Origin of the sequence: Paenibacillus massiliensis 2301065 = DSM 16942, from assembly GCF_000377505.1 — a bacterium.
Lineage (GTDB): Bacteria > Bacillota > Bacilli > Paenibacillales > Paenibacillaceae > Paenibacillus > Paenibacillus massiliensis.
Window position 1 is genome coordinate 230,686 of the sequence record NZ_KB898191.1, and the last position, 115,343, is coordinate 346,028.

At 47.5% G+C, this 115,343-nt stretch carries 98 protein-coding genes and 3 tRNA genes (2 of these 101 only partly in view); 29 read left to right on the forward strand and 72 right to left on the reverse strand.

Annotated features, from left to right (window positions below; all coding sequences use genetic code 11):
- The 3 genes from D328_RS0115690 to D328_RS0115700 form a co-directional block, all read right to left on the reverse strand.
- Positions 1 to 605: the beginning of a PTS fructose transporter subunit IIC gene (locus D328_RS0115690; RefSeq protein ID WP_018885974.1), read on the reverse strand. It extends 769 nt beyond the left edge of the window; the window shows 605 of its 1,374 coding nt (coding positions 1-605); its start codon is at positions 603 to 605; the stop codon falls past the left edge of the window.
- A gap of 7 nt (positions 606 to 612) precedes the next feature.
- On the reverse strand, positions 613 to 1,569 hold the full coding sequence (gene pfkB / locus D328_RS0115695; RefSeq protein ID WP_018885975.1) for a 1-phosphofructokinase: 957 nt from the start codon (positions 1,567 to 1,569) through the stop codon (positions 613 to 615).
- A 78-nt stretch (positions 1,570 to 1,647) separates the two neighbouring features.
- Entirely contained in the window at positions 1,648 to 2,412 is a 765-nt protein-coding gene (locus D328_RS0115700) for a DeoR/GlpR family DNA-binding transcription regulator (protein WP_018885976.1), read from the reverse strand.
- 739 nt (positions 2,413 to 3,151) lie between these two features.
- On the opposite strand from D328_RS0115700, the gene pelA reads away from it, so the two are divergent.
- Positions 3,152 to 4,327, forward strand: coding sequence for a pectate lyase (gene pelA, locus D328_RS0115705; RefSeq protein WP_018885977.1), 1,176 nt, complete (start codon positions 3,152 to 3,154; stop codon positions 4,325 to 4,327).
- 338 nt (positions 4,328 to 4,665) lie between these two features.
- Positions 4,666 to 5,628, forward strand: a complete 963-nt coding sequence (locus D328_RS0115710; protein ID WP_018885978.1) for an arsenic resistance protein — start codon at positions 4,666 to 4,668, stop codon at positions 5,626 to 5,628.
- Between the two features lie 161 nt (positions 5,629 to 5,789).
- Here the strand turns inward: D328_RS0115710 and gndA are convergent, their stop codons facing one another.
- From gndA to zwf, 3 genes are read right to left on the reverse strand one after another with little or no spacing between them, the layout of a single operon-like run.
- Positions 5,790 to 7,196, reverse strand: coding sequence for an NADP-dependent phosphogluconate dehydrogenase (gndA, locus tag D328_RS0115715; RefSeq protein ID WP_018885979.1), 1,407 nt, complete (start codon positions 7,194 to 7,196; stop codon positions 5,790 to 5,792).
- 30 nt (positions 7,197 to 7,226) lie between these two features.
- Positions 7,227 to 7,892 carry a fructose-6-phosphate aldolase gene (fsa, locus tag D328_RS0115720; protein WP_018885980.1) on the reverse strand — a complete coding sequence of 222 codons (666 nt, stop codon included), beginning with the start codon at positions 7,890 to 7,892 and terminating at the stop codon, positions 7,227 to 7,229.
- A 30-nt stretch (positions 7,893 to 7,922) separates the two neighbouring features.
- Positions 7,923 to 9,440 carry a glucose-6-phosphate dehydrogenase gene (gene zwf, locus D328_RS0115725; RefSeq protein WP_018885981.1) on the reverse strand — a complete coding sequence of 506 codons (1,518 nt, stop codon included), beginning with the start codon at positions 9,438 to 9,440 and terminating at the stop codon, positions 7,923 to 7,925.
- Positions 9,441 to 9,564: 124 nt separating this feature from the next.
- Between zwf and D328_RS0115730 the strand changes: the two genes are divergently transcribed.
- The gene (locus D328_RS0115730; RefSeq protein WP_018885982.1) at positions 9,565 to 10,449 is read left to right on the forward strand and encodes a LysR family transcriptional regulator; all 885 of its coding nucleotides are present in this window, start codon (positions 9,565 to 9,567) and stop codon (positions 10,447 to 10,449) included.
- 223 nt (positions 10,450 to 10,672) lie between these two features.
- Here D328_RS0115730 and D328_RS31565 read toward each other — a convergent pair whose 3' ends face one another.
- From D328_RS31565 to D328_RS0115745, 3 genes are all read right to left on the reverse strand, one after another.
- Positions 10,673 to 12,181 carry a collagen-like triple helix repeat-containing protein gene (locus D328_RS31565; RefSeq protein WP_018885983.1) on the reverse strand — a complete coding sequence of 503 codons (1,509 nt, stop codon included), beginning with the start codon at positions 12,179 to 12,181 and terminating at the stop codon, positions 10,673 to 10,675.
- A gap of 97 nt (positions 12,182 to 12,278) precedes the next feature.
- Positions 12,279 to 12,467: a hypothetical protein gene (locus D328_RS0115740; protein WP_018885984.1), complete on the reverse strand. Its 189-nt coding sequence runs from the start codon at positions 12,465 to 12,467 to the stop codon at positions 12,279 to 12,281.
- Between the two features lie 138 nt (positions 12,468 to 12,605).
- The gene (locus D328_RS0115745; RefSeq protein ID WP_026281218.1) at positions 12,606 to 20,870 is read right to left on the reverse strand and encodes a leucine-rich repeat protein; all 8,265 of its coding nucleotides are present in this window, start codon (positions 20,868 to 20,870) and stop codon (positions 12,606 to 12,608) included.
- A gap of 573 nt (positions 20,871 to 21,443) precedes the next feature.
- On the opposite strand from D328_RS0115745, the gene D328_RS29280 reads away from it, so the two are divergent.
- Together D328_RS29280 and D328_RS0115755 are read left to right on the forward strand one after the other, a co-directional pair.
- On the forward strand, positions 21,444 to 22,937 hold the full coding sequence (locus D328_RS29280) for an ATP-binding protein (protein WP_018885985.1): 1,494 nt from the start codon (positions 21,444 to 21,446) through the stop codon (positions 22,935 to 22,937).
- Complete coding sequence (locus D328_RS0115755; RefSeq protein ID WP_018885986.1) at positions 22,934 to 23,635, forward strand: response regulator; 702 nt, start codon at positions 22,934 to 22,936, stop codon at positions 23,633 to 23,635. Before D328_RS29280 ends, D328_RS0115755 begins: the two co-directional genes overlap by 4 nt.
- Before the next feature lie 227 nt (positions 23,636 to 23,862).
- On the opposite strand, the gene D328_RS0115760 is transcribed toward D328_RS0115755, so the two are convergent.
- Positions 23,863 to 24,213, reverse strand: coding sequence for a winged helix-turn-helix transcriptional regulator (locus D328_RS0115760; RefSeq protein ID WP_018885987.1), 351 nt, complete (start codon positions 24,211 to 24,213; stop codon positions 23,863 to 23,865).
- A 167-nt stretch (positions 24,214 to 24,380) separates the two neighbouring features.
- On the opposite strand from D328_RS0115760, the gene D328_RS0115765 reads away from it, so the two are divergent.
- Positions 24,381 to 25,295, forward strand: coding sequence for a DsbA family protein (locus D328_RS0115765; RefSeq protein WP_018885988.1), 915 nt, complete (start codon positions 24,381 to 24,383; stop codon positions 25,293 to 25,295).
- A 252-nt stretch (positions 25,296 to 25,547) separates the two neighbouring features.
- Here the strand turns inward: D328_RS0115765 and D328_RS0115770 are convergent.
- Positions 25,548 to 25,632, reverse strand: a tRNA-Leu gene (locus D328_RS0115770).
- A 212-nt stretch (positions 25,633 to 25,844) separates the two neighbouring features.
- On the opposite strand from D328_RS0115770, the gene ilvB reads away from it, so the two are divergent.
- From ilvB to D328_RS31895, 4 genes are all read left to right on the forward strand, one after another.
- Positions 25,845 to 27,524 carry a biosynthetic-type acetolactate synthase large subunit gene (gene ilvB / locus D328_RS0115775; RefSeq protein ID WP_018885989.1) on the forward strand — a complete coding sequence of 560 codons (1,680 nt, stop codon included), beginning with the start codon at positions 25,845 to 25,847 and terminating at the stop codon, positions 27,522 to 27,524.
- Between the two features lie 22 nt (positions 27,525 to 27,546).
- The gene (locus D328_RS0115780; protein ID WP_018885990.1) at positions 27,547 to 28,083 is read left to right on the forward strand and encodes a flavin reductase family protein; all 537 of its coding nucleotides are present in this window, start codon (positions 27,547 to 27,549) and stop codon (positions 28,081 to 28,083) included.
- A gap of 32 nt (positions 28,084 to 28,115) precedes the next feature.
- Positions 28,116 to 28,673, forward strand: coding sequence for a hemerythrin domain-containing protein (locus D328_RS0115785; RefSeq protein WP_018885991.1), 558 nt, complete (start codon positions 28,116 to 28,118; stop codon positions 28,671 to 28,673).
- Positions 28,674 to 28,850: 177 nt separating this feature from the next.
- A complete protein-coding gene (locus tag D328_RS31895; protein WP_018885992.1) occupies positions 28,851 to 29,018 on the forward strand; it encodes a DUF6254 family protein in 168 nt (55 codons plus the stop codon).
- Positions 29,019 to 29,176: 158 nt separating this feature from the next.
- Here D328_RS31895 and D328_RS0115795 read toward each other — a convergent pair whose 3' ends face one another.
- From D328_RS0115795 to D328_RS0115840, 10 genes are all read right to left on the reverse strand, one after another.
- Positions 29,177 to 30,742, reverse strand: a complete 1,566-nt coding sequence (locus D328_RS0115795) for a glycoside hydrolase family 43 protein (RefSeq protein WP_018885993.1) — start codon at positions 30,740 to 30,742, stop codon at positions 29,177 to 29,179.
- A 19-nt stretch (positions 30,743 to 30,761) separates the two neighbouring features.
- Complete coding sequence (locus tag D328_RS0115800; protein WP_018885994.1) at positions 30,762 to 31,181, reverse strand: hypothetical protein; 420 nt, start codon at positions 31,179 to 31,181, stop codon at positions 30,762 to 30,764.
- 4 nt (positions 31,182 to 31,185) lie between these two features.
- Positions 31,186 to 32,157, reverse strand: a complete 972-nt coding sequence (locus D328_RS0115805) for a pectinesterase family protein (RefSeq protein ID WP_018885995.1) — start codon at positions 32,155 to 32,157, stop codon at positions 31,186 to 31,188.
- Between the two features lie 271 nt (positions 32,158 to 32,428).
- Positions 32,429 to 33,319 (reverse strand): dienelactone hydrolase family protein, encoded by an 891-nt coding sequence (locus tag D328_RS0115810; RefSeq protein ID WP_018885996.1) that lies wholly within the window; start codon positions 33,317 to 33,319, stop codon positions 32,429 to 32,431.
- 15 nt (positions 33,320 to 33,334) lie between these two features.
- Positions 33,335 to 34,675, reverse strand: coding sequence for a glycoside hydrolase family 28 protein (locus tag D328_RS0115815; protein ID WP_018885997.1), 1,341 nt, complete (start codon positions 34,673 to 34,675; stop codon positions 33,335 to 33,337).
- On the reverse strand, positions 34,662 to 35,819 hold the full coding sequence (locus tag D328_RS0115820; RefSeq protein WP_018885998.1) for a glycoside hydrolase family 88/105 protein: 1,158 nt from the start codon (positions 35,817 to 35,819) through the stop codon (positions 34,662 to 34,664). Before D328_RS0115820 ends, D328_RS0115815 begins: the two co-directional genes overlap by 14 nt.
- Positions 35,820 to 35,864: 45 nt before the next feature.
- Positions 35,865 to 37,376 (reverse strand): extracellular solute-binding protein, encoded by a 1,512-nt coding sequence (locus D328_RS0115825; RefSeq protein ID WP_018885999.1) that lies wholly within the window; start codon positions 37,374 to 37,376, stop codon positions 35,865 to 35,867.
- Between the two features lie 168 nt (positions 37,377 to 37,544).
- Positions 37,545 to 39,056, reverse strand: coding sequence for an extracellular solute-binding protein (locus D328_RS0115830; protein WP_018886000.1), 1,512 nt, complete (start codon positions 39,054 to 39,056; stop codon positions 37,545 to 37,547).
- A gap of 20 nt (positions 39,057 to 39,076) precedes the next feature.
- A complete protein-coding gene (locus D328_RS0115835) occupies positions 39,077 to 39,709 on the reverse strand; it encodes a YesL family protein (RefSeq protein ID WP_018886001.1) in 633 nt (210 codons plus the stop codon).
- A gap of 30 nt (positions 39,710 to 39,739) precedes the next feature.
- Entirely contained in the window at positions 39,740 to 40,630 is an 891-nt protein-coding gene (locus D328_RS0115840) for an ABC transporter permease (protein ID WP_081625292.1), read from the reverse strand.
- 350 nt (positions 40,631 to 40,980) lie between these two features.
- Here D328_RS0115840 and D328_RS0115845 point away from each other — a divergent pair, with 350 nt between their 5' ends.
- Positions 40,981 to 41,865: a carbohydrate ABC transporter permease gene (locus D328_RS0115845; RefSeq protein WP_018886003.1), complete on the forward strand. Its 885-nt coding sequence runs from the start codon at positions 40,981 to 40,983 to the stop codon at positions 41,863 to 41,865.
- A gap of 347 nt (positions 41,866 to 42,212) precedes the next feature.
- Here D328_RS0115845 and D328_RS0115850 read toward each other — a convergent pair whose 3' ends face one another.
- Positions 42,213 to 44,459, reverse strand: a complete 2,247-nt coding sequence (locus D328_RS0115850; RefSeq protein ID WP_018886004.1) for an AraC family transcriptional regulator — start codon at positions 44,457 to 44,459, stop codon at positions 42,213 to 42,215.
- A gap of 706 nt (positions 44,460 to 45,165) precedes the next feature.
- Between D328_RS0115850 and D328_RS0115855 the strand changes: the two genes are divergently transcribed.
- From D328_RS0115855 to D328_RS0115870, 4 genes are all read left to right on the forward strand, one after another.
- The gene (locus tag D328_RS0115855) at positions 45,166 to 45,585 is read left to right on the forward strand and encodes a MarR family winged helix-turn-helix transcriptional regulator (protein WP_018886005.1); all 420 of its coding nucleotides are present in this window, start codon (positions 45,166 to 45,168) and stop codon (positions 45,583 to 45,585) included.
- A 122-nt stretch (positions 45,586 to 45,707) separates the two neighbouring features.
- Complete coding sequence (locus D328_RS0115860; protein WP_018886006.1) at positions 45,708 to 46,346, forward strand: nitroreductase family protein; 639 nt, start codon at positions 45,708 to 45,710, stop codon at positions 46,344 to 46,346.
- A 110-nt stretch (positions 46,347 to 46,456) separates the two neighbouring features.
- Complete coding sequence (locus tag D328_RS0115865; RefSeq protein ID WP_025680620.1) at positions 46,457 to 46,753, forward strand: putative quinol monooxygenase; 297 nt, start codon at positions 46,457 to 46,459, stop codon at positions 46,751 to 46,753.
- A 207-nt stretch (positions 46,754 to 46,960) separates the two neighbouring features.
- Entirely contained in the window at positions 46,961 to 48,163 is a 1,203-nt protein-coding gene (locus D328_RS0115870) for an oxalate decarboxylase family bicupin (protein WP_018886008.1), read from the forward strand.
- 106 nt (positions 48,164 to 48,269) lie between these two features.
- On the opposite strand, the gene D328_RS0115875 is transcribed toward D328_RS0115870, so the two are convergent.
- From D328_RS0115875 to D328_RS0115885, 3 genes are all read right to left on the reverse strand, one after another.
- Positions 48,270 to 48,342, reverse strand: a tRNA-Lys gene (locus tag D328_RS0115875).
- Positions 48,343 to 48,640: 298 nt separating this feature from the next.
- Entirely contained in the window at positions 48,641 to 53,425 is a 4,785-nt protein-coding gene (locus tag D328_RS30705) for an S-layer homology domain-containing protein (RefSeq protein ID WP_154659113.1), read from the reverse strand.
- A gap of 341 nt (positions 53,426 to 53,766) precedes the next feature.
- Positions 53,767 to 55,830, reverse strand: a complete 2,064-nt coding sequence (locus tag D328_RS0115885; protein ID WP_018886010.1) for a methyl-accepting chemotaxis protein — start codon at positions 55,828 to 55,830, stop codon at positions 53,767 to 53,769.
- 342 nt (positions 55,831 to 56,172) lie between these two features.
- On the opposite strand from D328_RS0115885, the gene D328_RS0115890 reads away from it, so the two are divergent.
- Positions 56,173 to 56,619, forward strand: coding sequence for a MarR family winged helix-turn-helix transcriptional regulator (locus tag D328_RS0115890; protein ID WP_018886011.1), 447 nt, complete (start codon positions 56,173 to 56,175; stop codon positions 56,617 to 56,619).
- A 136-nt stretch (positions 56,620 to 56,755) separates the two neighbouring features.
- Positions 56,756 to 57,589 carry an NAD(P)H-binding protein gene (locus D328_RS0115895; protein WP_018886012.1) on the forward strand — a complete coding sequence of 278 codons (834 nt, stop codon included), beginning with the start codon at positions 56,756 to 56,758 and terminating at the stop codon, positions 57,587 to 57,589.
- A 110-nt stretch (positions 57,590 to 57,699) separates the two neighbouring features.
- On the opposite strand, the gene D328_RS0115900 is transcribed toward D328_RS0115895, so the two are convergent.
- The 4 genes from D328_RS0115900 to D328_RS0115915 all read right to left on the reverse strand — a co-directional run bounded on the left by D328_RS0115900 (position 57,700) and on the right by D328_RS0115915 (position 61,592).
- The gene (locus D328_RS0115900; RefSeq protein WP_018886013.1) at positions 57,700 to 58,548 is read right to left on the reverse strand and encodes a DUF368 domain-containing protein; all 849 of its coding nucleotides are present in this window, start codon (positions 58,546 to 58,548) and stop codon (positions 57,700 to 57,702) included.
- A gap of 145 nt (positions 58,549 to 58,693) precedes the next feature.
- Entirely contained in the window at positions 58,694 to 59,215 is a 522-nt protein-coding gene (locus D328_RS0115905; protein WP_033413089.1) for a MarR family winged helix-turn-helix transcriptional regulator, read from the reverse strand.
- A gap of 49 nt (positions 59,216 to 59,264) precedes the next feature.
- Complete coding sequence (locus D328_RS0115910; protein ID WP_018886015.1) at positions 59,265 to 60,074, reverse strand: alpha/beta hydrolase; 810 nt, start codon at positions 60,072 to 60,074, stop codon at positions 59,265 to 59,267.
- A gap of 351 nt (positions 60,075 to 60,425) precedes the next feature.
- Positions 60,426 to 61,592: an MFS transporter gene (locus tag D328_RS0115915; RefSeq protein WP_018886016.1), complete on the reverse strand. Its 1,167-nt coding sequence runs from the start codon at positions 61,590 to 61,592 to the stop codon at positions 60,426 to 60,428.
- 123 nt (positions 61,593 to 61,715) lie between these two features.
- Here D328_RS0115915 and D328_RS0115920 point away from each other — a divergent pair, with 123 nt between their 5' ends.
- On the forward strand, positions 61,716 to 62,606 hold the full coding sequence (locus tag D328_RS0115920) for a LysR family transcriptional regulator (protein WP_018886017.1): 891 nt from the start codon (positions 61,716 to 61,718) through the stop codon (positions 62,604 to 62,606).
- 176 nt (positions 62,607 to 62,782) lie between these two features.
- Here D328_RS0115920 and D328_RS0115925 read toward each other — a convergent pair whose 3' ends face one another.
- Positions 62,783 to 63,097: a hypothetical protein gene (locus D328_RS0115925; protein ID WP_018886018.1), complete on the reverse strand. Its 315-nt coding sequence runs from the start codon at positions 63,095 to 63,097 to the stop codon at positions 62,783 to 62,785.
- A 279-nt stretch (positions 63,098 to 63,376) separates the two neighbouring features.
- Complete coding sequence (locus D328_RS0115930; RefSeq protein ID WP_018886019.1) at positions 63,377 to 64,354, reverse strand: tRNA dihydrouridine synthase; 978 nt, start codon at positions 64,352 to 64,354, stop codon at positions 63,377 to 63,379.
- Positions 64,355 to 64,711: 357 nt separating this feature from the next.
- Between D328_RS0115930 and D328_RS0115935 the strand changes: the two genes are divergently transcribed.
- The 4 genes from D328_RS0115935 to D328_RS0115950 are packed head-to-tail and all read left to right on the forward strand — an operon-like array spanning position 64,712 to position 68,604.
- Positions 64,712 to 65,752, forward strand: a complete 1,041-nt coding sequence (locus D328_RS0115935; RefSeq protein ID WP_018886020.1) for a siderophore ABC transporter substrate-binding protein — start codon at positions 64,712 to 64,714, stop codon at positions 65,750 to 65,752.
- Positions 65,753 to 65,780: 28 nt separating this feature from the next.
- A complete protein-coding gene (locus D328_RS0115940) occupies positions 65,781 to 66,794 on the forward strand; it encodes an ABC transporter permease (protein ID WP_407667800.1) in 1,014 nt (337 codons plus the stop codon).
- Positions 66,791 to 67,855, forward strand: coding sequence for an iron chelate uptake ABC transporter family permease subunit (locus D328_RS0115945; protein WP_018886022.1), 1,065 nt, complete (start codon positions 66,791 to 66,793; stop codon positions 67,853 to 67,855). The genes D328_RS0115940 and D328_RS0115945 overlap by 4 nt, the downstream gene beginning before the upstream one ends.
- The gene (locus D328_RS0115950; RefSeq protein WP_018886023.1) at positions 67,852 to 68,604 is read left to right on the forward strand and encodes an iron ABC transporter ATP-binding protein; all 753 of its coding nucleotides are present in this window, start codon (positions 67,852 to 67,854) and stop codon (positions 68,602 to 68,604) included. Before D328_RS0115945 ends, D328_RS0115950 begins: the two co-directional genes overlap by 4 nt.
- Before the next feature lie 218 nt (positions 68,605 to 68,822).
- Here D328_RS0115950 and D328_RS0115955 read toward each other — a convergent pair.
- Positions 68,823 to 68,895, reverse strand: a tRNA-Ala gene (locus D328_RS0115955).
- 104 nt (positions 68,896 to 68,999) lie between these two features.
- Positions 69,000 to 69,467, reverse strand: coding sequence for a transcriptional regulator NrdR (nrdR, locus tag D328_RS0115960; RefSeq protein WP_018886024.1), 468 nt, complete (start codon positions 69,465 to 69,467; stop codon positions 69,000 to 69,002).
- A 106-nt stretch (positions 69,468 to 69,573) separates the two neighbouring features.
- On the opposite strand from nrdR, the gene D328_RS0115965 reads away from it, so the two are divergent.
- On the forward strand, positions 69,574 to 69,789 hold the full coding sequence (locus tag D328_RS0115965; protein ID WP_018886025.1) for an alpha/beta-type small acid-soluble spore protein: 216 nt from the start codon (positions 69,574 to 69,576) through the stop codon (positions 69,787 to 69,789).
- 131 nt (positions 69,790 to 69,920) lie between these two features.
- Here the strand turns inward: D328_RS0115965 and D328_RS0115970 are convergent, their stop codons facing one another.
- From D328_RS0115970 to citZ, 16 genes are all read right to left on the reverse strand, one after another.
- A complete protein-coding gene (locus D328_RS0115970) occupies positions 69,921 to 70,484 on the reverse strand; it encodes a lytic transglycosylase domain-containing protein (protein WP_018886026.1) in 564 nt (187 codons plus the stop codon).
- On the reverse strand, positions 70,481 to 71,077 hold the full coding sequence (coaE, locus tag D328_RS0115975; protein WP_018886027.1) for a dephospho-CoA kinase: 597 nt from the start codon (positions 71,075 to 71,077) through the stop codon (positions 70,481 to 70,483). The genes D328_RS0115970 and coaE overlap by 4 nt, the downstream gene beginning before the upstream one ends.
- Before the next feature lie 121 nt (positions 71,078 to 71,198).
- Positions 71,199 to 71,924, reverse strand: coding sequence for an MntP/YtaF family protein (locus D328_RS0115980; protein ID WP_018886028.1), 726 nt, complete (start codon positions 71,922 to 71,924; stop codon positions 71,199 to 71,201).
- A gap of 136 nt (positions 71,925 to 72,060) precedes the next feature.
- Positions 72,061 to 72,891 (reverse strand): DNA-formamidopyrimidine glycosylase, encoded by an 831-nt coding sequence (gene mutM / locus D328_RS0115985; protein WP_018886029.1) that lies wholly within the window; start codon positions 72,889 to 72,891, stop codon positions 72,061 to 72,063.
- A gap of 62 nt (positions 72,892 to 72,953) precedes the next feature.
- Entirely contained in the window at positions 72,954 to 75,620 is a 2,667-nt protein-coding gene (polA, locus tag D328_RS0115990; protein ID WP_018886030.1) for a DNA polymerase I, read from the reverse strand.
- A gap of 121 nt (positions 75,621 to 75,741) precedes the next feature.
- Positions 75,742 to 76,170, reverse strand: a complete 429-nt coding sequence (locus D328_RS0115995; RefSeq protein WP_018886031.1) for a hypothetical protein — start codon at positions 76,168 to 76,170, stop codon at positions 75,742 to 75,744.
- A 99-nt stretch (positions 76,171 to 76,269) separates the two neighbouring features.
- A complete protein-coding gene (phoU, locus tag D328_RS0116000; RefSeq protein WP_018886032.1) occupies positions 76,270 to 76,929 on the reverse strand; it encodes a phosphate signaling complex protein PhoU in 660 nt (219 codons plus the stop codon).
- A 29-nt stretch (positions 76,930 to 76,958) separates the two neighbouring features.
- A complete protein-coding gene (gene pstB / locus D328_RS0116005; protein WP_018886033.1) occupies positions 76,959 to 77,717 on the reverse strand; it encodes a phosphate ABC transporter ATP-binding protein PstB in 759 nt (252 codons plus the stop codon).
- Positions 77,718 to 77,824: 107 nt separating this feature from the next.
- On the reverse strand, positions 77,825 to 79,309 hold the full coding sequence (locus D328_RS29290; protein ID WP_018886034.1) for a methyl-accepting chemotaxis protein: 1,485 nt from the start codon (positions 79,307 to 79,309) through the stop codon (positions 77,825 to 77,827).
- Between the two features lie 146 nt (positions 79,310 to 79,455).
- Positions 79,456 to 80,184: a response regulator transcription factor gene (locus D328_RS0116015; protein WP_018886035.1), complete on the reverse strand. Its 729-nt coding sequence runs from the start codon at positions 80,182 to 80,184 to the stop codon at positions 79,456 to 79,458.
- 154 nt (positions 80,185 to 80,338) lie between these two features.
- Entirely contained in the window at positions 80,339 to 82,141 is a 1,803-nt protein-coding gene (gene pnpS / locus D328_RS0116020) for a two-component system histidine kinase PnpS (RefSeq protein WP_026281221.1), read from the reverse strand.
- A 263-nt stretch (positions 82,142 to 82,404) separates the two neighbouring features.
- Positions 82,405 to 83,277 carry an SDR family oxidoreductase gene (locus D328_RS0116025; protein WP_018886037.1) on the reverse strand — a complete coding sequence of 291 codons (873 nt, stop codon included), beginning with the start codon at positions 83,275 to 83,277 and terminating at the stop codon, positions 82,405 to 82,407.
- 196 nt (positions 83,278 to 83,473) lie between these two features.
- A complete protein-coding gene (locus tag D328_RS0116030) occupies positions 83,474 to 83,899 on the reverse strand; it encodes a hypothetical protein (RefSeq protein ID WP_018886038.1) in 426 nt (141 codons plus the stop codon).
- Between the two features lie 155 nt (positions 83,900 to 84,054).
- The gene (mdh, locus tag D328_RS0116035; protein ID WP_018886039.1) at positions 84,055 to 84,996 is read right to left on the reverse strand and encodes a malate dehydrogenase; all 942 of its coding nucleotides are present in this window, start codon (positions 84,994 to 84,996) and stop codon (positions 84,055 to 84,057) included.
- 13 nt (positions 84,997 to 85,009) lie between these two features.
- Entirely contained in the window at positions 85,010 to 86,305 is a 1,296-nt protein-coding gene (icd, locus tag D328_RS0116040; protein ID WP_018886040.1) for an NADP-dependent isocitrate dehydrogenase, read from the reverse strand.
- Between the two features lie 179 nt (positions 86,306 to 86,484).
- On the reverse strand, positions 86,485 to 87,597 hold the full coding sequence (citZ, locus tag D328_RS0116045; protein WP_018886041.1) for a citrate synthase: 1,113 nt from the start codon (positions 87,595 to 87,597) through the stop codon (positions 86,485 to 86,487).
- A gap of 840 nt (positions 87,598 to 88,437) precedes the next feature.
- On the opposite strand from citZ, the gene D328_RS0116050 reads away from it, so the two are divergent.
- Positions 88,438 to 89,568, forward strand: a complete 1,131-nt coding sequence (locus D328_RS0116050; RefSeq protein WP_018886042.1) for a type II asparaginase — start codon at positions 88,438 to 88,440, stop codon at positions 89,566 to 89,568.
- 92 nt (positions 89,569 to 89,660) lie between these two features.
- On the opposite strand, the gene D328_RS0116055 is transcribed toward D328_RS0116050, so the two are convergent.
- The 4 genes from D328_RS0116055 to D328_RS0116070 all read right to left on the reverse strand — a co-directional run bounded on the left by D328_RS0116055 (position 89,661) and on the right by D328_RS0116070 (position 92,619).
- Positions 89,661 to 90,704 carry a stalk domain-containing protein gene (locus tag D328_RS0116055; protein ID WP_033413149.1) on the reverse strand — a complete coding sequence of 348 codons (1,044 nt, stop codon included), beginning with the start codon at positions 90,702 to 90,704 and terminating at the stop codon, positions 89,661 to 89,663.
- Between the two features lie 225 nt (positions 90,705 to 90,929).
- Entirely contained in the window at positions 90,930 to 91,565 is a 636-nt protein-coding gene (locus D328_RS0116060; RefSeq protein ID WP_018886044.1) for a nitroreductase family protein, read from the reverse strand.
- Positions 91,566 to 91,736: 171 nt separating this feature from the next.
- Positions 91,737 to 92,132 (reverse strand): FxsA family protein, encoded by a 396-nt coding sequence (locus D328_RS0116065; RefSeq protein WP_018886045.1) that lies wholly within the window; start codon positions 92,130 to 92,132, stop codon positions 91,737 to 91,739.
- A gap of 4 nt (positions 92,133 to 92,136) precedes the next feature.
- Positions 92,137 to 92,619 carry an acyl-CoA thioesterase gene (locus D328_RS0116070; protein WP_018886046.1) on the reverse strand — a complete coding sequence of 161 codons (483 nt, stop codon included), beginning with the start codon at positions 92,617 to 92,619 and terminating at the stop codon, positions 92,137 to 92,139.
- Between the two features lie 213 nt (positions 92,620 to 92,832).
- Between D328_RS0116070 and D328_RS0116075 the strand changes: the two genes are divergently transcribed.
- The 4 genes from D328_RS0116075 to D328_RS0116090 all read left to right on the forward strand — a co-directional run bounded on the left by D328_RS0116075 (position 92,833) and on the right by D328_RS0116090 (position 96,698).
- Positions 92,833 to 93,678 carry a transporter substrate-binding domain-containing protein gene (locus D328_RS0116075; protein WP_154659117.1) on the forward strand — a complete coding sequence of 282 codons (846 nt, stop codon included), beginning with the start codon at positions 92,833 to 92,835 and terminating at the stop codon, positions 93,676 to 93,678.
- Positions 93,679 to 93,794: 116 nt separating this feature from the next.
- Positions 93,795 to 95,129 (forward strand): CapA family protein, encoded by a 1,335-nt coding sequence (locus D328_RS0116080; RefSeq protein ID WP_018886048.1) that lies wholly within the window; start codon positions 93,795 to 93,797, stop codon positions 95,127 to 95,129.
- Between the two features lie 49 nt (positions 95,130 to 95,178).
- Positions 95,179 to 95,937, forward strand: a complete 759-nt coding sequence (locus D328_RS0116085; protein WP_018886049.1) for an amino acid ABC transporter permease — start codon at positions 95,179 to 95,181, stop codon at positions 95,935 to 95,937.
- Positions 95,937 to 96,698, forward strand: coding sequence for an amino acid ABC transporter ATP-binding protein (locus D328_RS0116090; protein WP_018886050.1), 762 nt, complete (start codon positions 95,937 to 95,939; stop codon positions 96,696 to 96,698). The genes D328_RS0116085 and D328_RS0116090 overlap by 1 nt, the downstream gene beginning before the upstream one ends.
- 67 nt (positions 96,699 to 96,765) lie before the next feature.
- Here D328_RS0116090 and pstB (D328_RS0116095) read toward each other — a convergent pair whose 3' ends face one another.
- The 4 genes from pstB (D328_RS0116095) to D328_RS0116110 form a co-directional block, all read right to left on the reverse strand.
- A complete protein-coding gene (gene pstB, locus D328_RS0116095) occupies positions 96,766 to 97,521 on the reverse strand; it encodes a phosphate ABC transporter ATP-binding protein PstB (RefSeq protein WP_018886051.1) in 756 nt (251 codons plus the stop codon).
- An 18-nt stretch (positions 97,522 to 97,539) separates the two neighbouring features.
- The gene (pstA, locus tag D328_RS0116100) at positions 97,540 to 98,436 is read right to left on the reverse strand and encodes a phosphate ABC transporter permease PstA (RefSeq protein ID WP_025681348.1); all 897 of its coding nucleotides are present in this window, start codon (positions 98,434 to 98,436) and stop codon (positions 97,540 to 97,542) included.
- On the reverse strand, positions 98,436 to 99,350 hold the full coding sequence (pstC, locus tag D328_RS0116105; RefSeq protein WP_025681349.1) for a phosphate ABC transporter permease subunit PstC: 915 nt from the start codon (positions 99,348 to 99,350) through the stop codon (positions 98,436 to 98,438). The genes pstA and pstC overlap by 1 nt, the downstream gene beginning before the upstream one ends.
- Positions 99,351 to 99,454: 104 nt before the next feature.
- Complete coding sequence (locus D328_RS0116110) at positions 99,455 to 100,393, reverse strand: phosphate ABC transporter substrate-binding protein PstS family protein (RefSeq protein ID WP_018886054.1); 939 nt, start codon at positions 100,391 to 100,393, stop codon at positions 99,455 to 99,457.
- 240 nt (positions 100,394 to 100,633) lie between these two features.
- Between D328_RS0116110 and D328_RS30335 the strand changes: the two genes are divergently transcribed.
- Complete coding sequence (locus tag D328_RS30335; RefSeq protein WP_018886055.1) at positions 100,634 to 101,680, forward strand: LysR family transcriptional regulator; 1,047 nt, start codon at positions 100,634 to 100,636, stop codon at positions 101,678 to 101,680.
- A 194-nt stretch (positions 101,681 to 101,874) separates the two neighbouring features.
- Here D328_RS30335 and pyk read toward each other — a convergent pair whose 3' ends face one another.
- From pyk to D328_RS0116190, 15 genes are all read right to left on the reverse strand, one after another.
- Positions 101,875 to 103,302, reverse strand: coding sequence for a pyruvate kinase (gene pyk / locus D328_RS0116120; RefSeq protein WP_018886056.1), 1,428 nt, complete (start codon positions 103,300 to 103,302; stop codon positions 101,875 to 101,877).
- A 118-nt stretch (positions 103,303 to 103,420) separates the two neighbouring features.
- Positions 103,421 to 104,449 carry a hypothetical protein gene (locus tag D328_RS0116125; protein ID WP_026281222.1) on the reverse strand — a complete coding sequence of 343 codons (1,029 nt, stop codon included), beginning with the start codon at positions 104,447 to 104,449 and terminating at the stop codon, positions 103,421 to 103,423.
- Entirely contained in the window at positions 104,446 to 105,504 is a 1,059-nt protein-coding gene (locus D328_RS0116130) for a Gfo/Idh/MocA family protein (protein WP_018886058.1), read from the reverse strand. The genes D328_RS0116125 and D328_RS0116130 overlap by 4 nt, the downstream gene beginning before the upstream one ends.
- Entirely contained in the window at positions 105,501 to 105,908 is a 408-nt protein-coding gene (panD, locus tag D328_RS0116135; RefSeq protein WP_018886059.1) for an aspartate 1-decarboxylase, read from the reverse strand. The genes D328_RS0116130 and panD overlap by 4 nt, the downstream gene beginning before the upstream one ends.
- A complete protein-coding gene (locus D328_RS29300; RefSeq protein WP_018886060.1) occupies positions 105,874 to 107,475 on the reverse strand; it encodes an amino acid adenylation domain-containing protein in 1,602 nt (533 codons plus the stop codon). The genes panD and D328_RS29300 overlap by 35 nt, the downstream gene beginning before the upstream one ends.
- A 2-nt stretch (positions 107,476 to 107,477) precedes the next feature.
- Complete coding sequence (locus tag D328_RS0116145) at positions 107,478 to 108,476, reverse strand: radical SAM/SPASM domain-containing protein (RefSeq protein ID WP_018886061.1); 999 nt, start codon at positions 108,474 to 108,476, stop codon at positions 107,478 to 107,480.
- A complete protein-coding gene (locus D328_RS0116150) occupies positions 108,466 to 109,203 on the reverse strand; it encodes an SDR family NAD(P)-dependent oxidoreductase (protein WP_018886062.1) in 738 nt (245 codons plus the stop codon). Before D328_RS0116150 ends, D328_RS0116145 begins: the two co-directional genes overlap by 11 nt.
- A 1-nt stretch (position 109,204) precedes the next feature.
- Positions 109,205 to 110,626, reverse strand: coding sequence for a glycosyltransferase (locus D328_RS0116155; protein ID WP_018886063.1), 1,422 nt, complete (start codon positions 110,624 to 110,626; stop codon positions 109,205 to 109,207).
- 18 nt (positions 110,627 to 110,644) lie between these two features.
- Positions 110,645 to 111,448: a PHP domain-containing protein gene (locus D328_RS29305; protein ID WP_018886064.1), complete on the reverse strand. Its 804-nt coding sequence runs from the start codon at positions 111,446 to 111,448 to the stop codon at positions 110,645 to 110,647.
- Positions 111,449 to 111,471: 23 nt separating this feature from the next.
- Positions 111,472 to 112,116 carry a nucleoside/nucleotide kinase family protein gene (locus tag D328_RS0116165; RefSeq protein WP_018886065.1) on the reverse strand — a complete coding sequence of 215 codons (645 nt, stop codon included), beginning with the start codon at positions 112,114 to 112,116 and terminating at the stop codon, positions 111,472 to 111,474.
- Positions 112,117 to 112,153: 37 nt separating this feature from the next.
- Positions 112,154 to 113,266 (reverse strand): nucleotidyltransferase domain-containing protein, encoded by a 1,113-nt coding sequence (locus D328_RS0116170; protein WP_018886066.1) that lies wholly within the window; start codon positions 113,264 to 113,266, stop codon positions 112,154 to 112,156.
- 121 nt (positions 113,267 to 113,387) lie between these two features.
- Positions 113,388 to 113,663 carry an acyl carrier protein gene (locus tag D328_RS29310; RefSeq protein WP_018886067.1) on the reverse strand — a complete coding sequence of 92 codons (276 nt, stop codon included), beginning with the start codon at positions 113,661 to 113,663 and terminating at the stop codon, positions 113,388 to 113,390.
- 26 nt (positions 113,664 to 113,689) lie between these two features.
- Positions 113,690 to 114,466, reverse strand: a complete 777-nt coding sequence (locus D328_RS0116180; RefSeq protein ID WP_018886068.1) for an ABC transporter permease — start codon at positions 114,464 to 114,466, stop codon at positions 113,690 to 113,692.
- A gap of 3 nt (positions 114,467 to 114,469) precedes the next feature.
- Positions 114,470 to 115,273, reverse strand: a complete 804-nt coding sequence (locus D328_RS0116185) for an ABC transporter permease (RefSeq protein ID WP_018886069.1) — start codon at positions 115,271 to 115,273, stop codon at positions 114,470 to 114,472.
- Positions 115,270 to 115,343, reverse strand: partial view of an ABC transporter ATP-binding protein gene (locus D328_RS0116190; RefSeq protein ID WP_018886070.1) — the end only. It continues 901 nt past the right edge of the window; the window shows 74 of its 975 coding nt (coding positions 902-975); its start codon lies off the right edge, out of view; it ends in the stop codon at positions 115,270 to 115,272. Before D328_RS0116190 ends, D328_RS0116185 begins: the two co-directional genes overlap by 4 nt.

The window sequence follows — 115,343 nt, forward strand, 5'->3', positions numbered from 1 at the left end:
AATCCCGGTGCAAGACCTGATTTACCTGCGATCGAGAAGGCAATAAAACCAGCGAGGATTGGGATCATCAGACCCATGGCCGCGCCACCAATCGCCCCAAGGGATGCGCCCAGGCTTCCTTCTGGAGGATTAATTCCCCACAGGAAGGACAGGGCAATGATAAGTCCACCTGCCACTACGAGCGGAAGCATGTTGGATACACCATTCATAAGGTTCTTATAAATGCTGTTGCCAGATGAAGCTTTGGTCTCTGCAGAGCTTTTCTCCTTACCAGCAGACGAGGACGCTACAGGTGCAGTGGCTTCCTTGGCAAGAGCTTGCTCAATCAATTCTCCCGGAATCTTAATCCCTTGTGCTACAGGTACTTTAACGACAGGCTTGCCTTCAAAGCGACTTTCATCAACATCGGTATCTGCGGCAATAATGATGGCATGTGCTTCAGCGATCTCTTCAGGAGTAAGTCCGTTCTCTACGCCGACCGCACCACGTGTCTCTACTTTAATTTGGACATTTTTCTCATTGGCAGCCTTCTGAATGGATTCAGCAGCCATATACGTATGGGCAATACCCGTTGGACAAGCCGTAACAGCTAACAGCTTTTTCATTATTCATTCACCCTTTTTTCGCATTATGAATTACTTGAATATCAACCGCTTCCAGATGGGACTCCACTTCTGCCAAGGTACACACCTCTGTGCCTGGCTTGGAAGCAGTAATACTTCCTGCTGCTGTCGCCCATCTGGCTGTCGTAAGCAACGAGCGATTATGCAGCAGACAAGCCGAGATGGCAGCTACCATTGAATCTCCTGCTCCGACCGTACTCTGAGGCACAATCGGGAAGGGGCGGGCTCGGATCACTTCATCAGCACTTACCAGAATAGATCCATCACCACCCATCGACACCACGACCCACTCAATCCCCTGCTCCAGTAGACTTTGGCAGGCTTGAATAACAGCATCATCGGAATCAAGCGGCTTGCCTACCAGCTGCTCCAGCTCGTGAATATTCGGCTTGACAGCGAACGGTATGGCTTGTAGCCCCTGCCTGAAGGCTTCGCCGTCAGCATCCAGAATCGTCTTGACTCCCTTGGACTTGGCCAGCTCACCAATCTGTCTATAGGTATCCTCTGGCATTCCTGGCTGTAGACTTCCTCCAAGGACAAGCACCCCAACCTCTCCTAGTAGACGCTCAAGTTGAGTATGGAATGTACTTGCTTCCTCCGCCGTAATACCGTTTCCACGTTCATTCACTTCCGTGGTCACCTTGCTCTCGGAATCCACGATCTTCAGATTGGTGCGAGTCTCTCCCTCTACCTTCACAAAAGCCTGCTCTATCCTCATGACCTGAAGTCGATCCAGAAGCTGAGTACCTGCATATCCTCCTGCAAAGCCTGTAGCCACAACAGGTTCATTGAAGCTCTTCAGCACTTTGGCTACATTTATGCCTTTGCCCCCTGCGTCTACTCGCATCTCCTCAATACGATTCAATCCGCCAACCTGAAACCCCGGCAGCGTAACCGTCTTGTCAAGTGCAGGATTCAAGGTCACGGTTAGGACTTTGTTCTTCACCTGTGCTGACTCCTTTCCATAAAGCTCTATAATCTCCTACCTTCAAAGCTCTGTAATCTCCTACCTTCGCACAAAGCATCATACGATGGTTACCACAATGCCTAGCTTTCGCATGGCCAGAATACTGTTCTCCGGCACCTCTTTGTCGAAAATACCATGATGTACCTGACTTAGCTCAGCTACCTTGGCGAAGGCCACTTTGCCAAACTTACTATGATCTGCTAATAACACGACCTCATTCGCAATATCCATCATCTTGCGCTTGGCCGCCGCCTCGACCATATTCGGTGTCGTCAGCCCCGCCCGTGCATCAATACCATTCATGGCAATGAAGGCTTTGTCTACTCGGATCATGTCCAGCGCAGCCTCGGTGATGGGGCCAACAAAAGCCTGTGTCTCCGGGCGAAGCATCCCGCCGGTCAGTGATACCTCAATGTCTCGGCAATCCTTGAGCTCATTCAGCACAAGCAAAGAATTGGTGACCACACGAATATCTGTCATTCGGCGAATTTCGCGGGCCAAATGAAGCGTAGTCGTACCTGCATCGAGCAGCAAAGTATCACCGGGTCGAATGAGTTCCGCGGCTTCACGAGCAATAGCAGCCTTTTCCTCACGGAATAAATCTTCCTTATCAATGATGGCGGGCTCGATGTTCGCACTCTCCAAGGATACTGCTCCACCATGAGTTCGCTTAAGAAGCTGAGCTTCTTCAAGCTCCTTCAGATCCCGGCGGATCGTAGACTCGGATACTTGAAACACCTCGCTTAGCACCTGTACGGATGCCCGCTGGTTTTGTTGAATATATTGAAGCAGTCTCGGCTTCCTTTCTTCCTCATACAACATCTAGGACCACCCCGATTCGGTCGAAAAGCACTCCTATGCAGGCTGCTAAATCCCTTTAGAGTCTTAGAATGTGTCTTCCGCCCTGTTCTTCATACATTTACAACCAGAATAGCTTCTTCATTTTACGACCATTTCATAGCAATTCGTTCTATAAAGGAACCCATCAACATTGCAATAAGAGCTTCTCAACAAAATGATCATTTATGATTCTTTGTGCTCATTTGTGATTATAATAGCGGTTACATCAAAAGTAAATAGCTATTTTCAGGTTTAATTGAGCATATTATTCCACTAAACAGTCATAAACGAGCATTAAACATCATATCCACACCATATGTTCCCAGAAGCATAGGTGATCTGTAAAAAAGAAGCCTCAATTCTTAAATTTTGCGCATATATTATGGTAATAAGTTCTTAATTTGTTGTCATTCATCCAAATAGTTACTTGACAAGAATGCTCATAAGAAGGTACATTATAAGCGTTGTGGCGTGGTTGTTTTTTCCATTCATTGAAAACTTTAATTCATTTAATGTTTTCTCATGGAGAGGAGGGACTGAGCGTTTTATTTTTTAGTTACATTTGTAATCGCTTACATTTTAACTGATTAAACTCTTTGATTTAATTGAGTCATAAAAGTTAGATGAACTACTGAACCAGGAACCATTGTTCCATGGATGTCTGTTCGTTAGTATCATCCACGCTTGAGACTTCCAAAATACTTGTAGCAGGAGGTACTTTATGTCGAATCATTCGTTCAAAAAGTTCATGCTGCCATGCCTTACGGCTGGATTAATCTTGGGAACACTCCCTGTTGGTGTCATCTCGGCTGATGCTTCCTTGGCTGGGCAGACATCCCCTAGCGAGACCACCATTGCGGCTACAGATCTCTCACTTGCTGCTGTAAACACCGACAGTTTGTTGAATAAGCACAGAGATATTAGTAATTTTATAAGTGGCAATCTGAGCACCGATACCACATTAGCCAACAATATCCTGACCTGGCAAATGCCTCATGGTGGGTTCTACAAGGATATGCTGGAACAATACAAAAAGCCGTGGAATGGCTCTGAAGCCAAGTCAGGTTGGGTGGCCTCTGGGGTCGAGCTTGGAACAATTGACAACAAGGCCACTGTAGCAGAAATCCGTTTCTTGGCCTACATGTACAATCAGACAGGCAATGAAGCGTATAGAACAAGCATGCGCAAAGCCGTGGATTTCATTATCGGTATGCAATATTCCTCTGGTGGATTCCCACAGGTCTTTCCGAAGCGTGGCAACTATTCTGATGCTGTGACCTTCAATGATGATGCCATGGTTCGCGTAATGGTGCTCATTGATGACATAGTTAACCGCAGGGGAGAATTTAGCAACAACAACCTGCTCACCAGCACCCAGCGCAACAATCTGAATACGGCCTTGAATAAAGGCGTGGATTACATTCTAAAATCGCAGATTGTCAACAATGGAGTACGGACGGTATGGTGTGCACAGCATGATCCGGTTACTTTTGCTCCAGTTGCAGGGCGTGCCTATGAATTGCCGTCCAAATCAGGGGGTGAATCTGTAGGCATCGTGGCTTTCCTCATGTCCAGACCGCAGACTCCAGAAGTTCGGCAGGCCGCTCAAGCAGCGCTTAAGTGGTACGACAGTGTCCGTGTTGACGGTACCCAATATGTACGCCGGGGCCCGGATTATTTCGTGAATGATCCATCCAGCGTCATATGGTATCGCTTTTATAATGTAGATGACAACAAACAGTTCTTCGCAGATCGGGACGGTCAGAAATATTACGATATTCTGCAAATCAGTGAAGAGCGCCGTCATGGATATGCTTGGGCAGGCGCATATGCACGCAACCTACTGCAGCTCGCATCCGACAGCGGCTACTATACTCTCTCCAAGCCTCTGCCTTAACTCCAAAGTACAGACCAGCAATTCAAGGCACAGCATATAGATTTACAAATCAATATTGCGCAGTTACAACAAACAGTTAGAATTTGAGTTAGAGCTTTGAGTTAGAGCTTTGAGTTAGAGCTTTGAGTTAGAGCCTTGAGTTAGTGCTTTAAGTTAGGACTATGAAGTTATACAGTCACAGCTATCCGGCAGAGCCAGAATGATTGAAAGCCTATGACCCCCAAAATGAAAACGTGTTCATTTTATCCTAACACGTGAATCTAGGTGATTAACTCGGTTCCTCCCTCCTTCTTGGTCAACATGCTATAATGATTCCAGAAGAAGGGAGGACTACTACTGTGTTAGCTAGAGAACAGCTCGAAAAGCATCAGATTTCCATATATGCGGGAGCCTTGGTGCTGGGTGTTGGCCTGGGCCTTGCCAACCCCGCTGTAAATAGCGTATTGGAATCTCTGATCTCACCGATCATTGCCCTCCTGCTCTACTCCATGTTTACCCAGATCCCATTCCTGCAACGTAAAGAAGCATTCGCAAGTCCCCGTTTCCTGATTGCGCTACTGTTATCCAATTTTGTACTGGTACCGATCGTGGTCTGGGCCATATTGCAATGCTTTCCCACTCTACCAGTTCCCGTGTTAACTGGAATATGCCTGGTGTTACTCGCTCCGTGCATCGACTATGTTATTATGTTTACGCAAATGGCGCGAGGCAATGTAGTATACATCTTGACCGCAACTCCTGTACTTTTCATCATTCAAATTGTACTACTTCCAGTGTATCTGTACCTCTTCCTGGGAGAACAGATGTCAGGTCTGATGCAACTGGGGCCTTTTATTGAGGCCTTTGTGTACCTGATTGTCATTCCTTGCCTGTTGGCTGTGCTCCTTCAAGCTTGGGCTAGAAGGTCGCAGAATGGAGTGCGAGGCATCGCTATCAGTGCCTGGCTCCCCGTTCCTTTTATGGCCTTGACACTGTTTGTGGTAGCTGCTTCACAGCTTCCCAAGCTGAAGGGTGATCTGCATCTCATTCTTCAGATTCTGCCAATCTATATGCTATTTCATGTCCTGATGCCTATCTGTTCAAGTCTCATCGCTCGTTGCTTCCGACTCGAATCGGGTGCAGGAAGAGCGCTGCTCTTCAGCTCCAGCACGCGTAATTCGTTGGTCGTACTCCCCTTGGCTCTGGCATTGCCAGGAGAATGGGGTACGATCGCTGCAGCTGTAATTGTGACCCAGACCATGGTAGAACTTGTGGCCGAGCTTATCTACATAAGAGCTATTCCCTGGATGATTAAGGATTAGCAAAAAGCACTCCGGTAGTCGTAAGATCAAGGAAAACCTTGAATTTACGTACTACACAGAGTGCTTTTTGCTGTTTCTATCATTTATTAATTATCAAGCTTTGCTTGCCCCATTCACAATCCATCATCGCAGTTGCTCTGTGACGTGGTCGTGTTGAACAATTACATCCATTGATGGTGGAACGTACCTTCCTTATCCACACGCTGGAACGTATGCGCTCCAAAGTAGTCACGTTGCGCCTGCAGCAGGTTGGCCGGCAGACGTTCTGTGCGATAGCTATCATAGTATGCCAGTGCCGAAGCAAAGGCAGGAACCGGAATACCACGGGTAACCGCAATCGCAATTACTTTTCTCCAAGCATCCTGATAATCATCTACGATTTTGCCAAAGTATTGATCAAGGAACAGGTTCTTCAGCCCAGGCTCACGGTCATACGCATCCTTGATGTTCTGCAGGAAGCCAGCACGAATGATGCATCCACCACGGAAGATCATAGCGATAGATCCGTAGTCCAGATTCCAATCATACGTGTCGGAAGCTGCTCTCATTTGAGCAAAACCTTGTGCATAGGAAGCAATCTTGCTGGCATACAGTGCCTTGCGAACGGCTTCGATGAATTCTTCACGATCACCATCAAAGCTGCTCGCTGCCGGGCCACTCAGCTTCTTGCTGGCTGCCACACGCTCTTCCTTCAACGCCGAAATAAAGCGGGAGAAGACTGACTCTGTAATGATGGACAGTGGGACGCCCAGATCCAGAGAGCTTTGGCTAGTCCATTTACCCGTACCTTTCTGACCAGCAGAATCGAGGATCACATCAACCATTGGCTTGCCCGTGTCTGGGTCTGTCTTGGAGAAGATATCCGCTGTAATCTCGATCAGATAGCTGTCCAGCTCTCCCTTGTTCCATTCGCTGAAGATTTCATGCAGCTCGGAGGAGCTAACACCTAGTACATCCTTGAGCAAATGATAGGCTTCTCCGATCAATTGCATATCTCCATACTCAATACCGTTATGCACCATCTTCACATAATGGCCTGCGCCATCTGGTCCAATGTAAGTGGAGCACGCATCTTCACCCACTTTGGCGGAGATGGCTGTCAGTATAGGCTCTACCAGTTCATAGGCACTCTTCTGTCCGCCTGGCATAATTGCTGGTCCTTTAAGCGCTCCTTCTTCCCCACCCGACACACCTGCGCCGATGAAGCGGAAGCCCTTCGCTTCCAGATCCTTACTACGACGTTGTGTATCTGGGAAGTGAGCGTTACCTCCGTCAATGATGATATCGCCTGGCTCCAGATGAGGAACCAGGGAATCAATCGTAGCATCTGTTCCTTGTCCCGCTTGCACCATGATCAGAATCTTGCGTGGAACCTCCAAGGAGGCCACGAATTCTTCAATACTATATGTCGGAAGCAGCTGTTTGCCTGCGGCTTCCTGCACGAGGGCATCCGTCTTCTCACGGGAACGGTTATACACGGAGACTGTGAAGCCTCTGCTCTCAATATTCAGGGCAAGGTTTTTACCCATGACTGCGAGTCCAATTACACCAATTTGTTGTTTACTCATGTCTTGTTTGCCTCCAATGAATTGCTGCGATTATTGAGTTGTCTTAGCCCAATCTGCTGCGAATTTTTCCAAGCCTTGATCGGTCAGCGGATGCTTGGCGATCTGCTCGATGACTGTGAAAGGTACGGTTGCAATATGTGCTCCTGCCAGGGCTACGCGGGTAACGTGGTCCGGATGGCGAACGGAAGCTGCAATGATCTGCGTATCCAACTGATGCACGCGGAACAACTCGGCAACCTTCGCTACCAGCTGTACCCCATCCTCAGAGATATCATCCAGACGCCCCAGGAACGGAGATACGTAAGTCGCACCTGCACGCGCCGCCAGCAATGCCTGGTTCACAGTGAAGATCAAGGTTACGTTGGTCTTCACACCCTTTTGAGTGAGGTAACGGCAGGCTTCCAATCCAGCCAATGTCATCGGCAGCTTGATAGTAATATTTTTATCATTATTATTGATCTTGATCAGTTCGTTCGCCTCGGCAATCATCTCTTCTGCCGTAATCGCGTTCGGCGTTACTTCGGCAGAGACAGATTCCACATCGGGAACGGCCTGCAGAATTTCAGCAATGCGATCCTCGAATTTCACACCCTCCTTCGCCACGAGCGAAGGATTTGTTGTTACACCAGACAAAACACCGATTTTATGAGCAGTCTTGATAGCTTCCACATTAGCTGTGTCAATGAAAAACTTCATACGTAAACGACCTCCATTTGGTGTATTTTATTAGTGTTCAAGAACAACTTCCTTACGTGATTCAGCCGAAGCCGGAGTATCCGTCTCCTTCTCGTCGAACCACCAGTGGTACCCATCCTGTGCCAATAGCGCATCGGATTCAGCTGGTCCGTAAGAACCAGCAGGATACATGTAAAGTGGAACCTGGTTGTCAGCAAAGGCTTCAAGCACAGGCTGTACCCAAGCCCAGGACATCTCAACCTCATCCCAATGTGCGAAGAAGGTTGGATTCCCTTGCATTGCATCACAGATCAGACTTTCATATGCCTCTGGCAGCACGCCATCCTTCGGATGCAGATCAATGTGTATCGGCTTCAGCTTGCCATTTCCTTGTGGATCTGGTGTGTTCAGCTGTAGCGTAATTCGCTCATCTGGACTCATCTCGACAATCAGCAGATTAGGAGCGATATCACCCTGCTCTGTACCCGTCTGCTTAAGTGGCTCCTTGAATTCGATAACAATGCGCGTAGATTTCTCCTTCAGGCGCTTGCCTGTACGAATATAGAAGGGAACACCACGCCAGAAATAATCATCAATCTGTAGACGAGCTGCGATAAAGGTATCATTCATGGACTCTGGTGCAATACCAGGTTCAGAGCGATAGTCTGGAACTGGCTTGCCCTGAATGGCACCCTCCGTGTACTGACCACGGATAATACTTAACCCTACCTCATGCTTTTGCACCGGAACGAGAGCCTCGATCACCTTCTTCTTCTTGGCACGCACACGATCAGCACCACTATTATGTGGAAGCTGAATAGCCGTCATCATGAGCAGTTGCAGCATATGGTTCTGGAACATGTCCCGGATCGCACCCACATGATCGTAGTAACCCGCTCGGGTCTCCACACCTACCGTTTCATTGGCCGTTATTTGCACATTTGCTATGTGATGGTTGTTCCATAGCGCCTGCAGCACCGGATTCGTCTGATGCAGAGACTCCAGTCTTTGCACCATAGGCTTGCCGAGATAATGGTCAATGCGATAAATCTCATCCTCGCGGAAAGCACTGCTCAACTTCTCATTTAATTGGCGAGCAGATGGCAGATCATGTCCGAACGGCTTCTCAATCACGAGACGCTTCCATCCGTTAGCTGAGCCAAGACCACTTGCTTGAATGTTCTCCGCAATCGGCTCAAAGAACTCAGGCCCCACGGACAGATAGAACAGGCGGTTCGGTGTTAGCCCCAGCTCTTCCTCTCTCTTCTCCACACGCTTAAGCAACTGCACGTAGTCTTCTACGTTTCCTATATTCAATACATTGTAGCGAAAGACCTGCAAGAATCGCTTCAATGCAGCATCGTCTGCTTGGCTTCTTGCAAAATTATGAATCGACTGCTCTACGTTATGTTGAAAAACTTCATCTGTGAGCTCGGTTCTTCCTAATCCAATTAAGGAAAATGAATGGGGAAGCTTCTCTTGTAGGAATAACTCGTACAAGGCTGGGTATATTTTACGCTTGGCAAGATCCCCTGTCGCGCCAAACAGTATAAATGTCGTTGGATCCATTTTCCTTACTCCTTTCAACAGAGTTGCCATGCAAGCTCTGGCTTCTTTTGGATAACTACACTATAATACGATCAGAAGCCATACATGTAATTGATAAATTTAAGAGGAGCTATAGATCAGGTCTATGAACAATAATTATGAGCTATACAAAGTATTCTACTGGGCAGCCAAGACCGGAAGCTTGACTCAAGCCGCCAAAGCGTTGTATCTGACGCAACCTAGCGTAAGTCATGCGATCAAGCAGCTGGAGAATAGCTTCGGAATGACCCTCTTCAACCGAAATGCCAAGGGTGTAGAGCTGACTCAGGAAGGTAACGTCTTGTATTCCTATATCGAGCAATCCCAGATCTTCATCTCCCTGGCAGAGGAGAAGATGGCTGCACTCAAAAAGCTCGAAAGCGGTGAGCTGCGCATCGGTGGCAGTGACTCGTTGTTCAAGCATTACATTCTTCCCTATCTTGAGAACTTTCATCACAAGTATCCGGGCATTAAGCTCCATCTGAACCACGGCACGACACCTGAAGTGATATCCTTCCTGAAGGAAGGAAAGATCGATCTTGGTGTTGTGCGCATGCCGATCGTTGACCCTCAGCTGGAGGTCAAGGAAACGTTACAGCTAAAGGATTGCTTTGTCGCTGGAGAGAAATATGCAGCTCTGAAAGGTGAGGTCCTAACTCTGGACAAGCTGTTGGAGTATCCCATCATTCTGTTCTCACGCAACAGTCGTGTCCGGGTAGCCATTACGGAATTGTTCGAAAGCTTCGGCCAGCGAATTCGGCCCGAGATTGAGGTCGGCAGCGTGGATCTGTTAATTGAAATTGCCAAGCGGGGCTTGGGCATCTCCTATGTTACCCGGGAATTCGTCACCAAGGAGCTGGAGGAAGGCTCACTGTTCGAGGTGCAATTGGATGTACAGCTTCCACCTTCTCACGTCGGTCTCATGATTATGAAGAACATGCCTTTATCCAGCGCAGCTACACGATTTATAGAGCTATTCAATTGTGAATGATACTGAGTAATGTAATGATTAGTGACATATTCTAACACTCTAAGATTAGGATAGATTTCGCCGTTGTGCTCCCAAAGCTTACATGTCCTAGTACCTTAATCAGATCAAATATGTATCGGTCAAGGGTACCAGCACTAGGTTAGTAAAAAAGAAGCCTCGAACAGTACCGCAATGTAGCGGACATTCGAGGCTTGCTTTTTATTATCAGGTTGGCCGTTTGTCTCTATGCCAGCCTTTGAATAACGATAGATGCACTTACTGTTGGTGTACCTCCGCCAATCTGGTTACGCAGTAAGACTGTTCCTGTATCGTCAATACGGTTCAGCGTCAATACCCCTCCTGCAGTCAGTGCGGTCACCACTTGCCCTTGGTATGGATTATCACCAGCTTGTGAGCCATAGTTACTGCATAATACCAGAGCTGCAGGTGGTGCACCTGCCGGATCGAAGAACAATCCGAAGGCTGTGTTGCCCTCTTGCGGGAACACTTCCCAGCTAATGCTATAAATGCCCGTCGTATTGATATTGATGCTGGATGGTGCTGTAAATGTAATGGCAGCCGAGCCTAACAACGAGTCTGTAAAGGTCACCGCGCCACCTTGCCCACCTGCCACTGGGGCGGCTGCTACGTTTTGCTCTGCTGTACTGCACAAGAAAGCAAAATCAGAAATACCTCCTGTAGCACCTGTTGCTCCCGTAGCACCTGTTGCCCCTGTTGCACCTGTCGCTCCCGTTGCTCCCGTTGCACCTGTCGCTCCTGTTGCACCTGTCGCTCCCGTAGCTCCTGTTGCTCCCGTTGCACCTGTCGCTCCCGTTGCTCCTGTTGCTCCTGTCGCTCCTGTTGCTCCCGTTGCACCTGTCGCTCCCGTTGCTCCTGTTGCTCCTGTCGCTCCCGTTGCTCCCGTTGCACCTGTCGCTCCCGTGGCTCCTGTCGCTCCCGTAGCTCCTGTTGCTCCCGTAGCTCCTGTCGCTCCCGTTGCTCCTGTTGCTCCCGTTGCACCTGTTGCTCCCGTTGCACCTGTCGCTCCCGTGGCTCCTGTCGCTCCCGTAGCTCCTGTTGCTCCCGTAGCTCCTGTCGCTCCCGTTGCTCCTGTTGCTCCCGTTGCACCTGTTGCTCCCGTTGCACCTGTCGCTCCCGTGGCTCCTGTCGCTCCTGTCGCTCCCGTTGCTCCTGTTGCTCCCGTAGCTCCTGTCGCTCCCGTTGCTCCTGTTGCTCCCGTTGCACCTGTTGCTCCCGTTGCACCTGTTGCTCCCGTGGCTCCTGTCGCTCCCGTTGCTCCTGTCGCTCCCGTTGCTCCTGTCGCTCCCGTTGCTCCTGTTGCTCCCGTTGCTCCTGTTGCTCCTGTCGCCCCTGTTACCCCCTGTGGGCCTTGCGGACCTATTGGGCCCTGCGGCCCTTGCGGACCTGTTGGGCCTGTCGGGCCTGTGGCCCCACGAGCTCCTGTAGCACCTGTTGGACCGGGTACTCCCGGTACCCCTGGTACGCCTGGTACGCCTGGTACCCCTGGTACTCCAGGTACACCTTGTGCTCCGGTAGCCCCTTTTGGCCCAATCGGGCCCTGTGGCCCTGGTGGGCCTGGAACCGGAGTGACCTCAACAATCGGCGGAGGGCATATTGGCTTGATTACTTTTTTCTTCAGTACTACTACCTTTCCGCGGTGTTTCTTAACTCTGCATACTTTCTTGATTTTTTTTCTGCATTTCAATTTGGAATTGTGGTTATGACATTTCATGTGGACTAAGCACCTCCCTAATGGATAATCCATCCTACGTCAACCGTCTAAGGCTGGTATAGATTCATGCCCATTACTTTAGAAAAGGGGCTTGTTCTTAGGAGAGAATATCCATATACACACAAGCAAGTCCGCTTCGTCCGGGAGCTGTACCAACAGGATTTGTCAGTTCATTGCCAATCATCATTAGCACTAGCCGTAAGCTATGAATCTGTTTTCCCAGTGACAACTGAGTCTGTCTCCATTCCCTCCATTCCCGCATACCAGGCATCTTCAGCTCTCGCAAAAAAACTCCTTGCATATAGTGGCGGATATACCGACCAGTCATATACAAGGAGCAGCTCAATTTCTAATTAAGTTACTTTAGTGTACTTTCCTAATGACTTGAATTTTCAGGAAATCTAAGCCACCAAGTTCTTCTCTCTTAATTCAAATTATAAATTCTGTACAGGAATACAGCAGCCTCTGCGCGGGTGGTTGGCGATTTAGGCTGAATCTTGCCATCAGCCCCCGTGATCAACCCCTCATGTACAAGTGTTGCTACACCCTCGGCGGCATAGCCAGCAACCTCTGCACGATCATTAAAGGCCTGAATGGCTTCTACCGAGGCTGCATTGGCAGTTAGAGTATCTGCCTTGCGCAGTGCCTTATACGTCATGACCATCATATCCTGTCTGGATATCGGCGTATTCGGGCCGAATTCATTGTTGCCCATACCATCTACAATACCCAATTGCTTGGAAATTCCAGCAGCCTCGTAGTAGTAGCTACCTTGTTGCACATCAGTAAAGTTACTATCGATGTTTGCTGTCAAGCCCAGCGTCTTAACTAGCAAAGTCAGATATTCTGCACGAGTAATCTGCTTCGCTGGCGAGAATTGATTTGCTGCTGTGCCTTGGATAATTCCTTTGGATGCAAGCACCTCGATCGGTTGTTTGGCCCAAACGTGACGGTTCAAATCCTGGAAGGATTTCACGACATAAGCAACAGCATACTTGCTGAAATGATTCGTAGTAAAGCGTACTTCTCCAGTTGCTGCATCATAACGACCAGAGCTAACAGGAGTAGCCTGCCCTGACTCGTCAATATACTGGATGGTAATGAATTCTGGATTGTCGAGCTCAGCTGCTGTAGGTGTGTATGAAATAGCTACCTTCACAGCAGCTTGGTTGTTCTGCCATGCGAGTTCTCTATCTCCTACCCTGAGAAGAATATCGACTACCGGACGATCGCCAACCCATGCCTGTGCAGCTGCATCCAGTTGGTTATGATCTGCCGGACTCAGCAATAACGCAATCTGCTCGGCATCACCTGTTTGTGTTCCTTGAAGCATATTGCTTGGCAATGTAACTGTAGCCAGATTGGTCTTGATGTGTAACGCTCGTGATGCATTCGATGCTGTCAGGAAGCTAGCCGGCAAAATTACCTCATACGACTTCGCTCCCTCAGCTTCAATGGTGATATTCACCGTTGTAATTCCTTTGCCATCCGCTTGTGTAGCAGCGAAGGCGCTGGTAAGGAAATCTGCATCCATCGTAACTGTAGCTTGACCTGTGCTCGCATTCAATCGGGTCTGGAACGATGTGATCGCATTTCCACTTGCATCAAGCACACGCACTGTTGCTGGGACTGTGGTCGTAGCTCCACCTCCACTTGTGCTTGTACCGCTATTGTTCCCACCGGCTTCGCTACCGATATCTTCTCCTGAGCTACCTCCGCCATTATTGCCTCCACCGTTATTACCACCACCGTTGTTACCTCCTCCGTTGTTGCTAGAGTCGGTAATCGAGATTACGATAGCAGCTGCTTGGCCTTGGTCAAACTGTACCTGCAAGACTAGCTCTCCTACAGGCTGCGTAGCAAGATATGCTTGGCTGATAACCAGGCTTTGTCCATCCACCCGATAGGAGCCTTCTCCGATAGACTCACCATTTACGGTGACATCTGTAATCGAGGAAGCGTCGTTCCAGGTCACGTTCATCGTAACATCCTGCTGCTTGTCCTCCTTCTTGTCGAAGGTGGCCGTTCTAGGGCTGATGTCTGCCGAGATGATAGGCACCTCTGTATCACGGATCGCCTCAATGGTCAGCACAGCCTTGTCACCGAAGTCAAAGAACAATTCGACAGTCACCTGGTCCCCTTCATTAAGATGCAAGGCGGACAATAAGCCTTCTTTGATGTTAAGGGTATTTCCGTCAATCGTGTAGTCAAGACCTTGTTTCATTTCATTTCTGCTGTACACAGCGTCCGTGACACTCATGCTAGGTCCTTCATTCATGCCATAGACAGCTAAGGTTACACTCTGTGCGTCATTCCAGTTGATCGCAGTGCTCACATCAGCAGGCTTGCTGATATTAAAGCTGCGTACCGCTGGTGTAAGTGTCGCTGACACAGTCGAAATGATCACGTGGCCGGATGACAGGACCTCCAGTTCACGTGCACCTGATCGAACGACACCTGTCTCATCCTTAGCATCGGCATAGACCGTATACTTGCCTGGCTCAGGAAGGGTCCACTCATAGGTAGTGGCTCCTGCATAGGTATCCAATGTCACTGTCTGCTCTGTCTGTGCATCCCATGCACGGAAGGAGAAGGATTTGGCTCCAATACCTCCCTCAGCCTGAGCGCTTAGACTGATCGTTCCAGCTCCATCTTCATGTTTGGCCTTCACCTGCACCGTGATCGGATCATAGACCTTGAATGGAATTCCTTCATTAATCGCATGCTCCTCAGCCATCGAACCCTTCCATCCGTAAATGGTAGCCGCATTCGCATCAAATACTGCAAACCCCGGAATCGATACGCCCTCACCCAATACAACCGTCGTCAATTGTGGTGAGTCTGTGAAAGCAAAGGAACCAATAGTCGTATTGCTATCCAGGATAGCAACAGATTTCAATTGGCTGGAGAAGGCAAACGCCCAATCCTGCACTTGCTCGATCTGATTGCCCAGTACGACAGATTCGATACCGGTATCCGAGAAAGCAAACACGCCGATATCCTTCAGGCTATTCGGGAACGTAACCTCTTTGAGTTGATTAACTCCGTTAAAGGCTGAGGTTCCGACGGATTCCAAACCTTCCGGGAACTGCACCTCTGACAGGAATTTCGCATTCTGGAACGCATAATTGCTTATCCGGGTAACCGTTGACGGAATACTGTATACAGCATCCGGCTTGGCAATCGGATATTGAATCAGCAGCGTCCGTGCTTGATCCAGCAGTACACCATCCTCACTGGCATAAGCCTTATTCTCCGGGTCCACATTTACGCTGGTAATCATGCGTGAGCTGGCAAAAGGATTCGAACCGATCTTTGTCACGCCTTTACCAATGTTAATTACCGACAATCGCTCATTATTGGATAATACGAAATCACCCAATGACTCTACTTGCTCTGGGAACGTAATTTCCACCAGACTACTATTGTATTGGAATACATAGTCTCCGATGCTTCTGACACCAGTACCCAGATCTATATTACGTGTGTTTGCATTGTAAGCAAAAGTATACGGGTTCAAGTGCGTGACACCGCTGCCTACGGTAACGGATTCAAGTCCATCATTATGATAGAATGCTGATCGTCCAATATCAGTCACACTATCAGGAATCGTAAGCGTACGGATACTGGTGCTATTAGCAAATCCAAACTCACCGATTGTTGCAAGCGTCGTCCCAAGATCAATGGAATTCAGCTTCGTGCTATAGTTGAACGCATAATCATCCACTTTGCTTACCGATTCAGGGATGGCATAGCTGTCTCGGCCATGTCCTACGGTGTAACGCACCAGCGTGTCCTGTTGCTTGTCAAACAGTACTCCATCCATACTTGAGTATGCTGGATTCTCGGCATCGACTTCAATACTACTCAGACTGGAGCTTCCATTGCTGTCAAATACCTGCTTGCCTAGTGAGGTAACACCTTTACTAATCTCAACATGACGTAGGCGAGGAATATAAGCAAACGCCATATCTCCAACCGTTGTTACGTTATCCGGGATATTCAGGCTCTCAAGCTGTGTCTCGATAAAGGCTGATTTCCCAATCGTCTGCAGGCCGCTTCCCAAGTCCAGTGTAGCGATTTTGGTACCTGCAAAAGAAGCATCTCCTATAGACACCATCGTATCCGGCAGCTCCAGCGAGTCCATGTTTACAGAAAGGAAGGCTTCATTGCCAATCGTCTGCAGCACTGGTGGAAGCTGTATCTCTTTCAGACTTTGGGCTGCATAGAAGGCTCTGTCACCAATAGCTGTTACCCCATCAGGAATATTGACCGTGATCATATTTACGTTTTCTGCGAATAGACCGTTACTGATCCGGGTAATGCCATTTCCTAAATGAGCAGAGACCAGGTAACCGAGTTTTGCAAACGCGTAATCGCCAATCTCCGTGACTGAATCAGGAACCTCGATGCTCTTGATTTTTAGTGAATTATAGAAGCTTCGTTCACCAATGCTCTCGATACCATCCTCGAGCGTAACCAGAGCTAGGTGTGAGTTCTCTGCGAACGCATAAGCACCTATCTTCTTGACCGTTCCAGGTACACGGACGGACAGAATGTCATCGCGGTAATAAAATACATAATCGCCGATCTCCCTTACCTGCGAAGGGATAGCAATGTGACCGCCGTCGCCCTGATAGCTTACCAGCACGCCATCTACAATTGTGTAGTCAGCCAGTGACGGGTCCTCTACAGTAATGACGATGCTCGCCGATTTGCCAGAAGCTGTAGCTGTAATGGTAGCCGTACCTGCTGTCAGCGCTTTGACTACACCACTAGCATCTACGCTGACTACCGTGCTATCCGAGCTTGTCCAGGTAATCGGCTCGGTTACAATCTCCGGATTCGTCGATGCGACCACAGTCTGACTGGCTCCAATGGTCAAGGTCATGGTCTTCCTGTTCAATACAATACCTTCGTTGCCAATTGGTGTGACGGTCACCTGACTCACCGCCGTCTTCCCTCCAGCTTCAGCTGTGATCTGCGCTGTACCAGGTCCAATAGCAGTCACGGCTCCATGTGTGTCCACCGTAGCCACTGCAGGATCAGAGGTTGTCCAAATGACAGGCTGCTCTGCTTCAGCTGGTGTGAAGAACGCTCGTAGATCCTCTGTTGTACCTACAACAAGCGCAAGCTCTGTCTTGTCCAATGTGAGCTCCGTGAGCTCAATAGGGTCCAGTATGATATTTGCACTAGTGTAATTCAATGCATAGTCGAACAAGTCCACTTTAATTCTATGCGTAGAAAGACCGTTCTGCGTCAGTGTATCACGAACGTTGCTAATATCCATGGTGACCTTATTTACAGCGGTACCATCCGCCAGCTTCTCATCCGCATCACGAATTGGATACAGATCGCTCAGGGCACCGCCGTCTAGGGTAGCCAATTGCAGACCACTAATATAGTGATTGTCTGTAATATTCATTTGCAGGAAGGTCTTTCCATCCTTTTCATAAATGTTGTAATCCGTCAGCACAGGTCCGGTCTTGTCATAGGCAAAATCAAAGCTCCATGTGTCCTTACCTTGCCCATTCGTTCCTGCCGCAGTAGCTTCTATCTTGTAGGTATACATACCCTCTGGCACTTCACTGTTATTCGTATCCAATCCATCAAAGGTCGGGGAAGTACCGAGCAGCGCTTCCGCCCAGCTTACCAGATCAAGGGATGGGAAATACAAGGACTTGCGTACATGTGAATAATTGGTTTCCTTATACACATGCCCGTCTTTACCCATGACTGTGAAGCTCATATCCTCCGCATTGCGAAGCAGTCCCGTGTTCGTACCCAGGATTTTAGAGCTGTTGCCCAGACTCTGTGGAGAGATTGCAAATTTCTCTGGCATCACTCCCCAGTTTAATCCTTTGGCGATGGCAATATGATTTTGTCCCAGCACATTGCCCTGCTCTGGGAATGCATTGTATACCGTGCTCCCAAACATGGAGTAGCCTTCATCACCATATTCAGTTCCATCCAGCATCGGCAGCTGTCCCCAGTCTCCGTAGAAGGCCAGGAAAGGCAACGAAAGATCCACACCGGAATCAGCGTCCAGCATGACAAATCCGTCTACAAAAGTTCCGTTAGGTGTCTGACGATTGAATTGTGCTTTCATCGTATCTGACAGTGTAATCGTAACTGTAACCGCTGCGCTTCCTCGAGCAGGTACGGTTACCTTGCCATTAGTTGCTCCACTGTATTGAATGTTGATGCCATTACCAGCATAATCCGTAGATTTCTGTTCCAGCAGAGACTTGCCGTTGCTAGTTATTACATTCTCAGATAAGGCTGCTGTATTCAGCTCATAGCTCAACTCCTCATCAGAGATGCTATGGATGCGGAAGGTGAACGAGTAGCTTCCACTCTTGCCGTCTCCCAGCTCGGCCTTCGGTCTATCATTGCCCTCTACGCTCAAGTACGCTCCAGTCGTAATGGCTCCGGTCACATCTGCCAGACCAGCACCCTGTTTGCGTGGGGAATAGAATTGACCACTGCTTGCATCCTTCGCCGGATGAGCTGTACTCATCAGTAAGGAATGCACCAATTTCTCCTGGGTCACCGGATCAGTGATGCTCAGTGTGTTCGTGACATATTGCTTCACCAGAGCTTCTGCACCTGCAATATGAGGCGAAGCCATGGAAGTCCCGCTCATGCTCTTGTAGGCATTGCCGAGAACCGTGGAATAGATCCCCTCGCCTGGAGCTGTAATCTCAGGCTTCAGCTTCAAGTCTGGCGCTACGCCCCACGAGGAGAACGCAGACATATTACCGCCTTCTGGATTCGTTATGCTTGTCTTCAAGGAATCACTCAGTGTTAATTTTTTCGTCTGCAATCCAGCCAGATATTCTCCGTCGTTCTGTGAGATGGCTACAGCCGGGATATAATAGGAGCCAATGTCCATTTTTAGCTGACCCGCTACATTGTTATAGACGACCACTGCTACCGCACCAGCTGCGTAGGCATTGTTCAGCTTTTGCTGGAAGCTGATTTCACCACCACGTGAGATCAGGGCAATTTTCCCCTTCAGATTTCCAGCGTTTTGAATGTCCGTAGTACTCCCCAACCCTACGTGAACATAGTCATATGTATCATTCAGTCCCTGGATTTTGGGATCACTATCATAAGACTGATCATTGAATACAATTTTGCGGTCTCCGCCAGCAATGTATGGAACATCCGACAATGTCATATTCGCCATGCTGGCTACAGACAGTGCAGAAGCGTACGTGGACGGTGATGCCACGATGGAATTGTCCGGGTCCGTCGCGAACGGCAGGTTCTGACCTGACTGATTACCATAGGCAGAGCTGTAGCTGTTACCTGCTGCCACAACCAGATTGACGCCAGCCTTTCCGATTCGATCGTACATCTCATCCTTGCTGGCCTCACCTTCCGTGCTGAAACCTGCATTGGCACCAAGACTCATATTAATGACGTCAGCACCCAGTTTTACCGAATCCTCTAGTGCAGCAATGATGCTCGCATCATTCGTGGAACCGTTCATGTCATCAAATACTTTCATAATCATGAGCTGTGCATCTGGCGCTACTCCCTTCAAGCGGTCACCGTTAGCTGCCACGATCCCTGCAACATGTGTACCATGCTCATTATCCGGGTCCCCGGATGGGATGACATTCGTGTCCTTGTCCGCATAATCATACGCATAGGGCACCTTGTCATTCACGTACACAGCATCCACATCGGAAATGCCAGAGGACATGCTTGTACTACCTAGCACGTTACTTACCTTCTGGCGTGTGTGCTTGAGCGTAAGTGCTGGTGGCATGTTCTTGGAGAAGGCCTCATGTTTCCAATCCAGCCCTGTGTCCACGACGGCTACTGTCGTACCTTTCCCTGTATATCCTGAACTGTTCGCCGTATTGGCACCAATCATTGCAGAGCTGCTCTCCATCAGTGTGCCGATGGACTGTACAGGCTCAATGGGGCCATAGGTAGTAGCAACCCAGGCATTCTTTACACCCGGAAGCTGCTGGATTCCTTCCAGGTTACTGTAGTCTGCTTTGATGGAGAATGCATTCATAACCATGTAATAGTCATACAGGACTTCTATTTCAGGCGCTTCTGCAAGCTCAGTGCTCGATGTAGAAGGAACAGTCAGCTTGGACTCACGAAGCGCTTGCCCCATCAACCCCTGCTGATTCAAGGTCGGCTCCGTCTGTGCCTCTTCAGCCGCCGCCTGCTCTGCGAACTCCTCCTCAGCAAGCTTTTGGATGCGGTTTTTTACGGTTCTATGCTGAACTTCAAGATTATTCTCGCTGGTGCTGAATGAACTGATTCGGCTGCGAAGCGCCTGTGCAGATGTACGCGATAGCAGTGGAGCACCATCCAATTCCACCATGATGATGACTTCCCCACCAGGCTCATAAGTCGTATTGATCACACTTGCTGGGCCATCCGTGCCATAAGTGACCTCTCCCACAGCTTTAAGAGCTGCCCCATTATTCGGCAGAGTACCTGTCTCCAGTTGTGTTCTAAAGGACGGCCCCCCCGAGCCATACCTTCCTGCCTGATTCGTAGATGACGTCCCGAACTCGGATAAAGCTGACGCCGATATTCCGGTCCATTCTTGCCCTGCCTCTTGTGCAAAGCCAATTCCTGTAGCACCCAAGCTGTTACCTACGAGCAAGGCGGTAACGATACTTGCTGCCCACTGTTTCTTCCAACGGTTGACCAATCTTGTCCCCTCCCGAACTTGATATACACTTTGATATACACTCATGAATAAGACCCGGCCGGATCCATATCAGCATCATTTCTGTATCTGTCTCTAGCGCGATGCCCATAAATGATAATGATAATTATTATCAATATAAAGAATAGTAGTAGATATCGTCAATAAAAAAATGTCTACCGCTAGTTGTCGGCAGACATTCTTCCTGTAAATATACGATTCAAATTCTTCAAAGGGATACGATAATAACCCATAAATATAACTCACAAGACTCCATCATACTTTATTGGGACAGCATACCCTACAGTACAATAATCAGCTTTAATACGTTAACGATCGCTTCTCCCCGAAAGCCTCGTACCCCGCCCTCCTGAGCTCGTTTATGCTCATGTTTTTTAGGCCTTCATCATATTTTTATGAAATTTTTACACCCTGGAATGATATCTTTTACTCCTTTTTTACAGTAACCTAAAGTGTGAATGCATCGAACAAGGAACAGGGTGTGATAACTTGTCTGCACAGGATCGATTTCGATTTTGGATAAAATCAGGACCGTACCTAGGGACCACATTAGGCATGACAATAATGACGGTTATCTTACAGCAGCTTGGAGTCGATCTGGTGAGTATTGCATTACTCTACTTGCTGCCGGTACTTGTCAATGCTGCAATATGGGGCCTGTATGCAGCTATATATGCTGCCTGTCTAGGCGTGCTGGGCTTTAACTTCTTTTTCGTGCCCCCACTTGCGAGCTTCTCCGTATCGGATGCGCACTATCTGGTTACCTTCGGAGTGTATTTTGCAGTAGCTGCTCTTACAGCTGGGCTAGCGGCCAAGTTGAATAAGCAAATTCGTATATCCGCTCAGAGAGAGGCACACACTGCAGCGCTGTATACCCTTAGCAAGCAACTGGGCACGACCAATGATACGTCCAGCTTACTGGCCCAATTTGCTGAGCACGTGCATAGTAGCCTTGGGATAGACACATTTGTTTACCTAGCAGAGTCGAGCAGTTCGCTCGTTCTTGTCTACCCGTTGACTCCCTCAGCAGACAACGGGTCGATTTCTACTGAGGCAGCTCTCGCCAAAAACGTATATGTGACGGGAGAAGCCTCGGCACTGTCCCCCAGCGACTCAGATAAATCGTTAGGCTATATGCTACCTCTACGAACAGAAGATGGTCCCTTTGGTGTACTGGCATTGTATATGTCGCAAGAAGCAGCTGTCGGGAGCAGCAATGAATATTTTCGTCTCTTTGAGGGACTTGGCGGATTGATCTCCAGTGCCATTGCGCGAATCAAGCTGGCGGAAGAGGCCAGGCTTGCTCACGTCACAGCCGAGTCAGAGCGTCTGCGCACAGCCATTCTGAATTCAGTATCGCATGAGCTACGAACCCCACTTGCAGCCATTATCGGCTCGGCTACAGGACTAATTGAGAATGAACGACTCTTCTCTCAGGAGGATCGTGCAGAACTGTTAATGACAATTCGAGACGGAGCCCTGCGCATGAATCGTCTAGTGCTGAATTTGCTAGGGATGGCACGACTTGAAGGTGGTATGCTGCGTCTACGAGAGAACTGGTGCGACATTGAGGATATAATTGGTGTGACGCTGTCCCAGGTCAAGGACGACCAGGAGCATCGTGAGCTCGTAGTCAAGCTACCCGAGGGCGACCCCATCCTGGTATTCGGTGATGAGGTGCTGCTGGAGCAAATGCTGGTCAATGTCATCAGCAATGCTATAAAGTACAGCCCGGATTACAGCAAAATTATCGTTACAGTGCGATTGGAGGCTGAACAAGTTATTATTATGGTCTCGGATCACGGTATCGGAATCCAACAGGAGGAATATGAACGAATCTTCGATAAATTCTACCGTTCGGAGCGAGCCATGCCAATTACAGGCACAGGCTTGGGGCTGGCAATCAGCAAAGGTATCGCTGAATTGCATGAGGGAACGATTGTAGCTGGACCCCATGAGCCACAAGGAACAACCATTACGATTACGCTGCCTGAGCGGCCAACAATGCAGCTACGTACGGACTCGCGAAAGGAGCCGGAGGAAGAATGACCACGCAAGAGCAAGGAGCACGAATTCTAATCATTGACGATGAACCACAGATCCGTAAGCTGCTGAAGGTCACACTGCAGGCCCATCAATATGCAGTCAGTGAAGCGGCTACAGGAGAGGAAGGCTTGCGACAGGCGACATTGACCTCGCCAGATATTATCCTGCTGGATCTCGGTCTGCCTGACAGATCCGGTATGGATGTCCTGGCAGGGATTCGGGAATGGTCGAATGTGCCTATCCTTGTCCTCACGGCCAAGGACAGAGAAGAGGACAAGATTGCTGCGCTGGATAGCGGAGCTGATGATTATGTAACCAAGCCATTCGGGATGGGGGAGCTGGTCGCACGTATCCGTGTGGCACTCAGGCATATGGCCAAGTCTACACACGAACCAATTTTGACAGCAGGAGAACTTTCCATTGATCTCGCACAGCGCATTGTCAAGCTGCGTGATGAACGAATTAAGCTGACACCGACAGAATATGAGCTGCTCAAGGTTCTGACCACCCATGCAGGGAAGGTCGTCACACAGCGGCAGTTGCTACAGCAGGTGTGGGGTAGTCAGCATAATGAATCAGACAGCCACTATCTGCGTATCTATATCGGCCATCTGCGCAAGAAGCTGGAGGAGGACTCCACCAGGCCCCGATGGATTATAACCGAGCCGGGAATTGGCTATCGTTTCATATCGGGAGAATAGCAACGTAAGAATACCCAAAAAGCCCAGTGACGACTAGCGAGTGTATCGCCAGGCCAATCTGGGCATCAGGATTTCGGTATCATCAATCCTACCTCATACCTATCCACTTGTTCATCTTTCCTGCCTCATACCTGCCTCCTACTATCCTCTTGTGCAACAATCTATCCCATGCCATCCGGCTTATTCTATACGGACCCTAGTACAAACTCATAGCTCCTTCCGTTCAACTACGAGCTAGCTGTCAGGTCCTGATAAGCTTCAATATTCTTCTCACCCCACGCCACAATCAATTCGATAATCGGTGCCAGCTCTTGTCCAGCTTTTGTAAGTGAGTACTCTACACGCGGGGGAATCTCGTGATACTGTTCCCTGTGCACGATGCCATAGTCCGTTAGCTCCTTCAGACAATTTGTCAGCGTCGTGCCCGTAATTCCATCGAGATTTCGCTTTAATTCGTTATACCTGATAGTCTTATACTCACACAAGAGGGCCAAAATCGGCAAATTCCACTTCCTACCGATGATGTTGAAGGCAAATGTCGCCGGACAGAGGCTATCTAATTGGGGCGCATAATTCATCGTTATACCTCCTATAGTATATTTTTTATACTAGGTTGTTTTAACAATAGTACTTGTTAGTATATATAGTTCTAATATAATTGTCTATACATAGAATAACTAGATTGATTGGTATCTTAGACAGACTTATTTGCTCCTAAAATCAAGCATCATGAAAGGACAATCCTATGAATAATCCAATGAATTGCAATCTTGAGACAGGTGTATGCGGGATCGGTGAGGACGACTCCCTGCAGATCGTGGATTTGAATACACCAAGTCAAAAAATCACCCTCTATTATGTAACAGACCCTATCTGTTCACACTGTTGGGCATTAGAGCCTGTGTTGAATCGCTTTCTCAAGCAATACGGGCATTATTTCAAGCTGCAGGTGGTGATGGGTGGACTGCTGCCGGGTTGGTCAGGGTTCGCTGACAGTGCCAATGGAATTCGCCAGCCTGCTGATGTTGCTCCTCACTGGCGAGAGGTTGGTGAACATTCACGCATGCCTATTGATGGTGCAGTCTGGTATAACGATCCCATCCAGTCCTCGTATCCCCCCTCTAGAGTGTTCAAGGTTATTCAGAAGAAGGATACACACAAGGCTCTGGATTTTCTGAGAAAAGCGAGAGAGGCTGTCTTCGTTCACAATCAAAATATCGCAAAAGACGATGTATTAAAGCAATTGGTAGGGGATATCGGTCTGAATGGAGAAGCTGTAGTGACCGAAGCAGCACTTGATTCATCTCAGGCGTTGTTGGACAAGGATTTTGAACTGTCCGCCAGACTTGGTGTGAGAGGATTCCCAACCCTAATGTTGGTCAATGAGGAGAATCAGGGTGTTAAAGTCGTAGGTGCCCGTTCTCTGGACATGTATGTCGAAGGATTGAAGCAGGTGCTCCAGCAAAATCCCGTTCCCGCAGCCCCGCCAGTTCTCAAGGATTGGCTTAGCGAAGGGCATTCGATCTATGCCAAGGAGCTGGAGATCATGTATGATCTTCAGCAAGAGGACGTGGCTGAATTCGTGGAGCGTACTGTGCCTTCCGTAGCTTATCAGACGCGTGACGTACTGGGCGAACTATGTATTATACCGATCAAGTAAATACACAAGAGGCTTGTCCTATACCGAAAGCTATAGGCAAGCCTCTTCTTTTGTTAGCGGCAGCAACTTCAATCTTGTGTCTGAACAGCTTCGTGTTATATCCATCCCGGGCTTTATCCATCCTAAGGTTAGCCATTAACCATGTTCTCAACAGAAAAACCCCGTGCCTGCCTTCCTCTAGTAACCCGTATAAAAATAGCTCCTATATGGTCAAAAACCATACAGGAGCTATTGAAAAATTCTTCATTAGGATGCGGTCGAGAGGACTCGAACCTCCACGGGGGGTTAGCCCACACGGACCTGAACCGTGCGCGTCTGCCAATTCCGCCACGACCGCATATGATCAAGTTTTCTCAAACCCGATAAATTAGATTATACGCTGTGTTCAGCAAGAAAGCAAGCATTATTTCCCTAGTTATTTTACAGTACGGTGCCTCTCCTCCCCATTCGCATCATTACTCAAGGCAGGCTGTTTTTAGCAAGAAGTGACTGGAATCACTTTGTTTATTTTTGGTTGCGCTACTCTATTACATAATAGGGGGTGCTACTGTGACTGGAGCAGAGTTGCTCATTGAGCTACTAATCGAACAAGGAATAACAACTATCTTCGGATATCCTGGGGGCGCGGTACTCCCGGTATACGATGCTTTGTATGAGAGTTCATCCATTCAGCATGTGCTGGTCAGACACGAGCAAGCTGCAGTACATGCCGCAGATGGTTATGCACGAGTGACGGGGCAGCCAGGCGTCGCACTTGTCACCAGTGGGCCGGGAGCGACCAATGCAATCACGGGTATAGCAACAGCTTATATGGACTCCGTACCTATGGTGATTCTGACGGGCCAGGTATCTTCTCATCTAATTGGTCTCGACAGCTTTCAAGAGGTCGACATCTACGGTATGACCATGTCCATCACCAAGCATAATTTCATGGTCATGGATATTCAAGACCTGCCAAGAATTATACAGAGCGCTTTTCATATCGCCACTACAGGACGCCCAGGTCCGGTATTAATTGATTTGCCCAAGAATATCATGCAGTCCCAAGCCTCTGGTGATTATGAATTCGAAGATATTTCATCCATTTCCTTATTAAGAGGCTACAAGTCTGATCCTATCATGACGACAAAGGATGTCCGCACCATCGTAAGCAAGCTGACTCATGCCTCCCGTCCAGCACTGCTCATTGGAGGAGGATGTATGTCTGAGTCAGCCTCCGAACTACTGATCTCCTTTATTGAACAAGCACACATCCCTGTGACCTCCACCATGATGGGCCTGGGAGCATTCCCGACGAACCATCCTCTACATTTGGGTATGGTCGGCATGCACGGCACTGTCGCTGCTAACAAGACCATTCAGCAGGCGGATGTTTTGTTATGTTTCGGTGTACGATTTAGCGACAGGGTATCCGGCAATCCCAAGGCCTTCTCACCTCATTCCTACAAAATTCAGGTCGATATTGACATGACCGAGCTGAATAAGAACGTTCAGGTGGATCTGGCTGTTCATAGCTCTGTTGATGCAGTACTTAGAGAGCTACTGAAGAGCAAGCTTGCGGGCTCCTGGAAGGAATGGAACGAGCATACTCACACCTTTTCCAAGAGAATTCCCTCTCTCCCCAAGCCAAGCGAAGGAGTGCTACAGCCGCAAGAGGTCATTCAGCTCATTCATGCCAAGACCGAAGGACGAGCCATTGTAGCCACGGATGTAGGCCAGCACCAGATCTGGACGGCACACCATTATCCATTTTCCCGTCCGCGCTCCTTCTTAACCTCTGGTGGTCTTGGTACTATGGGCTATGGACTACCTGCAGCTATTGGGGCAGCTATGGCATGTCCGGAACAGCAGGTTGTCTGTATCAGCGGTGACGGAAGTATCCAGATGAATGTACAGGAGCTTATAACGGCAGTAGATTACGACCTCAATCTGACCATCGTCATTTTGAAGAATGGATATCTCGGGATGGTTAGACAATGGCAGCAGCTATTTCACGACAAGCGTTATTCGTCCGTTAAGATCTCGTCACCGAATTTTATTGAATTGGCTCAATCATACGGTGCATCCGGCTATCGAGCCAGCTCTTATGCAGATGCAGAGCGAATTATTGATCAGGCCCTGTCGAGGCGTGGAGTTGCAGTATTAGAGTTCGATATTACTGAAGAAATGAATGTCTATCCTATGATCCCACCTGGTGGGGACGCCAGTCAGACCATTGAATCTGAATAAATAATGTAATGGAGGAATAACGATGAGCAAGGTTCGTGTTAATTTTGAAAAGATGTATTACGGATTTCCTGCAGTACTCATAAGCTTCTATGACCAAAATGGTGTACCTAACGTAACCCCCATCTCCTCCTCCTATACACTGAAGGATATGATGGTGCTTGGCTTCAATAGTAAGGGATATGCCGTGCAGCAGATAAAAGAAGTTCGTGATTTTGTTGTAAATGTGCCTGACCAATCCTTACAGAATGAGGTGGATTACTGCGGTGCCCATTCCGGACATGACTGCCACAAGTTCGACTTTGTACAATTGACACCTGCTGCATCGACCGTAGTTCATGCACCCCTTATTCAGGAATGTCCCATCTCGATTGAGTGCAGTCTGACAGAGGTTATTGAAAGAGACGAATTCGGAGGAATTACGAATCTGATCGCCAGAATTAAGGGACGTTGCCTGGAAGAGGACTATGTGACAGCAGATGGCGGATTACTCATCTCAAGAGTCCATAACATTAATTACTTCGGTGACGGAAGAAGTCGTGGCTTCAAATATACAAAATAAGCTTGCAAAACTAATCCTAGGAGTGAATGACTATGCAACCGAATGGCCAATTTTGTCCAAGCAGTCTATTGAACGGAGAGCCTGTGGAGCTCTGCCCTCCGTTGGCCCAGCTGAAGCTGGAGCATCAGCCGCTAAGTGCACAAATGGATGAATTCTCAGCAGCAGCGGCACTTGTCGGCGAAGATGATCAAATACAGAATTGGCATGAGCCCATGAAGCGCCTTCGTGTGCAAATTAAAGATTTCTCAGAGCGTTTGCACCGTCATTCGGAAGTGGAGGAAGGGTTCCTCTTTCCTATGATGGCTACATATATCGGCCGCGACAATGGTCCCATTGCCGTCATGGAGTATGAGCATGACCAAGCTAAGGAACAGCTTGCCCTGTTCTTGACGGCCACGGATACACTCGATGAGCTGAGTGCTCCTCTCGCTGCTGAGGCTGCAATGAAAATTGCTTCCCATGCCATAGCCGCACGACAGATTTTGGTGTCGCATTTCATGAAGGAAGAGACGATATTATTCCCTATGGCGGAGAAGTTACTGTCGGACGCGGAGAAAAATCAGCTAGCGGAGATCATTCTTCAAAGCTAACCTCCTGTGATCGCCAGAGTTAGCCTGCATTAACGAATAATCGTCTGATATACCTCATTGATATGCCATGAAAGTCCGCATTCCTTGCGGACTTTTCTTTTGTTATATCTGTTCACGTATCAAGTGTATAATCGTCTTCGCGGTGCTCCATACTATCAGCAGAAAAGGAGGCTGATTATGAGCAGTTCCAAGAGTCGACGGGAGAACCGTTGGAAGCAGCAAAAAGAGGCTATTCATCCCCATGGTAAAATCAAGTCCCTGCACGAGCTATCGGAGGAATTCGGCCATACCAAACCTGATCATACTCCATCATCCTTAAATCCTCGTGATCGGGATGAATATTAGCGACTGAATGCATCAACAAACCAGTAATTGAAGATACAAAGAAACCTCTCCTTTGGAGTGGTAGCCAACACTACCATTTGCCCCAAAGAGAGGTCTCTTTTCGCGCTTTTAAAAAGATAAGAGTTTCATTCTATATCAACTACTCAACGACTACTCAACTATGATCCAACATAGCTAAAATGCGAGAAGTCTGCGTAGCTACCGTTGAATTGCTGCATATCATGCACTGCAATCCCGACGAAATTTCCTGTGAAGCCTCCTGACAAGAAACTGATATTCTCCTCTCCGAATAGTGGCTTCCAGCCTTCCTCTTCACTCAGCTTATAATAGAATTGTCCAACCGTGTCGTGGACCTCTACAGCCAGTTCAACTGTACTATCCGCATCCAGCGGAATCATCTCCGGTACAAGTGAGAACGTATCTGCTTCACACTTCAGCTTGCGCAACACACGGCCATGCTGCTCGTCATGTGTAATGTAGGCATAAAGATAATTATCATCATTGAGGTATAACAGTAACCCAGCCATCTGCAGGTAACTATCCGGCTTATAATCTACTGCTGTCTCAGCCCGGAATTCCATGTCCGTCTGTCGGATTGCCAGCAGATGGTGACGGAACAAACTTTGCAGAGATTCGCCAGACACGACACGAAGGTAGCCAGGACGTGCCTTGAGGGAGCACCAGCTCTCATCAGGTAGAATTCTGGCAGTGTTCCAGTTTTTATGAAGCTGCGGGCCGTCGAAGTGGTCCTCGAAGCGATGTCCATCCTCTCTTGGCTTCACCTCGACCCCTTGTGGTGCAGGAACTCCAAGCTGTGGAGTATGTCCACCTGCAGTCAGGCGCAGCCAGCCGTCAGCATCCCAATATACCTGCTGAAGCGCGGTCTCACGCCCCAAAATAGCATACTTACCTTCTACCGGGCGAGTACACAAGTGTGCCATATACCACTCACCACCAGGTGTCTGTACAAGACTGCCATGACCAGCGCATTGCAACGGCCAATCCAGTCGGTCACTGGAGGTCAGCATCGGATTGAGCGGATCTACCTCATACGGACCTGTCAATTCCTTGGAGCGCGCAACCGTAACGGAATGCCCAATTCCAGTTCCACCTTCAGCAGTAATCAGATAATAATAGCCATTCAGCTTGTAAATATGTGGGGCTTCTGTCTTCTTGAGCGGCGTGCAATCGAACAGCTTTATCGGCTTGCCAACCAATTGCTTGGCGGCTGCATCATATTCCTGCATGACAATACCACTCGACTTGTTCCCCTCCGTAATCCGGTAATCCCACAAGGCATTCAGCAGCCACTTGCGGCCATCCTCATCATGGTACAAGGACGGGTCAAAGCCGCTGCTATTCAGGTAGATAGGCTCAGACCATGGTCCGGTAATCGACGGAGCTGTAATCAGGAAATTATGATCATCCTTGAACGGTCGTTTGGTGCTCTTCACATCGGTATAAAGGAGATAGAACAATCCGTCACTATAGCTGAGCTGTGGAGCCCAGATGCTACAGTTCTTCGCGTTGCCGCGCAGGTCTACCTGATCGGTCAAAATATCGGTGCAGTGCTCCCAATCAGCCAGATTCTGCGAGGAGTACACGCGTATACCAGGCAACCACTCGAAGCTGGATACAGCGATATAGTAGGTATCCTCTACACGCAGAATGCTGGGATCTGGGTTAAAGCCTCTTAGAATCGGGTTTTGGATCAGATGTGTCATCGTGTATACAATCTCCTTTTCATAAGTTCTGAGCCTGTTGTCTGCCACGCCAGATGCACAGGATGGCGGATACGAAGAAGAGGAAGGCTACCGGAAAGCCCAACATTTGCGTGCCGAGCAGTATCAACAAGCCAGCCAGACCATACAATACGGCCGCAATTACATACCGTCCCTTGCGTCCCAGGCTATAGCTTGCGAAGACAACCAGAATCAGGACAAAGGTGACGGTCGTGCCGAACCACGCACCTAGTGTCCGCAAGGCCTCATAGCTGTCCTCCAAAGTAACGGCTGTATTATTTTCACGCAGCATGGGGTACAGTGACGTCTCGAAGGTCTCAAGCGACATCTGTCCTATGACCACCGAGAACCCCCCCATGAATACCAATGCTACGATGGCGCCGAACCATCCTATTCCCAGTTCCCATCTCCGTGCCATCATGCCGTTATTCCCCTCTCTGCTTCCAGAAATGTTCGTCGAAAATATCTTCCTTGCGGAAGGTGCTTGCCTGGTTCTCATTCAGCTCTTCACAGGCCGCCCAGCCGACACGGGCGTCACTATTGCTACCCGGACCTTTGCTGCCGTATTCACCATAGACAGTAGTCTCTTCGTTCGCCGGATTATCCCAGTTGTCCCAGCCTCTCGGGTCAATATGGCTATCCAGCAAGCAATCCACGAATATCGTCTTGGCGTACTCACGCCAAGGCCTGCCTAGAAATACTGGGGTCATATCAGCCTCACCCGTCAGATAGCACTGATTAAAGACATAGCCATGCTCCTGTCCCTGCGGTGTCGATGCGGCGGTTACAAAACCTGCATGATTACGATCATGCCTCAGGCTACGGATTTCACAATGCTCAAAATAGGCTGTCGCTCCACCGAAAATAAAATCAACAGTACCCTCAATGTAACAGTTCTGATAGAGCTGTCTATATTGCTGATGGAACTCCTTCAGTTCAATTCCACCAAAGACGGTGCGTTCCTTGGGACGCGGTGGGAGCGGCCCAGTGAACAGCGTATCCTGATGGGCTTTCAACGAACAGTTACGGAAGATGGTGCGATCCGAGTGAGCCGTTACTGCAACGGCTTGCCCAACCGCTTCGCCTTGTCCTGCTGTATTGGATATGATCAGATTCTCAATAATCAGATCACTTCCTCCGAGAAATAGTGTAGCTGTAGCAAATGTGCCGATCTCGGCTCCAGTCTCATCCAGCTCACGAGCGTATCGATTCATGCGAATTTCTACTTCTCCCAGCCCAATGATATGTAGGCGAGAACGATAAATGCGCACTTCCTCTTCATATAGGCCTGCCATAATGTACAGCTTCTCCCATTGATCGGAGGGACGCTGCTCCAATGCATCAATCGCTTCCTGAATAGATGAATAATCACAAAATGTATGCTTACCAACGATCATAATGAGGTCGTTCCTTTCCTGGCAGATATCTGTTCAAGCCTAGTCATATAAGCAACTTCGATGATTAAATATGCGCTTATGCTGCACCCACATTCTGTCGAGTGCCATTTCTTAGATGCATTTCTAAAATACAGTCAGGTGAACAAGTTAACCTTGTTCACCTGGAGATTCAATGAGTCTGAACCGTACTGTGTTCACTAGAAAACATCCATGCTTGCCTAATTAGCTGACTTGTGCGGCAGCTAGCTGGGCGAACAGACTTTTCTGTAGTTTATAGATGTCTGGCAAGAAACTCCTGCCAGGCTACTCGCATTTCCAATGTCTCCATATGCCCTCCGCCGGTGTGGATGGGCTGCCAGTGCTCTGGGTAGCCTGCATCCTGATAAGCTACATGCAAGCCTTCCGCCAACAACTGTACTCCCTCCGGGGGACAGAGACGGTCATGGATACCGACGAGACTCATCCGAGCTCTAGGGACAATTCTTTTCTGGATATCAAGCGTTGTGAAATGCTTCAAGAGACCTGGAACATAGGAATAAAAGCCATGATGGTCCAGTCCACGCTTGGCAAGCAACGTCTCGGCATCCACTTGAGCACACAGATCTACGGTGACCTTGATCCGCTCATCAAGCGCTGCAAGCCACCAAGCCATCAAGCCCCCCATAGACATACCGATAGTTCCGATCCGGGAGGCATCGATATCCTCTCGATTCGACATGTAATCCACCAGGCGTTGATTGTCATACAGCATCATGCCCCACATGACCTGTCCCTTCCAGAGCATCTCCTTCACAATCTCACTTTCGGCCTTACCACTACGCTCATTGAAGCCCCACATATCGATGCAGCATGCCGCATAGCCCATACTCGTTAGGGTCTGGGCAAAGGACGGCTCCTGCAAATAAGCGCTGCTCTTGATAAATTCTTTACGGCCGTTTGTGTAATTGCCACCGTGGGAGTGATTGAACACCACGAGCGGAAATGGCCCTTTACCCTGCAACGGTACAGCCACATAAGCAGGCACAGGCTCCAGCCCATTAAGGTCGAGCAAGAGGGATTCCAGACGAAATCCCTCATGTTCTTCAACCTTCAGGGTGGTCGCATTGATCGGACGTTCCGCAGGCAGATCGCCCAGCAACAGCCTCAGCTGATCCTCCATCATTGCGCTGACCCCCTTTTATGTTCCTGCTGTAACCTCTACCTGCTCGACCAATTGCTCCGGCTTGGCGGTATTTCTGGATTCGCAATTCAACAGTTCTACCTTCTCACCGTTCTCAATGTAGAAGGCAGGTCCTTCATGATTTTCAATCGTTACCTGCTGGAAGCGAATATCTCTTACATTCCCAAGATAGAAGCCTCGGTTGTTCATATCCTCAATGCCCGTCATCATTGCAGGCTTGCCCGGGATTGCATTCTTCGCCATCGAGATATCGATATTGGAGAAGGTGATCTCCGAGATATAACGCTCTGCCAAGCCATACAAGAAGCCAGCAGCAGCATGGACGTTGCGAGCTGTAATATCGGCAAAATGAATACGACGGAAGCAAGGTGTCTCATCGGTAATCGGATAAGGGTTCTTATCCCATACGTATTTGTCCTTACCACGTGGTCCGCAGAAATAATACAGATTCAGGATGAACGGACAAATAACATCCTCCATGACGATATTGCTAATACGGATATCCTCGATGGTACCACCGCGTCCACGTCTGGACTTCAGACGAACGCCTCGATCTGTCTGCTTGAAGACACAATTGCTAATCGTTACATTGCGGATATCGCCGCTCATCTCACTGCCGAGCACAACGGCTCCATGACCATGCACCATAGTGCAGTTCGTAATCGTGATGTTCTCACAAGGTACCCGTTCAGCCGTGTCCTCTGTGCCTGCTTTGATCGCAATACAGTCATCGCCAACATCAATATTGCAATTACTGATTCGAACATTAGTACAGGATTCGGGATTAATACCATCTGTGTTTGGTGAATCCGCCGGATTGAGGATTGATACGTTATCCACCGTCACGTTGTAGCTCAAGATCGGATTAATCGTCCAGCTCGGGGAGTTCTGCAGGGAAATATCCCGAAGCGTAACTTTCTTGCAGTTGTAAAAACCGATCATGGTCGGTCTTGGCGCCTTCAATTCCTCTCTGCGGTTACGGAAGGTATCCCACCAAGGCTGTCCATTGCCTTCAATCGTTCCGCTACCTGTAATAGAGACGTTCTCCAGATCCTTACCGAAAATGCAGGGAGAATGCACCTCGCGGCGCACTCCTTCCCACCGGGATTCTACCATTGGAAAATCCTCAGGGTCTGTACTGAAGGACAACACAGCTCCCGGGCTTAGATGCAGCTCAATATTGCTCTTGAGCCAGATTGCTCCTGTCTTGAACGTACCAGCAGGCACGACTACTGTACCGCCACCAGCCTTACTGGCCGCATCAATCGCAGCTGCAATAGCAGCTGTTGCGACTCCGTCATGAGTAACTCCATAATCCGCAATATTATACACTGGCATTTTGTTCCTCTCCTGTTCTCAAGCCTTGGCGCTGCAGCCATTCATATTCTCCACAAGCCTGGAGGAATGCTCCAAAGCCCTTCTGATCATTCGTTACAATCGGTTCACTAATATAGTAAGCAAAGGTACCATCACGTTGATCCGCTCCGCCAAGTCCAGCCACCGCACAATTCTTGTTCAGGTTCACCCAACCTTCTTTGGTCTCGATCACGAATTCGGTGATAATGCCGTTGAATGCTTTCGTAAGTGTCGCTTCCCATGAGGAATCAAGTACGCCCAGACGGATTCCCTTAGCCAGTGCATAAGCAATCATGCTGGAAGCAGAAGCCTCAAGATAATTCCCTTTCCGCTCCGGTAAGTTCACTACCTGATACCAGACACCTGTTGCAGGGTCCTGATAAGCCTTGAGCGCAGTCAATGTATCATTAAGAATACGAACGAGCTCTTTGTAATCCTTGTGTTCCTCCGGCAACAGTGCAAGCACATCTACAAGCGCCATCACGAACCAGCCCATGGAACGTCCCCAGAAGTTCAGAGATAGCCCCGTCTCAGGATTACACCAAGGCTGCACACGTTTCTCATCCCATGCGTGGTACAGGAGGCCTGTCTCAGCATCCTTCGTATGCTTCTCACACAGAATGAACTGGGTGGTGACATCATCCATGCCCTCACCATTCTCGAAGGTCAGCAAATATTCCAGGTAGAACGGTGATGCCATATATAAGCCATCCAGCCAGATTTGATAAGGATAGATTTTCTTGTGCCAGAATGCACCCTCCGAAGTGCGGGGATGAGTCTTCAATTGCTCGCGCAGAAGCGCAGCAGCTTTCTTGTACTTCTCATGTCCAGTCTCCTTGTACAGGAGAAACAGAAGCTTGCCGTTATTGATATGATCAATGTTGTATTCATCCATACCATAACCGCGGATGCTTCCATCCTCTTGTACAAAATAGTCCAGCTGATTCTGAATGTAACGCAGGTATTCTTCATTTCCCGTCTGTTTCCACAGCAGCTCGAAGCCCTTTAGTACAACACCATAGTCGTAGGACCACTTGCGATTGTGGCCTCGATCGTCATAAATATTCGGCATTCTTTCCATGAATGATTTAGCTGTCTTCTCAGCCCAGTATTGCTTCTGCTCCACTCCTGATCCCTCCTGTCACAATCGGTTATACCCGCTGTGTTTTATTTATTTAGTCTTGGCATAGGCTTCTTCGTATTCCGTTTTAATCTGGTTACCACCAGCATTCTTCCAATTCTCTACCGCTGCTTTGAAGCCAGCTTCATCCATCTCGCCCATAATGAACTTGAAGGAAGCGTCAGTAATAATTTTTTCGAGCTCTGTACCTCTATCATTGGCTGTCGGAGAATCTAATGGAACAGTAGGGTCCAGGACAGCGTAATTAGAGTTCTCCTCAATAAGTTCATTGGACAGTGCCTTCTCAGGGTTGGCATCCTTCAGCGTATACGTTACTTCACTTGGTCTCGAGCTGGAGAATGGCTGTACATCCGCCTGCCACTTATCCTTGTCGATAATTTTGTAAGTGCCATTTTCATCAATCTCGTAGTGCTCTCCCTTAATACCGCCAGTCATATACATAAATGCTTCTTCATCAATGAGGTCGTTTACAAATTTCAGCAGGCGTTTCAGCTCTTCCTCGGATTTCACCTCGGATTTAGGGAACGCCAGTAAGCCGCCTACGCCACTGCCTTCAGACCAGATATGATACTGTCCGTCGCCATTAGAGATCTTGTTCACCGGCACCAGCTCCATACCTTCCTGCAAGCCTTGGGACAGGTTACGAAGGTTAGCAATGTCTACCATACCTGTGTAAATACCTGCACGACCTTGAGCGAATTGCTGCTGTTGGTCCGTCTTCGCTGTAACAGCAAAGTCCTTGTTCATGTATCCGTTAGTGTACAGATCTTTTTGATACTTGAGTGTCTCCAGATATTCAGGTGTTTCGAACTCAGGTGTAAATTTACCCTGGTCATCTACCATCCAGCCGTTCGGAGTACCGAAGTAAGAGCTCAGCGTCTTGAAGCTGCTATAACGAAGATCGGAACGATCTACGAACCCAGTAGTGTCGTTTTTGCCGTTGCCATCAGGATCCTGCTCTGTGAAGGCCTTGGCTACGTTATACAGCTCATCCAGTGTTGTTGGTACTTCCAGACCCAGCTTATCCAGCCAATCTTTACGGATGACCAGACCACCGCGAGCCAGATTCTTCTGGAATGGTACACCATACAGCACGCCATCAATCGAAGCGGCTTCACGTACATTTTGTGGAATCTTCGTCAGGTTCTCATATTCATCCAGGTACGGACTTACGTCCCAGAATAGGCCGGATTTAAGAGAGTTACGTACCGATGAGTTCGTCATCATGGTCAGCGTTACGATATCAGCCAATTGGCCTGAGGCCAGAGCTGTTGTAATCCGCTCTTCCTTGGAGGCATCAGGTACCCAGTTAAATGTAATTTTGGATTTGGTGTATTCCTCAAGCTTGGACTTCACGACATCCGTCGGTGGGGAAGCCGTATGAAGTACGTTCAGCCAAGTGAATTCCACCGTAGAATTAGGATCGTAAGCCGCATTTGAATCTCCACCAGGGGCTGCACTTTGGCTGCCACCTCCACAAGCTGTCAACAGTGTGCTGGTAAGCAGGACTGCTGCTGTAATACCACTAAGCTTCTTTTTCATGTTCCATTCTCCAATTCATGTGTATTGTGATGATTCATTCAGCATTTTTGCATCATTCGGAGCATAGCGCTATCGGTCACAATGAATAGATCAAAAAATGTACCTTGACCTATTCATTGTGGATTGAGCATGAGCTTGAAAGTCGCTAGTCGTATTTATGCAAAAATACTAGTTCTGAATTGCTTTGTAGGCAGCCTCATACTCTTGGATAATGGCATTACCACCGGATTTTTTCCAGTTTTCTACAGATGCCTTGAACTCCTCCAGACTAGACTTGCCAAGAATATATTTGTAAGTTGCATCCGTGATGATTTTTTGCAACTCAGAGCCCTGTGTTGTAAATGTATCGGAATCCAGCGAATAGGCCGGGTTCAGCACAGCGTAGTTCTCATTGTCGAGAATCAGTTCATCCGCTTTTTTCTTCAACGGATCTGCATCGTGAATCTCGTAACCAAATTCCTTCGGACGGCTTGCAGACAGCGGCTGCACCTCTTGCTGCCACAGCTCATTGTTCGTGATCGTAGTAGCTTTCTCAGCATCCACAGTATAGTGAACGCCTTCAATGCCGTACGTCATTAACGCGTAGACTTCTTCATCCAGCAGGTCGTTGACGAACTTCAGCAAGCGCTTCAGCTCAGCTTCATCCTTCACCTGGGATTTCGGGAATGCCAGCAAGCCGCCAATACCATTGTTAGCTGCCCAGATCGCACGATCTGCATCATTACCAGTGGTAGTAATGTTGTTAACAACCACGAGCTCCATATCATCCTGAATGCCTTTAGCCATATTCAGCAGGTTCTTACTGTCGAACAGGGCACCTACATAGATACCGGCCTTCCCTTGAGCGAAGCTTTGCTGCTGATCCGTCTTGGCTGTAACTGCAAAGTCTTGGTTAATGTAACCGCTCTCATATAATTGTCTCATATAATCCATGGTAGCCACATACTCGTCTGTATCGAACTCCGGTATCATTTTACCGTCTTCAGTAACTTTCCAGTTGTTAGGAGTTCCGAAGTAAGAGCCGAGTGTCTTGAAGGCACCATAGATTAGGTCATTCCGGTCTACGAATCCCGTTGTATCCTTTTTACCGTTACCATCTGGATCTTGCTCTGCAAACGCTTTGGCCACAGCCATCAGTTCATCGGTAGTCTTCGGTACTTCAAGCCCCAGCTTGTCGAGCCAATCCTTACGGATCGTTACCCCGTTACGAGCAAGCGACTTCTGGAATGGAACACCGTACAGCTTGCCAGCGATGGATGCAGAATCACGCGTATCCTCCGAGATTTTTGCCAGGTTCGGGAATTCATCGAGATACGGTCTAACCTCCCAGAACATCCCTGACTTGAGTGCATTACGGACTGAGGAATTATCCATCATCGTTAGCGTTACAATGTCAGCTAGCGAGTCGGATGCAAGCGCTGTATTAATTCGTTCCTCCTTGGAGGCATCCGGAATCCAGGAGAACTGAATTTCCGTATTCGTCTTCTCTTCAATCTTGTCGACAATCGTGTCTGTAGGTGGAGATGCTGTGTGCAGAATGTTAAGCCATGTAATCGTGGTTTTGCCGTTTTCCCCTTCACTCGTGCTCGAAGCGCCTTCCTGCGCGCCACCGGCACAAGCCGTCAATAGTAAGCCGCTGCAGAGCATTAATGCCATACACTTCTTTACCATTGTCTTCATGTTTGTTTACAGCCCCTTTATTATTTTTGCAAAGCTATATCTTCCTCTTTCGCCACAGCTTTTCGTTCCATTCTGCTGAACACCTGATGCGTCATCCACATGACCAGATATCCGATCAGGCTCGCTCCGGCAAAAGTAAGAATTCCAGGGAATAGATTAAGAATCAGGAAGTAAATCAGGGCAATTCCCACCATAAGCACCAGGGTATACTGTAAATTAGAGAATCCGATGATCAATGACATTCTGACCTTCAGCCAGATTCCCTTCCAGTCATAATGACTTACCAGCGGGAAAATATACAGCAGTGAAATCAGATACAGGAAAATCCCCACAAAAATGACGACACGCAGATACCATGAACTGATATTCGCCAAGTCGATATAGAGCACATAGCCGACAACCGTATAGATCAGACCGAGTATAGAGCCTTCCTTGAAGCTTTCCTTGTAATACTTCACGAAGGAAGTGAATACAGGAACCTCTTCATTCCCGCGAATCCACTGCCGTAGCACACTCATCATAGCGATGGTTGCCGGCCCGATCCCGAACAGGACCAGACCCAGCAGTGTACCGCCAGTCCACAGCAGGTTCAGATAGACCAAGCGAAGTATCCTCATACACCACGCATTGACCGTTTCCACAAATTGTATCATTTTACATCCTCCCCTGCTGTAGTAAATATCTTAGTAGACTCCGTCTTCGCCCATCTTCTTCGCGAGCTTATTGGACAGCACAACCAGAACCAGACCTACCACGCCTTTGAACAAACCGACGGTGGTACTGAAGCTCAATTGTCCGTTACGCAAACCCGCTGTATAGATATAGGTGTCAAAAATTTCGGCAACCTCACGGTTCAGTGAATTCAGGAGCAGGTACATATGCTCGAAGCCCAGATCCAGTGTATGCCCAATCTTGAGAATCAACAGTGTGATAATAACCGGACGGATGGCTGGCAGTGTCACGTGCCATGTCTTTCTCAGACGACTTGCTCCGTCCATCTCTGCTGCTTCATACAGCTGAGGGTCAACTACTGTAATAGCTGCCAGATAGATGATCGTTGACCAGCCAAGCTCTTTCCAGATGATCTGCCCGATATATACGGTACGCAGCCATTCCGGAGAGGTAAGGAAGCTGATTTTCTCCCCGCCCAGAGCAGCGATCATTTCATTGATAACCCCACCATCCACTGTCAGGAATACATAGGAGATGGATACGATGATAACCCAGGACATAAAGTGAGGAATGTAAATCACCGTCTGGATTACGTTCTTGAAGAGCTTGTGTCTCACCTCATTCAGCATCAGAGACAATATAATAGGTAGCGGGAAAAAGATTACGATGTTCAAGGCGAACAAAATCAGTGTATTACTTAGTAGCATAAAAAAGGTTGGTTCCGTAAAGAGGCGAATAAAGTGCTTCAATCCTACCCACGGACTACCCATGATTCCGAGGTATGGCTGATAATCCTGAAATGCGATAATCAGACCACCCATCGGCAGGTACTTAAAGATGATGAAATAAATCAATCCGGGAAGTACCATGAGATACAATAGTGCGTTTCGTTTCATACCCATGAACTGGCTGGTGCGTCGTTTCTTTTTAATGTTCACATCCACAGCTGTGACATTTGCTTTCACTGGGCAACCTCCTTCATCAACGTTCCGTTTACATGCCTCAGCTTACTGGAACATTGGCATTCCGTACATAATCATCTCGTGATAGCGCTTGCAGATCCCTTGTGGTTGCAGCGTTTTTCCCGTATACACATCATTTGAGGATTATCCAACAACATAATGATTATCCCGTTAGGCCCCCGCTCGATACCAGTCATAGCATGGACAATCTCGCCTGCGGATTATATACGGAATCCCCCATGCTTGGTAAAGTTAACTTATAAATGATTTCTACTCTAGGAGGTTAACGCATGGCATCAGCATCCTTCAAAAAGCAGACCGCAAGCAACCTTATATTTACGGTTGTGAACAATTCCTTGCTGGTCATTATCGCTCTCGCTTGTCTACTACCCTTTGTAAACGTTATCGCCAGCTCATTCGCAACGACTCAGGAGGTAGTAGCCAAGAAATTCATACTATTCCCTACTACGTTCTCGTTGGATGCCTATCAGTACATTCTTTCCACGCCAACGATCTTCAAGGGCCTAAGTGTCTCTATTGGCGTAACATTAGTAGGTACATTAGTAAGTATGGTCTTAACTGCATTTATGGCTTACGCGCTGTCCAGACAGTACCTAGTTGGACGTGGGGCTATCAACTTCATCATCGTGTTCTCCATGCTCTTCAGCGGTGGTATGATCCCTACATTTCTCGTAGTAAAAAGCATGGGTCTAATCGATTCCTACTGGTCGCTGATCATCCCGGTTGCCATTAATGCCTTCAACTTGATCATTATGCGTAACTTCTTTCAGGCGCTCCCTGAAAGTCTTGAGGAATCTGCCAAGATGGACGGTGCCAATGACTTCGTCGTCTTCTTCCGAATCATGCTGCCGCTGGCCCTGCCATCCATTGCAACGATCTCACTGTTCTACGGTGTAACTTACTGGAACACTTACATGAATGCGATTCTCTACATTAATGACTCGACTAAATGGCCAATACAAATCCTGCTCCGCCAGATAGTCATCGTATCCAGTGGTATGCAGGCAGATTCAGGCTCGGTAGATGTCATACCACCTGCACAGACGATCAAAATGGCCGTTATCGTAATTGCAACAGTACCAATGCTCATTGCCTATCCATTCGTACAAAAACACTTCACTAAAGGCGCCCTGCTGGGTGCAGTAAAAGGTTAAGACATCAAGCAGCAAGTTTCCGACATCATCAGAAACTTGCTGCTTTTCTTTTTGAGGACTTACTGATCTAGCACGAGTCCCGATCCACTGGACATTTCACTACACTACACTACACTACACTACACTACACTACACTACACTACACTACCTAATGCACCACTCTACACTACACTACACTACACTACACTACACTACCTAATGCACCACTCTACACTACACTCATGCACTACTCTACGAGTTCTGCTTCTAATGAAAGCAGGACGGCAGGAGCCTAGGCACAAGAGGCCTCCAACGGAATCATACAATTCCAGGAAGCCTCTGCTCCTTCAGTATTCTACTGAAATTATCTAATTGGCCTGCTTGATCTTGCGATAAGCACCAGGCGTTACGAGCTCCTTCTTGCGGAATGACCGGATGAAGTTCTGAGGATTATGGTATTGAAGCCGTTCTGCAATTTCCTTAATAGTCATCTCAGTCTCTGTCAGCCATTTCTTGGCCATTTCCAGTCGATAGCTCATCAGGTAATCACTAAAGGTCGTCCCGAACTCCTTCTTGAAGATACTACTCAAGTAGTTAGGGTTGTAATGAAGGCGATCGCCAATAATCTCAAGAGAAAGCTCCTGATCATACTCCGTGCGAATAATATCGGCAATCTGCTCTGAGAGCCCACGGAACTGCTTGTTGGTCTTCTCCTTCATACATCGAACCATCGGGAAGATCGCCTCGTCCACTAGCAAACGCTCAATCTCCTCGGGATTGCGAATGCTCAGTAGTTTATGGTACAGAGCATGATTGTCATGAGTCAAGAGCACCTCAATGCCAAGCGTCTGCTCCAGTTGGATCAGGTTGTTCACCAGTCGAACTAGCATAACTTCAAAATTCATGGAATTCTTACTCTTCTTCATCAGTTCGGCCAGCAAAGGATAAAGATATCGGCTAACCATATCTTCATCCCCAAGACGGATCGCATCGAATAGCTGTGACTCCAGCTCTGCAGGATACTGCACCAGTACAGGTCCAGATACGACCTGAGAGATATCTTCATAGAAAATGATGGATTCCTTACCGAGATTGAGACGCTGATGGAGCGCTTGCTTACTCATCTCGCAGGCTTCCTTGCTTTCAAGCAGTTGATCATAGACCTTGCTAATGCCAATACTGACAGACAGATTAAGATATTCCTTAACACTCTTGATCAGGGATTTAGCATAAGCCAGCACCTGCTTATTCATCTCCTGCTCGCTTAGATCCTTGAACATCAGGATTGTAGCCTGCGTGTTCGAATTCAGGATAATCGGGAGCATGCGCTGTTCGGAAGGAACCACTTCCTCCGTGAGCTTATTAATGGCTATTAGCAGCACGTCCATATCCGTAGGCTCACGTTTTCCGAGATTATCCAGCTGAACTAGCACCGTCATGAATCTGTAGTGCTCCATATCTCTATATCCCAGGCGTGGCAGCTTGAGTCCAAGCTCCTCTGCAGTGACTCTATTGCGGAATAGATTAAGGATGAGCTGAGTCTCTAACTGCGGCATCTCAGACTCCATAAGAGTCTCAAGGCTTTCCTTCTCGGTAATGATGTTGTCTATTGAGTTCAGAATCCAGTCAATTTCATTTTTGGCTGCATCCTGTGTGTTCTTGGGAAGACTGCGCTTGATCTGTTGGATGGGCTTCGTGAAATAGACTGCAATAATGTAAGCTACCACCACCATAAGCAACACCAGTAGAACGCCCATAGCAATCAGACCAAACTTGGTCACTTTTAGGGCACTGGCGATCTCCTCCTGATTCAATACTGTCAAATAAGTCCAATTATTATAAGAGGATTTGGAATACATAATCATCAAAGGTCCGCCACGTTGTTGTTCAAGCGTGAGCTTCCCTCCGGCAGGTTCTGTTCCAACCGACTCCATAATCTGCTTAAGCTGGATATCCGACAATAGCCCCGGCGTCGGCGCCGTCTCATACATAAGAACACCTTGGCGATTCAGAATGTACACGTTGGTGTTCTCGTCACCGGAACGAATGGAGTTGTTTAACGTTTGCAAAGAAATATCTGAAAGTGCGATAGCCTGCTTTTTCTTAGAGAATACAGGTAATGTATTTACGAATTGTATTCCTCCATCTGTCTTTACCCAGAATTGAGAGCTGTTCTGATTCTCTATATAGGAAGCGAACATCTCTTTACGATCTTCGTCGGACAGGTAACTTAGCGTGCCATTGGCTACTTTCCAGTTCTTCTCCAGACTGATTAGGGAATACTCCGTTCCCTCCATACCCATCGTAGCAATATAATTCAATTGGGTGTTGACGTCCCTGTATGCAATAAAATCTTTCTCTGTAATTGGACTCAGGACGACATCCCGAAACGAGCTGGTGGTGCTATATGTGTTGAAGGCATATTCAATGGTCTGAATTTTCTGCTCCAAATTGTTCTTGATCTGTGTAATATAATTCTGTTTGCCATTCGCAACACTCTCTATGACTGAGTTAGTGGTATAAATATAGATATAGCTGCCGAAGCTAATAACAAGCGTTACACCGAGCACGAGAATCGGTAAAAAGATTTTGTAGAACATGATTCCTTTTTTCATGTAAATCCCCCTCAGGTCGTACCTATTACCAATTATAGCGTTTTCACGGATAGGTGCCAATTAAAATTTACCTACCCTCCGTTTTTGCAACCCCAGTCATGATCAGCCCCATTCTATTCAATTAGATAATTATAATAGAAGCACATGGATTATATTGTGAAGAAAATTACAAAGTTTTGATAATTTAATGTCCACTCCATTACTAGTCTATTGTGTGTTAACTGCACTATTGCATTTCAGATTTAGACATGATATATTGATTGAGGCATCAAACATTGATGAGTCAAGTATTGATGGGTCAAACAGTTCAGCAGAGCATGAACGATGTGAGCTGAATTTATATGTCCACACCTAATCTTGACATCGTACACTGACTTCTATTCTTCAAGCATGGACAACATGCGCAGGAATGAGCTAGTAGCTAACATGAACAGGCCTGTCATATATAGCTCGGCAATCCATGATTACTTTGACATCAGGCAAAGTTATAGTCCGGATATGTATATTAATGATTCAACGAATATATTTTGTAATATTATCAGAAAAATCCTAATTAGAGAATCCTTGACTTTTACATTGCGATCCTCCTGCAGCTTATTAGATTCGCAGTTGATCGTAGGAGTCGTCTCGTATCAGGTCTTGGATGGCTATTAGCTGACAGTCACAAGACACTCTGCACTAATAGAAGCTACTAAGGAGGTGGAACATGACACGTCCAGTTAACGACCAGGAACAGGTCCTATACCTACTGAACACACTGGGTAACCAGATGAGTCCGAAGTTCGAGCGTTGTACCGGGATCAGTTCGTCCAGATTAGACATCCTGCATGAGCTCTGCCAAGTGGAGGAGATTAACCAGTCGATGCTGCAAAAGCTAATTAATATCGACAGTGCAGCTATCACTCGGCACCTTAAGCAGCTGGAGGCTGAGGGGATGATTGTCCGCAGCAAAAAGCCGGATGATCAGCGTGTTACCTTCGTGCAGCTATCAGAGCATGGTCGAGAGCGAATAGCAGCCTTTCGCAAGGAAAAAGAGGTCTTTCTGGGGCAGCTACTACACAATTTTACTGAAGAAGAAATCTCTCAGCTAGCCGATTATCTGCAGCGCATGCAGAATAATATTTAAATGTATGCATGCTCCGGGTAACCGTACATGAGGTCACAAATATTAATAAGAAAAACGTCTACCGATGTACTTTCACAGAAGTCAGACCAAATAGACATATAACTAATAAGGAGTGTTGAACCATGGGAAATTTCCAAGCAACTAACGATTTTAATGAAGTGACTTACGGCCGCCGTTCGGTGAAGGCTTACGATCCAGAGGTCAAAATCAGCCGCGAAGAGCTGACAGAAATGCTGGAGGAAGCAATGCGCGCACCATCCTCCGTCAACATGCAGCCTTGGCGCTTCCTGGTCATTGACAGCCCAGAAGGCAAGGAGAAAATGCTGCCACTGGCTAGCTTTAATCAGACGCAGGTAGAGACATCCGCTGCAGTCGTTGCTGTCTTCGTGGATATGAACAATGTAGAGTATTTGGAGAACATTTATGCTGAAGCTGTAAAACGCGGGTATATGCCTGCAGAGGTGATGGATACGCTGGTTCCTAGAGTTAAAGGATATTATGAGAACCAGTCCCCAGCTGATCTGCGTGATGTGAACCTGATTGACGCTGGACTCGTCTCCATGCAATTCATGCTGGTCGCACGTGCACACGGGTATGACACCAATCCGATTGGCGGCTATGACAAGGCACGCATTGCAGAAACCTTCGGAATGGACAAGGACCGCTACCAGCCGGTTATGCTAATTACCGTTGGCAAAGCAGCCAAAGAAGGCTACCCATCCTATCGTCTGCCTGTTGAGACTGTTACAACCTGGGCATAATGTGGTTACTGGATGAATGCATCAATCCCCTTGATGAATTCACCTTTGTATATAATAACCAGATATATCAAGTATTCTTCACATTCATTCTAGCGAAAAGAGGAGATATTATGCTTATTATTCATGCGCACATGCAAATCAAACCTGAACAGGAACAACAATTCCTTGCTGCCGCAAAGCCCCTCGTGGCTGCTACCCGACTGGAAGAAGGAAACATTAGCTACGAGCTGACTAAGAGCACGGAGCAGGAGTATCGTTACACCATGGTTGAGCTATGGAAGGATGAGGCTGCTACAGCAGTGCATAATAGCAGCGAGCACTTTCAAGCTTTCGTGAAGATTGCTCCAGAATTCATGGCAGCGCCAATGGAACTTCAGATCTTCAGTGGTGAGCAAATTAAGAAATAATATACTTATATCCCACTATTCATTCTCCATATCCGATGGAACTGGGCGGCAGAGCAGGACGCGATAATTCTTATCCGTCCTGTTTTTTTGTATTACTGCAGAAAAGATCGCTCACTACTCCTTTTAACATAACGGACTGGCGCTAATTCATACCTATATATCAGTAGCTTATGTTGGCGGCATCCGACCTCAAAGGAGCGTTGTAGCATGAACGATGACATATCGAAAAGCAAGACCCCCGCGGAAAAGAAACAATGGATTGTACCACAGCCCATTCGTAAGGACGGAGCAGGTGGTCTGGACCTTGGTCCCCGGGATGTATTAAGGGACCTCCAGAACCCCGATATGCTCGTCCCTCCCGCAACCGATGCGGGGCTACTTCCCAATCTGCGCATGTCCTTCTCTGATACTCATATGCAATTGAATCATGGCGGCTGGTCCCGTGAGATTACCGTCAGGGATTTGCCGATTGCCACCACGCTCGCCGGAGTGAACATGAGCCTGACACCGGGAGGTGTACGGGAGCTACACTGGCATCAGCAATCGGAGTGGGCCTATATGATCTGGGGAACTGCACGAGTCACATCTGTCGATCAGAATGGGCGTAATTTTATCGCGGATGTCGGGCCAGGAGATTTATGGTTCTTCCCCAAGGGACTCCCTCACTCGATCCAGGGACTGGAGGAGGGCTGCGAGTTCCTGCTCGTATTTGACGACGGATCATTCTCAGACCTCAATACGCTGTCGATCTCGGATTGGTTCGCTCATACCCCTGCTGAGATCCTATCTGCCAATTTTGGCGTACCGGAAACGGCCTTTGCTGCCAGACCCAACGAGCAGGTATATATTTTTCAGGATACAGTCCCCGGGCCCATTAGTAGTGAAGCTATTTCTTCACCGTACGGGACCGTTCCGCTCTCCTTTACATATCGACTCTTGGAGCAGACACCGATCATCACACCCGGAGGCAGTGTACGGATTGTGGACTCAACGAACTTTCCAGCTTCCACGACAGTGGCTGCTGCATTAGTCGAAATTCTTCCTGGAGCCATGCGGGAGCTACATTGGCACCCCAATGCGGATGAATGGCAATATTACCTGACAGGGCAAGGACGTATGACTGTCTTCGGGGGCAACGGCACCGCTCGGACCTTCGACGTCCGGGCAGGCGACGTTGGCTATGTACCGGTAGCAATGGGGCATTATGTACAGAACACCGGAACAGACACCCTGTGGTTCCTTGAAATTTTTCGCAGCGATCGCTTTGAAGACATCTCATTGAATCAATGGATGGCCTTAACTCCCAAGCAGCTTGTACAAGACAATGTCCATGCATCACCCGAGCTGATGGATGCACTGCGCAAGGAAAAATGGCCTGTCGTGAAATATCCCCCATGGGGGAAAAAGTAGAAAAATAACAAAATGGCTGTCTCCCAGTATTCTGGGAAACAGCCATTTCTGGAGGTTGTGATGTTCACTCATCGTAAATCATCATCTTACTCGGTACATGATACGATGGATTGTCAGGGACTCGAACCCTGGACCGCCTGATTAAGAGTCAGATGCTCTACCAACTGAGCTAACAATCCTCAATTCCGCTCTCTATCGGAGCTGACTTTTATATCTTACTCCTGGAGTTCATAAAAGTCAAGCATTTATTTAACAAAACTCGACAAAAGTTGAGGGACAGCTTACTCGTCCCTCTCGATTGCACTACACGGCTATATAAATAGCCGCCCCCTCACAGTACACACACTGGAGGAGTCGGCTATTCAGACGATCCAAGCCCGTTATAACATCTTTAGCGAATGGTGCGACGTTCAAGTTCACAGAACTGGATACGGCTTCTTGTATACTCCACAAAGTTAAGGGTTATGGAATACACGTTCACTGCCCAGCTACAGTATGTTCAATCATTCTCTCAAGCATCGCAGCCAGCTCAGCTCGGGTCGCGTTCCCCTGCGGGTCCAAACGATAATCCGCCTTACCGCTCAAGACTCCCATCGAAATGAGATGTTTCACACTCTCCGTGGCCCAGCTGCTGACAAGGTCCTGGTCCGTGTAAGCCGCTATCGTTGATGGATTAGCCTCATTATTGCCCGTTATCAGCTCCATGTGCTTCAATGTGTTCACCATGATCACAGCAAGCTGTTCGCGAGTCACGGGTGCATCAGGTTCAAAACGCTGAGACCCCGTGCCACTAACAATTCCGTTATCCGCTGCCCAGCCAATATAGCCGGCATAGTAAGCATCTGGCTGAACATCGCTGAAGCGAGCTGCATATCCCTCCGTCTCAGCCTCCGCCAGACGGCCCAGCACCGTAACGATCATGCCGCGTGTCATGGTGGTATTCGGGCTGAAGGTCTGCTCCGTCGTGCCGCCGAACAATTCGCGTGCAGTTACGAAATCTATAGCCTCGCGCGCCCAGTGTCCCGCTGTATCGGTGAAGCTCTTCGCATTATCCTTGAAGCTGTAGTTAAAGGAGCTGTCTCCAATGAAATGCATTTGTCCACCAGACATGGCACTCAGCTTCATAATGCGCTGTACCCCGTTCACCATAACATATGGTACAAGCGTCTTATCCGACAGCGACGCAATGTTAGGTGTCATCGTAAGCTTGCCTATGAGACTGGTAGGTGTCAGCAGCTCCGTCGTGAACACATAATCGGATAAATGCGATTGCTGCACTGTGGCGTAGCCCTCGCTGTCCACTGGCGCATTTTGCATGAATTCCAATTCACCTGTTGTCTCATTTAGATAATAGTAGTACAACGTCTGACCTGCATATTGTGAGCCCACGAGAAGCCTGATGTTTACCTGCCCAGGCAGCTCCCCGGTACCATTGTAGCTAACGATCAAGGCTCCATGCTCACCAGCTAATTCGTTAATTGTGCTGAGGTTCGCTCCTGCGTTGAAGCGCAGTCCAAAGTCAAAATCTGTAGTGCCCTGAACGACCGCCATGCTACCAGCCGGGAACGTAAAGGAATAGTTCGGTCCGCTTAGCACAACTTCACGGCTCTTGTTCAAAGCTACCAGCCCTATGATCTGCGATTGCGACAATAACGTCGATCCCTGGGACAAGTCTACACGTACCTCTGCCCTGCCTTCTTCAATAAACTCAGACTTCACATACGGACTGGCAGGCGTCGTAGGTGTACTGCTTCCACCGCCACCACCGCCTGAACCGGATGAATCGTTATTATCACTTGAACTTGATACTACTCGCCACTGTGCATATACGGTCAGCTCGCTATCCACAACAGATTCTGTCGTAAAAGTCGTGCCATTTCCATCCGGCTGTGTATTCCAGCCAATGAAGCGATATCCCATGCGCGTCGGTGGGCTCGGCAATGCTGGCACATGCTCACCGGAGAATACAGCTATGGCTCCTGGTATTGCTTCTGTAGTCCCACCATTTTTGTCAAAGACAACGTTATAGTAGCTTGGCGCAGTAACGATCGGCGTCAGAATGATATTAGTGTTGCTGGTAGTTTGGTTCGCAGCTACACTCACACCAACAATCTGATTAGTGATGTAGCCATTTTTTTGCGCTGTGACTACATATTCTGAACCTGCTGGAATGTTCACCAGGGTATAGCTGCCGTTCACATTCGTAGTTGCGGAGTACACGCTGTCAGTTACACCATATACGCTGCTGCTGACAGATACACTGACGCTTGCTCCCTCAACAGGCTGTGTGCCATCAGAGACGACTCCTGTAATTGTACCTGTAACTACTTCTGGTTGGTCCGCTTGCCACTGTGCGTACACCACCAGATTCATATTCACAGGTATGCCGCTGGTCCATTCACTTCCTGTTCCATCGGCCTGCGTATTCCAGCCCAGGAAGCTGTACCCCTGACGTGTAGGCGGCGTAGGCAGCTCGGTCATAGCTTCTCCGGCAGTCACGGTCACCGTGGAAGGTGATGCTTCTGTATCGCCACCATTGCTGTCAAACAATACTGTATGCAGAACTGGAACAGCACTTAGCTTCACATTGACATCCGTAGTTGTCTGCCCGTTATTCACTTGTACCTGCCCTGTAGTAGCTGTGGTGAATCCGTCCTTGGACACGGACAGAACGTAACCCGAACCTGCCGGGATATCCTCCAGTACGTAGCTGCCATCAGCTGCTGTAATAGTGGAATGGACCTGCCCACGAATGGTTACAGCGATGCTCGCCCCTTCCACGGCCCCAGTTCCATCGGTAACGACTCCGCTGATGGAGCCCTTGTACTCCAGCTCCTCTGCCGCTACAGCTGCAATCTCCTTAGAGCTGAGGGCCCGGCTATAGATACGGAAGTCTGAGACCTTGCCTTTGAAATAACGGTCACCAGAATATGGCGGTCTGCCTATATAGTTGGCTACGGTTGCTTCAATGTCCTTCGGAGACAGTGTCATCGCAGTGTTTTGTCCAACCTGAACACCGTCCTCATACAACGTTGCTGTAGTGCCAGAGATGGTGTATACGAGGTTTTTCAGCACTCCTTTATTGACCGAAGCTCCCTTGGATACGGTCTGTTCTCCCACATACCAGTTCGGCGTAATTGATGCACGATAGGTTCCACTCGAATCCTCCAGTAACCCGAGATAACGAGTACCCTGCACGACTGTTGGATTGCTGGCAAAGGAATATAGCCAGGATGGACGTGGATTAGCTGGATCAATCTCCACACTGATCGATATGGTAGCATCCTCAAGATTGCTCAATATACCATTCGGCAGTTGTATGGCGTCATTAGTCCCATCCAGTGTTACAGCTCCATCGTAATCAGTAGTCGCTTCAGCTCCGCCGATCAATACGCCGGCATGACCATTTCCTGAAATATCACTTACCTCTGTTCCCGTAACAGTATCCTGGTTAAAGGTATACCGCAGCATCGCATCATCTACCGTTATCGCTCGAATGACAAGCTTGAACGTTCTCGTGTCACTCACAGCTCCCTTGGTAGCTGTCGCTGTCAGAGTAACCTCTGCATCTGGCTGACCAATGGCGGGAGGTGAGATTCGTAGTATACCGTTGGTTACCTCGGCAATCGCAGAATCTGAGCTTTCCCAAGTAATACTAGCCCCATGGTCTCCCATGAGCGGTAGCTGAATATCTGTGCTTACAGGCTGCGCTGGAAGCTGGATATCCTGTAATGCATCCTGTACGGCCTGCTCATCGCTGTACGTCACATTGACAAAGATCGGATTCGAGTAGAACCACAAGTCCGAATAATTGCGATCATTGATCTGGGCAAAACGTGTCTCGTTGTCCACCGTCGTATTCTTCTGGTCAAGCAGCGGCTCCCCATTGCTCGTCTCTCCAGGAACGTCTGTGCCCAGATTCGTTCCCCTGAGTCGGAAATATTGATTCTCGCTTGCGGGACCAACCGGATAGGTAATCGTGTTATATCCCTCTGCATCCGTCACCCAGTCTGCGCTAGTGAAGCGCTTCAGCACCTTGGTTGTATCGTTGGTAGCCTTGTTGTAGGCCGCAGTTCCGGGCTCAACTGGTCCTGTTACATTGCCGACAATCAGGTCAACATGGTCTACCTGCACAGGATCACCATTGTTGTTCTGGTTCGGACTCTTGAAGCGAATCTTCAGCTCCATCTCGTCACCAGCAGTCACCTCAAGCTCGCCACCCATTTCCTTCATGCTTTCAGCACTCTGGATGCTGAAATCGAGAGCGTTAATGAGATCACCCGTCGCTGAGAAGGATTTGCCTGAACGCATGCCCTCGACAATGGACTTCATGTCGCTACCCTCTACCCATGTATAATTCTTCGAATACTCTCCTGGCCAATAGCCGCTGGAATACCTGCGGTCACTGCTGATCTTGAAATGAAAATCAGAGTTCCCGAAGTTCCAGAACTTCCGTCCCTCACCCAGCAGGGCATCCCACATGCCTCCGACCTTAGCAATTCGAACATCGGCCCCGCCGTAGATATCAACAGTCTCACCACGATCCGGAGCCATCTGGTTACCCGGAATGCCTTCGAAGCCAAAAGCAACACGAGGTGCAATATTATTCATATCGCGAATGTCCTGCACCTTCAGCTCGGCGCTCGTTCCATTCTTCCGAGAAGGGTGGTTGAACAAGGCGTAGCTGTCAGGATAATTCGCTGCCAGCCAGCGAAATGCTTGTCTGGCATCACTGGCTGTCGAGTAGGCTCGTTGATCAGTCGCATTCCAGGCTAGCACGTCTGCTGGATCGAACAGACTTGCATCCCGGTTCGAGAACAGATATTCGAATTGGTTGATCGCCTTCAGCGCAGCTGGAGAGCCAGGAGCATCCGTAATGATCCCTACGCTCACATGATCATAAGTCGGCATATCCCACTCGAAGCCACTGAATATCGTCTTGCCCGCATATTTCCCGGCATCCTGCAATTCTTTGATCTTCGGTGCCTGATAGAGCGCAATCCCCTTTGATACAGGAATAGGAGAGCCGAGGGTATTCCCTTCCTCATCGCGTCCAGACATGCGAAGATGCTCTGATAAGGCTGCCCAGTCGAGTCCATTTTGCTCAAATGCAGCATCCAGTACATCTTGCAACTTACCTTGTGCGTCATCCGATTGTGTTGTATGTATATGATATTCTCCAGTTACCCATCTTCCCTGCGCATCGTGCCCATCTTGGCTACCACCCTCTGCCGCATAGGATACACCCGTAAACCCTGACAAAGGACTCAAAGCCCCCGCAATAAAGCTAAGCACAACACAACATGACAGCAATCGTTTTCCCAACACAATAATCCTCCCTGACCTTCAATCTCTGTCTGTTATGCAAAACTCCTCCTTATGTACTCACGTGTCACACAAGTGGAGTTCTGACTATACAGAACGCATTCTCTTACTCATTGTCACATCAAATTGTTATCGAGGTATCACAAGAGTATTAAAGGTCAGGCGAATATTGTCGAAATATGTTGATAATTGTATAGAAAAATCCCCTCATCATAAACAGGGCGATATCTCGCATGAGTCTGTCTACTATGAGGGAACTATCGTTGTTCTATTGCAGCCTACTCAACCTTGAACTGGCTCAGTTCCTTCTGTAGCTGCTTGGAGATCTGGTTCAGCTGATCGGATAGCTCCGCTACCTTCTCGATGCTCTCTAGCTGCTCCTGAGTACTCGCACTGACCTCCTGCGTAGACGCCGAGTTCTCCTCCGTCGTGGCAGATATCGTCTCCAGCGCATGCAGAATCTCATCCTTGTGCTGATGGATATTCAGGGTACCACGGCTGATCTGATTCATCCGTAGCTTAAGCTCCTCCAGATCCTTACTGATATGTGAAAATAGCTGCTTCGTGGCGTCCACCGATTTGGCATTCTCCTCGGCAATTCTCAGACCATCGACCGTATGTTGTACAGATAGCTTCGTCTTCTCTTCTATGAATCCGACCTTCTTATAGATTTCCTGCGTAGCCGCCGCAGTCTGCTCAGCGAGCTTACGCACCTCTCCAGCAACAACTGCGAAGCCTTTACCCTGCTCTCCAGCACGAGCCGCTTCGATCGAGGCATTTAAGGCCAACAGGTTGGTCTGAGTCGCAATCTGTTGTACGGTGCCCACAAAGCTGGCAATCTCGCTGCGACTCGCATCAATATCATGAATCAGTGCCGAGATAGCCTGGGTAGACTTATTATTCTCCTCTGCCCATTGGGACAGCTGAGTTACGACGTCGAGTCCGTATTCACTCTGCTCCGAGGACGTCTGTACCATTTGCTCCATTGCTGTCGCATCATTAGCAATACCATCAATCTGATGGGACAGCTCCATCGTCTTCGTCAAAATATTGTCCGACTCCACAGACTGATAATTGGTCGCACTGGCAATCTCGTTAATAGCCACCGCTGTATCATTCATTGTGGATGCTGTCTTGGTGGAAATGACCTGCAGATCGTTGGAGGATTGATTCAGCACCTGAGAGGTATTGCCAACCATCTGGATCATGCCATAGATTTTCTCTACCATTTTCTGAATTCCCTGTGCAATCTGGCCCAACTCATTATTGGAATTCACTTCGAATTGAACGGTCAGATCACCATCCTCAATCTGCTTCATCTTGGCAAGCAGCTTCGGAATGCTTCTTAGAATGGAACGCAGTACAACATAGCAGATCAACACCAGTAGAATCGTCGCTCCAGCAAACCCACCAATCGTAATCCAGGTAAAGGAGCCTAGCTCCTCCAGCACTTCTTTCTCAGCTATCGTCAAGGCTACAGACCACCCTGTATCCTCACTAGTAGCATAACCAACATATCGGCGCTCACCCTGATCATTAATCAACCGTACCCCAGATTCTCCGGCCATCATCTGCTGACCGATCTCACCGAGTTCTCCCTCACTCTCGTTGAACTTCTGCTTCAGAACTTTATCCTGATCAGGGTGGTACAGAATATCTCCATCTTTGGTGGTCAATACGGAATACCCTGTGCTACCGAGAGAGTAGCTCTGCATGATGTCCGGAATATCCTTGAAGGCAATGTCTGCAACGACAAATCCGATAATCTGATCATTATCATCCTTCACCGGATAAAAAATCCCCATCAGCATGGTGCCATTGTTGACGTCAGCATAAGGCTCCGAGAAATATAACCCGTTCGCTTCCATGGCAGGCTTATAATAAGGACGATCCTGCACATTGAATTCAGCATTGGCCGCCGCTCCATCATTTTGTAGCCAGAAGCCCTTGCCGTGAATGCCAAGCACCCATGCATCCGCAAAGGAAGGCTCTTCTTTCACAATAGCTGCCAGGGTCGCCTGCGTCTGTGCCGCATGCGTTGAAGTAAGTACATCTTCCGAGGAAGAGGTTGTCTCAATGTATTGCCGGAAAATGTCATTGGTGGACATCTGCTTCACCAATGCTCCTTTTTCTTTAAATAACGCATCGAACTGTGAAATGACAGATTGTGTCTTGGTCTGTAGCATGGCTTCCTGTTGCTGCACCAGCATGGCTCGGGTATTCGTATACATGAATGTGCCTAGAATGCTGAACACTACAAGAATGTTTAAGAATAAAATGATTGCAAGTGTGTTCGCGATACTTTTTGAGCCAGAAAATTTGTTCATGATTCGTTTTACCATTCTTTCATCTCCCTGTACCTTGTTTGGTTATCATGAACCCTTCCGCTCACAACCCATCCAAAGACCTATATAATATTACTTTTGAACTGATATCTAATATTCATTTTCGGTATTTGCGCAAGCGATTTTTAGGAGATTGCTACCGAAATCATAAAATTTTTTCTATCAGTCGCGCCGTACAGGAAGATACCAACCAATAAATCAAATTCTACCTCATAATCACCCATTCATATCCATGAACTCAAAATGATTACTATCCTCCCTGCTTGACAAGGGAGTTATGATCCATTAGATTTTATAATAGTTAAGGACTTAACTATATGGAATGGTGCGTGTGTATGTATGAAAGATTTACAGGATTTTGTAACCGACTTACCGCTGCAGCAGCAAGTCTTCTTCACCCTGGTCGAGACGACAGCCAAGCTTGTCGATGTCTCGGAGAAATACTGGCAATCCCAGGGACTGACAGGAGCTAGAATACGTATTTTGGTAGAAATAATGAAGGAGGGCGGCACCGTCCTTCCTACGATGCTCGCCCACAAGATTGGAGTAACAAAGGCCAATATTAGTCTGTTGCTCAGTCCGATGGAGCAGGATGGCCTGATTCACCGTGCCCCGCACCCTACGGATGGAAGAAAGTGGGTAGTATCCATTACAGGGGAGGGACAGCGCTTGCTTCTGCTGCATTTACCGGAGAATCGACAACGGATCGCAGAGGGCCTCCAGGGGCTTGACGAGGGCGAGCTGGAACAGTTATTGCTGTTGCTTGCTAAGTTGAAGAGAGCTTGATGCAGGCAACAGATCACGGATGGCCAAATCACTTGACGGGAGCTACTAGCGCCGTAATTAAATTCCGTACGTATTGTATATTTGCAGCCAGATAGTTAAGCGTTAAACTACATGCAAAGGAAAGGACGATGTACTCATGTCCATTGTGATTACAGGGGCAAGTGGCAAGCTGGGACATCTGATTATCGAGCAATTGCTTCATCAGATCTCTCCAGAGCGTATTATTGCAGGGGTTCGGCGTCTTGAAGCTGGAGATTCATATCGTGCCGCAGGCATCCAGGTGCGCTTATGTGATTATGATCAGCCCGAGTCGATTGAGCAAGCTATGGCCGGAGCCTCCCAGCTATTACTCATCTCAAGTTCTCATGCGGATGATACTATCCGATTTCGCCAGCATGCACATGTCATTGAGGCTGCCAAGAGGATGAAGGTGGAGCATCTGGTCTACACTAGCTTTGCTTTCCCCGAGCATGGCTCAGGCCCTCCTGTTCATTTACACTTAGCCACGGAGTATGCCATTCGCGCCTCTGGTATAGCCTACACTTTTATGAGAAACGCACTCTACACCGACATTATAGAGGCACTTGATCTGCAGACGATTATAGCAGAGCAGCAGATTGTCTGCCCTCCTGAAGCTTGGACATTTAATACAGTCATTCGAGCCGATCTGGCAGCCGCCACAGCGAACGTACTCGCCCAGCCCAGCAAACATCGCAACAGAATTTATGAGCTAACTGCGTCTACCTCATGGAGCTTCTCTGATCTAGCAGCAGCTCTCTCGGAGCTCGTCGGCACGCCAATGGCTGTGCAGCAGGACCCACAGCTACAGCATTGGATATTTAACTTTTTGCGTACAATTGATACCTCATCAACAACAACTGATCTGGAACAGCTGCTTGGCCACCCTCCCACCTCCTTGCGGGACAGCTTGCAGCCATTTATAACTGGCTTCAACTCCACAAATTATTAGCTCTATCAACCAGAATAGTAACATCAAACAGATCCGTAGTAACATCGAGCAAAAAAATCGCTTTGCCCTAGCTACACCAGGGCAAAGCGATATCGGATAAGCAGGGAGTCTCACTGCTCTATTACAACAGGCAAGCCTCTTCCGCGCTTCACGCGCCCTGCAATCAGGGCAATCCAATAACCAGCGGCAAGAGCGATTACACAGATCAGGCTATTCAGAGCCCCCACTGGATACCCCGGATACAGCACCACAATCGAGCCAGCCACCAGTCCCAGCATCGAAGCATACATGAGCAGGGTATAACGCTGCAATAAAAATCGAACAAGTCTGCTTGTAATGAGAACCCCCGCCACAATCCCCGCTCCAATCGTAAAGATGACCGGCAGATTCATTGAGGATATGGCCGAGATCGCGGTATAGTATACGCCGAGCAGGGTAAGAATCAGCGCCCCACTAATGCCAGGCAGTATTAAGGCAGTGCTCGCCAGCCACCCCGAGACGAACAGGAACAAATAATCCGAAGCAGTCAGATTCGTCATGATAATATCTCGTTCAACATCCAGAAATCTTGTCGCAGCTACCGCCAACAGGGACAGCAGTATGAGCACATAGTGCCGCAACCGCATAGGTTCCTTACTTTCTGTCCGGGCAGTTCTCCATAATGAAGGCAAGATGCCAATGACCAGGCCCATAAATAGAAAATGGGTAGGCTGAAAATAATGCTCCAGCAGGTACTTGATTACCATGACAGATATGATGAATCCACCGAACATTCCGATCCCTAGCGGGATTAAATAGGCTATGCCTTCTTTCCAGCGCTTCGAGGTCAATTGGCCAATGGCCTCAATCAACCTCTCGTAAATTCCCATGAGTACCGCAATGGTACTACTGCTTACGCCAGGAACCGTTTCTACTGTCCCCATCGCCATACCCTTGAAGATTGCTTTCCAATTCAGCATGCTTCCCTCCATACGCTATATCTATTGGTCTGATAAGATAACTTCTGAATTATTGTACTTGATTGGGTACGGTTTTTCCAATTCTGGCAGGGAAGTGAGGCAAGCATTGGGATAACTCATTCAACCTTCATGGATTGTAGCCAGTTTACTCGTTACCTGCATCAATTTTGGTGAGCTTGCGTGGTTCCTGTTCTTTCTCACCATACCAGACCAATACATTCGCAAACAAATCCAAAATACGAGTAATGCGTTCCTTGTCAGCCTCCGAAATGGAATCGGCATACCGAAAAATATCATCAAAGCAAAGCTCCCGAACAAATTCAGTGTACCGGGCGTACACCTCGCGTCCTTTCGCAGAAGGCTTCACATAGATGTCTTTGCGATTGCCGCTCAAATGATATTTCTCCAGCAGGCCTTTTTCCTTCAAAATCTTCACGTTCTTAGAGAATGTACTGCGACTAACACCAAGACGTTCTGCCATTTCTGACATTTTCTCTTCCTTATCCTCTGCTTCCAGAATATATTCCAGAGTCTGGATCTGCGAGGCGGAGAACATGACGTCTGTACCGTAGCTTCGCTGCAGCTTGTAGGTGTTAGAATATGCATTTCCGTACTTTATAATTTTCTCGATCAATGTCCGATGGTTGCCCATCCAATCTAACTTCATGGGTAATCCCTTTCATCTTCAGAATTCTTTCTCTTCCAATGTACTGAAATCAGATATGTTTTTCAATCCATGTGATCGTTTCTTCAATGACTTCATCCCGAGTCGGTTCGTTAAATATTTCATGCATAAGGTGAGCATAGATTTTCAATGTTTTATCAGTCGAGGCAATGTCTCCGTAGAAGTCGCGCGAATCCTGTTCACTCACCAGCCCATCGTTTGCACCATGCAGAACAAGCACCGGGTCCACAAACTGCTTCGCATGTTCCTTTAACCAGTCCACTCCATAACCCAGGCTATTGAATAGATCTACGGAAATTTTTTTTTCGACTAACGGATCATTCGCATATGCGGATACAACCTCCGGATCACTACATACGCCGCTGCCAAGCTCATTTGGGAAATACGTGCCTGGAGGAAGATCAAGTGGCAGCTCACCAGCAACCTTTGTATTGTAGCGGGTAAGTGCCCCAGAAAGAACGATGCCTTTCACTTTACCTGGATATTTCGTTCCAAAGGATGAGGTCGCAAATCCGCCCATACTATGACCGATAACAAACAGAGAGATATCGCCGCTCTCTTGCAAGGCCGCTTCAACAATAACATTCACATCCTCTATAAGCTGATGAAAATCACTGTAGAACGTACGCCGCCCTTCCGATCTCGCATGACCACGATGGTCAAATCGATATACATTAATATCGCGGTTGTTCAGCTGACCCGTCAAATAATCATAGCGCCCGGCATGCTCGCATAGCCCATGAACAATAACCACAGCTGCCTTCGCATCAGTGACTACATTCTTGCTGAAATAGAGCTGTGTTCCATCAAAGGTCTTAATGGTTGTCTCGATGCTGCTCATATCTTCTCCATCCCTTTCGTGGCGCTCAAGCATCGAACAGTTGAAACGCTCTAGCCTTGAGCACGTTTAGTATGTTGTGACATGACGACAATCCGGATTTTTGTGTTTTGTAGAAATAATATTGTTTCTTACAGAAACAATATAGCATTGACCACATGCACTGTCTATAGAAAAATTAAAGCGATTACATACAAACTTCGGTATTACTTTATAGGTATTACTTTATCTATGCACTTACATCATAGATTGAATTTAACACTAATTATGTACCGCGAAGAACCCTTGGTGTATAAGGGTTCTTCGGTATATTCACTTAGCTCGCATTATGGCTCAATTTATTCAATTCATTTTTTAAGCCCTAACCCGACTACCACTCTTCCCGCTAGTAATCGCCACCTGCACCCCGATCATGACCACAATCACCATCAGCATCACAATAAGCGCAGTCGTAAAGCTTCCACTTCGATCATAAATCGCCCCAATCGCTAGTGGTCCCATAGCCCCTATAATATAACCCGCGCACTGGGACATCGCAGACCATGCTCCAGCTTCCTCCGCCGTTTCTGTCTCGACAATGGGTAGCATGAGTGCCAGTGGAAATAACCCGCCTGCTCCCATGCCCAACAATACCGCCGCTGGCAGCATCGGCAGTTGAAAGAGCAGCATGACGATTCCGATTAGCTCGGATACACTGCAAAGAATGAGATACAAACGACGTCTCCCGGATCTGGCTACTAGGAAGGGAATCGTTAAGGATACGGGAACTTGAATCAGCGTAAAGACCGTAAGGAGCATAGCTGCACTAGCCGCGCTGTAGCCGAGATTCAGAGCAATCGGTGCAATCCACGCTGTTACCGAATAAAAAATATTGGCCATTAAGCCAAAAAACAAGGTCAACAGAATTGCTTTTTTATTACGGATCGGAAGGCTGGAGCTTGATCCTATTGAGCTTGAGCTAGTCAGATTCGCCCGATTTCCAAGAAAAGCAGCCCACACGATTAGTGCCACCACTCCAAGAATAGTCCAGCAAGACAAGGTCAGCGTTAAGCTGTGATTACTACGATTGTATAACGGGATAGCAAAAGCCGAAGCAACAGCAGCCCCTACAGTCATGGAAGCAGAATACACACTGACAATGCCGGGCTTGGTAGGAAAATACTTCTTAATGAAGCCGGACAATAGCGGCCCGGCCAAGCTGATCCCAATTCCGCCAACTAACGCACTAACTACCAGTATCACGACAGAGCTAACGATTCCTCGCAAAGCTGTTGCCCCTGTAATGAGGACTAAGGCCATAAAAATGGTGCGTTCAAGACCTATTCGATCACGCAATACGGTCGCCGCTGGAGCAAAGATCCCCATACATAGGACAGGCAATGTGGTGAGTAGACTTGCGGTTAGACCGCTTATATCTAGATCACTCTGTATCGTACCAAGCAAAGGGGCCACCGATGTAATCAGAGGCCTTAGATTCAAGGCTGCAATAAATATAGCTAGCAATAAAAAATATCTCTTCATAAATAGGCCCTCTCTTCTTAGCTGTATAAGACATCCTCAGTATAGGGGCTTATAAATCATTGATCAATTCTATAATCAATATTATTATGATAGTTAAATACTATTAAAAAAAGGAGCCTTCGGATGGACAATCGAAATGTACAGTATTTTATGGCGGTATATGAGCTACTGCATTTTACAAAGGCTGCCGAAAGACTCGGAATCTCACAGCCTACACTAAGCCAGCAAATCCGCATACTTGAGGCAGAGCTGGGCACTCCTCTTTTCGATCGGATCGGTAAAAAGGTGGTGGCTACAGAAGCAGGCAAGCTCCTGTACCACTATGGGCTAAAGATGCTGCAAGCAGAACGGGACGCCAAGCATGCCATACAAGATCTGTTGTCAGGAGACAGCGGTACGGTTAGGCTGGCTGTGCTGCCCTCGGATTTGGACTTCATGCTCGTCCCGCTGTTCGTTGAATTCAAGAAGACATATCCTCACATCCAGCTACAGGTGTTCTCAACTATATATGTACAAGATGAAGTGCTTACCCATAAAGTCGATATCGGGATTGGCTTGCAGGGTCAGCCTGATAAAAGATTAATCCAGGTCCCGCTTGGATTGGAGCCCTATCATCTCTTCGTTCATGCAGCAAGCGAGCTCGCTGACAGGAAGGAGATTACACTGCAAGAGCTGAAACAGCATTCACTGGTCATGTATCCGAAAGGCTTTCTCGGTCGCGAGTTAGTGGATGCCGTCTGTATTCAGGAAGAGATTGAATTAACCCCCGTCATGGAGACGAGCTCAGCCAATTCACTGCTCCAATTAGTGTCTGCCGGGGTAGGCGCTACTATACAGCCGCAAGGCTTGCTCGCTCAATTCCCGGAACGTCAGGACATTGTAGCTATACCATTCAAGGGGCCTACGCCTATACGACATCTGGAGCTCATGTACTGTACGGATCGGTATATTAGCACCTCGCATCAACAATTAACAGATGGCCTCATTGAATTTTTTCATAACAAAATGGGATGAAGGCTACATTCTGAGTAGCTTTGGTCTCCTGTGAGCATTAGTACACCACAAGCGACAACGATTACGGAACGACGACCACGAGATAGCTAGCAAATTTGCACATAGCAAAAGCTCGCGAAACCCTTAAAAAATCCTTGTGTTTAGCGAGCTTTTTTAGTTGTTCTATTTTAGACAGGTCAATTCTTTTTGTTCCTTTTATACGTGTACATTCCCCATATCACCAATGCCGCACATAACAAAAGCGTACAGTAGGCCCAAGCAAAAAGCATGGCAAGCCCCAACCCGATGTTGGCATCCAGACGTTCATCAAAGATCACTGTGTATAGAGAAAACCCGAGTGGCACAGCTCCCACAATAAAAAGTCCAGTCAACCATCCACCAAAGCGTCTAGAGCTTAAGCTCGATCCTGTACCGGCAAGCTTGCGAAGCCCTTTACTAATAAGAAATAGTAATAGAATAAATAACAGCCAAGTGGCGAGAATTTTTAGCATTAGCTTTACCTCCTCTGAATTCAACACTTTTTGTGCAATTTTTTTGTGAAAAAAAGGTCCTTCTGAATCATTACTCATTTTACAGGAAAGACATGCAAGATCGTTCATTAAGAGCACATATTCTATCAATAAGCTTGATTGACTATAATTACCCTGGTTGACGCTTTATGATCCAAGATTACGATGGTATTGAACCTGAAAACCTTGTTCTGTACATAGATAAAAAAAGCACCCCGCAGGATGCTCTATGAACTAAAGACTTACCATTATGGCTTAGTTTTACGCCCCATCTTGCTCCCTGCTTCCAAAATCATCGAGTAATGCGCGAACTTCAATGGTTGATTTGGCGCTCATTAAGCTATTTCTAAGCTCGCTTGCCCCTCGGAATCCACGTACATATATTTTAAAGAAGCGGGCAAGCGCGCTGTACGAACGTGGCTCCTCTGCTGAATATTGATCATAGAGATCCAAATGCAACCGCAGCAGACCAAGTAATTCCTCACTGCTGTGGTCCTTCGGCTCCTTCTCAAAGGCAAACGGATTCTGAAAAATCCCACGCCCGATCATAATACCATCCACTCCATATTGCTCAGCGAGCTTCAAGCCCATCTGACGGTCCGAAATATCCCCATTAATCGTCAGTAGAGTATGTGGTGCTACCTCATCACGCAGCTTCTTAATCTCCGGGATGAGTTCCCAATGAGCGTCTACTTTGCTCATTTCCTCTCTTGTCCGCAAATGAATGGAAAGATTCACAATGTCTTGCTCCAAAATATGCGTTAACCAGTCACGCCATTCATCTACAGCCGTGAAGCCAAGCCTTGTTTTTACACTCACGGGCAGGCCTCCCGCTTTCGCAGCCTGGATGATCTCCGCTGCAATAGCTGGGCGACAGATCAGACCGCTTCCCTTCCCATTCTCAGCTACATTAGCAACAGGACAACCCATATTAATATCGATGCCTTTAAAGCCTTCTTTCGCCATACCGATGCTCATCTCACGAAAGTATTCCGGCTTGTCTCCCCAGATATGAGCCACGATGGGCTGTTCATCTGCTGTATAAGTCAAACGTCCGCGCACACTTTTGTTTCCCTCTGGGTGACAGTAGCTCTCCGTATTCGCAAATTCCGTGAAAAATACATCCGGCCTGCCGGCCTCACTTACGACATGACGAAACACAACATCCGTCACATCTTCCATGGGCGCCAATATAAAAAATGGTCGTGGTAATTCAAGCCAAAAATTGTCTTTCGTCATATCCAAAACCTCTCTATGAAAACTAAGAAAAAATCTTAAACTTATCCCAACGAGTATATCATAAACCTTGAGAAGAGCGCACTCACGAATGAATTCAAGTGAAAAAGTGGGGCATTAATTCGCAATTTCGCCATTAGTTACAGGAAGTAAGTTGTTGAAAATTACTTCTAACTTGATATAATACAAGTTATTGAGATTGATAATCACTATCGTGTAATTGACATGTCACTCTGCATTACTATGAGAAATAGTACATATCCATTCTTTAAAATGCGCTCTGAGAATATAACATGATCTTGATTTATCAATTACAATGCTCTGCTTGTGTGCAAGCTTATTTAAACTAGGGGGATATATATGAGAAAATTCAATGTTTCAAAATCAATGTTTATTTTACTTGCAGCTTTTGCTTTGCTGTTGTCAGCATGCTCAAGTAATGGACCTGCTACTTCTGGTGCTGCTAATACGAATGCTACTGACGCTGGTAGTGCTACTCCTGCTGCTGCTACAACGGTTGAAATTACGGACGCTCATGGAACGGTTACTGTTCCGGTCAATCCTGCGAAGGTCGTTGCTCTGGATAACAGAACTTTTGAGACTTTGTCCAATTGGGGCATTAAATTAGCGGCTGTGCCGAAGGATGTAATGCCTGCGAATTCACCCTATGTAGCCGATGAATCGGTACAAAATATTGGAAATCACCGCGAGCCAAATCTTGAGCTCCTCGCCTCTATACAGCCTGACCTTGTCATTGTTGGTCAAAGATTTGCTAGCTATTATGAAGATATCAAAAAATTAGTGCCAAATGCAGCAGTTATTGACCTCGATTTTGATGTTTCTGCAGAGGCAGGTACACCTGGACAAAATCTGGTAAATGGATTTAAAGATGCAACAACCGATTTAGGTAAAATCTTCGATAAGCAAGAAGAAGCTAGCCAATTAAATGCTGATTTTGATAAAGCTATTGAAGCAGCTAAAGCCGCTTATAATGGTGAAGATAAGATTATGAGTGTGGTTGTTTCTGGTGGAGATATCGGTTTCTCGGCTCCTCACTCTGGGCGAGTATGGGGACCATTGTATGAAATTTTTGACTGGACTCCTGCATTAGAAGTTGAGAAGTCTTCTTCCGATCATCAAGGGGATGATATCTCTGTTGAAGCTATTGCCCAAAGCAATCCTGATTGGATTTTTGTGCTGGATCGTGACGCAGCTATTTCTTCTGATGAAGCATCTGTTCCTGCTCAAGACGTTATTGATAACTCACCTGCTCTTAAAAACACAACGGCTATTACTAAAGGGCAGATTCTCTATGCTCCAAACGATACTTACACCAATGAATCCATTGAAACCTTTATCAAGATTTTTAACGACCTTTCAGAAGCTTTAGCTAAGCAGTGAAAAGGAGTCTAACGTAGTGCTGAAAAACTTGATACCAAATTTAGCTGGGGTTGAGAATTCTCAACCCCAGCGTCATAATCACAAAAGACTATGGACCTTACCTTTTATCATTGCCATTACAGCGACTATTATTTTGGGCATTATATCACTGCTTACTGGGGTGTATGACATAAGAGGACAAGCGGATGGAATGGAGATGTTCTTCATCACTCGTGTCCCAAGAACCCTGGCATTGATGCTTACGGGAGCCGCAATGGCCATGGCAGGACTGGTCATGCAGCTGATTACACAGAATCGCTTGGTGGAGCCGACAACAACAGGGACCATGGAATGGTCTGGTCTGGGGCTTATGTTTGTTTATTTGGTCTTTCCAGCCCCAACTTTAGTGCTAAGAATGACAGGTGCAATCATTTTTTCCTTTGTAGGAACGATGATTTTTTTCATGTTTCTAAAAAAAGTTAAACTTCGTTCGTCTTTAGTAGTTCCTATTATTGGCATGATGCTTGGAGCAGTCATTTCTGCCTTTTCAACTTTCGTTGGGCTTGTTTTTCAAATGACGCAAAATATCGAAAGCTGGTTTGTAGGCTCTTTTTCGCCTGTTCAAATTGGAAGATATGAATACTTATGGCTTATCATATTGATTACAATACTTATTTTTATTTTTGCTGATCGATTGACTTTAGCTGGACTAGGGGAAGATGTCGCTACCAGTCTTGGAGTAAACTATAACAGGATCATTCTTTTTGGCACTGCTCTGATTTCTCTAGCTGTTGGCATTGTTGCAGCTGTGATTGGAAACCTGCCTTTTTTAGGGTTAATTGTACCGAATATCGTTTCCTTATTTAGAGGTGATGATCTCCGAAGCAATTTGCCGTGGGTCTGCGTATTAGGGATGGGTACCATCATGATCTGTGACATTCTATCTAGAATCATTATTATGCCTTTTGAAGTACCCGTATCCATGATTCTTGGAACAGTGGGAGCCGTCGTATTTATTGTTATTTTGTTACGACAAAGGAGGTCAAGAAGGAGTCTGAGATGAGCCAATTCGTAAGTAGCAATCCATTACATGTTGAAGTCGATTCTAGCCGTCCTCATAAAAGAAGGTCAGCCAGAGCCTTTCGTACCAAGAAAGAAGAAAAGCGTTATTGGATCTTGCTGATAACATTGATAGTTTTGGGCGTTATTTCTTCGTTTGGACTACTGGTGTATAACAATCCAGTTCCGGTAACCTCTCCTTCTTTCATACCTGTTGTTACAAGAAGGGTTGTAGCCCTTGTTGCCATGCTTGTGGCTGTTATTTGCCAAAGCTTATCAACGGTTGCTTTTCAATCAATTACAAATAACAGAATTATCACTCCGTCACTATTAGGCTTTGAAGCTATTTATTCAACCATTCATACAAGTACTATATTTTTCTTTGGTGCTGCTGTATTTGTAGGCTTTAGCGGTGTTGATTCCTTTTTATATCAAGTTGCTGCAATGGTCTTGATGTGTTTGATACTGTATGGTTGGCTGCTTTCCGGAAAATACGGCAATTTACAGCTTCTACTGTTAGTCGGTATTATTATTGGAACCGGGTTAAGGTCTGTATCCTCATTTATGAGAAGACTTCTTGCACCGTCCGAGTTTGATATTTTACAGGCAAGAATGTTTGCTTCAGTGAACAATGCAGACTCAGCCTATTTCCCGATTGCCATCCCCATCGTCATCATTGTTGCCATCCTTTTGCTTGCTAATGCCAAGAGGTTAAATGTATTATCGCTGGGTAAGGATGTATCGACTTCCTTGGGAACTAGGCATCAAATCAGCGTGATTTATACGCTTGTTCTGATATCCATTTTGATGGCTGTTTCAACGGCTTTGGTTGGGCCACTTACCTTCTTCGGATTTTTAGTTGCCACTTTGAGTTATCAGGCAGCACAAACCTACGACCACAGATATGTGTTCCCCATGGCTCTTGCTATCGGGTTTGTAATCTTAACCGGTGCATACTTCATTATGAATCATATTTTTAATGCGCAAGGTGTTGTTTCCATTATTATCGAATTGGTTGGCGGATTAACATTTTTAATAGTGATTTTAAGGAAGGGTTCTTTATGATAGAGATTACTAATGTCAAAAAATCATATGCGGATGAGGTAGCGATCGGCCCTTTGAATATTAAAATACCAAAAGCCGGCCTTACTTCTTTAATTGGGCCCAACGGTGCAGGTAAGTCCACTACACTTTTGATGATCGGAAGACTTTTGGATCTGGACGAAGGCCAAATCAAGGTGGCCAATATGGATGTTTCTACATCCAAATCGAGCGAGCTGGCTAAAATCGTAACTCTTTTACGTCAAGAAAATCATTTTGTAACGAGACTTACCGTTAGACAACTTGCTGGATTTGGACGTTTTCCTTATTCTAAGGGGAGATTAACGAACGAGGATGAGGCTATTATCTCCAAGTATATTGATTTTTTAGACTTGACTGATCTCGAAAATCGATACCTGGATGAGCTTTCTGGTGGTCAAAGGCAAAGAGCCTATGTAGCCATGGTGTTGTGTCAAGAGACGGAATACGTGCTTTTGGATGAGCCTTTGAACAATCTGGATGTGGCTCGTTCTGTCCAGATGATGGAGCATTTGAGGCATGCCGCTAATGAGTTTGGACGAACCATTCTGACTGTTATGCATGATATCAATTTTGCCGCCAAATATTCCGACCGAATTTGTGCCATGAAACATGGCCAAATCGCCGCTTTTGGAACAGTAAAGGAAGTTATGGACCCAGAGCTTTTAACCGATATTTTTGAAACGAAAATTGAAATTATAGACGGTCCTTATGGGCCGATTGCGATTTATTAGGGCGGCCTGTATGAAGAGGCTACGCACACACCCTAGAAGGTAGAGTGAACATTTTGCTCTACTTTTTTTAGTGCGTGTGCGAAATTATTACTTCTTAAATAACGAAAAAAACGGCATTTCTTTACTCATAAGACCACAGCCATAAAATCAAATCATAGATACATAGTAAAAGGCCGCTAAACACTCAGAAATCCTTGTGTTTAGCGGCCTTTTAAGTATGGAGCCTAGGGGGATCGAACCCCTGACCTCATCGCTGCCAGCGATGCGCTCTCCCAGCTGAGCTAAGGCCCCGTATGTATTTTTCAACTTCTCACCATTATCGGCGACTTCTATATCATATAATTTTCACACAGCAATGTCAATACTTTTCAAGCGCAAAATTTATGGGCCGACGCTTATTCGTCGGCCTCTTCCTTGGACAGTAAGGATTTCAGTTCCTTCATGAACATATTGATGTCCTTGAACTGCCGATATACCGACGCAAAGCGCACATAGGCCACTTCATCCACTGGATACAAGTGCTCCATGACGAGCTCACCAATCTCCTGACTCACGACCTCCGTGGCAGCTGTATTGCGTAATGCATTCTCTACCTTGGATACGATCTGCTCAAGCTGCTCCACCGATACAGGACGCTTCTCGCAGGCCCGAACCAATCCACGCAGCATTTTGTCACGGCTGAATTCCTCACGGCTGCCGTCCTTCTTCACGACCATTAATGGAGCTTCCTCCACCATCTCGAATGTCGTGAATCTACGGGCGCATTGCTCGCATTCTCTGCGTCTGCGAATGGATTTATTATCATTGGCTGGCCTGGAATCCAGCACCTTCGTTCCTGCGTAAGCGCAGTAAGGGCATTTCATAACAATCACTCACTTCCTTTTACCAATAAATTCTTTATCCATTAGACTAATAAAATTTGAATATCGACACATAATACAATTACCAACCGCGAGGAGGTGAACAACAATGGCACAAGGGAACTCTAACAATCTGGTTGTTAAACAAGCGTCCGGAGCACTGGAACAACTGAAATACGAGGTTGCTCAAGAGCTTGGGATTAGCATCCCTCAAGATGGTTACCAAGGTAACATGACATCTTATGAGAACGGTTCGATCGGGGGTTACATCACCAAGCGTCTGGTGACAATCGCCGAGCAACAACTGGCCGGTCAATTTCAATAAGTCATAACAAGCAAGGTGCAGGACAGGCGATAAGCCTTCCTGCACTTTTTAACTTATCCATGGCATTATCTTGAACCATACTGCCCTCATAAAGCCCGTTAAACCGTATCACCATTCCAGAAATCCATTCCCTAGAACTGATCATAGATCTTCGTATATTGACGGTAATAATGCGTTACCCTCTGCACATAATGCCTTGTCTCTCCGTATGGAATCTGCCGTATCGTCTCCTCACGACCATCCCATATTCCTTCGTTAAGCCAGCTCTCGACTTTTCCTGGACCTGCATTATAAGCGGCGATCATGGCAACGGGCTGATCGGGAAATTGCTCCATCAAGTTATGAAGGTACCACGAACCTAATTGAATATTCAATCCAGCCTCATGCTTCACACTATCCAATGGCTGCTTGGGTAGCTTGGCCCGCTCCATGATCCATTGCGCGGTATCGGGCATGATCTGCATCAGTCCTAACGCTCCCTTATGCGATTCCATGCTGGTGTTATAATTCGTTTCAACCCGAATAATCGAAGCCACCAGAAATGGGTCTACCTCATAAGTCTGCGCATACTGCCGAATTTCATCCTTATAGCGGATCGGATAGAAAATCGCCATCCAGTTAGAGCTCAGGAACACAAAGACGACAAAAGACACGAACAAGATGAGCAGGACTCTTTTTTTAGCAAAAAGCTTCATGAAAGCCTCTTGTGGCGAAGCCACTGCTCCAGCTGCTGCTCGGTGTACTGTAGATCCTTGCTATTATCGACCACGATATCAGCCTTGCGCTTCTTCTCTTCTATATCCATCTGTGCAGCCAGACGCTGCTCCGCCTCCGGTGCCGCAAGCCCATCACGCTCCATCAGGCGCTGGAGCTGCTGCGTACGCGGTACATACACCACCATAACCTCCTGGAACAGGTTGTCCAGCTTGGATTCATACAAAAGCGGGATATCCACCACGACCAGCTTGTCCGGCTGCTGCAGCTCAAATGTCGTCATCTGCTGCTTGATCTCCTGCCGGATGGCAGGATGTGTGATGTTATTCAGCGCCTGCAGCTCGGCCTGATTACCAAATACAATTCGTCCGAGCTCCTTACGATTCAAGGTTCCGTCGTCATTCATAACTTCTGGCCCGAACCGCTCCCGGACCGCTGCAAGGACCGGATGCCCCGGAAGCATGACTTCCCGGGCAATGACATCAGCATCTACGAGCAAGGCTCCTCTGGACACCAGCATAGCGGACACCGTGCTTTTTCCGGTTGCAATACCTCCGGTTAATCCGATGATCATGCTTACACCCGCCTTCAACCTCATTCTAATCTTCAAACTGTACTTTTATTCGGATCACGGTACGAATTCATACCTTCGCTTATAATCATGCAACCTACTCAACGCTCGAATCTCCATAGTACTACATTAGACGCAATATGCCCATGATAATTAAGAGCAGCGCCGGCAGCGAAGCTACCGTCCGCATGAAGCGAAAGGCCGTTAATCGAAAGCCTGCCTTCATTCCTCCGATGAGAAAGATCCCGCTGAAGAGTGCGATAGCCAGTGCTGTAGACAATGGGTCAAAACCAAGCATAGCTGCCCCAAGCCCTGCGCCAAAAGCATCCAGGGAGAGTGCGATCCCCAGCCATACCGCTTCATGTGGCGAGATGCTGCCGGAGTCATCCATATCCGCTGCAGAGGGACTACGCAAAATACGTATGACCAGCCCCAATTTGCGGAGCTCAAGTGAAAAAACGGTCTGCTCCACCGCGGTCCCTAACGTATCCTTCGCATTCGTTTTTACCGTTGCACGCTCGTTCACATCATGCGCCTCTGACTGCTCCACCAACGAGATAGACGAGGTATCATCATGCTTTTGCATCAGAGATTGCACCAGGGACCAACAGCCAATTCCAATCAGAATCAGTGCTCCGAGCAAGGTCGTGAATGTTGGAGATAGCATCTTCTGCATAATGACGCCAACCTGCATGGATACCCAGATGACCATCCCCGAGCAGATGGAGATAATCACAATCGACAGTAGTGGAATCTTCATCTTCCGCAAGCCGTATGTAACTCCGACACCAAAACTATCCAGACTTAATGCAAATGCAAGCAACAGCAGGGACATCCAATGACTACCCATCCTGAGCCCTCCCCATAGCCATGCGCCCGGACATACCCGATAGCGCACTCGGTTATATATCTCAGGCATTATATGAGAAAAATGGGCTCAGTGTGCACTTCCATCATTTCTACACTTCCACACTCCTATACTTCCACTAAACTGTCGGCTGACATTTAGGGCAATAATGCGTGCCCCTACCAGCTACTACGGATTTCTCCACTGGTGTATGACAGACAACACACGGCTGCTGCTTGCGGCCATAGATCTGGAGCTGATGCTGATACGATCCGCTATCTCCCTGACCGTTCACATAGGATTTAACGGAAGAGCCGCCAGCAGCTACCGATTCTGACAGTACGCCAACAATGGCCTTATGCAGCAACGTTAATTGTTCTGTAGTTAACGAATTAGCTGGTTTGGACGGGTGAATCCCAGCCCTGAACAAGGCCTCGTCTACATAAATATTCCCAATACCAACGACATATGCTTGATTGAGCAGCGCTGCCTTGATGGAGGTTGAGCGTCTTCCGACTGCCCCTTGTAGCGCCTCCACGGTGAACGCTTCATCCAATGGCTCCAGACCGAGCTTATGCAGTGGTGCGGATATCAGATCCTCACCGGTATTGAATAGATGCATCGTACCGAACTGTCGCACATCCTTATATCGAAGCTCTGTACCATCGTTAAAATGAAAAATGACATGCGTATGCTTCTCAACTGCCTCATCCGCAGCATATAGGCCGTATCGCCCCTCCATACGCAGATGGGATACCACTACAAGTCCATCCAGCAGAATCCGCAAAAATTTGCCTCGACGCTCCACGCCAGTAATCGTATGCCCGGCAAGCTCGAAGGCAAATGCCTGTATGTCCGAAGGCCGCTGAATAATGCGCGGCAAATGTACAGAGACTCGTTCGATTTGTTTCCCTACTACCAGTTCATTCAATGTTCGTTTTACAGTTTCGACTTCCGGTAATTCCGGCATAATTCCTTCACCTCAAGCTCTATTATACTGGAACCCGGACAGGTTCGAAAACAGCCTGGTTGCTATTTCGCCTCATACCAGTTATCTCCATAGCTCACATCAGCCTTGAGAGGCACGGACAAGCTCAAAGCCTTCTCCATCGTCTCAGGTACTAGCTCCTTCATAATCTCCAGCTCATCCTGCGGAACCTCAAATACAAGCTCATCATGTACCTGCAGCAGCATACGGCTACGCAGCTTGCGATCGTTCAGCACCTGATCCATCCGTACCATGGCCAACTTGATTATATCGGCCGCGGTCCCTTGAATTGGCGTGTTCATCGCCGTCCGTTCTGCGAACGAGCGCAGATTGAAGTTGCTGGCATTGATCTCTGGGAGATAACGTCTGCGTTCTAGCAGCGTCTTGACATACCCGTCCCGTCTGGCATCCTGCACAATGTCATCCATGTATTTGCGAACACCCTGGAATACGTCAAAATATTGATCAATGAACTGCGCGGCCTCTTTACGGGTAATATTCAAATTCTGGGATAATCCGTAATCGCTGATGCCATAGACGATCCCGAAATTGACAGCTTTGGCCGACCTCCGCATGTTCGCATCCACATCCTCAGGCTTGACCCCGAATACATCCGAGGCAGTCTTCGTATGAATGTCCATATTGTTCACAAAGGCTTCCTTTAGGCGCTCATCATCAGAGATATCAGCCAGCACACGCAGCTCAATCTGCGAATAGTCCGCGGCTAGAATCGACCAACCGGGCTCTGAAGGTACGAATACCTTGCGCAGCTTACGGCCCTCCTCCATACGAATCGGAATATTTTGCAAATTCGGGAATTGACTACTTAAGCGTCCTGTAGCCGCAATCGTCTGCCGATAGAAGGTATGCACCTTGCCCGTCTTCTCGGAAATTTCCTTCAGCAGTCCCTCTACATAGGTCGATTGAAGCTTAGCCAATTGACGGTATTTCAGAATATTTTGTACGACATCATTGTATGGGGCCAGCTTCTCCAGTACTTCGGCATCCGTGGAATAGCCCGTCTTCGTCTTCTTGACGACCGGAAGGCCGAGCTTGTCGAATAGGACCTCACCTAGCTGCCTAGGTGAATTCAGGTTGAACTCAACGCCAGCATTCCGGTAAATATCCTGCACCAATGCTTCAATCTGGGTCTCGAATTCATGACCTAGTTGCTTCAACTCATCCATGTTGACCGCGATTCCCTGCTTCTCCATATCTGCCAGAATACGAGACAGCGGCATTTCCATATCGTGGAAGAGCTGCTTCATACCATTCTGCTCAAGCTGCTCCTCCTGAGCAGGGACAAGTTCTCCCACAACGGCAGCCTTGCGAGCCAAATGATCAGCGAGAATGTCCTCTGATGGAATCTTGTATTTTGCACCCTTACCCCATACATCTTCATCCGGTCGAATCGACGGCAGGTTATGCTTGGCTGCCAGTCCACTCAAGGTCTGATTCGCATCCGTCGGGTCCAGCAGATAGCCTGCCAGCTGCACGTCAAATTTAGCACCCGCGAACGGAATACCGTACCAATGCAGCACCAGATCAGCCCGATGCAGATCATAGCCCTGCTTCGGCTTGGCGGCATCCGCCAGCCACTCACGCACTCCTAGCGCCGCATCTGATTGCAATAGCTCATCCGACAGATAATACTGTCGTCCATGTACTCCGATTACTACGCCGATCAGCTTGGCCTGGTGTGGGTTATCCCCGTAGGACTCCACATGCAGGACGCCACCATCACCTTGCGCGAGCGCCGTCTCCAATTCCTTTACCGTGTCAGTTTGTAAAATAACCACATCTACATCAGCTTCTGCCTGTGTAGTCCCAACGCCACTACTAACGATCGCTCCAGAAAGCTGGAGGCGCTCCAGGAGAGATTTGAATTCCAGCTTGGCTAATGCAGGACCTGCAGTGTCTTGCTTAAGTCCGCTGTATACGATACCATCCCAGCCCTTATCCAAGGGCACCTCACGATAGATCGTAGCCAGTTGCTTGCTAAGTCTCGCATCCTCCGCATGAGTCTCGATGCGTTCCTTCATTTTCCCTTTTAACTCACTGGTATGTGACAGCACCTCTTCGACGCTACCATACTCGTGCAGCAGCTTCAGAGCGGTCTTTTCGCCTACACCAGGAATGCCTGGAATATTGTCAGATGCATCGCCCATGAGACCCTTCAGATCAATGATCTGCGCAGGGGTCAGACCGTAGCGCTCCTGAATCTCGGCTGGACCATAGGTCTCAATCTCGGTAACGCCTTTACGTGTCAGGCCAATCTTCACCTGATCCGAAGCCAGCTGAAGCATATCCTTGTCGCCAGACACGACAATTACCGCATGACCTGCTTCATCAGCCTGCTTGCTGAGCGTCCCGATAATATCATCTGCCTCATAGCCCTCCAGCTCGAATTGAGCAATACCGAGACCATCCAGTAATTCTTTCAATAGTGGAAATTGCTGTGATAACTCTGGCGGCGTCTTCTCACGCCCTCCTTTATAGTCCTGATATCCCTCGTGGCGGAATGTTATCTTGCCTGCATCAAAGGCTACAAGGACATGAGTAGGTTTATGCTCCTCAAGCACCCGCAGCAGCATTGTCGTAAATCCGTACACCGCATTGGTCTGCTGCCCACTGGAATTCGATAACGCAGGGATTGCAAAAAAAGCTCTGTATATAATACTGTTGCCGTCAATAAGCATGAGTTTGTCCATTGGCTATACACCTCATCGAATTCATTCATTATATGCTTATCCTATTTTAACATATCAGGCGAGTATCCTGAAAAAAGGGTTCCATGCAAATAGCAGGTGTCATTCTATTGCTTCTCTTTCCTTAGGCAATAAGCTTATGCACCTCATTCAGGATCATCTGATGCTTCAATCCCAGATCCTGTCCACCATCAACCACAAACATATTCTCTTGTTTGGCCAAATCCGGTACAGGTATGCTGGCATACAGATCTCGTACCCAGCGCTCCTCCACCCAGTAGCTTCTATATACAATGTCATCAAACCAATATCTGTCTACAATCAGATGGAACCTTCGTTTGAGCAGTGGTTGTAAGCATTGATGAAAGACTTGGACACAACCTCCGGCAACTACAGATGTTACTGCAATGGCATTTTCTCTCGTTTGTAATTCCTCGTCATAGACAAAATCATCAATCAACGGGAACAAACCTTTCCAATCTATGCACAAACGGGTAAAGAGTATTTGATTTGATGACAGCTCCCCTAGCTTGGCTTCTTGCATGTACCCCATTTGATGCTCCACATTTTTTCAATTGCTAGGTTTCAAAACGCTCACACAAAGAGCATAGAGAAAAAGACCCCTTTGGACAAGGAGTCTTTCTAATGTAGACTATTGATTCAAATCTGGACGCTGGCTTGTAACGAGATATACCGCACTCTCACCGATGTTCGTCGCGTGGTCACCAATTCGCTCAATGTATCTGCCGACCAGCAGCATCAGCATAGCTTCCGATACCTGGGAAGGGTTCTCGCCGATGAACGTGTACAGCTCACTGATCATACGGCTGTACAAGGCATCCACCTTATCATCCAGCTGTGCCATCTTGTAGGCTTGATCCGTATTTTCGTTCAGGTAGGAGCTGATGGCTTCATTCGTCATCGTCTTCACGATCTCAGCCATCTCCTGGATCTCCGCAAGCGGCTTGAGCATTTGCTTACCATCTAATCGAAGTGTAACCTTAGCCACATCAAGGGCCAGATCGCCCATGCGCTCCAGGTCACTGGATATTTTGAAGGAGACAATAATTCTGCGAAGATCCTTTGCCACAGGTTGCTGTGTCACGATAAGGCGTGAGCCCATATCGAGAACTTGCTCCTCCATCTGATTAATCTGCACATCACTGTTTACAACCTGATGTGCAAGCTCAGTATCGTTCTTTTCCAAGGCTGTAATTGCATGATCCAATGCCTCGGATACTTTTCCACCCATTTGAAGCAAGAGCGTACGTAGCTCCTCCAAGCCTTCGTCAAAATCCTTTCTGCGTATCATCCTATGCGTGCCTCCCTCTCTGCCATTACTCAGCCAAAGCGGCCGGACACGTAATCCTCCGTGCGTGAATCCTGCGGGTTCGAGAATAGTGACTCGGTCTCGGAAGCCTCAATAATCTCGCCATTCAAGAAAAATACGGTCTGACCCGATACCCGGGCTGCCTGATGCATATTATGTGTAACCATAATAATTGTGTATTGGTCCTTCAACTGCTGTACCAGCTCTTCAATCTTCAATGTGGAGATCGGGTCCAGTGCGGAGGTCGCCTCATCCATCAGCAGGATATCCGGTTGAACCGCCAGCGCACGTGCAATACATAGCCGCTGCTGCTGTCCACCAGAGAGACTTAGCGCCGAACGCTTCACGAAATCTTTAACCTCATCCCACAGGGCTGCCTGCTTGAGACTCTGCTCCACCAGGCCGTCCAGCACTTCCTTGCTGCGAATTCCGTGTAATCTTGGTCCGTAGGCTACATTGTCGTAGATCGACTTGGGAAAAGGATTTGGCTGTTGGAAGACCATTCCTACACGCTTGCGCAGTTCCTCTACTTCAAGGTCTTCGGCATAGATCTCCTTGCCGGAGAGCTTGACCGACCCTTCAATGCGCGTACCTGGAATCATATCATTCATACGGTTCAGTGTACGTAATAGTGTTGATTTCCCGCAGCCTGATGGTCCGATGAATGCCGTCACAGTCTTATCCGGGACGTCCAGAGACATGTCCTTCAAGGCATGAAATTTCTCATAATACAAATTCAATTTCTCTATCGTAATCACAGGATCATTCATATGTGAGCTTCTCCTTCAGTATGCAGTTCATTCTCATTCAGCTCGAATACCGATAACATCAAGATTATAATGGCCTTGTGTAAACGAAATACAGTGGATTTGTTAACTCAGTGTAAAATAAGAGCAAGCTCTCGTTCTTCACTTTGCTTTTTGTCGGAATTTTTGTTCGTATCTTCACTTGTTGTACAATCCTTTTTTTCTTCCACCTGCAGATCAGCTAGCCCATTCACTTCTTTACTAACTTTTTCACCTGATTCTTCAACTGTTTCTTCACTAGCATCTTTATTAGTATCTTTACTAGTCACTTCATCAGCATCTTTACTAGCTTGTCCACTAGTCCGCTTACTAGTCCGTTCATCAGCTCGCCCAATGGGCTGCGCAGACACTGCTGTTCTCTTGGCCTTATTATCATCAGTCGAGACGTTTCTTTGTTCCTCTACTGGCTGAGCTTGCTGTATGCCCGTATCCTCAGCAGAGCTGCTCACGTCAGCAGCACTTCTGTTCATCTGCATAAGCTCATCAGCTACCTGACCTGCAGTAAGACGAGCTTGCTCCGCTGCCTGTGTCATATCCTGGTTCAGCTGCTCCATTCGCTGAACAGCCTGAATGATGCTCGCCAAGGCTTCATTTCCTTCATCTACGAATTTCGATCCATTAGCTACCTGACGAAGACCCTCGCTCGTCAGATCTGTCTGTCCTCGTACCAGTTCTCCGATCTCGTCCAGCAGCTTGGTGATGCGAGATGAGCAATCCTGAGTCTGTGCAGCAAGCCCCCTGACCTCCTGAGACACAACCTGGAATCCGCGTCCATATACTCCCGCATGGGCAGCTTCAATAGAAGCATTAATGGCAAGCAGTGTACTTTGTCCGGCCAGGTCCTTTACTGCCTTGGCAATCCCCGAAATAACCTCCAGATGGTTGCTCATGCTTAGGGCCTGTGTATGCTGTTTCTCCAGCTGCTCCATAACCTCCCTATAGCATTCCTGAACCTCACCTAGCTTCTTCATCCCATGCTGTGCTGCCTGCTCCATCGCCTGACTGTGCTCCATGCTTTGCCTAGCCTCAGAGGATACCTGCTCTACATTTCCTTGGATATGCTGCACCTGATGGTAGCTCCGCTGCACTGTCTGCTTCCGACTCCCGTCTGCTTCCTGCTGCAGCAATTGCGCTACCTGCATGACATCCCTGAGCGTCAAGACGCTCGGCGGCTGAGCCCCCAGCAGTATAATGCAATCATAGAAATTCGCATCTGGACGCTGTAAGGCTTGATCCAATATATCCTCCGCAGCTGCTGTGGTCTCTACCATAAGAGCAGTCCGATCCACGAATTCAGCAGCAGGCTTGTCGTAGAACAATGCAGCTGCGAACCTTCCTGCCAGATGACGATTATATGATTCTCTCATTATGATGCCCAAGATATCCCCTACTTGATTCTCCACCAGCACGCAAGGCATTTCAGGCTGTTGTCTGAATATATCCAGCAATGCCTTACAGGTCACTTGAGGATTAATAATGGCGACTTGCCGTCCTGTCACATAGTCCCCAATCATCTTTCGCTTTACATCCGTTTGCGTATTCAGCACTATTGGCATTCCCTAGCAACCTCCCATGTAATTCCATTCACATATAGGTCTATGGGACTATTGTAAACACGCATTGTTAGATGGATTTCGATTTCCTGTTATAACCATGTAAAAGCATGGTGGATATCCTTGGAAAAAGAAAAAAAGAACATCCCTTATACAAAAGATTGGGATGCTCTCTTCTTATTCACTACCAGCTTGTATCCAACTCCACGAATGGAATCAATATGAACGGACTCAGGGTCCAGCTCCAGCTTCTTGCGCAAAGAGCTTACGTGAACGTCTACCGTCCGTTGACCTCCAATATAGTCGAAGCCCCATACGGCATTCATCAGATCATCTCTCGTTAGCACAACTCCGGGCTTCTTGGACAAATACAGCAAGACCTCGAATTCCTTCGGTCTCAAATGAATCTGCTGTCCACCGAGAATGACCTCATACTTCTCAGGATAGATCTCCAGCTCGCCCAGCGCGATGCGGGACTCCTCAGTCTGCTCACTTGTCAAGACCTCATCACCTGAGGTACGGCGCAGCACTGCGTCCACTCTGGCCAGCAGCTCGGATACCCCAAACGGCTTCGTAATGTAATCATCTGCTCCCGACTTCAGTCCCTGAACGACCTCAGCTTCACCATTTTTGGCCGTCAAAATAATGATCGGGGTCGTAATGCCTCTGCTTCTCAGCTTACTCAGAATATCCAAGCCATTCATTCCAGGAAGCATCAGATCCAGCAATATAAGATCGAAGGACTCCGTAGAAGCCTGTTCATAGCCAGCTGTACCATGATCTACTGCCTCTACCTCATAGCCCTCCTGTGTCAAATTATACGTAAGCAATCTCGCGAGCGTTGGCTCGTCCTCGATAACCAATAGGCGTTGTGCCATTATGAAATCCTCCATTCCACAGTATGAACTTCATTTAGTTGAAACTCATCTGCAACCTCGTCTGCAAGCCATATCCCATGCTCACGATTCGCACATCCATCATTCTATCACGGCATTGTTAACGGAGTGTAAAAGTTATTATGCAACTGTCTACCTATTCCTGATGCTGAATCACAGGAAGCTCTACACTAAAGGTACTACCTATTCCCAGCTCACTTTCGACCGTGACCGTACCGCGATGCAGCTCCACCAAATGCTTGACGATGGATAATCCCAGACCTGTACCCCCGGAATTACGTGAGCGGCCTTTATCCACACGGTAGAAGCGCTCGAAGATGCGCGGCACATCCTTCTTCGGTATTCCAATTCCCGTATCGCTTACTGCCACAATCACTTTCTCTGGCTCATCATCTGTCGGTATGGAAGTCACCTTCAGACGAACACTTCCACCCTCCAGCGTGTAGTTAATGCTGTTGGAGAGGAGATTCAGGAAAATTTGCTTCAGCTTGTCCTCATCAGCCTCAATGAATAGCTCCTCTGGCACATCCAAATGAAGGGAAATACGCTTTTTCTCTGCTACTTTATCTAGCGTGTCTGATAGCATCTCAAAAAATGTAGACAGATGTACAGGTGAACATTCCAATGGTGAGCGCTTCGATTCGATTTTAGACAGCTCAAGAATATCACCAATCAGTCGATTCAGTCGCTCACTCTCGTCATAGATAATTTGTAAGAAGGAGCGTGCCGTCTCCTCATCCTTCACACCACCGCTAAGCAGCGTCTCAGCGAAGCCCTTGACCGCCGCAATAGGCGTCTTCAGCTCATGCGATACATTCGCAACGAATTCGCTTCGCATGTTCTCAAGTCGGCGAATAGCAGTGACATCCTGCAGCAGAAACAGCATCCCTCGCTCGACACCATCGTTGCCAGCCATAGGTACACCATCCATAAGCAGTAGCCTTTCTTTCGGATGATAGACACTAACCTCACTGCGGAGCATCTCCATGCTGTTGATACCTTCCTCTACCAGCTTGGTTAGCTCATAATGCTTGCGTAGCTCCTGAAACGGCTTTCCCGTCAATCGCTGGCTGCTGATACCCAGCATCCGCTCTGTCTCCCGATTCACCAGCGCGATGTTGTCGTGTTCATCAATCAACAAGATCCCACCAGTCATATTTGTCATGACCCCTTGCAGCAGGCCTTCATTATCGCGAATAGTCTCCATTTGCTTTTGCAGACTGTCTGCCATGCCGTTAATGGCATCCGCAAGCTGCCCAACTTCATCCTTACGTGACAGCTCCACCCGTGCATCATAATCAAGATGAGAGATTCGATTCGCGACGCGGGTAATATGCTCAAGCGGCGAAGTCAATCCCTTGGCCACACGATAGCTGATTAGAGATACGACCAGGAACAGTACAACGAGGGCAATAATGACAAAGGTCCATGCGCGCCGCATACCGTCCTCCACCGAGGCTAGGCTCATGGATAGACGAATGTAACCATCAAAACCATCTGCCGTAATGACAGGCTCAGCAACATACAGCATATTTTCACCCAGCGTCTCACTATATCGAATGGAGCTGCCAATCCCCGTCTCCTTGGCCTGGCGAATCTCATCTCGGAGAGCATGGTTATCCATTTGCCTCACATTAGTCTCTGAATCTCCAATGACAGTTCCATCCTTGGCGATGAAAGTAATCCGGGAATGAATGAGCCCTGATAACTCCTCGGCCTTGCTTGTATAGTACTTGCTGGTATCTTCACTGGTATCTGAGGATGCATATTCGAAAGGAAAGGTGCTACGCAGCAAATTTATTTCCCGGGCCATATTTTCCTCAAGTGAATGAATATGTGAATCTTTGAAGATATGTCCCATCACAATACCTGCAGCCAGTACAGATATACCCGTTAAGGCCAGCATAATCGCGGTAAGTTGAAAACGAAATGGTCTCATAATCTTCATAGTCTCTCCCTCGTATTAGACGTTGCTTTTCGTATTCTAAATGATTTTGTCCACAAGAGCTACAGAAGTTTTGTTAAGTTTATGTAAAACCTCATATCCCACTACTTACACAATCAGTCCATGGGTAAAAGACTTTTGGATTCCAAGCATATTAATGCTGGCATGCAAAAGAAGGACTCCGTCACTTGTTAAGATAAGTGAGAGTCCTTCGAATCTTGAGCTATCCGCTTACCCTGTAAGCGTCATAGATTTCCTTAACCATTAATAACCTCGCCGCCATTAATATGCATGACCTGGCCACTCACATAGGAGGAATCATCACAGGCTAGATATACATAAGCTGGAGCCAGCTCTTCTGGCTGCCCTGGCCGCTTCATCGGCTGGGTGCCTCCGAATTCGCCGACCGTCTTGGCATCAAAGGTAGATGGAATGAGCGGCGTCCAGATCGGTCCAGGTGCCACGGCATTCACCCGAATTCCCTTATCTGCAAGATTCATGGACAAGGAACGAGTAAAGGAGGTAATGGCCCCCTTAGTTGCAGAATAGTCGATAAGTGAAGGATTGCCCCGGTATGCTGTTACAGAGGTCGTGTTGATGATGGTGCTGCCTTTTTTCAGTAATGGCATCGCCGCCTTCGTCAAATAGAACATGCTGAATATGTTAGTTCGGAAGGTCTTCTCCAGTTGTTCAGCCGTAATATCCTCTATTCGCTGCTGAGGATGCTGCTCGGCTGCATTGTTCACGAGAATATCAACCTTGCCCAGCTGCTCGATCGTCTCCTTTACGATCTGCTGACAGAAGCTCTCATCTCCAATATCACCAGCAATCAAGACACATCGACGTCCTTCCTGCTCCACTTGCCTTTTCGTCTCCTCTGCGTCTCCATGCTCACTGAGATAGACTATAGCAACGTCAGCCCCTTCCTTGGCATAGGTGACGGCCACGGCACGTCCAATCCCGCTGTCCCCCCCAGTAATAATAGCTACTTTGCCTGTAAGCTTGCCAGCTGCCTTGTAGGAAGCTCTCTCGAATTCCGGCTGGGGGTTCATTTTGGATTCAATACCTGGCTGTTCATTTTGATGCTGTGGGGGCATGGTCTGCTTCTGATCTTGCGTCTGAGTTGACATATCATCTCACTCCTTCGATTCATTCTTTTGGGGTCCTGATTCATTAGGATGTCTTTAAAGGATGCTGTCTACTCTCGTTTTCATTATGTTTTTACCCTCTTGGTACAAGATTAAACGACCAAAACATACGAAAAAGGCCTCCACAGAATTATGAATCCTGTAAAGACCTCTCCAGCTCAGACTGTCTGCAAATTCCTTAAATAATTGAAGAATTCACCATGAAGAATATCATGACCAAGAGCGCCGCGGCCATTCCGATACTGAATGTACTAATCTTACGTAGGGACGCGGAGATATCCGCTCCACTGCGTACACCCTCCATCGCGAGACGCAAGGGCTTGCCCATCATACCGCTGAATCCTCCCATAATCAGGAGCAGCAGAATGACAACTACCATCCAGGCTAAAGAGTAACGATCACCGCCACCCGTTAGCATGTAGCCACCTGTCAGCAATTGAACGATTAGCGCGAACTGGGCAAGTCGGTTCAAGATGCTGATGACAGACATACTTCCTTCCTGTGCAGGTGCAGACAATTTCTTCATCGACTTCACTACTAGCGGCAGAAGGAGATAGAACCCTACGGCCAGTGTGCCGATCATGTGCAGCAAGTACACAACCATTTGTATAGGCCTCCATTTCATGTAATAAAATTCATTGACATTCTATGATTCTCTCAAAAGTTGCAATCAAAATAATTATACCAACGCCTATTTCAAAAGAAAAGAGCATACCCGACACATTCTCATGTGCAGGTATACTCTCATAATACCCTTTTCTACACTGTAACGATCTCAATGACACCACGAACCGATTCCGCTGATCGGTCAAGCGCAGCCTTCTCGTCAGCCGTCAGCTCAAGCTCGAAGATGTTCTCGATGCCGTCACCGCCAAGAATGACGGGCACACCCATGAATAGATCCTGATATCCGTATTCGCCTTCGAGGTATGCAATGACCGGTAGGATTCGCTTCTTATCCTTGAGAATGGCCTCAGCCATCTGCACCAACGAAGCCGCTGGTGCGTAGTAGGCACTACCATTGCCAAGGAGATTCACAATCTCACCGCCGCCAACACGAGCACGCTGCACGATCGCATCAATGCGCTCAGCAGGGATCAACGTGTCGATCGGAATACCACCCACACTGGAGTAACGGACCAGCGGTACCATATCATCTCCATGCCCACCAAGCACGAAGCCTCGTACATCTTCAACAGATACGTTCAGCTCCTGTGCAATGAAGGTGCAGTACCTTGCGGTATCCAGCACGCCAGATTGACCGATGACTCGATTTTTAGGAAATCCAAGCGTCTTGAACGCTGCATAAGTCATGGCATCCACTGGATTGCTCAACAGGATGACAATGGAGTTCGGGCAATATTTCTTCACATTCTCGCAGACAGCTTTGACAATTCCGGCATTGGTATTTACCAGATCATCTCTACTCATGCCGGGCTTGCGAGCTACGCCTGCCGTGATAATTACGATATCCGAATCAGCAGCATCTTCATAATTAGAGGTGCCAATAATGTTGCTATCAAAGCCTTGTACCGGACTGGCCTCGAGCATATCCAACGCCTTGCCCTTGGTGGGATTCTCCAACTGCGGAATATCCAGCAGCACCACATCACCAAGCTCTTTTTGCGCAAGCATCAGGGCAGTCGTCGCTCCGGTGAAGCCGGCTCCAACCACGGTGATCTTTTTACGTTGAATAGTCACGATAGAAGTCCTCCTACATGTTGCTAATGATTTGGTCAGCAAACTCAGAGCATTTCACTTGGGTAGCGCCTTCCATCAGACGAGCAAAGTCGTAGGTAACTGTTTTATTGTTAATGGATGTCTCCATGCCCTTGTAGATCAGGTTAGCAGCTTCCTGCCAGCCCAGATGCTCAAGCAGCATGACGCCAGACAGAATGACGGAGCCTGGATTCACGACATCTTTATCAGCATATTTCGGCGCTGTACCATGCGTTGCTTCGAAGATCGCATGTCCTGTTACATAGTTAATATTAGCGCCTGGAGCGATTCCGATACCTCCTACTTGTGCAGCCAGAGCATCAGACAGGTAGTCCCCGTTCAGATTCAATGTCGCAATCACATCGAACTCACCAGGACGAGTCAGAACTTGTTGCAACGCGATATCCGCGATTGCATCTTTCACGATGATTTTGCCAGCTTCTTCAGCGGCTTTTTGAGCTGCATTAGCTGCTTCCTCACCGTCTTTTTCTTTGATGATATCGTATTGTGCCCAAGTGAATACACGATCTCCGAATTCCTGCTCAGCGACCTCGTAGCCCCAGTTTTTGAAGGCACCCTCAGTGAATTTCATGATGTTGCCTTTATGCACCAATGTCACAGACTTGCGGTTATGCTCGATCGCGTACTCGACTGCAGCTCGAACCAGACGCTTGGAGCCCTCAGCGGATACCGGTTTGATGCCGATTCCAGAAGTCTCAGGGAAGCGAATCTTGTTCACGTTCATTTCCTTTTGCAGGAATTCGATGACCTTCTTCACTTCCTCGGAGCCTTCCTTATACTCGATACCTGCATAGATATCTTCAGTATTCTCACGGAAGATGACCATGTCTACCAGCTCAGGACGTTTCACCGGAGAAGGTACCCCGTCAAAGTAACGTACAGGACGCAGGCACACATACAGGTCCAGCTCCTGACGCAGCGCCACGTTCAATGAACGGATTCCGCCGCCAATTGGAGTTGTCAGAGGTCCTTTAATGGCTACGATATATTCACGAATCGCTTCCAGCGTATCGTTCGGAAGCCACTCCCCGTATGTATTAAATGCTTTCTCACCTGCGAATACTTCGTACCACGCAATCTTCTTGGAGCCGCTATAAGCCTTCTCAACAGCAGCATCCAGCACCCGCTTGGAAGCCTTCCAGATATCACGGCCTGTGCCGTCACCTTCAATGAAAGGAATGACCGGGTTATTTGGTACCTGCAGCTTGCCATTATCAATCGTGATTTTATCGCCTTCGGTAGGGAGATCAAACTTTTCCAATTTCAACATAAGTTCTAGTTCCTCCTTGAATGGTTAGTGTTAGTCAGATTTGTAGCAATGCTGCTCTTGCATGGAATGGTCAGCGATGTGATTCTATTCATAGACAGCACATCGCTACCATCTCCACTATTCTATCACAATTCGAGCCATCAAAGCCCAACCAAGCATAGTCCATCGTTTTTGGAGCTTTAGCGTTGGTCTGGTGTTACATATTTTTGATTCGTTGGTCCTGTATATTCAGCACGCGGGCGAATCAGACGATTATCCTCGAATTGCTCCAGAATATGTGCAGTCCAGCCAGATACACGGCTCACAGCAAAGATCGGGGTGAACAGCTCACGCTCAATGCCAAGCTGGGTGTATACAGAAGCTGAATAGAAGTCCACATTCGGCTTCAGACCTTTACGGGATGTAATCATGTCCTCAATCTGCACGGACATATCATATTGCGTCGTATTTCCGTTCAATTCGCCCAGCTCACGAGACATCTTCTGAAGATGCTTGGCACGAGGATCACCATTCTTGTATACACGGTGCCCGAAGCCCATAATCTTGTCACGATTATTCAGCTTCTCGGTAATATAGGATTCTACCCGCTCCAATGAGCCAATCTCATCAAGCATTTTCGCCACGGCCTCGTTCGCACCACCATGCAGTGGCCCCTTGAGCGCACCAATAGCAGACGTGATGCCAGAGTAAATATCCGACAGCGTAGCCACTGTGACTCGGGCAGCAAAGGTAGAGGCATTCAGCTCATGGTCAGCGTGGAGCACCAGCGCTTGGTTAAAGGCTTTGATGGCGATCGCATCCGGCTCTTTGCCTGACAGCATATAAAGGAAGTTCTCAGCAATGGAAACGCCTTCTTTTGGCTGTACAGGGTCAAGTCCTTGGCGCAGACGGGCAATTGTCGCTACGATGGTCGGAAGCTGAGCCTGCAGCTTGATAGCCTTCCGTTCATTAGCTTCCCGTGACATGTCATCCGCTTCATTGTCATACAAAGCAAGAGCAGATACGGCAGAGCGCAATGCCGCCATAGTACCCGCTTCTTTGGGATACAGCTTCATTTGGGCAATCAGCTCATCCGGAATGGCTGCATAAGAGCTAAGCTCAGCACGTAGCTGCTCTAGCTCGCCTGCATCTGGCAGCTTACCGAACCACAGCAGAAAAGCAACTTCTTCGAAAGCAGCATTCACGGCCAAGTCATCGATATCATATCCGCGGTACGTCAGAACACCGTCTACGATTGAGCTTATGGAAGAGGTCGTTGCAACGATACCTTCCAGACCTTTGGTCGCAGTCATAGGTACATCTCTCCTTTGTTCACAACAGATTGAAGGGACTTGCAATGAAAACATTTTCAAAATTCAACAAATCACAAAGGTAATGGAAAATTATTAACGCATCGTGTCAATATTCGAATCACTTATTACTATACTGGATTTTGTCGGTTATGTGAACAATAATAGTCCCTTCATGCGTATTCAAATGTTTTATTGCTCCGATAAAATAAAATGAACAGGTGTTTTTTTATCATTTATATTGTATTCCGATACTCTTTTTTATTTGCACTATTCTACATATACATTTTTATTCTTATCTGTTTCATTCTCCACACCATCAAGAAATATCCCTTAAATTCCAAGGATTATGGCTATTATGTCATAGAATTATGCTGGTAATGAGTTATATTCATTTTGTGTAAATGTATTTTTTTAACATTACCACCATTTCCCTCGCTTTTTCACTTACCCTTTTATCATTTACAAATCACGCATATTTTCATCTTTATTTACTTGATTTTTATGGATTCAATCCAATGCACACTTAGATTGGCAGGCCGAATGAAGTTTGTAATCAGACTAAGCTTGCTACAGGTCAGACACTAATCTACGCCATATGACCTTTTTAAGATGATGTGCTTTAAAATTTAATAGTCTGATATTTTATATAACACAAAACGTCATAAAACTTAACAATTGTATTGACCTTTTATTTCTAAAGCTCTTATAATCGCAATTAAGTTTTCAAAGCGTCATTTAATATAACAAAAGGAGGAGAAGTTTTACATATTCATCTCAATCACTTATTTCATACGAGCTGAAGAAGCTTTCATGAACATCATTGACTAGGGGGAAATCGTGATGAAGTTGAAAAATGTATTATATGCTCCATTATTGACTGCGGCTCTGTTGGGAAGCTCGCTACTACCTGTAAATGGATCATGGATTAGCGAAGCCGCGGCCAACGAGGCCGTGACTCAGGTCAAGGAGGCCGAGGTACGTGCCTCTCTGCCTAATATAGTCATTCTCGCTACGGGAGGAACCATTGCTGGCTCAGCAGCCTCCAATACCGATACTACAGGCTATCAGGCGGGGGCGATCGGAATCCAGACGCTTATACAAGCTGTACCGGAGATGAAGAAGCTTGCGAATGTCAGCGGAGAACAGATTGCTAACGTGGGTAGTCCGAACATTAACAATGACATTTTGCTGCACATGGGCAAACGTATTAATGAACTGCTGCAATCAGATGATGTGGACGGTATCGTCATTACACATGGTACAGACACGCTAGAGGAGACTGCCTATTTTCTAAATCTGGTCGTCAAAAGTGACAAGCCTGTCGTTGTCGTAGGCGCGATGCGTCCTGCAACCGCAATTAGTGCAGATGGTCCATTCAACCTATATAATGCAGTCAGACTGGCAAGCTCCCCTGAGGCCAAAGACAAAGGCGTAATGATCATGCTAAATGATCGGATTGGCGCTGCACGCTACATCAGCAAGACAAATACAACAGCTGTGGATACCTTCCGTTCCAACGAGCAGGGCTATCTGGGTGCGATTGTGGGAGAGAAGATCCACTTCTACAATGAATCCACTCGCAAGCATACAAGCCAGACTGAATTCGATATTTCGAACCTGACGGAGCTTCCACAGGTAGATATTTTGTATGAATATCAAAACAACGGCCGATATTTGTATGATGCCGCTGTGGCAGCAGGGGCCAAAGGAATTGTTGTAGCTGGCAGTGGGAATGGCTCGATGTCCAGCGCCTCCTCTGAAGGTGCAACAGATGCGGGCAAGAAGGGTGTCATCATCGCACGCTCCAGTCGGGTAGGAAGCGGTACCGTGTCTGGACGCAGCGCAGATCTAGCTAAAAACTTTGTGACAGCAGATTCTCTGAATCCACAGAAGGCTCGTATTCTATTGATGCTTGCCTTGACCAAGACGAATGACCCTGCCCAAATTCAGTCCTACTTCAATGAATACTAATCTCCAATAAACCAAAAGAGGCATCCACCGTATTTAGGCTTGAATAACGGGGATGCCTCTCTAGTTACAACTTTCATATTATTACAATGGAATTAATTATTGAATCGTTCAATTGTAGACGAGTCATCCTCATCATAAATGTAGCCACTGATGTAGGCATTCGGATAAGCATCCTCGATATCGCCGATCAGATTATCCACGAAGGAGGTACGACGTGAGCTGGACAGACTTGTCCAATCATCCTCATATACGTATACCTCTACAGTAACATCATCCTCATCACCCGAAAGATAGATGTTGAAATTCACATCATTATAAGTGCCATAATCATCATTCAAATCATCCCTAAGTTCGGACAGACTTACTGTCGTGTTACCCAAGCTTACCGTCCCACTGCTGCTTACATTAATGGTTGCCAATCGGGTTGAATCATACACCTCACCTGAAATATCCGCATCCTCGTATTTATCCAGGATATCGTCCACTATATCCTGTACATAGCTACGCTGCTGGCTAGAAGACAAATCGCTCCAGCCATCTCTGTCCACTGTTATCTCCAGATACAGATCATCCTCATCACCACTAAGATCAATAACGGAGTCCGTAGATTGATAATCCTCGTAATCGTCATTCAGTTGATCCTCCAGCTTCGCAACAGTCATGCTACTACTACTGCTACTGCTGCTACTGCTATTCACCTGAGATTGTAACGAGGCAATCTGGCTGTTCAGCGTGGCAATGGACGCATCCTTCTCCTGCACAAGGGCCTGTGATGCTGTCAGCTCCTGCTGGAGTGTATTGATCTGACTGTTCAGGGCCGTAATTGTCGTCTCATCTACGGCTATCGAGGTATCCTCAATGACTACTCGCTTATTGGTGCCATCCCAAGTAACCTTCTTGTCCAGGGCAGAACCCACAACACGCAGTGGCAGATATGTAGTGCCATTGATGAGGAACGGCTCCAGCTCCCCCTCAGTCGCTACTTGAGATCCGTTGTAGACGATCTGAATGTTGTTATAGACGGCCTGTAAGGTTTTCGTTGCCTGTGCCGCATAAGCCGGTTGTGTTAGCACTACTCCCGACACAGCCAATGTCAGAGCCAGAGAAGCGGTAGCTACTTTTGTCCATATTTTCATGTCTTGATCCGCACCTTCCATCCGAATAAGTATACTAACGAAGTACATTAGCTCATCACCTAGATTATCATCGGAAGGCACAAATACCTATATTAATACAGAGGATTTAAGCAAACTTTCAGCTATATGAGTCTTCCCCGACACGAACGGACTTGGCTGTATAATAGCTGCTTATAAACAAAGCAGGAGAGCTGCCTTCCGGCCTCCCTCCTGCTAACCATCGTATTAATTAGGTGATTGGAATGAATTGATATTTACATATTGATTCACAGGCTTGCGATATCCGCGCGGACGTTCTTTGTCCTTCACACTTTTGCCGAGAGTAATCAGCATGACGGGTACATAACGCTCAGGAATTTCAAAGAGTTCCTGCACCTTTGCCGGATCAAAGCCGATCATCGGACATGTATCCCAACCATGATCCTTAGCAATCAGCATTAGCTGCATGGCGGACAGACTGGCATTTCGAATAGCTTCATCACGCTGAAAGGCTTCCCCACCAGACTCATAGGCACGAGTTATATCTTCATTCTCCTGATCATAATCCAGCTTGCTGATCATGCCGAGATTCAGCATACCCGCATTAATTTCGCCAGCATGAAGATAAGCCTTCGTATCTCCCAGCACCACGATCGTAGCCGAAGCATTCTTCACTTTATACTGCTTGGACGCCTGATAGAGCTTCTCCTTGCTCTCCTCCGAGGTGGCAACAATATAATGAGAGTGCTGCAAATTAAAAGCGGATGGTGCATAGCGATTCAGCGAAAAGATCTGCTGCAGCTCTTCCTCCGAAATCGGTGTATCTGGTACAAAGTTAACGGCTGACCGTCTAGTCTCAATTATCGTTTTCAAATCGCTCATATTCCTATCTCCTTTGAGATTCGTATGTAAGTCTCATTTGCCATATTCACAAGTGTACGAAATATCACATTAGTACATTATGTATATTTGTTATTATAATACACAAACTTATTTTTTGTAAGTAGTTTTTTTAATTTTTTTTCATTTTATCAAAAAAAAATCGGCTGCTTATTAAAAGCGCCGAAAAAAAGTGATGTTGCCGTTTTTCATTTTCTTCTCCACCCATTTGTAGAGCAGCATTCGATAGATGGGTCGGGTCAACGGGAACACCACCGTAAATCCAATGATATCCGTAATGAAGCCAGGGATTAGCAGCATCGTACCACCGATAAATACACATAAGCCATCCAGCATCTTATTGCCAGGCATTTGTTGACGATTAATAGCGCGCTGGGCATCTGCAATGACTTTGCGTCCCTCGAACTGCATCATAGCGACACCAATGATACTCGTGAACAGCATCAGTAGAATGGTCTTGCCTGCACCGATCTGATTACTGAGCCAGATGAATCCATACAGCTCAGCGGCGGGGATCAATAACATTAGCAGCCAAATTGGTCTTAACATGCTCTTATTCCTCCCCTTCCTTATATAATGCGAGTAATTGCTCATACACCTCGGGCAACCTTTTATCCAATCGTACCGGCTTCCAGTCCTGGCTTAGCCAAGCATGAGATGTCTCTCCCGTGACAAGCAGCTCGCCTTGTTCTCTAGGTAAGGAAGGCTCATTCTGATCCATTATACGCTTTACTTCATATTGATAGGTTAGTCGTAATTTCGACATATCCTTGATTCGTGTATAGACAACGATACGGTCATCATAACGTGCTGGCTGGCGATAGTGAACAGCCAAATCAAGCACTGGAAGCAACACACCCTGTTCCTCCAGCATTCGGTAGGTCAAGCCGGCTTCTCTTAACATTTCAGTTCGTCCCGTTTCGAACCATTTTACATAATTGGCATGATATACGACAGCCATCTGATCAGTCTCAGCGTAATGCACACGCAGTTCAACCGAAGACCACCGTCCCCCCTGTTCTCTTTCTTCTGTCATGTCGTCCCTCTCCTGTTCTTGGTCAAGCTGCGCTTGTTCTCTCATTACATAGCTATGTATCCATTAAACCATATTTGCTTGCTGGGAACAAAAATCACTTTTCGTTTTGTCTTGACAGTATATATATAGCGTGTCATAATGCATTCCATACTAAATCACTAAGAAATATTGGACATTAAAATTTTCCGTTATTTAACGAGGGGGAGCAGTCAATTGAAAAAGAGATTTTTACCAGGGGTTTTTGTATTATTGTTGGGGGTTATCATTGCTGGATGCGGGAACAAGACTGGCGCAGACACTGGCTCTCCAGGCGATGACGGAAACCAGCAAACAACGGTTGTGGCAGCTACTAGCGGGACAAGCAACCCGTTTAGCTACGATAAGGATGGTACACTCACCGGATACGATGTCGAAGTCCTCAAGTCCATTTTTGAGGGTCTTCCTGAATACAAGCTTGAAATTCAACCTATTGAGTTCGAAGGCATCCTCAACGGACTGGACAACGGACGCTTCCAACTGGGTGTCAATAATTTCAGCTCCAATGAGCAAAGACGTGAAAAATATAATTTCTCCTTACCTATTATTGAGAATGCCAATGTATTTGTTGTCCGCAAGGATGATAACACACTCCAGTCGATCAATAATCTGAAGGGATACAAGGCAGTGACTGAAGTCGGTAACTCTGGTGCAACATTGCTTGAGAATTACAATGAACAGCATTCAGATGCCAAAGCTGACATTATTTATACCGATGAGAACTTCGTAAAGCAGTTCGAAGGCATTGAAGCAGGAAAATATGATGTTCGTATTATCTCTCGAGTATCCGCAGAAAAAGCGATCAAAGAGCATGGCTTTGCCAATCTGAAGATTGTTCCTTTTTCCACGGAAAATAGTGACCCAGGGTCCTACATTCTGTTCTCTAAATCCACCGACAGCAAATTGCTAGATGAAGTAAATAAGCGGATCAAGGAAATTTACGAAGATGGAACCCTGCTGAAAATCAGTCAGGAGCAGTTAGGTGGAGATTTCTTGCCTAAGAAAGAATTAATTGAACAATAAGCCAGCGTGTCGAATTAGTATCCTCTTTTGCTGCCAGGACCTTTATGGAACATCGGGTTTGGCAGCAATTTAGCGATACTTTTTTTCGGAAAGCTACCTATTATAAGGAGGAAAATATGAAATTTTTAGTTACGGGAGACGCCCTGTTCTCCAGCAGCAATTTATATAAGACGATGGATCCGAAGCTTGTAGCCCTTTTAAATGAAGCAGATGAAGTGTTCACTAATGCAGAATTTGTAACACCAAGAAAAAACACAGCTCCGGCTTCTGGCAGAGGCTATCAGACAAGCGTGCGTCCCAAGGCGCTCGACGAATTTAAGCATTTGAACATTCGCTATATTAGCTTCGCTAACAATCATACAGGCGATTATGGAGTTGAGGGCATAGTCGACACAATTGAAGAGGCAGAGCAGCGTGAATTGATCCCTTTGGGTGTCGGATTAAGTCTACATGATGCCCGCAAGCCTGTGTTCATAGATACACCAGATGGTCGAATTGCCATCATTACCATTGATGTTACGAGAAGTGAAGTCTTTGCAGCATCGAATCCCGGGAACGGAGTTCCCGCTCGTCCGGGAGTAAATCCGCTGCGTTGGTCGCGCACATATGTTGTGAATAATCAGGATTTTGATAGCTTGAAAGAAATCAGTCAACGAATCGGCATTGCTTCCAGCATGGAAGAGGGCAAAAAGATAGAGACATTCAAGAGTAAATCAGAGAACCATTTTGAATTTGGCTCCTTGTTCGAAGGATATCTCACGTTCGAAAAAGGCGATGACCCACGTGTAAAGACAACAGCACATGAGGGGGATCAGCAAGAGATTCTTCGTTCAATTCGAGATGCTAAGGAGCGCAGTGACTTTGTATTTATAAGCCTGCACACACATGAAGGAGAAAATGAAAACTGGTATTCCGATTATCCGGCAGAATTCATTCAGACCTTTGCACATCAAGCCATAGATGCCGGAGCAAGTTGTGTATTTGGGCACGGAGCACATTTTACCAGAGGGATCGAGCTATACCACGGGCAACCCATTTTCTACAATATTGGAAGCCTGTTCATGGAATTTGAAGCAGGAGAATCGATCATCTCTCCGGAAATGTTCACAGCTTATGGCTACCCAGAACATGAAGCTCCATCTACTCTTCATAAAAACAGAACCAAAGACTCCGAGGGGAATTGGCAAGGCTTCTATAGTGATCGAAAATTCTCCGAGAATTTCTTGATCACCTTTGATCTTAGTGTCGAAGAAAAGCGTTTTGACTACGAACTAATCCCAATAGATCTACAGCTTACTCATCCAATTGTGACCAAACGGGGTCTGCCCGTCATGGCGTCCAAAGAAGTTACTAAGTCACTTGTTGAACGTCTGAATGCTATTAGTAAAGAGCGCTATAATACCGAAATCGTATATCAGAACGAACAGCTAACGTTGAGAGAGTTGGATTGATTAATGGTTATTCGTCCGTGAAATTGAACGTGGAAGGAATGCAATCCTAATGGCAAAGATTTTTGATATTGAAGCAGTTTTCTCAGCGATACCCAGTCTGTTGAAGTTTCTTCCCGTAAGTCTGGAAATCACTTTTATTTCAATGATTGCCGGTCTGTGCATGGGTCTAATCTTTGCAGTGATCCGGATAAAAAAAGTTCCGTTTCTCAGTCAGTTAGTTACGGTATTTATCTCCTTTATTCGAGGCACACCCATGATTGTCCAGCTGTATTTGACCTATAATGGAATTCCGTTGCTGTTAAAATTTATTAATGAACAGTATGGAACCAGCTATAATATTAATGCCGTGCCTGCGATGCTTTTTGTTCTGGTCACCTTCGCATTTAATGAGGCAGCCTACAATTCCGAGACCATTCGTGCAGCCCTCCAGTCCGTGAATAAAGGGCAAATTGAAGCTGCCGAATCGCTAGGCATGACTTATTTTCAGGTATTGAGACGAGTGATACTTCCAGAAGCACTTGTAGTGGCCACTCCACCACTTGGAAATGCATTGATTGGACTGCTGAAAGGAACTTCTCTGGCATTTGTAGCAGGTGTCATAGAGATGACGGCGCAAGGAAAGATTATCTCCGGAAGTAATTTTAGATTCTTCGAGGTCTATCTTGCTCTCGCCATTATTTATTGGGCCTTAACGATCATCATTGAACAAATTCTTAGATATCTGGAGAAAAGGTTCTCGATTCCAGAGCCTGGCCAACATAAAAATAGCCTGAGTCGTTGGTTCTCCTTGGGAAGGAGGGACATCTAATGATCAAGATAAGTAATTTGTCCAAATCCTTTCACGGCAATGTAATTCTGGACAAAATCTCAGTCGAGATTCAAAAAGGGGATGTAGTGGCGCTTATTGGCTCTTCTGGGGCTGGAAAATCAACCTTTCTACGCTCTCTGAACTGCCTGGAAAAAGCGGATCAAGGCCAGTTGGATCTGGATGGATTCAATGTGGATTTCAGCACTATTACAGGCAAACAGCGGCTGGAGCTTCGTCAGCACACTGCGATGGTTTTTCAGCACTTCAATCTTTTTCAGCACCGTACAGCTCTGGAGAATGTGAAAGAGGGATTGAAGATTGTAAGAAAAATCAAAGATAGCGAAGCAACGCAAATAGCCAAAGAGCAGCTAGAACTGGTGGGGCTATCTGAACGTGCTGACTATTATCCCAAGCATTTATCCGGTGGCCAGCAGCAGCGCGTCGGAATTGCTCGCGCACTCGCCATGAAGCCAAAGCTGATGCTGGTGGATGAGCCTACCTCCGCTCTTGATCCCGAGCTGGTAGGAGAGGTGCTTAACACCATTAAAAGAACTGCCGCAGACGGTCAGACCATGATTCTTGTATCTCACGAGATGAACTTTGTATATGAAGTTGCAAGCAGAGTGCTCTTCTTGGATAAAGGGAAAATTATTGAGGAAGGTACCCCGGATGAAGTGTTTAATCATCCTAAAACCCAACGGGCGAAGGAGTTCCTGCAGAATTATTTCCGAACTAGGGGTACGGATACCTATTCAATCTGAAGTTATGATACTACTCTATGCAAGAATGCAAAAAAACAGGCCGTCCCTCTAGGACGGTCTGTTTCATTTAACCGAATCGACCCATAATATATTCCTGGGTCAGCTCATTTTCGGGGTTCGTGAACATGTTCTTGGTATTGTTCCGTTCGACGAGTGTACCGATGTAAAAATACGCCGTAAAGTCAGAAATCCGCGCCGCCTGCTGCATGTTGTGAGTCACGATTACAATTCGCAGATCCTTCTTCAGCTCTGTAATCAGCTCCTCAATCTTACCTGTCGAGACAGGATCGAGTGCAGATGCAGGTTCATCAAGCAGCAGAATGCTCGGGTTGACCGACAGTGCACGCGCGATGCACAGACGCTGCTGCTGTCCGCCAGACAGAGCAAGAGCCGAATCATGAAGTCGATCCTTAACCTCATCCCACAAGGCTGCCCGACGAAGACTGCTCTCCACAATCTCATCCAGCTTGCTCTTCTTCTTGACGCCACGGTAGCGGGGTCCGAAGGCAATGTTGTTATAGATGGATTTGTAGAACGGATTCGGCTTCTGCCATACCATTCCGATCTGCTGACGCAGCTTGATGACGTCGGTAGACGGATCGTTCAGATCCTTCCCGTCCATCCAGATATGCCCTTTGGTATGAGAAGAGGCAATTTCGTCGTTCATCCGGTTAAGTGAGCGCAGGAAAGTGGACTTTCCGCAGCCTGAAGGGCCGATTAGCGCCGTCACGGTCTGCGCAGGGAACTCCAGGCTGACCTTTTTGACCGCTTCAAATTGTCCATAATATATACTTAAATCTTCAGTACTAAAGGGTTGTGCCATCGTATTGTCATCCTTTCTTTAATCCATGCGCTTGGCTGCTGTAAGCTTTCTGTAGACTACTTTACCGATAAAACGAGCGGAGAGGTTGAACACCAGCACGAGAATGACGAGAACTGCAGATGCTCCTGCAGCGATCTGTGCTGAATCGGGTGCTACACCCTCACTGTTAACCTTCCAGATATGAACGGCAAGTGTCTCCGCAGGACGCAGCGGATTAATGGGCGACCGTGGGCTCAGTGGATTCCAATCCGTGAAATCTAATGGAGGTGTCGTCATACCTGCTGTAAAGAGCAAGGCAGCCGCTTCCCCGAAGATTCTGCCTGCAGACAGGATTGTGCCTGTCATAAGACTTGGCAGTGCTGCTGGCATCAGAATGGAGGTGATGATCTTCCACTTGGACAAACCCAATGCGAGACCCGCTTCCTTCTGCTCCTTCGGTACAGCTCGCAGCGCCTGTTCTGTCGTACGCACCATCAATGGTAGATTGAAGATCGCTAACGCCAGTGCACCGGACAAGAGAGAGAAGCCCAGGTTGAAGGTATTTACAATCAGAAGCAAGCCGAACAGACCAATTACAATAGAAGGGAAAGACGACAGCACCTCTACCGTAAGACGGATAAAATCCGTTATCCGACCTGGTCTTGCATATTGTGCCATATAAATCCCTGCGCCCCATCCCAGTGGAATGGTGATCAACAAGGTCAGAATGAGCAAGAATACCGAGTTAAATAGCTGAGGTCCGATCCCGCCACCAGCTCGTAGTGTCTGAGGAGCGCTCGTCAGGAAGTCCCATGAAATATGACTGATTCCTCGATACAGAATATAACCGATGAGTCCTACCAGAATCGCTACAATGAGTAGAGCAAAAAAACAAATGACTACTGTGGCGACCTTATTTATCGTTTTTGCCTTCATCATGAAATTCGGTTTCTCCTTTCAAGCATTCTTACCAGCAGTACGAAGACAAAGGTCATGAGCAGGAGAACCAACGCCATACTCCACAGAGCATTGTTATGCACCGTGTTCATAGCCGTATTGCCCATACTGAGGGTAATGACACTCGTCAGGGTAGAAGCTGATTCCAGCAGGGATGTAGGCACATGCGGTGCATTACCAATAACCATCTGCACAGCGAGTGCTTCTCCAAAAGCACGTGCCATACCAAGAACTATACCTGTCAGCAATGCAGGCAGCATCGTCGGCACAACAACTCGTGCAATCGTCTGCCAGCGGGTTGCACCCAAGGCATAGGAGGATTCGCGCAGTCCCTTGGGCAGTGATGCCAATGCATCAGCCATAATACTAGTAATGGTAGGCAAAATCATGATCGACAGAACCAGACAGCCCGCCAAGATCCCGTTACCCTGACCACCAAAAATATTACGCAGCAACGGAACAAGTACAGACAGACCGATAAATCCGTAGACAACGGATGGAATTCCGGAGAGCAGTTCAATAGCTGGCTGCAAGATGCGCTTGCCAAATTTCGGCATAATCTCTGTCATGAATAGCGCGGCACACAGACTAAGCGGGCTTGCGATCAAGGCCGCCAGTATGGTAACCAGAAATGAGCCTGTAATGAACGGCAGTGCACCAAATAGCTTCGGCTCTCCATCCGGTGCCCATTTGGAACCGAAGAAGAAATCTTTAATACTAACACCATTCACATAAAAGGTGGCCACTCCCTTAGAAGCGACAAAGTAAACTATAGAGATGATAACAGCAATCAGAAAAACGACACAAACCGACGTCAATAACCGGCCGGTCCATTCTTCCCAAAAGTGTTTTTCTTTCCATCTTACGTCTTGGGCTTGTTTATTTTGTTCCATGGATGCCTTCCCTTCATATCACATCGTATACCGTCTTATAACCGAAGAATAGAGGCGGAACTATTCCGCCTCTTCTTCGTTATACGATCCAGATCAAAGCCGGATTATTTGTTGGTGACATTTCCGTCTACATCACGTGATACTTTCATACCGCTCATCGGGATGTAGCCCAGATCAACAACATCGGATTTTTGAATTTCATCGGACAGGATGTAATCCAGGAAAGCTTTTACATGTGGAGCAGGCTCACCTTTAGTGTACATGTGCTCATAAGCCCATACTGGATATTCACCGGATTCTACTTTTTCTACAGTAGCTTCAACACCATCATATTTCAGAGCAGTTACTGTGTTGTCCAGGTAAGACAGTGCAAGGTAACCAATAGCGCCTGGAGTTTCAGCAACCAGCTTTTTTACTGTACCGGAAGAATCTTGTTGAATGGAGCCTGGAAGATCTTCAGTTTTTGTGCCCAGAGCGTACTTCTCGAAAGTAGCACGTGTACCGGAGCTGCTAGGACGGTTGATGATTACGATCTCTTGGTTCGCTCCACCAACTTCGCTCCAGTTCTTGATTTTACCAGTGAAGATACCAACCAGTTGGTCCTTAGTCAAGCCGTCCACGCCAACTTGTGGGTTAGCTACTGCGGACATTGCTACTACAGCTACCAGGTGGTCAACCAGCTCATCTGCGCCAGTCTCCAGCTTTTCTTCAGCAAACACGTCAGAGTTACCGATATCCGCTTGTCCGCCGGATACTTGTGTCAGACCCGTACCACTACCGCCGCCTTGAACTTGTACAGAAATATTTTTATACTCTTCTACAGCCATGAACTTCTCTGCAGCCTGCTCTACTAGCGGCTGAAGTGCACTGGATCCTACAGCCAGAACGTTACCGCTAAGCGCTGGTGTCTCCGAGCTGCTGCTTGCGTTGTTTGCTGGTGTTTCTCCCGCACCTTGACTCGCGTTGTTCGTGCCTGATCCGCATGCAGCCAGCAGGAACACCATAGTTAGAGTCATCAGAATGAACGGCCATTTTTTCAACATTGTACTTGTCCTCCCCTTAATAAGTGACGGTTTTTGTTTATTCCCATCAGCACTTCTACATTGTAGAAATCGAATGTTAGGTTAAAAACATCGTTTTGTAAAAATAATATTAAATAATCATAGATAAATTATTCTTTTGTATATAAAATATCTATGTAACTTCGTTTTTCACTATCATCTTTATAAAACTTTGGGGTTATCAGGAAATGAATATTTCACACATGAGGTGTACACGGATAGATGAATATACTCAAATTACAGATTCTTGTCCTCATCGACAAATATCATAAAGTAACGGAGGTCGCACAGTCACTGAAGCTGAAGCAACCAACCGTGTCCTTTCACATGAAAAAAATGGAGCAGGAGCTTGGAGTACGCTTATTCGAGACCGGCCGCGGCAGGACAAGTCTCACAAGTGCTGGCAAGGTGCTGCTCAGCTATGCGAAGCAGATTACGACTCTTGATGCATCCGCCCGGCAGGCGTTAAAGGATTACACTACTCAACATGCAACTCAAATACGAGTAGCTGCTGAGGATATTCCCGGTAATTTTATATTGCCGACACTTATTGCGAATTATTCAGGCAGGTACCCCGCAGCAACTGTGAAGCTGATGGTCCAGACAAGAGAGAACATTCTGTCGATGCTGGCTGCCGGAGAGGTTGACATTGGATTCACACACGAGCAACCCGATGCTTCTCTTGGTCTCAATTCAAGCATCATTCTGGAGGACGAGATTGGTATTATACAAACTGTGAATGATCACACTGGGAATGCTGCATTGGATTCTTACAATAGGGAACATAGAGCTACTGAGGAACAAGGTAGAGAGCATCAGACCACAGAGCACAGCATCACTGAGCGCGGGATTATGGGGTCCTCGATTACTGAGCAATGGATTGAGGAGCAAATGAAGGCTGACCGATTGATCGTTCAGGATGCTAGCAGCCTGCTAGGTCAGTTCACGCAGCGCTGGTGCGAGTATCGGGAGCACAGCTACAATGCTGGACTAGAAATGAACTCCACTCAGGCACTGGCCGGCATGGTGCAGAGCGCTAACCTGATCTCCTTCTATCCACGCATCGCTTCATCCCAACTGCCACAAGCAATCAACTGGCAAGCAATATCAGTGGGGCAGGGAATCAATCGCTCGCCATTGTGTCGCTATCAGGTATGGATGCATAGCCGTGCAGAGTCGTTAACTCCAGCAGGTGAGCAGCTTACAGCCCTGATCAACGAGTGGAGCAAGCAGAGGCTGGAGCAAGAGACCGTAGCCCATCCTGGATGAATCTCCATTTTGATGCTGCCTTGCATTAAAGATGACTAGGAGTAGGTCCTCTACTGCCAGATAGTCCGAGGGTGCAGCTACCGTACGCAAAAAAACGCCCCGGCGTAGATTTCTCTACTGCCGGGGCGTTCCCTGAAGTATTCAGTAATTATGCAATTTACGGACCAGATTCATTCGTCTAACGACGCCCAGTCTTATACGTCAGCTGCAACTTGGCTGATCTTGATCAGGTTCGTAGATCCGGAGCGTCCGAGTGGAACACCTGCTGTAATGACTACCAGGTCGCCATCCTTCACAAGTCCGGATTTCAGGCCGCCCTCCATAGCATTGTTGAACAGCGCATCCGTTGTATCGCAAGCGTGTCCTTCTACTGCTACTACACCCCATGTCAGAGCTAGACGACGCATCGTCTTCTCATCGGTAGTAACAGCCACGATTGGAGCTTCTGGACGATATTTGGAGATCATGCGTGCTGTTGTACCTGATTCTGTGGAAGTCAGGATTGCTTTGGCGTGCAGATCCAGTGCAGAGATAGCTACAGATTGGCTGATCGCTTCAGTGATGCTGATCTCTTGAGCTGTTCTTTGCTTCTTGAACAGTTGACGGTAATCCAGTGCAGACTCTGCTTTCTCAGCAATACGAGCCATAGTCAGTACAGATTCAATCGGATACTTACCAGCAGCTGTCTCACCGGAGAGCATGATAGCATCAGTGCCGTCGAAGATTGCGTTCGCTACGTCACTTGCCTCGGCTCTTGTCGGGCGAGGATTGCGTTGCATGGAATCCAGCATTTGTGTAGCCGTAATAACCGGCTTGCCAGCAACGTTACATTTTTCGATCATGCGTTTTTGTACGAGTGGTACTTCTTCCGCAGGAATCTCTACACCAAGGTCACCACGAGCTACCATCAGGCCATCGGAAGCTTCCAGAATTTCATCCAGGTTATCCACGCCTTGTTGGTTCTCAATCTTGGAAATAATCTGAATGTGTCCTGCGTTGTGCTTTTGAAGCAGCTCACGGATTTCGAGCACGTCACTAGCTTTGCGCACGAAGGAAGCAGCGATGAAGTCAACTCCCTGCTCAATTCCGAACAGAATATCATTGGCGTCTTTCTCGGTGATTCCTGGAAGAGAGATGTTTACTCCAGGTACGTTAACACCTTTCTTGCTCTTGATCGTACCGCCATTGACAACGAGACATTTAATCTCAGTAGATGCAACCTCTACAACAGTGAGTCCAATCAGACCATCGTCGATCAGAATCGTGGAACCAGGCTCAACATCGGAAGGAAGATCGGCATATGTGATCGAGATGCGGTCTTTGTTGCCCAGAATTTCTTCCGTGGTCAGTGTCACATATTCGTCCTGAACCAATTCAATTGGTTCAACTTCAAGCTTTCCAGTCCGAATTTCTGGTCCCTTTGTATCGAGCAGAATAGCAACATTCTTACCAAGCTCTTTGCAAGCCTGACGGATGTTTTTGATCCGGTTGCCATGCTCCTCGAAATCACCGTGGGAGAAGTTCAGACGGGCTACGTTCATTCCTGCCATGATGAGCTTCTTCAGATTCTCCAAAGACTCACTGGAAGGTCCGATCGTACATACAATCTTTGTTTTGCGCATTGTGGGTTTCCTCCGTTTTCTTCAAAAAGGTCTGTCTTTATATCTTTTTCCAACAATTAAATCTACTATACTTTTACCCATTTGTATAGGCATGCGGTCACTTTTTTATCAAATCAGGTTACAGTTTTCCAATACATTCCTGAATAACCTGCGCTTCACTCTTTCGAATGCCATCAAGGTTATGTCTTATTAGTCTTATATACTCTTCTTTACGCTCGATTTGATATTTTAAGACCAGTTGCTCGTTCACCAGACATTTGACACGCATTTGCTCCAGTATGTCCAGCCAAGCTGGCTCGCAGTGCAGCCCATACTTTGCCGCGAGATGCTTCATCAGCATGATCAAAACTGCCTTATGATTGCTCAGCTGATGGAAGGGCCGAATGTCAAGCTTGATGCCCGCTGAAGCCCCTTGATTCAGATATCCTACTAACCAATCGTAGATACCGATCCCGTATACGGTGCGCGATACATCATAATTCTGGTGCTGGAAATGAAAGCCGAACACGTTGTCATCGACAAAGCTGTCGTTCATCTGAAGCACATGCTTACAGCTGGAGTCCAGATAGTCCATAAGTAATTGCTTTATTCTCCGCGTATCAATATAGTATTCTCTCATTTTACTCATATTAAACAGTAATATATTAAAGACTTTCTCCTGTAACATCTTCTCTCCACTCAAGCATCGAGCCTGCTCCACTTCACTATAGGACAGCTCCAGACAGCCATATTTCCCATTTGTAAAATTATCTGCAGCAGCAAACACCCCGCGCTCTTCATTATATCCATAGACTAAGGCGACATCATGGAGAAAATGCTGACGCTGAAATCTACTGCTCTCCCGGAGAAAGTAATGATCCAAGAACATGAATATGTACTTCTCTTCACAAATCCAGGCAGACATCTGCTCAATAAGCTTAGTCTCCAAGGCTTGCTGACTGATAATCTCCAGCTGTTCTCCCAGCTTTGCTCTCTCCACTACAGCGTATTTCAGGACATTGTTGCTTTTTACATATAAAAAAATGCTGTTCATAAGCATCATCTCTTGACCAGAAGCGTGGGTCTGCAGCACGGCTGTAAGTCCAGCTGAAGAGCTATAGCAGTTGTTAACGGGCGGGAACTGTATCGGGAGCATCTTCCTGCTCATAGATTGCACCAAGAATCTTCCGACGCGGACTGATAGGCTGCCTTCACAATCCGCAAAGAGCATAGTCCCTCTTCCCCTGGCGCAATCAAGGGCTTGCCTTCCTGAATGGCATCAATGAAATTCTGTGTAATCAGTTGATGTCTCTCGAACTTCTGATAGGACACCGGGGTGGACTGTTCAACATACTGCGGCTTGGCGAACATATCCTGCTCGTGCTTATTGAACACATCGTCTGCTTGCGCTAATTGGGTAAATTGGAGAATGTCCTTCTCGATTACAATTTTACCCTCAGATCCAATAATCTCCAATCTATTGGTTCCTGGATATTCCGATACAGAGCTGATGAATAGTCCCGACGCCCCATTGGCGTATTCCGCATAGATAGTCGCCTCATCCTCCACCTCAATCATCCGATGCTTGCCACAGTATATGAAAGCACGAATACGGCTAGGCATCCCGCACATCCATTGCCACAGATCCAGCTGATGTGTCGCCTGATTGATCAGGATTCCTCCCCCTTCACCTCGCCAGGTCGCTCTCCAGCTATTCGAGTCATAGTAGCGCTGGGTGCGGAACCAATCCGTCACAACCCAGTTCGTTCTTCGGAGCTCGCCTAGCTTCCCTTGCATAATCAACTCTCTTGCCTGCTGATAGATCGGGATGGTCCGCTGGTTGAACATCATGGAGAATACAATCCCTCTGGCCTGCGCCTCTGCATTCATAGCAGCTACCTCTGCCACGTCAATGCCTGCTGGCTTCTCTAGCAGCACATGTAGATTACAGTTCATCGCATACGTCGCAATCTCAGGATGGCTCACATGGGGGGTTGCCACCAGTACAGCGTCTAACTCCCCGGATTCGAGCATTTCCTTATAGTTGGTGTACAGCTTGATCTCTGTCCCGTATTGCCCACTCAGCTCTTGCATCACCTGAAGATTATGATCACAGACTGCTGTAAGCCTGCAGCCCGTGATTTTGTTCTCAAATAAATACTTCATGTGCTTGATGCCCATGCTGCCAATACCCACGACACCTATTCGTACGAGGCCGTTCATCCCTTCTCACTTCCTTGTGCAGGATAGAACTCTCCATGTATTTCCTTGTTCTGTAGCTGCTCGATACGATTGCCGTGGCCCATAAAAGCAATGATGGGTTCGTGGGATTTTGCTGCTTGCCGCTCCATATAAGCATAGGAGATAATGATAACTTCATCTCCGGGCTGCACCAGTCTTGCTGCCGCTCCATTCAAGCAGATGACTCCACTGCCTCGCTCACCAGCAATAACATAGGTCTCCAAGCGGGCACCATTGGTGTTATTTACTACCTGTACCTTTTCATTAGAGAGAATCTCCGTTGCATCCAGGATGGCCTGATCAATAGTAATGCTACCTACATAATGAAGATTTGCCTCCGTCACCGTCGCCTTATGTATTTTCGACTTCATGACTGCAATATACACGGTAACCCGCTCCTTTCAATTGTTTTCGATCAACTTTGCCATTATGGTTCAACGGTAAGGCATCTGCTCTATGAAACGACCGAGGTACCATATAATGTGGGAGCTTATCCTTCAGGAATGCTCTCCATTGCTCGCCTGACACAAGCTCCTGGCTGATATAGAGAGCGAATAAGAAAGGCGACTGTGCTTGATCATCCACACCTGACACAGCATGTGTAACCAAAGGATGCAGCAGCATTGCCCTTTCAATCTCCTCAGGCTCTATTCGCCGTCCTTTGAGCTTAATTTGATGGTCTACCCGTCCAACAAAACAAAGGTTACCGTCTGCTTGTCTGCGTACCAAATCTCCCGTCTTGTACACCCGTAGCTGTTTCCCCTGATGCTCATATACTAGGAAGCGGGCTGCTGTCTCCTCAGCATTTTGAATATATCCCCTAGCCAGACATTCTCCGGTAATGTACAGCTCGCCTGTATGGCCATCTTCAATCGACTTACCGTGCTCGTCTAGAATCAAGGGCTCCGTATGACGAAGGAACGCTCCGATATGAATCTCCTCCGCATTCGTGAGATTGCCGGCAGCTACCCACACGGTCCCCTCTGTAGGCCCATATACATTGTAAATTGTAGCCTCTGTCAGCTCCTGTAGCTGGCGCAGCAAGGGGAGCGGGAATGGCTCTCCACCGACCAGGATCATTTTCACTTGGCGGATATGCTCCCGAACACGCTCAAAGCCCAGCAGCATCGACATAGCCGAGGGAGTCATCTGAATGAAATCAATCTGCTCTTCTGCAATGAGCCTTCCCAGTAACAACGGGTTCTGGCGATGCCGATCTTCAGCGATGATCACGCGTTTACCCATTGTCAGCGGTAGTATAGTTTCAACCATGAAGATATCGAAGGACATCGGTGCAAGACACAGGAACGTATCAAGATGTTCGAAATCTATGGCTGCACGGAAATCCAATATGAAATTGAGCAGCCCCTGCCGCGTAATCATGACCCCTTTGGGCAGACCCGTCGAGCCCGAGGTATACATGACATAGGCAAGCTCCTCCGGAGCCTGAGCTGTGCCCGGACAATTTGGACAATTCGATGCCGATCTCGCCTCTAGCTGCTCCAATTCCCGATAATGAAGAATGGTCGCATCAGCCCGAAGCTCGTCCACATTCGGAAAGCCCTCATCCATCAGTAAAAATGGAGCTTGCGCATTATCCAGCATATACGCAACCCTGGCAGGCGGCAATTGAGCATCAATCGGAAGGAAGGCTGCACCCGACTTCATTACACCCAGCATCGCAATGAGCATTTCCGGGCCCCGGCGGGTCCATATGCCAACAAGGTCAGCAGGGCTTACCCCTGATTGCAGCAAAGCATGGGCCATATGCTCCGAGGCCTCATCCAGTTCACGATAGGTCATCATGCTCCCCTGGAATTGGACAGCAATACGCTCCGGGTGAGACTCCACTTGTAAAGCTAGTAGCTCTAATAAAGAGACCTCCAGTTCAGCACACAGCTTGCTTGCATTATCTACGAATGGATTGTTGGATGTAGCGGGAATCTGAGCCATCGTTATATCCCTGCCTTCTGACCAGGAACGATCGCCTTCCTGCCCGATTCATCCAAATATCGATCACCCGTAAAATTACTGCCTCCCCCGAACTCTGGCTTCAGAAGAGCAGCTTTGCAGCGCGTGCAGATAAAATCCGATGGCAGTCCTACTGTCTCCCCACGGACATACTGCCTGATCTCGTTGGCTCTCTCGCTGTGCCACACAGCCTCAATACTACTCTCCAGTACGTTACCCAGCACGACCTCCCGTCTCCAATCCTGCGAGCAAATGATCGCGTCTCCGTTAGCCAAGATGTTCATTCGCTCGAACGGTCTTAGCAGCTGGCAGCCTGCCAGCGGATTCTGCTCCATACCTGTAGTCGAAGCCAGCTTCTTGGCGTTCCCATGTCCTTCCACACTGCCTGCTCGATCGAGGAATCCGAACAAATGAAGCTTGGCCTCGGGGAACAGTTCCTCAATGCTTCTCACATTCTCCTCCATATCCACCCATGGACACAGGATGGCTACCAATTGTATGTCAATCGGAAGACCGCTCGCCTTATTTCGCTCTAGCAGATGCTTGATTCTGTCTACTGTCTTGTGAAAATTCAATCCGGGCATTAGCTCCTTGTATAGCTCCTCCGTTCCCCCGAAGAAGCTGATTCTGAAATCATCAATGAGCCGTTCCAGAAGGATCGCTTCGATCAATTCCTCGTTGAGACCAGACGTATTGGAGGAGACCTCTACGAAAATTCCGCTCTCCTTAAGCCTGCGCAATACGGACAAGAACCTTCTGTCCAATGTGGGCTCATTATTCATGTATGGAATGGCACGGACAACCTCATGGCTATGTGCGGCAAGCTCCGTCAGAATCTGGTCTATTCCCTCATCACTCATCCGTGCTGGTGTGAAGCATTTTTCGGTGGAGCTATAAGGACATGGAGCACACTGTCCATTACAGAACGATTGCGTCTGAAATTCGATATATTTAGGAAATGCCGAAAGCTCATTAATACCCAACGCTATTCCCCCCGTCAACAATTATGGTCTGTCCCGTTACCCAGTTCATGCTGTCCGTCACAAAGGCATAGATGGCTGCTTCGATCTGTTCTCCCGTAGCGATGCTACCAAGAGGGGTGTTACTCTTGATGCGCTCCTCCTGCTCTGACCCTATATCCGGGTTCAGCTCACTCTGAAAATAACCCGGCGCGATGCAATTACACCGAATCTGATAAGGTCCGAGATCATAAGCCCATTGTCTGATCAGAGCCTCTAGCGCACCCTTTGTTGCAATATAAGGTGCACTGTGCCGATTGACACGATGGACAAGATTGCTGGACACCGCCACGATGCTTCCTTGTCTGCAAGCCACAAAGTAGGGAAAGAGAGCACTTACAATAGCCGCCAGTGACATGCAGTGAACCTGAAACATCTGCTCCCAGGTAAGAAGCTCGTCCGCAGTATAGGGTAGCGAGCATTTTCGATAGACACCTGCCGTATGAATAATATTCAGGCGCTCCACCCTGCTGAAATCCGCAATCGTCTCTAGACCTCTGGACAGTTCCGATAGAGTACAGCTCTGTTCCAAATCCACCTCCAACAGCCTCATCCGCTCGTGTCCCGAGGGGATTGTCCCACCTGGTCGGATGATCCCGATGACCTCATGCTGCTGCTCGCACAAATGCTTACAGACCGCACTTCCCAACGTTCCTCCAGCACCTGTAACCACCGAAATGACCCGTTCCATCTCAGATCAGCTCCCGTTCCTGTATAGTTCTTCCACCGTCAGACAACTGCGTGTCAGCATGCTGAATTTCATTGCGCTGCGTCTTATATTTCTCAGTCTTGTTATTGCGGCCTCGAAGCTGCTGAGCCATATTCAGGCAAGGTCCCCAGCAATGAATGAGATAAGCTGATACGCAGTACAGTGATGATCGTGGCAGCACAACTTGATCTGAAGTGAGTTGCCGGGTGTGCTGTCGGATGAGACGCGCAATGAGATAATGAACTCCTGGAAGATAAGCTAAAATGAACAGAATGGAGGCCGCGAAGCCCCACCACCCAAAGAGAAGTGTAGTCCAGATTGGAAGCACCAGAAGCAGCACAGACGGAGAGAACAACCAGTAGATCGCCAACAGAAACAGTTTAGTAGCCAGTATAGCCGCTCTTAGTGTCTCCCAGGCAGTCCGTTCGCCTTGATGGAGAAGCTGTGTGAAATACTTAAAAGCGTGAAACGGCCCGTTGAACCATACACTTTGCTGCCGGATATAGACCGAAATGCGATTCGTGAATTCGGCTTGCTCCAGGATCGGGACCGGGTAAATAGGGATGCGATGTACATTCAACCGATATCCCAGACAAGCATCCTCGTTGATGTTCTCCTCCGGGAATCCACCCATTCGCCCGAGCACCTCATTGTGTGCATAGAAGCCATGGCCAATGACATAATTCATCTTTTCGGCTATAATCTCCAGCATGCTTTTTATCGGACCCAAGCTGCGGGGAAGGCTACTCCACAAGCGGACAAAAGCCACTTGGTAACGAACACGAGTCAGCTCGAACAGGACGCTCCAGCGATTTTGCCACTGTGCGGCACTGCTGATATTGGAGCGGGATGATGCCCCGATCGGGAGCGGGAAGTAGCTGTATTGCTGGAAGCAGCACTCACGTCCCTTCTGCGCAGCCTGATGCTCCACATAATCCAGTACGCGCTCATCAATTCTGGAATCCGCATTATAGATACCAATCCAGAAATCCCCATCCTTATGCTTGGCCCGAAGCTGCTCCACGGCAAAATTCAATTGATGGGCCATGACACCGCTCGCATCCTCATAATGCAGAATGTGTATTCCAGGCGAGGGAAAGGCGGTCTGAGCCTGTCTTAGTACCTCATTCGTATGCGGAATATCTTCTCTCTGTCGCTCTCTCGCCGTTGTAATGAACAACACCTCACAGCCTGACCGATGGGTCACAAGACTTCGAAAGTGCAAATAAGTATCCCGGGCGATCACCTGCTCGTCCATCATCGGAATCAGCAGATACATCGGGACATCCAGACGTTGTACGCTTACTGGTTTTTCGTAAGACAGCCATTTAGCTGCTAACAGACTACAAATGACATTTCGGACCAGCATATAGACATATATAGCTACCAGCACAGAATACGTCATGCGTGTTCTCCCCACTTGTCATAGGGCATCCAGAATATTGATCTTGCTGCTGTCCAGCCACCAGGTCTGGGACGAGCTCTTGATGCCAGTATCCGTATGCTCCTTGTGATGAAAATCAGATCCGCCCGAGCGATACAGCCCTTTCTCACTGGCCAACGTGACATAACGCTGCTGCTGCTCGGAGCTGTGAGACGGATGATAGCATTCCAGCCCTTCTAATCCATAGAAGATTAGTTCTTCTACCACCTCTACAATGTTGATCTCATGCCGTTCCAGCCGTCCCGGGTGAGCAAGCACTGCAATACCTCCTGCATCGCGAATAATCTGAATGCTCTCCTGCGCCGTAGGCTTGTAAGGCGGAGTGATGTGATGCTGGCGGTAATCGAGATAGAGCACATTGGCCTCCTCCCGAGATGAACAGAGACCCTGCTCCATGAGTGCATAGGCCAGATTCCGACGGAAAGCCGCCTGCCCCTTATAACCTGACACGTCGAGCGAGATACCCTGCTGCCGTAGACACTCCTGTAGCTTCATATTCGCCCGAAGACTGGAGTGACTGAGCTTGCTTAGAAAACGATGCAAGACACTTGACCTTATATCCAAACCGTACCCTAAAATATGTAATTCGCGATGATTGCTCGTATTAATCTCGATTCCGGGTAGAATCTGGAGCTTGTCAGGATATGAATCCTTCAAGCTTAGTAGGCCTTCTACGCTATGATGATCTGTGATTGCTATCAGCCTTAATTCTTGCTCGACAGCGTATTGGACCAGGTCATCTGGTGTAAGACTGCCGTCCGAGCAAGTTGTATGCATATGCATATCTACCTTCACCTATCATCACCTCAGCTTCGGACTGTTCCTCCACAGAACTCCATAATCTCATCTGCATATCGTTCCCACTCCATATCCTGGGTCTCGATCGTCAGCACCTCCATATGAGTGCGCTTACACTCCTGCTTCAAGGCCTCCTGCAGACGTTGAAAATAAGTGGCAATCTCTCGATCGCTCCGCCCAAGGCCCGCCAGATATCGGTCCCATTTTACCGAATTCCGATAATAGCGAGTGGAGTGAATACTCCTCTCCTCAATCGCCGAGTCGGGCAGCAGCAGCATGACGACCTTGTAGCCTGCACGATATAGGCGCTGATCCAGTTCCATGAGTAGCTCTTCATCTTGGTAATACGACTTGATATAATTCTCCAAATGAAAGGTCTCCAGGATAGATTGATAGGACCGATAAGGATCAGTCGCGCCATATTCTACATACTGCTGATCCAGCCTCTCTACACTACGTACAATATTGTCCATAATGGAGTAAATCCGATCCTGAACCTCTGCTCCCTGCTCCCTCCAGACGAGTGAGGAGGTATAGAGCTGGGAGGCCGTATATATATTGGAATATCCTGCTGCAACCATCCTTCTCAGCATATGGTGCAGGAGCGTAGTCTTCCCGCTACCTGTGATCCCTTCCAGTATCACTCTCAGCATCGCTTATCCCTCTTCGCTTCTCCAGATTGATTGCTCTCTATTCCTCAAGTAGCTTGTGCTTCGGCTCAAAGCCATCCAGCTCATCTTTGTTGCTGCTGGAGAATATCCGCTCTCGGATGCTCTTTCGCCACACAGAGCTCTCCCCATAATCCTGACGACCAAATTCCTGAAGGAACTGCATGTCCTGCACATCAAGCAGCTTCATCCAGCGCTCCTCATAGCCATCGTTATAGATCGTTTTCAAGTAATATAGTGTGTAGTACACTGCTTCACGATAGCCAAGCTTATTCGCTTGTGTCATCGTCTCCCGTAAGCTTGCTTCGTCCATTCGCGCCAAAATATACTCGCGGATATCACATAACTTAATCAGCGTGAGATCGTTCACATTATAAATCCAGGCCAGATTTGTCGCTTCCTTATAGAAGTGACAGCATAGGTGCAGAAAGAAATCGGCTGGCTGCAGTACGCCGCCCTCTGCCCGCTCCAGCATGTCTCGAACATCCTGCTTCTTCAAATCCAGATCAAGGCTGAAGCAGAAATCGAGCTTGAAGCAATTAATATATTCGGAATCTGCTATTTTCAAGAAGGGGTACATATTATTCATCTTATTCTTCCATAGAATCTGCTTCGTGCGACTGACCTCCCTGATCGTTCGGGTCGGCTTGTCATAGTCGCCCTGACAGTAGCCCAGCTCCTTCATAGCCAGCGTTATCCTTGGTACATCTGCATGGTCTACTAGAATATCCATGTCATTCATATTACGTAGTCCATAATCCGGATAGATATGCTTGGCCAGATAGGCTCCCTTAAGCAGAGCATAGCGAATCGAGCTGGCCTCCAGCACCTCAGCGATTTTCCTAGATTCCAGAATGTAGCTCTCCGTACGCTTCCTTAGACCAAGATGATAAAATTTCATAACGGGTAACAAGGGCTTGGCCACGAGATGCTCTAGCCTGAGCCGAAGCAGGTTGCCCCAAGCTAGTCCCAGTACTTTGTTCTTGGCGCACGCATTCAGTATGAAGTACCAATCGAGTCGACCTGTCTCTACCAGATCGCGAACCCGTGTCTCCTCCTCTTCCGTGAAGGTCAATCTGGCCAGCAGCAGCACAATCTCCTGCTCAGTGGATAATACCTCGACATCCGTGTTCATTCATTCAGCACGTCCTTTCAGCCTCTCCGTAAATGGTTGCTCATTACGAACTCATAGCAGCAATGAAGTGTAAAGCTCAGGTTGTAGGATTGGAGCGTGAACCTTCATACACCTCCATCTCTCATGGAGATGGCTGAACCATAGTCACCTTCGCCACATGCTCGACGATTTTATTCACGGTCTCGAAGTTCTCCATCATCAAAGCCTCATCCGCAAATTCAATTCCGAATGCCTGCTCGATCGCCAAGATCAGGCGAATGAAGCTCATGGAGTCCAATCCCAGGGTATCAAGCGGGACATCATCCCCGATGACAAGTGGTGTATCCGCCCCCTCCTCTCCTGTCACCTCTATTACATTACTGATCAATTGCTTGATATTCTCTTTACTGAGCTCCATATGGCTCTCCTCACTTTCGTATTTATTTATGACCCTGTGGACTTATAATGTCGAATGCCCAGCCTCCATAGCCAGAAGACAGGCACAATCAGCAGGGTAGCATACAAAGGTGACAACGCATGATGTACACTGGTACTTTTGTCAGTCAGGTATAGCAGGGGGAAATACTGTATACACGCCAAAGGAATAATGTACGTAAAGAAGGTCAGGATTCTCTTCCCGTAGATCGACAACGGATAACGGCCAAATTCCCTGCTCCCATCCGTGAGAATATTGAAGACCTCCAGTCCCTGAGTTGTAAAAAAACAGATGGCTGCATACAGCAAAAATAACGTGGCAAAAAATAATGTGCCACAGACAATCATCAGCAGTTGAACGGCAATCTTATCCCCCCCCCATACGACCCCGCTATTAGGTATGGCGTACAAATAGATGATGACCGCTTGGGCAAATCTCCCTATCCTGCTTAATTCAAAGGTCGAGGATAAGATCTGGAATATCTCATTGCGCGGCCTCACCATAATTCGGTCGAATTGACCGTTAGCCAGCATGTTATCGAACGTATCGAAGCCTCTGGCGAAGAACTCTGCCAACGAGTATGCCATAAGCACCGTAGCAAAGCAGAGCAACACCTCACCATATGTAAAATCAAGCACCTGATTAAAGCGGCCGAACAAAAAGGTCAGGCCGAGAAAGGCAAAAAACGATGTTAAAAATTGTCCTATAATCGTAAGTGTGAGTGACATCTTGTGCTGCATGACAGAATAGAAGTACACCCGCATGTATGCCATGTATAATTTCATGGTCTATCCCCCCTGTACCACTACATTTTTCAACGCTCTCCGCAAGGCCAGCTTACCGATCAACACCAGACTAATCAGCCAGAATAGCTGAATAAGAATGCTGTACAAGGCATCTGTCCCTTGGATGTTCCCGCTGAAGATTCGAAACGGTACATTCTGCATGGATGCGAATGGTAGTAGGTTAATCACCGTCTGCAGTGCATCCGGAAAGAACGGAAGTGGGATAACCGCTCCAGCCAGAAACTCCACCAGAGACGACATGACCATCCGAACCCCTGTGGAGGAGATGGTATAGAAGGTCGTAACATAGATCAGCATGCAAAAAGCAACCACTAAGAATAAAGCAAGCAGCATGGATATCAAAAACAATAGAAATTGCCCACCATGCTGTGGAAGGCTTAATCTGTAAGGCTGCGGCATCAGGAATGCCAGCAGGATGATCGGAATAAAGCGGAACAAGGCTTTGGCCACACGACTCGCTATGTTTTTCACAAACCACATATCGTATAAGTCACTGGGGCGACATAGCTCATACGCAATCTGTCCGCTAGAGATGGATGATAGAATTTCCCGATCCAGATACCAGGTAATGAACAGCGTAAAGAAAGCTTGCTGCAGCCACATATAAGTGACTACCTCAGAGAAGCTCATGGGGAGCTGTACATTATTGCTGTCATAAAAGGATTTGTACAAGAAAATATTCATTAACGCCCAGCACACCTGGGCTATGATTCCTGCATATGCACTAAGCTTATATTGCAGCAGATTCACGGTATGGACCTTGAAAAAGGCAAAATACACCTTCATAGATCGAACCCCCTGTACAGGTCCACCACAATCTCTTCAATGGAAGTGCCCAGCACAGTCATATCCTCAA

Coding starts and splice junctions, on each gene's coding strand:
- D328_RS30335 (WP_018886055.1), top strand. CDS start 100,634: ATGAATATACTCAAATTACAGATTCTTGTCCTCATCGACAAATATCAT.
- D328_RS0115700 (WP_018885976.1), bottom strand. CDS start 2,412: ATGTTGTATGAGGAAGAAAGGAAGCCGAGACTGCTTCAATATATTCAA.
- D328_RS0115840 (WP_081625292.1), bottom strand. CDS start 40,630: ATGGGTATGAAACGAAACGCACTATTGTATCTCATGGTACTTCCCGGA.
- D328_RS0115945 (WP_018886022.1), top strand. CDS start 66,791: ATGAGCCAATTCGTAAGTAGCAATCCATTACATGTTGAAGTCGATTCT.
- D328_RS0116055 (WP_033413149.1), bottom strand. CDS start 90,704: ATGAAAATATGGACAAAAGTAGCTACCGCTTCTCTGGCTCTGACATTG.
- D328_RS0116110 (WP_018886054.1), bottom strand. CDS start 100,393: ATGTTGAAAAAATGGCCGTTCATTCTGATGACTCTAACTATGGTGTTC.
- phoU (WP_018886032.1), bottom strand. CDS start 76,929: ATGATACGCAGAAAGGATTTTGACGAAGGCTTGGAGGAGCTACGTACG.
- D328_RS0115800 (WP_018885994.1), bottom strand. CDS start 31,181: ATGATGGCACGGAGATGGGAACTGGGAATAGGATGGTTCGGCGCCATC.
- D328_RS0115755 (WP_018885986.1), top strand. CDS start 22,934: ATGACCACGCAAGAGCAAGGAGCACGAATTCTAATCATTGACGATGAA.
- D328_RS0115895 (WP_018886012.1), top strand. CDS start 56,756: ATGTCCATTGTGATTACAGGGGCAAGTGGCAAGCTGGGACATCTGATT.
- coaE (WP_018886027.1), bottom strand. CDS start 71,077: ATGATCATCGGATTAACCGGAGGTATTGCAACCGGAAAAAGCACGGTG.
- D328_RS0115970 (WP_018886026.1), bottom strand. CDS start 70,484: ATGAAGCTTTTTGCTAAAAAAAGAGTCCTGCTCATCTTGTTCGTGTCT.
- D328_RS0115950 (WP_018886023.1), top strand. CDS start 67,852: ATGATAGAGATTACTAATGTCAAAAAATCATATGCGGATGAGGTAGCG.
- icd (WP_018886040.1), bottom strand. CDS start 86,305: ATGTTGAAATTGGAAAAGTTTGATCTCCCTACCGAAGGCGATAAAATC.
- D328_RS0115835 (WP_018886001.1), bottom strand. CDS start 39,709: ATGATACAATTTGTGGAAACGGTCAATGCGTGGTGTATGAGGATACTT.
- citZ (WP_018886041.1), bottom strand. CDS start 87,597: ATGACTGCGACCAAAGGTCTGGAAGGTATCGTTGCAACGACCTCTTCC.
- D328_RS0115815 (WP_018885997.1), bottom strand. CDS start 34,675: ATGCCAGTGTATAATATTGCGGATTATGGAGTTACTCATGACGGAGTC.
- D328_RS0115765 (WP_018885988.1), top strand. CDS start 24,381: ATGAATAATCCAATGAATTGCAATCTTGAGACAGGTGTATGCGGGATC.
- D328_RS0115860 (WP_018886006.1), top strand. CDS start 45,708: ATGGGAAATTTCCAAGCAACTAACGATTTTAATGAAGTGACTTACGGC.
- D328_RS0116090 (WP_018886050.1), top strand. CDS start 95,937: ATGATCAAGATAAGTAATTTGTCCAAATCCTTTCACGGCAATGTAATT.
- D328_RS0116125 (WP_026281222.1), bottom strand. CDS start 104,449: ATGAGCAGGAAGATGCTCCCGATACAGTTCCCGCCCGTTAACAACTGC.
- D328_RS0115905 (WP_033413089.1), bottom strand. CDS start 59,215: ATGAAGTTAGATTGGATGGGCAACCATCGGACATTGATCGAGAAAATT.
- D328_RS31895 (WP_018885992.1), top strand. CDS start 28,851: ATGAGCAGTTCCAAGAGTCGACGGGAGAACCGTTGGAAGCAGCAAAAA.
- D328_RS0115760 (WP_018885987.1), bottom strand. CDS start 24,213: ATGAATTATGCGCCCCAATTAGATAGCCTCTGTCCGGCGACATTTGCC.
- D328_RS0115910 (WP_018886015.1), bottom strand. CDS start 60,074: ATGAGCAGCATCGAGACAACCATTAAGACCTTTGATGGAACACAGCTC.
- D328_RS0116050 (WP_018886042.1), top strand. CDS start 88,438: ATGAAGTTGAAAAATGTATTATATGCTCCATTATTGACTGCGGCTCTG.
- D328_RS0115865 (WP_025680620.1), top strand. CDS start 46,457: ATGCTTATTATTCATGCGCACATGCAAATCAAACCTGAACAGGAACAA.
- pnpS (WP_026281221.1), bottom strand. CDS start 82,141: ATGAGACCATTTCGTTTTCAACTTACCGCGATTATGCTGGCCTTAACG.
- zwf (WP_018885981.1), bottom strand. CDS start 9,440: ATGGATCCAACGACATTTATACTGTTTGGCGCGACAGGGGATCTTGCC.
- pelA (WP_018885977.1), top strand. CDS start 3,152: ATGTCGAATCATTCGTTCAAAAAGTTCATGCTGCCATGCCTTACGGCT.
- D328_RS0115825 (WP_018885999.1), bottom strand. CDS start 37,376: ATGAAAAAGAAGCTTAGTGGTATTACAGCAGCAGTCCTGCTTACCAGC.
- D328_RS29280 (WP_018885985.1), top strand. CDS start 21,444: ATGACAATAATGACGGTTATCTTACAGCAGCTTGGAGTCGATCTGGTG.
- D328_RS0115785 (WP_018885991.1), top strand. CDS start 28,116: ATGCAACCGAATGGCCAATTTTGTCCAAGCAGTCTATTGAACGGAGAG.
- D328_RS0116170 (WP_018886066.1), bottom strand. CDS start 113,266: ATGAACACGGATGTCGAGGTATTATCCACTGAGCAGGAGATTGTGCTG.
- D328_RS0115730 (WP_018885982.1), top strand. CDS start 9,565: ATGAACAATAATTATGAGCTATACAAAGTATTCTACTGGGCAGCCAAG.
- D328_RS29290 (WP_018886034.1), bottom strand. CDS start 79,309: ATGCCAATAGTGCTGAATACGCAAACGGATGTAAAGCGAAAGATGATT.
- nrdR (WP_018886024.1), bottom strand. CDS start 69,467: ATGAAATGCCCTTACTGCGCTTACGCAGGAACGAAGGTGCTGGATTCC.
- D328_RS0115980 (WP_018886028.1), bottom strand. CDS start 71,924: ATGGGTAGTCATTGGATGTCCCTGCTGTTGCTTGCATTTGCATTAAGT.
- D328_RS0115795 (WP_018885993.1), bottom strand. CDS start 30,742: ATGACACATCTGATCCAAAACCCGATTCTAAGAGGCTTTAACCCAGAT.
- D328_RS0115925 (WP_018886018.1), bottom strand. CDS start 63,097: ATGCTAAAAATTCTCGCCACTTGGCTGTTATTTATTCTATTACTATTT.
- pyk (WP_018886056.1), bottom strand. CDS start 103,302: ATGCGCAAAACAAAGATTGTATGTACGATCGGACCTTCCAGTGAGTCT.
- D328_RS0115845 (WP_018886003.1), top strand. CDS start 40,981: ATGGCATCAGCATCCTTCAAAAAGCAGACCGCAAGCAACCTTATATTT.
- D328_RS0116150 (WP_018886062.1), bottom strand. CDS start 109,203: ATGGAACGGGTCATTTCGGTGGTTACAGGTGCTGGAGGAACGTTGGGA.
- D328_RS0116165 (WP_018886065.1), bottom strand. CDS start 112,116: ATGCTGAGAGTGATACTGGAAGGGATCACAGGTAGCGGGAAGACTACG.
- D328_RS0116065 (WP_018886045.1), bottom strand. CDS start 92,132: ATGTTAAGACCAATTTGGCTGCTAATGTTATTGATCCCCGCCGCTGAG.
- D328_RS0115920 (WP_018886017.1), top strand. CDS start 61,716: ATGGACAATCGAAATGTACAGTATTTTATGGCGGTATATGAGCTACTG.
- D328_RS0116080 (WP_018886048.1), top strand. CDS start 93,795: ATGAAATTTTTAGTTACGGGAGACGCCCTGTTCTCCAGCAGCAATTTA.
- D328_RS0115890 (WP_018886011.1), top strand. CDS start 56,173: ATGAAAGATTTACAGGATTTTGTAACCGACTTACCGCTGCAGCAGCAA.
- D328_RS0116030 (WP_018886038.1), bottom strand. CDS start 83,899: ATGGTTGTGTACTTGCTGCACATGATCGGCACACTGGCCGTAGGGTTC.
- D328_RS0115900 (WP_018886013.1), bottom strand. CDS start 58,548: ATGCTGAATTGGAAAGCAATCTTCAAGGGTATGGCGATGGGGACAGTA.
- D328_RS0116130 (WP_018886058.1), bottom strand. CDS start 105,504: ATGAACGGCCTCGTACGAATAGGTGTCGTGGGTATTGGCAGCATGGGC.
- mutM (WP_018886029.1), bottom strand. CDS start 72,891: ATGCCGGAATTACCGGAAGTCGAAACTGTAAAACGAACATTGAATGAA.
- D328_RS29305 (WP_018886064.1), bottom strand. CDS start 111,448: ATGCATATGCATACAACTTGCTCGGACGGCAGTCTTACACCAGATGAC.
- D328_RS0115805 (WP_018885995.1), bottom strand. CDS start 32,157: ATGATCGTTGGTAAGCATACATTTTGTGATTATTCATCTATTCAGGAA.
- D328_RS0115830 (WP_018886000.1), bottom strand. CDS start 39,056: ATGAAGACAATGGTAAAGAAGTGTATGGCATTAATGCTCTGCAGCGGC.
- fsa (WP_018885980.1), bottom strand. CDS start 7,892: ATGAAGTTTTTCATTGACACAGCTAATGTGGAAGCTATCAAGACTGCT.
- D328_RS0116015 (WP_018886035.1), bottom strand. CDS start 80,184: ATGGCACAACGCCTATTGGTTATCGAGGACGAGCCAACGCTCGCGAGA.
- D328_RS0116025 (WP_018886037.1), bottom strand. CDS start 83,277: ATGTCAACTCAGACGCAAGATCAGAAGCAGACCATGCCCCCACAGCAT.
- polA (WP_018886030.1), bottom strand. CDS start 75,620: ATGGACAAACTCATGCTTATTGACGGCAACAGTATTATATACAGAGCT.
- D328_RS0115855 (WP_018886005.1), top strand. CDS start 45,166: ATGACACGTCCAGTTAACGACCAGGAACAGGTCCTATACCTACTGAAC.
- pstB (WP_018886033.1), bottom strand. CDS start 77,717: ATGAATGATCCTGTGATTACGATAGAGAAATTGAATTTGTATTATGAG.
- D328_RS0115965 (WP_018886025.1), top strand. CDS start 69,574: ATGGCACAAGGGAACTCTAACAATCTGGTTGTTAAACAAGCGTCCGGA.
- D328_RS29310 (WP_018886067.1), bottom strand. CDS start 113,663: ATGGAGCTCAGTAAAGAGAATATCAAGCAATTGATCAGTAATGTAATA.
- D328_RS31565 (WP_018885983.1), bottom strand. CDS start 12,181: ATGAAATGTCATAACCACAATTCCAAATTGAAATGCAGAAAAAAAATC.
- D328_RS0116070 (WP_018886046.1), bottom strand. CDS start 92,619: ATGACAGAAGAAAGAGAACAGGGGGGACGGTGGTCTTCGGTTGAACTG.
- D328_RS0115915 (WP_018886016.1), bottom strand. CDS start 61,592: ATGAAGAGATATTTTTTATTGCTAGCTATATTTATTGCAGCCTTGAAT.
- D328_RS29300 (WP_018886060.1), bottom strand. CDS start 107,475: ATGGCTCAGATTCCCGCTACATCCAACAATCCATTCGTAGATAATGCA.
- pstC (WP_025681349.1), bottom strand. CDS start 99,350: ATGGAACAAAATAAACAAGCCCAAGACGTAAGATGGAAAGAAAAACAC.
- D328_RS0115935 (WP_018886020.1), top strand. CDS start 64,712: ATGAGAAAATTCAATGTTTCAAAATCAATGTTTATTTTACTTGCAGCT.
- D328_RS0115810 (WP_018885996.1), bottom strand. CDS start 33,319: ATGATGGAGGATCAGCTGAGGCTGTTGCTGGGCGATCTGCCTGCGGAA.
- D328_RS0116085 (WP_018886049.1), top strand. CDS start 95,179: ATGGCAAAGATTTTTGATATTGAAGCAGTTTTCTCAGCGATACCCAGT.
- D328_RS0116180 (WP_018886068.1), bottom strand. CDS start 114,466: ATGAAATTATACATGGCATACATGCGGGTGTACTTCTATTCTGTCATG.
- pstB (WP_018886051.1), bottom strand. CDS start 97,521: ATGGCACAACCCTTTAGTACTGAAGATTTAAGTATATATTATGGACAA.
- D328_RS0116060 (WP_018886044.1), bottom strand. CDS start 91,565: ATGAGCGATTTGAAAACGATAATTGAGACTAGACGGTCAGCCGTTAAC.
- D328_RS0116155 (WP_018886063.1), bottom strand. CDS start 110,626: ATGACGTATTCTGTGCTGGTAGCTATATATGTCTATATGCTGGTCCGA.
- D328_RS0115870 (WP_018886008.1), top strand. CDS start 46,961: ATGAACGATGACATATCGAAAAGCAAGACCCCCGCGGAAAAGAAACAA.
- D328_RS0115995 (WP_018886031.1), bottom strand. CDS start 76,170: ATGGGGTACATGCAAGAAGCCAAGCTAGGGGAGCTGTCATCAAATCAA.
- pstA (WP_025681348.1), bottom strand. CDS start 98,436: ATGAAGGCAAAAACGATAAATAAGGTCGCCACAGTAGTCATTTGTTTT.
- D328_RS0115850 (WP_018886004.1), bottom strand. CDS start 44,459: ATGAAAAAAGGAATCATGTTCTACAAAATCTTTTTACCGATTCTCGTG.
- D328_RS0115885 (WP_018886010.1), bottom strand. CDS start 55,830: ATGGTAAAACGAATCATGAACAAATTTTCTGGCTCAAAAAGTATCGCG.
- D328_RS0115930 (WP_018886019.1), bottom strand. CDS start 64,354: ATGACGAAAGACAATTTTTGGCTTGAATTACCACGACCATTTTTTATA.
- D328_RS0115780 (WP_018885990.1), top strand. CDS start 27,547: ATGAGCAAGGTTCGTGTTAATTTTGAAAAGATGTATTACGGATTTCCT.
- gndA (WP_018885979.1), bottom strand. CDS start 7,196: ATGAGTAAACAACAAATTGGTGTAATTGGACTCGCAGTCATGGGTAAA.
- D328_RS0116185 (WP_018886069.1), bottom strand. CDS start 115,273: ATGAAGGTGTATTTTGCCTTTTTCAAGGTCCATACCGTGAATCTGCTG.